At 67.6% G+C, this 115,343-nt stretch carries 92 protein-coding genes and 2 pseudogenes (2 of these 94 cut by a window edge); 50 read left to right on the forward strand and 44 right to left on the reverse strand.

Annotated features, from left to right (window positions below):
- Positions 1 to 410 carry the 5' portion of a universal stress protein gene (locus tag BM43_RS14835; RefSeq protein ID WP_013688928.1) on the reverse strand. The gene continues 82 nt to the left of window position 1, outside the view, so only the first 410 of its 492 coding nucleotides appear in the window; its start codon is at positions 408 to 410; its stop codon lies beyond the left edge, outside the window.
- Between the two features lie 477 nt (positions 411 to 887).
- On the opposite strand from BM43_RS14835, the gene BM43_RS14840 reads away from it, so the two are divergent.
- Both BM43_RS14840 and epsC read left to right on the forward strand, forming a co-directional pair.
- Positions 888 to 1,124 (forward strand): hypothetical protein, encoded by a 237-nt coding sequence (locus tag BM43_RS14840; RefSeq protein WP_013688929.1) that lies wholly within the window; start codon positions 888 to 890, stop codon positions 1,122 to 1,124.
- 230 nt (positions 1,125 to 1,354) lie between these two features.
- Positions 1,355 to 2,305: a serine O-acetyltransferase EpsC gene (gene epsC / locus BM43_RS14845; protein ID WP_013688930.1), complete on the forward strand. Its 951-nt coding sequence runs from the start codon at positions 1,355 to 1,357 to the stop codon at positions 2,303 to 2,305.
- A gap of 180 nt (positions 2,306 to 2,485) precedes the next feature.
- On the opposite strand, the gene BM43_RS14850 is transcribed toward epsC, so the two are convergent.
- From BM43_RS14850 to BM43_RS14860, 3 genes are all read right to left on the reverse strand, one after another.
- The gene (locus BM43_RS14850) at positions 2,486 to 3,289 is read right to left on the reverse strand and encodes an SDR family oxidoreductase (protein WP_036054991.1); all 804 of its coding nucleotides are present in this window, start codon (positions 3,287 to 3,289) and stop codon (positions 2,486 to 2,488) included.
- Positions 3,289 to 3,951 carry a GTP cyclohydrolase I FolE gene (gene folE / locus BM43_RS14855; protein ID WP_013688932.1) on the reverse strand — a complete coding sequence of 221 codons (663 nt, stop codon included), beginning with the start codon at positions 3,949 to 3,951 and terminating at the stop codon, positions 3,289 to 3,291. The genes BM43_RS14850 and folE overlap by 1 nt, the downstream gene beginning before the upstream one ends.
- Positions 3,952 to 4,067: 116 nt before the next feature.
- Positions 4,068 to 4,991, reverse strand: a complete 924-nt coding sequence (locus tag BM43_RS14860; RefSeq protein WP_036054989.1) for a LysR family transcriptional regulator — start codon at positions 4,989 to 4,991, stop codon at positions 4,068 to 4,070.
- Between the two features lie 115 nt (positions 4,992 to 5,106).
- Here BM43_RS14860 and BM43_RS14865 point away from each other — a divergent pair, with 115 nt between their 5' ends.
- The 6 genes from BM43_RS14865 to pcaC all read left to right on the forward strand — a co-directional run bounded on the left by BM43_RS14865 (position 5,107) and on the right by pcaC (position 10,586).
- Positions 5,107 to 6,336 carry a 4-hydroxybenzoate 3-monooxygenase gene (locus BM43_RS14865; RefSeq protein WP_036054986.1) on the forward strand — a complete coding sequence of 410 codons (1,230 nt, stop codon included), beginning with the start codon at positions 5,107 to 5,109 and terminating at the stop codon, positions 6,334 to 6,336.
- Between the two features lie 145 nt (positions 6,337 to 6,481).
- Positions 6,482 to 7,183: a 3-oxoacid CoA-transferase subunit A gene (locus BM43_RS14870; protein ID WP_013688935.1), complete on the forward strand. Its 702-nt coding sequence runs from the start codon at positions 6,482 to 6,484 to the stop codon at positions 7,181 to 7,183.
- 17 nt (positions 7,184 to 7,200) lie between these two features.
- Entirely contained in the window at positions 7,201 to 7,857 is a 657-nt protein-coding gene (locus BM43_RS14875; protein WP_013688936.1) for a 3-oxoacid CoA-transferase subunit B, read from the forward strand.
- A 167-nt stretch (positions 7,858 to 8,024) separates the two neighbouring features.
- Positions 8,025 to 9,383 (forward strand): 3-carboxy-cis,cis-muconate cycloisomerase, encoded by a 1,359-nt coding sequence (locus BM43_RS14880; RefSeq protein WP_036054984.1) that lies wholly within the window; start codon positions 8,025 to 8,027, stop codon positions 9,381 to 9,383.
- 12 nt (positions 9,384 to 9,395) lie between these two features.
- Positions 9,396 to 10,181, forward strand: a complete 786-nt coding sequence (gene pcaD / locus BM43_RS14885; protein WP_036054983.1) for a 3-oxoadipate enol-lactonase — start codon at positions 9,396 to 9,398, stop codon at positions 10,179 to 10,181.
- A 12-nt stretch (positions 10,182 to 10,193) separates the two neighbouring features.
- Positions 10,194 to 10,586, forward strand: a complete 393-nt coding sequence (gene pcaC, locus BM43_RS14890) for a 4-carboxymuconolactone decarboxylase (protein WP_025100781.1) — start codon at positions 10,194 to 10,196, stop codon at positions 10,584 to 10,586.
- 91 nt (positions 10,587 to 10,677) lie between these two features.
- Here pcaC and BM43_RS14895 read toward each other — a convergent pair whose 3' ends face one another.
- Complete coding sequence (locus BM43_RS14895; RefSeq protein ID WP_036054980.1) at positions 10,678 to 10,926, reverse strand: hypothetical protein; 249 nt, start codon at positions 10,924 to 10,926, stop codon at positions 10,678 to 10,680.
- A gap of 121 nt (positions 10,927 to 11,047) precedes the next feature.
- Positions 11,048 to 11,665, reverse strand: coding sequence for a LysE family translocator (locus BM43_RS14900; RefSeq protein WP_036054978.1), 618 nt, complete (start codon positions 11,663 to 11,665; stop codon positions 11,048 to 11,050).
- Between the two features lie 341 nt (positions 11,666 to 12,006).
- Between BM43_RS14900 and BM43_RS14905 the strand changes: the two genes are divergently transcribed.
- Both BM43_RS14905 and BM43_RS14910 read left to right on the forward strand, forming a co-directional pair.
- Positions 12,007 to 12,270 carry a helix-turn-helix domain-containing protein gene (locus BM43_RS14905; protein ID WP_013688942.1) on the forward strand — a complete coding sequence of 88 codons (264 nt, stop codon included), beginning with the start codon at positions 12,007 to 12,009 and terminating at the stop codon, positions 12,268 to 12,270.
- Between the two features lies 1 nt (position 12,271).
- A complete protein-coding gene (locus BM43_RS14910) occupies positions 12,272 to 13,621 on the forward strand; it encodes a type II toxin-antitoxin system HipA family toxin (protein WP_036054975.1) in 1,350 nt (449 codons plus the stop codon).
- A 75-nt stretch (positions 13,622 to 13,696) separates the two neighbouring features.
- Here the strand turns inward: BM43_RS14910 and BM43_RS14915 are convergent, their stop codons facing one another.
- The gene (locus BM43_RS14915) at positions 13,697 to 14,668 is read right to left on the reverse strand and encodes a LysR family transcriptional regulator (RefSeq protein ID WP_036054973.1); all 972 of its coding nucleotides are present in this window, start codon (positions 14,666 to 14,668) and stop codon (positions 13,697 to 13,699) included.
- 134 nt (positions 14,669 to 14,802) lie between these two features.
- Here BM43_RS14915 and BM43_RS14920 point away from each other — a divergent pair, with 134 nt between their 5' ends.
- From BM43_RS14920 to BM43_RS42270, 4 genes and pseudogenes are all read left to right on the forward strand, one after another.
- A complete protein-coding gene (locus tag BM43_RS14920; protein ID WP_036054971.1) occupies positions 14,803 to 15,549 on the forward strand; it encodes an SDR family oxidoreductase in 747 nt (248 codons plus the stop codon).
- Positions 15,550 to 15,934: 385 nt separating this feature from the next.
- Positions 15,935 to 17,785 carry a hypothetical protein gene (locus BM43_RS14925; RefSeq protein WP_036054969.1) on the forward strand — a complete coding sequence of 617 codons (1,851 nt, stop codon included), beginning with the start codon at positions 15,935 to 15,937 and terminating at the stop codon, positions 17,783 to 17,785.
- A gap of 131 nt (positions 17,786 to 17,916) precedes the next feature.
- Positions 17,917 to 18,096, forward strand: a complete 180-nt coding sequence (locus BM43_RS14930) for a hypothetical protein (protein WP_036054967.1) — start codon at positions 17,917 to 17,919, stop codon at positions 18,094 to 18,096.
- Between the two features lie 265 nt (positions 18,097 to 18,361).
- Positions 18,362 to 18,499, forward strand: a pseudogene (locus BM43_RS42270) (thiamine pyrophosphate-binding protein); the annotation flags it as partial.
- Here BM43_RS42270 and BM43_RS14940 read toward each other — a convergent pair.
- The 6 genes from BM43_RS14940 to BM43_RS14965 all read right to left on the reverse strand — a co-directional run bounded on the left by BM43_RS14940 (position 18,499) and on the right by BM43_RS14965 (position 24,496).
- Entirely contained in the window at positions 18,499 to 19,014 is a 516-nt protein-coding gene (locus BM43_RS14940; protein ID WP_042284228.1) for a RidA family protein, read from the reverse strand. The pseudogene BM43_RS42270 and the gene BM43_RS14940 sit on opposite strands and share 1 nt — an antisense overlap.
- 9 nt (positions 19,015 to 19,023) lie before the next feature.
- Entirely contained in the window at positions 19,024 to 20,223 is a 1,200-nt protein-coding gene (locus BM43_RS14945) for an acyl-CoA dehydrogenase family protein (RefSeq protein ID WP_230676378.1), read from the reverse strand.
- Positions 20,220 to 21,230 (reverse strand): class I SAM-dependent methyltransferase, encoded by a 1,011-nt coding sequence (locus tag BM43_RS14950; RefSeq protein ID WP_036054964.1) that lies wholly within the window; start codon positions 21,228 to 21,230, stop codon positions 20,220 to 20,222. Before BM43_RS14950 ends, BM43_RS14945 begins: the two co-directional genes overlap by 4 nt.
- Before the next feature lie 22 nt (positions 21,231 to 21,252).
- The gene (locus tag BM43_RS14955) at positions 21,253 to 22,770 is read right to left on the reverse strand and encodes a class I adenylate-forming enzyme family protein (RefSeq protein WP_052409111.1); all 1,518 of its coding nucleotides are present in this window, start codon (positions 22,768 to 22,770) and stop codon (positions 21,253 to 21,255) included.
- A 4-nt stretch (positions 22,771 to 22,774) separates the two neighbouring features.
- Positions 22,775 to 23,995: an MFS transporter gene (locus BM43_RS14960; protein WP_036054962.1), complete on the reverse strand. Its 1,221-nt coding sequence runs from the start codon at positions 23,993 to 23,995 to the stop codon at positions 22,775 to 22,777.
- Positions 23,996 to 24,109: 114 nt separating this feature from the next.
- The gene (locus BM43_RS14965; RefSeq protein WP_036054960.1) at positions 24,110 to 24,496 is read right to left on the reverse strand and encodes an ectoine synthase; all 387 of its coding nucleotides are present in this window, start codon (positions 24,494 to 24,496) and stop codon (positions 24,110 to 24,112) included.
- 517 nt (positions 24,497 to 25,013) lie between these two features.
- Between BM43_RS14965 and BM43_RS14970 the strand changes: the two genes are divergently transcribed.
- From BM43_RS14970 to BM43_RS14985, 4 genes are all read left to right on the forward strand, one after another.
- Complete coding sequence (locus BM43_RS14970) at positions 25,014 to 25,904, forward strand: endo alpha-1,4 polygalactosaminidase (protein ID WP_036054958.1); 891 nt, start codon at positions 25,014 to 25,016, stop codon at positions 25,902 to 25,904.
- 159 nt (positions 25,905 to 26,063) lie between these two features.
- On the forward strand, positions 26,064 to 28,145 hold the full coding sequence (locus tag BM43_RS14975; protein WP_036054955.1) for a hypothetical protein: 2,082 nt from the start codon (positions 26,064 to 26,066) through the stop codon (positions 28,143 to 28,145).
- A 12-nt stretch (positions 28,146 to 28,157) separates the two neighbouring features.
- Positions 28,158 to 28,433: a hypothetical protein gene (locus BM43_RS14980; RefSeq protein WP_036054952.1), complete on the forward strand. Its 276-nt coding sequence runs from the start codon at positions 28,158 to 28,160 to the stop codon at positions 28,431 to 28,433.
- A gap of 34 nt (positions 28,434 to 28,467) precedes the next feature.
- Positions 28,468 to 30,606: a phosphocholine-specific phospholipase C gene (locus BM43_RS14985; RefSeq protein ID WP_036054950.1), complete on the forward strand. Its 2,139-nt coding sequence runs from the start codon at positions 28,468 to 28,470 to the stop codon at positions 30,604 to 30,606.
- Here the strand turns inward: BM43_RS14985 and BM43_RS14990 are convergent.
- Positions 30,575 to 31,513 (reverse strand): LysR substrate-binding domain-containing protein, encoded by a 939-nt coding sequence (locus BM43_RS14990; RefSeq protein WP_036054949.1) that lies wholly within the window; start codon positions 31,511 to 31,513, stop codon positions 30,575 to 30,577. The two genes, BM43_RS14985 and BM43_RS14990, sit on opposite strands and share 32 nt — an antisense overlap.
- A gap of 341 nt (positions 31,514 to 31,854) precedes the next feature.
- Here BM43_RS14990 and BM43_RS14995 point away from each other — a divergent pair, with 341 nt between their 5' ends.
- The 5 genes from BM43_RS14995 to BM43_RS15015 all read left to right on the forward strand — a co-directional run bounded on the left by BM43_RS14995 (position 31,855) and on the right by BM43_RS15015 (position 37,212).
- A complete protein-coding gene (locus BM43_RS14995) occupies positions 31,855 to 32,088 on the forward strand; it encodes a hypothetical protein (protein WP_025101773.1) in 234 nt (77 codons plus the stop codon).
- 276 nt (positions 32,089 to 32,364) lie between these two features.
- Positions 32,365 to 33,210 carry a c-type cytochrome gene (locus tag BM43_RS15000; RefSeq protein WP_036054948.1) on the forward strand — a complete coding sequence of 282 codons (846 nt, stop codon included), beginning with the start codon at positions 32,365 to 32,367 and terminating at the stop codon, positions 33,208 to 33,210.
- 95 nt (positions 33,211 to 33,305) lie between these two features.
- Positions 33,306 to 34,049 (forward strand): YoaK family protein, encoded by a 744-nt coding sequence (locus tag BM43_RS15005; RefSeq protein ID WP_036054947.1) that lies wholly within the window; start codon positions 33,306 to 33,308, stop codon positions 34,047 to 34,049.
- Between the two features lie 336 nt (positions 34,050 to 34,385).
- Positions 34,386 to 35,561, forward strand: a complete 1,176-nt coding sequence (locus BM43_RS15010) for a glycoside hydrolase family 5 protein (protein WP_226285292.1) — start codon at positions 34,386 to 34,388, stop codon at positions 35,559 to 35,561.
- Positions 35,562 to 35,709: 148 nt separating this feature from the next.
- Positions 35,710 to 37,212, forward strand: coding sequence for an MFS transporter (locus BM43_RS15015; RefSeq protein ID WP_036054944.1), 1,503 nt, complete (start codon positions 35,710 to 35,712; stop codon positions 37,210 to 37,212).
- A gap of 66 nt (positions 37,213 to 37,278) precedes the next feature.
- On the opposite strand, the pseudogene BM43_RS15020 reads toward BM43_RS15015, so the two are convergent.
- The 10 genes and pseudogenes from BM43_RS15020 to BM43_RS15065 form a co-directional block, all read right to left on the reverse strand.
- Positions 37,279 to 37,943 (reverse strand): annotated as a pseudogene (locus BM43_RS15020) (aldehyde dehydrogenase family protein); the annotation flags it as partial.
- Positions 37,944 to 37,955: 12 nt separating this feature from the next.
- The gene (locus tag BM43_RS38885; protein ID WP_059443198.1) at positions 37,956 to 38,834 is read right to left on the reverse strand and encodes a PIG-L deacetylase family protein; all 879 of its coding nucleotides are present in this window, start codon (positions 38,832 to 38,834) and stop codon (positions 37,956 to 37,958) included.
- A complete protein-coding gene (locus tag BM43_RS15030; protein WP_036054943.1) occupies positions 38,831 to 39,892 on the reverse strand; it encodes a homocysteine S-methyltransferase family protein in 1,062 nt (353 codons plus the stop codon). The genes BM43_RS38885 and BM43_RS15030 overlap by 4 nt, the downstream gene beginning before the upstream one ends.
- Before the next feature lie 25 nt (positions 39,893 to 39,917).
- Entirely contained in the window at positions 39,918 to 40,424 is a 507-nt protein-coding gene (gene hisI, locus BM43_RS15035; RefSeq protein ID WP_042284234.1) for a phosphoribosyl-AMP cyclohydrolase, read from the reverse strand.
- Positions 40,421 to 42,469, reverse strand: a complete 2,049-nt coding sequence (gene thrS, locus BM43_RS15040; RefSeq protein WP_080741993.1) for a threonine--tRNA ligase — start codon at positions 42,467 to 42,469, stop codon at positions 40,421 to 40,423. The genes hisI and thrS overlap by 4 nt, the downstream gene beginning before the upstream one ends.
- The gene (cysS, locus tag BM43_RS15045; protein WP_036054940.1) at positions 42,466 to 43,896 is read right to left on the reverse strand and encodes a cysteine--tRNA ligase; all 1,431 of its coding nucleotides are present in this window, start codon (positions 43,894 to 43,896) and stop codon (positions 42,466 to 42,468) included. Before cysS ends, thrS begins: the two co-directional genes overlap by 4 nt.
- Complete coding sequence (folE2, locus tag BM43_RS15050; RefSeq protein ID WP_036054939.1) at positions 43,893 to 44,810, reverse strand: GTP cyclohydrolase FolE2; 918 nt, start codon at positions 44,808 to 44,810, stop codon at positions 43,893 to 43,895. The genes cysS and folE2 overlap by 4 nt, the downstream gene beginning before the upstream one ends.
- Positions 44,811 to 44,869: 59 nt before the next feature.
- Complete coding sequence (gene zigA / locus BM43_RS15055) at positions 44,870 to 46,087, reverse strand: zinc metallochaperone GTPase ZigA (protein WP_042284237.1); 1,218 nt, start codon at positions 46,085 to 46,087, stop codon at positions 44,870 to 44,872.
- 46 nt (positions 46,088 to 46,133) lie between these two features.
- Positions 46,134 to 46,538, reverse strand: a complete 405-nt coding sequence (locus BM43_RS15060; RefSeq protein WP_042284240.1) for a Fur family transcriptional regulator — start codon at positions 46,536 to 46,538, stop codon at positions 46,134 to 46,136.
- A gap of 336 nt (positions 46,539 to 46,874) precedes the next feature.
- Entirely contained in the window at positions 46,875 to 48,026 is a 1,152-nt protein-coding gene (locus BM43_RS15065; protein WP_036054930.1) for a GGDEF domain-containing protein, read from the reverse strand.
- A gap of 92 nt (positions 48,027 to 48,118) precedes the next feature.
- Here BM43_RS15065 and BM43_RS40460 point away from each other — a divergent pair, with 92 nt between their 5' ends.
- Both BM43_RS40460 and BM43_RS37540 read left to right on the forward strand, forming a co-directional pair.
- Positions 48,119 to 48,343 (forward strand): hypothetical protein, encoded by a 225-nt coding sequence (locus BM43_RS40460; protein ID WP_124083601.1) that lies wholly within the window; start codon positions 48,119 to 48,121, stop codon positions 48,341 to 48,343.
- Between the two features lie 307 nt (positions 48,344 to 48,650).
- Positions 48,651 to 63,680 (forward strand): non-ribosomal peptide synthetase, encoded by a 15,030-nt coding sequence (locus BM43_RS37540; protein ID WP_158380924.1) that lies wholly within the window; start codon positions 48,651 to 48,653, stop codon positions 63,678 to 63,680.
- 76 nt (positions 63,681 to 63,756) lie between these two features.
- On the opposite strand, the gene BM43_RS15080 is transcribed toward BM43_RS37540, so the two are convergent.
- Both BM43_RS15080 and BM43_RS15085 read right to left on the reverse strand, forming a co-directional pair.
- Positions 63,757 to 65,706 (reverse strand): Xaa-Pro dipeptidyl-peptidase, encoded by a 1,950-nt coding sequence (locus BM43_RS15080; RefSeq protein WP_036054928.1) that lies wholly within the window; start codon positions 65,704 to 65,706, stop codon positions 63,757 to 63,759.
- A 118-nt stretch (positions 65,707 to 65,824) separates the two neighbouring features.
- Positions 65,825 to 67,363: a S8 family peptidase gene (locus BM43_RS15085; protein WP_036054927.1), complete on the reverse strand. Its 1,539-nt coding sequence runs from the start codon at positions 67,361 to 67,363 to the stop codon at positions 65,825 to 65,827.
- A gap of 274 nt (positions 67,364 to 67,637) precedes the next feature.
- Between BM43_RS15085 and BM43_RS40465 the strand changes: the two genes are divergently transcribed.
- Entirely contained in the window at positions 67,638 to 67,859 is a 222-nt protein-coding gene (locus BM43_RS40465) for a hypothetical protein (protein WP_124083602.1), read from the forward strand.
- 103 nt (positions 67,860 to 67,962) lie between these two features.
- Here BM43_RS40465 and BM43_RS15090 read toward each other — a convergent pair whose 3' ends face one another.
- Complete coding sequence (locus tag BM43_RS15090) at positions 67,963 to 69,270, reverse strand: MFS transporter (protein ID WP_036054925.1); 1,308 nt, start codon at positions 69,268 to 69,270, stop codon at positions 67,963 to 67,965.
- A 79-nt stretch (positions 69,271 to 69,349) separates the two neighbouring features.
- Positions 69,350 to 70,822, reverse strand: a complete 1,473-nt coding sequence (locus tag BM43_RS15095; RefSeq protein ID WP_036054923.1) for a mannitol dehydrogenase family protein — start codon at positions 70,820 to 70,822, stop codon at positions 69,350 to 69,352.
- A gap of 143 nt (positions 70,823 to 70,965) precedes the next feature.
- Between BM43_RS15095 and BM43_RS15100 the strand changes: the two genes are divergently transcribed.
- From BM43_RS15100 to BM43_RS15110, 3 genes are read left to right on the forward strand one after another with little or no spacing between them, the layout of a single operon-like run.
- Positions 70,966 to 71,697 (forward strand): GntR family transcriptional regulator, encoded by a 732-nt coding sequence (locus BM43_RS15100; protein WP_036054922.1) that lies wholly within the window; start codon positions 70,966 to 70,968, stop codon positions 71,695 to 71,697.
- A 41-nt stretch (positions 71,698 to 71,738) separates the two neighbouring features.
- Positions 71,739 to 72,947 (forward strand): D-mannonate dehydratase ManD, encoded by a 1,209-nt coding sequence (manD, locus tag BM43_RS15105; RefSeq protein WP_036054920.1) that lies wholly within the window; start codon positions 71,739 to 71,741, stop codon positions 72,945 to 72,947.
- Positions 72,948 to 73,005: 58 nt separating this feature from the next.
- Positions 73,006 to 74,037: a Zn-dependent oxidoreductase gene (locus BM43_RS15110; protein ID WP_036054918.1), complete on the forward strand. Its 1,032-nt coding sequence runs from the start codon at positions 73,006 to 73,008 to the stop codon at positions 74,035 to 74,037.
- Positions 74,038 to 74,244: 207 nt separating this feature from the next.
- On the opposite strand, the gene BM43_RS15115 is transcribed toward BM43_RS15110, so the two are convergent.
- The 4 genes from BM43_RS15115 to BM43_RS15130 all read right to left on the reverse strand — a co-directional run bounded on the left by BM43_RS15115 (position 74,245) and on the right by BM43_RS15130 (position 76,787).
- Positions 74,245 to 74,664, reverse strand: a complete 420-nt coding sequence (locus tag BM43_RS15115) for a secondary thiamine-phosphate synthase enzyme YjbQ (RefSeq protein ID WP_025097424.1) — start codon at positions 74,662 to 74,664, stop codon at positions 74,245 to 74,247.
- A 23-nt stretch (positions 74,665 to 74,687) separates the two neighbouring features.
- The gene (locus BM43_RS15120; protein WP_013688977.1) at positions 74,688 to 75,014 is read right to left on the reverse strand and encodes a thioredoxin family protein; all 327 of its coding nucleotides are present in this window, start codon (positions 75,012 to 75,014) and stop codon (positions 74,688 to 74,690) included.
- 128 nt (positions 75,015 to 75,142) lie between these two features.
- Positions 75,143 to 76,225, reverse strand: coding sequence for a LacI family DNA-binding transcriptional regulator (locus BM43_RS15125; protein ID WP_036057016.1), 1,083 nt, complete (start codon positions 76,223 to 76,225; stop codon positions 75,143 to 75,145).
- 109 nt (positions 76,226 to 76,334) lie between these two features.
- Positions 76,335 to 76,787, reverse strand: coding sequence for a MaoC family dehydratase (locus BM43_RS15130; RefSeq protein ID WP_013688979.1), 453 nt, complete (start codon positions 76,785 to 76,787; stop codon positions 76,335 to 76,337).
- A gap of 272 nt (positions 76,788 to 77,059) precedes the next feature.
- Here BM43_RS15130 and BM43_RS15135 point away from each other — a divergent pair, with 272 nt between their 5' ends.
- The 9 genes from BM43_RS15135 to BM43_RS15175 all read left to right on the forward strand — a co-directional run bounded on the left by BM43_RS15135 (position 77,060) and on the right by BM43_RS15175 (position 86,771).
- Positions 77,060 to 78,670, forward strand: a complete 1,611-nt coding sequence (locus BM43_RS15135) for an acyl CoA:acetate/3-ketoacid CoA transferase (RefSeq protein ID WP_036054916.1) — start codon at positions 77,060 to 77,062, stop codon at positions 78,668 to 78,670.
- Entirely contained in the window at positions 78,667 to 79,590 is a 924-nt protein-coding gene (locus BM43_RS15140) for a shikimate dehydrogenase family protein (RefSeq protein ID WP_052409172.1), read from the forward strand. Before BM43_RS15135 ends, BM43_RS15140 begins: the two co-directional genes overlap by 4 nt.
- Positions 79,590 to 80,261: a DUF4286 family protein gene (locus BM43_RS15145; RefSeq protein ID WP_036054915.1), complete on the forward strand. Its 672-nt coding sequence runs from the start codon at positions 79,590 to 79,592 to the stop codon at positions 80,259 to 80,261. The genes BM43_RS15140 and BM43_RS15145 overlap by 1 nt, the downstream gene beginning before the upstream one ends.
- Before the next feature lie 60 nt (positions 80,262 to 80,321).
- Positions 80,322 to 81,209 carry a fumarylacetoacetate hydrolase family protein gene (locus BM43_RS15150; RefSeq protein ID WP_036054913.1) on the forward strand — a complete coding sequence of 296 codons (888 nt, stop codon included), beginning with the start codon at positions 80,322 to 80,324 and terminating at the stop codon, positions 81,207 to 81,209.
- A gap of 181 nt (positions 81,210 to 81,390) precedes the next feature.
- On the forward strand, positions 81,391 to 82,683 hold the full coding sequence (locus tag BM43_RS15155) for an MFS transporter (protein ID WP_036054911.1): 1,293 nt from the start codon (positions 81,391 to 81,393) through the stop codon (positions 82,681 to 82,683).
- Between the two features lie 275 nt (positions 82,684 to 82,958).
- Positions 82,959 to 84,299 (forward strand): gallate dioxygenase, encoded by a 1,341-nt coding sequence (locus tag BM43_RS15160; RefSeq protein ID WP_036054910.1) that lies wholly within the window; start codon positions 82,959 to 82,961, stop codon positions 84,297 to 84,299.
- Positions 84,300 to 84,374: 75 nt separating this feature from the next.
- Positions 84,375 to 85,400 (forward strand): amidohydrolase family protein, encoded by a 1,026-nt coding sequence (locus BM43_RS15165; protein ID WP_025097426.1) that lies wholly within the window; start codon positions 84,375 to 84,377, stop codon positions 85,398 to 85,400.
- Between the two features lie 2 nt (positions 85,401 to 85,402).
- Entirely contained in the window at positions 85,403 to 86,086 is a 684-nt protein-coding gene (gene ligK, locus BM43_RS15170; protein ID WP_036054909.1) for a 4-carboxy-4-hydroxy-2-oxoadipate aldolase/oxaloacetate decarboxylase, read from the forward strand.
- The gene (locus BM43_RS15175; protein WP_036054908.1) at positions 86,076 to 86,771 is read left to right on the forward strand and encodes a substrate-binding domain-containing protein; all 696 of its coding nucleotides are present in this window, start codon (positions 86,076 to 86,078) and stop codon (positions 86,769 to 86,771) included. Before ligK ends, BM43_RS15175 begins: the two co-directional genes overlap by 11 nt.
- A 19-nt stretch (positions 86,772 to 86,790) precedes the next feature.
- Here the strand turns inward: BM43_RS15175 and BM43_RS15180 are convergent, their stop codons facing one another.
- The 4 genes from BM43_RS15180 to BM43_RS15190 form a co-directional block, all read right to left on the reverse strand.
- The gene (locus tag BM43_RS15180) at positions 86,791 to 87,999 is read right to left on the reverse strand and encodes a LysR family transcriptional regulator (protein WP_036054907.1); all 1,209 of its coding nucleotides are present in this window, start codon (positions 87,997 to 87,999) and stop codon (positions 86,791 to 86,793) included.
- A gap of 77 nt (positions 88,000 to 88,076) precedes the next feature.
- Entirely contained in the window at positions 88,077 to 90,713 is a 2,637-nt protein-coding gene (locus BM43_RS37545) for an eCIS core domain-containing protein (protein WP_052409173.1), read from the reverse strand.
- Positions 90,714 to 91,078: 365 nt separating this feature from the next.
- Positions 91,079 to 91,255, reverse strand: coding sequence for a hypothetical protein (locus tag BM43_RS42715; RefSeq protein ID WP_370448955.1), 177 nt, complete (start codon positions 91,253 to 91,255; stop codon positions 91,079 to 91,081).
- A 230-nt stretch (positions 91,256 to 91,485) separates the two neighbouring features.
- Positions 91,486 to 92,316 carry an IclR family transcriptional regulator domain-containing protein gene (locus BM43_RS15190; protein WP_036054905.1) on the reverse strand — a complete coding sequence of 277 codons (831 nt, stop codon included), beginning with the start codon at positions 92,314 to 92,316 and terminating at the stop codon, positions 91,486 to 91,488.
- Between the two features lie 138 nt (positions 92,317 to 92,454).
- Between BM43_RS15190 and BM43_RS15195 the strand changes: the two genes are divergently transcribed.
- The 6 genes from BM43_RS15195 (at position 92,455) to BM43_RS15220 (ending at position 98,891) form a co-directional block, all read left to right on the forward strand.
- Positions 92,455 to 93,735, forward strand: a complete 1,281-nt coding sequence (locus BM43_RS15195) for an aromatic ring-hydroxylating dioxygenase subunit alpha (protein ID WP_036054903.1) — start codon at positions 92,455 to 92,457, stop codon at positions 93,733 to 93,735.
- Between the two features lie 2 nt (positions 93,736 to 93,737).
- Positions 93,738 to 94,211, forward strand: coding sequence for an aromatic-ring-hydroxylating dioxygenase subunit beta (locus tag BM43_RS15200; RefSeq protein WP_036054901.1), 474 nt, complete (start codon positions 93,738 to 93,740; stop codon positions 94,209 to 94,211).
- Positions 94,208 to 95,200, forward strand: coding sequence for a PdxA family dehydrogenase (locus tag BM43_RS15205; RefSeq protein WP_036054898.1), 993 nt, complete (start codon positions 94,208 to 94,210; stop codon positions 95,198 to 95,200). The genes BM43_RS15200 and BM43_RS15205 overlap by 4 nt, the downstream gene beginning before the upstream one ends.
- 27 nt (positions 95,201 to 95,227) lie before the next feature.
- Complete coding sequence (locus BM43_RS15210) at positions 95,228 to 96,220, forward strand: 2Fe-2S iron-sulfur cluster-binding protein (protein ID WP_036054896.1); 993 nt, start codon at positions 95,228 to 95,230, stop codon at positions 96,218 to 96,220.
- Between the two features lie 53 nt (positions 96,221 to 96,273).
- Complete coding sequence (locus BM43_RS15215; protein WP_042285240.1) at positions 96,274 to 97,653, forward strand: MFS transporter; 1,380 nt, start codon at positions 96,274 to 96,276, stop codon at positions 97,651 to 97,653.
- A 98-nt stretch (positions 97,654 to 97,751) separates the two neighbouring features.
- Entirely contained in the window at positions 97,752 to 98,891 is a 1,140-nt protein-coding gene (locus tag BM43_RS15220) for a porin (RefSeq protein ID WP_230676376.1), read from the forward strand.
- Positions 98,892 to 98,983: 92 nt separating this feature from the next.
- Here BM43_RS15220 and BM43_RS15225 read toward each other — a convergent pair whose 3' ends face one another.
- On the reverse strand, positions 98,984 to 99,955 hold the full coding sequence (locus tag BM43_RS15225; RefSeq protein ID WP_052409174.1) for an AraC family transcriptional regulator: 972 nt from the start codon (positions 99,953 to 99,955) through the stop codon (positions 98,984 to 98,986).
- An 85-nt stretch (positions 99,956 to 100,040) separates the two neighbouring features.
- On the opposite strand from BM43_RS15225, the gene BM43_RS15230 reads away from it, so the two are divergent.
- The gene (locus BM43_RS15230; RefSeq protein WP_036054892.1) at positions 100,041 to 101,030 is read left to right on the forward strand and encodes an SDR family NAD(P)-dependent oxidoreductase; all 990 of its coding nucleotides are present in this window, start codon (positions 100,041 to 100,043) and stop codon (positions 101,028 to 101,030) included.
- 119 nt (positions 101,031 to 101,149) lie between these two features.
- Here BM43_RS15230 and BM43_RS15235 read toward each other — a convergent pair whose 3' ends face one another.
- Together BM43_RS15235 and BM43_RS15240 are read right to left on the reverse strand one after the other, a co-directional pair.
- The gene (locus BM43_RS15235) at positions 101,150 to 102,547 is read right to left on the reverse strand and encodes an MFS transporter (RefSeq protein WP_080742106.1); all 1,398 of its coding nucleotides are present in this window, start codon (positions 102,545 to 102,547) and stop codon (positions 101,150 to 101,152) included.
- 93 nt (positions 102,548 to 102,640) lie between these two features.
- Positions 102,641 to 103,450, reverse strand: a complete 810-nt coding sequence (locus BM43_RS15240; protein ID WP_036054890.1) for a shikimate dehydrogenase family protein — start codon at positions 103,448 to 103,450, stop codon at positions 102,641 to 102,643.
- Between the two features lie 160 nt (positions 103,451 to 103,610).
- On the opposite strand from BM43_RS15240, the gene BM43_RS15245 reads away from it, so the two are divergent.
- The gene (locus BM43_RS15245) at positions 103,611 to 104,384 is read left to right on the forward strand and encodes an IclR family transcriptional regulator domain-containing protein (RefSeq protein ID WP_036032791.1); all 774 of its coding nucleotides are present in this window, start codon (positions 103,611 to 103,613) and stop codon (positions 104,382 to 104,384) included.
- Positions 104,385 to 104,401: 17 nt separating this feature from the next.
- On the opposite strand, the gene BM43_RS15250 is transcribed toward BM43_RS15245, so the two are convergent.
- Complete coding sequence (locus BM43_RS15250; RefSeq protein WP_036054888.1) at positions 104,402 to 105,223, reverse strand: isocitrate lyase/PEP mutase family protein; 822 nt, start codon at positions 105,221 to 105,223, stop codon at positions 104,402 to 104,404.
- A gap of 306 nt (positions 105,224 to 105,529) precedes the next feature.
- On the opposite strand from BM43_RS15250, the gene BM43_RS15255 reads away from it, so the two are divergent.
- Entirely contained in the window at positions 105,530 to 106,699 is a 1,170-nt protein-coding gene (locus BM43_RS15255; RefSeq protein ID WP_036054886.1) for an aldose epimerase family protein, read from the forward strand.
- Between the two features lie 405 nt (positions 106,700 to 107,104).
- On the opposite strand, the gene BM43_RS15260 is transcribed toward BM43_RS15255, so the two are convergent.
- On the reverse strand, positions 107,105 to 107,800 hold the full coding sequence (locus BM43_RS15260; RefSeq protein ID WP_036054883.1) for a gamma-glutamylcyclotransferase: 696 nt from the start codon (positions 107,798 to 107,800) through the stop codon (positions 107,105 to 107,107).
- A 204-nt stretch (positions 107,801 to 108,004) separates the two neighbouring features.
- Positions 108,005 to 110,377 carry a DNA polymerase II gene (locus BM43_RS15265; protein ID WP_036054881.1) on the reverse strand — a complete coding sequence of 791 codons (2,373 nt, stop codon included), beginning with the start codon at positions 110,375 to 110,377 and terminating at the stop codon, positions 108,005 to 108,007.
- Positions 110,378 to 110,592: 215 nt separating this feature from the next.
- Between BM43_RS15265 and BM43_RS15270 the strand changes: the two genes are divergently transcribed.
- The 3 genes from BM43_RS15270 (at position 110,593) to BM43_RS15280 (ending at position 114,289) form a co-directional block, all read left to right on the forward strand.
- Positions 110,593 to 111,501 carry a LysR family transcriptional regulator gene (locus BM43_RS15270; protein WP_013689000.1) on the forward strand — a complete coding sequence of 303 codons (909 nt, stop codon included), beginning with the start codon at positions 110,593 to 110,595 and terminating at the stop codon, positions 111,499 to 111,501.
- A 575-nt stretch (positions 111,502 to 112,076) separates the two neighbouring features.
- Positions 112,077 to 113,282, forward strand: a complete 1,206-nt coding sequence (locus tag BM43_RS15275) for a porin (RefSeq protein WP_036054878.1) — start codon at positions 112,077 to 112,079, stop codon at positions 113,280 to 113,282.
- Between the two features lie 314 nt (positions 113,283 to 113,596).
- Positions 113,597 to 114,289, forward strand: a complete 693-nt coding sequence (locus BM43_RS15280; protein ID WP_036054875.1) for an SDR family NAD(P)-dependent oxidoreductase — start codon at positions 113,597 to 113,599, stop codon at positions 114,287 to 114,289.
- A 108-nt stretch (positions 114,290 to 114,397) separates the two neighbouring features.
- On the opposite strand, the gene BM43_RS40470 is transcribed toward BM43_RS15280, so the two are convergent.
- Positions 114,398 to 114,727 carry a hypothetical protein gene (locus tag BM43_RS40470; protein ID WP_124083605.1) on the reverse strand — a complete coding sequence of 110 codons (330 nt, stop codon included), beginning with the start codon at positions 114,725 to 114,727 and terminating at the stop codon, positions 114,398 to 114,400.
- Positions 114,724 to 115,343, reverse strand: partial view of a type VI secretion system amidase effector protein Tae4 gene (locus BM43_RS38895; protein WP_080742107.1) — the 3' portion only. Its footprint extends 13 nt past the window's final position; 620 of the gene's 633 nt are visible here — the last part of the coding sequence; its start codon lies beyond the right edge, outside the window; its stop codon occupies positions 114,724 to 114,726. Before BM43_RS38895 ends, BM43_RS40470 begins: the two co-directional genes overlap by 4 nt.

A 115,343-nucleotide genomic window follows, 5' to 3' on the forward strand; every position in this document is an offset into this window, starting at 1 on the left:
GCCTGCCGCAGGCATTGCTCGGCGATGCTGCCGAGCACCAGGCGCTTGAAGCCGCGGCGCCCGTGCGTGCCGAGCACCAGCAGGTCGGCCTGGTACTCCTTGGCGGCCTCGAGGATCAGCGAGGAGACGTCGGCCAGCGTGGTGGCCTCGCCGGTCAGCACGTCGCCCTTCACGCCGGCGTCCTGCATGCGCTGCGCGAATTCGCGGGTCAGGTCGCCGCCCTGCTCGATCAGTTGCGCGCGCAGCACCGAGGGATCGTAGCCGGGCACGTTGTAGTAGAGGGTCGCGTTCTCGACCGCGTAGAACGCGCGCAGCGTGGCGCGTTCGGAGCGCGCGAGCGCGAGGGCGGAGTCGAATGCATGACGCGAGGTTTCACTGCCGTCGACTGCGACGAAGATGCGCTGGTACATGGTGGCTCCGTGGTGCGTTGAATGAGGGACCGGCCGAGGCCGGGCGGCGTGTGTGCCTTGCTGGATGGGAGCGTATACGAACGGGCCCCGGCTTGCAGTGCCGTGGATCAAACGCGATTCCGGGAGCCGCGCGGTTCGTATCGCATGATGCGGCGCATCGAGAGACATCGAACGGTGCATCGAGGCCGACGTGGAGATTCCACGATGTGGGCGGATCGTGAACGCGGCGGCGCGCGCCGATCGGTGAAAACCCCGCCTTCGGACGGCGAGATGCCCGAGGCGTGGCGCGTGCGCGATCGTCCAGTATCGACGGGTTTTATTTCAACTAGAAGGCACCGGGACGACAGAGTATGATTCCCTTTCGAGACGGCGCGGCGGCACGCGCCGGCCGCGCGGCTCCAGCCCGCAACGGGCACCGCGGCACCCTTAACGGACGGCAGTGAAGAAGAACGCAAGGGACTTAAGGTGGGCGCACTCATGCACTCGACGACGACGGCATTCACGCATCGCGGCTATCTGTTGAATTGCGCTCCGGCGCGTGCCAGCGACGGTTCGTTCCAGCCTTACGTGGTCATCTCCCGATCCAGCGACGGCGAACTGGTCGCGAATCGTTTTTTTCCATCCGATCTCCATTTCGGCGACGAGGGCGATGCGATCGCCCATGCGCGTGACTGGGCCGTGCGCTGGATCGATGCGAGCAGCATGACGGTCTAGGCGTGCTCCCCGCGCCCGCCACGCCCTGGTTTCCCGATTCCGAGTCGCGCGGGCCTGGCCCGGCGCCATCGCGCGTGCCTCGCTGCCGCAACGGAGCGCGTCGGCGCCCGGCGCGGGCCGCGTTTCGCGGGCGCGGACGAAACGCGGTAATCTTGTCGATCCTGTCATTCACCTTTTTCAAACAGCGCGCCCGTTCGTTACGTATGCTACGAACGGCCGTCCACCGCACCATGTCGAAATCGTCCTCTTCGTCCCTCGCCCGCAGCTGGGGTCTTGAACAGATCGTCGCCGAACTGCGCGAGTCGCGCGAAACGCTGCATCGCACGCGGCACCCGCGCGGCATTCGCGAACTGCCCTCGCGCGATGCGATCTGCAAGATTGTGACCGGCCTGCGTGCATCGCTGTTTCCGACGCATTACGGCGCGCCCGACCTGACCGACGAGAGCGTCGATTTCTACGTCGGCCACACGCTGGAGAGCACCCTGCGCGTGCTGCACGAGCAGGTGCGCCGCGCGCTGCCGTTCCTGCCCGAGTACGCCGATGCGGAGCCGGGCCCGCTCGACGAACGCGCGTTCGAGATCGCGCGCACCTTCGGCGAGCAGTTGCCGGCGATCCGCGCGCTGCTGGTCAGCGACATCCAGGCCGCCTACGCGGGCGACCCCGCCGCGCAGCACATCACCGAGATCCTGCTCTGCTACCCCGGCGTGCTGGCGATGATGCACCACCGCCTCGCGCATGCGCTGCACAAGCTCGGCGTGCCGCTGCTGGCGCGCTTCATCAACGAGATCGCGCATTCGGCCACCGGCATCGACATCCACCCCGGCGCGACCATCGGGCCGAGCTTCTTCATCGACCACGGCACCGGCGTGGTGATCGGCGAGACCGCCATCATCGGCGAGCGCGTGCGCGTCTACCAGGCCGTCACGCTCGGCGCGAAGAGCTTCCCCGCCGACGGCGACGGCACGCTGGTGAAGGGCAACGCGCGCCACCCGATCGTCGAGGACGACGTGGTGATCTATGCCGGCGCGACCATCCTCGGGCGCGTCACGATCGGGCGCGGCTCGGTGATCGGCGGCAACGTCTGGCTCACGCACAGCGTGCCGCCGGGCAGCAGCGTGGCGCAGGGCAAGGTACGCGAGGGCGAGCGCGGCGCCGGCGAGAACGGCGAGGCGCAAGCCTAGGCAGGAAGCATGAAAAACAGGCGCCACGTTCGTGGCGCCTGTTTCAAACGGTATCGAAGGTGAGGTTTTTCGGGAGCCGCCGCAATCGAGGGCGATGCGCCGCGAGCAACGATCGACCCGCTTGATCAGGGTTCCGAATCAAGGCGCCTTCGAACCAGGCGCCTGACGCTGTCGTCCGACTCAGCTGCCGCGCGCCGGCGAGCGATGCTTGTAGAGCACGTCCTGGTCGACGCGAATCAGGTTCTGTCCCGCATCCACCACGAAATCCACGCCGTTGTAGGCGCTGCCCGTCAGCAGCAGGATCGCGTTGGCGACATCCTCGGGCCCCGCGATGCGCGCCAGCGGCGTGGAGGCTCGGCTCGCATGCGCGAAATCGGCCTCGGTCTGGTCGTCGCTGGGCAGCATCAATCCCGGGAACACCGCGTTGACGCGCAGCACCGGCGCGGCCGACATCGCCAGCATCTGGGTCAGGTTGCCGAGCGCGGCCTTCGCGACCGTGTAGCTGAAGTGGTCGCGATGGAAGTTTTCCTTGATCTTCTGGTCGATCACGTTGATCACCACGCCCTGCCGGCCGGCGGCCTTGGCACGCTCGTAGAAGGCCCGGGCGAGCAGGATCGGCGCGCGGCAGTTGACTGTCCAGGCGCTGTCGAAGGCGGCCAGGTCGAAGCCGGGGAAGTGGTCCTGCCAGAACACCGAGGCGTTGTTGACCAGCACGTCGAGCCGCCCGAAGCGGGCATGGACAGCCGCGATCAGCGCATCGCAGGCCGCGGCGTCGGCCAGGTCGGCCTGCAGCGCGATGGCCTCGCCGCCGTCCGTGCCGATCTCGCCGACGGCCTCGGCGGCCGCCTCGGCCGAGCGGTCGTAGTGGACCGCGACGCGATAGCCGCGCGCGCCGAAGTGCCTGGCGAAGGCGCGGCCCGCGCGACGCGCGGCGCCCGTCACCAGCACCACGGGCGCCTCGCGCAGATCGGTGTCGTGCGGCATCACGTGTTCGTCAGGTTGACCGAGGACGGATTCGACACGATCGAGAGGAATTCGCGACGCGTGGACGGATCGGTGCGGAAGGTGCCGAGCATGCGCGAGGTGACCATCTCGACGCCGGGCTTGTGGATGCCGCGCGTGGAGATGCACTGGTGGGCGGCTTCGAGGATCACGCCCACGCCCTTGGGCTGCAGCACCTCGAACAGCGTGTCGGCGATCTGCACCGTCATCTTTTCCTGGATCTGCAGACGCTTGGCGAAAGCGTCCACCAGCCGCGCCAGCTTCGAGATGCCGACCACGCGGTGGTTCGGCAGGTAGGCCACGTGCGCGCGCCCGATGATCGGCACCATGTGGTGCTCGCAATAGCTCTCGAAGCGGATGTCCTTCAGCACGATCATCTCGTCGTAGCCTTCCACCTCGCTGAAGGTGCGCGCGAGGATGTCCTTCGGCTCGAGCTGGTAGCCCTTGAAGAATTCCTCGTAGGCGCGCGCCACGCGCGCGGGCGTGTCGAGCAGGCCCTCGCGGGCGGGATCGTCGCCGGCCCAGCGCAGCAGGACGCGCACGGCGTCCTCGGCTTCGGCGCGGCTCGGGCGCTCGACGATCTGAGTGGTCTTGCCGGCCACGGGCTCGGCTGCCGCCTTGCCGGCGGTCTTGCGTTTGGACATGCTCTCGGGCTCCTAGGATTGCCGCCTGGCGCGGCTGACCGGGCATTGTTTCATGGTTTTGACGCCGATGCCGCGCCTTGCCCCGGATAGGGTTATTCGACGGCGCCCGCAGGGCTTCATTTCGGCCATTCGTCCAGCGCGTCGTTGAACAGGTCGGCCACCATGCCGCGCAGCCAGGCCGTGCGCGGATCGTTGTGGTACTTGCGATGCCAGTGCTGGCGCAGGTCGAAGCGCGGCAGCGGCAAGGGCGGCTCGACCAGGGTGATCGAGGCGTGCTCGGCCACGTAGGCATAACCGATCGCGTGCGGCACGGTGGCGATCAGGTCGGTGCGGCCCAGGATGAAGGGCAGGCTCATGAAGTGCGGCGTCTCCAGCACCGCGCGCCGCTGCAGCCGCGCCTTCGCCAGGTGCTGCTCGAGGATCTCCTGGCTGCGCCCCTCGGCGCGCACCACGGCGTGGCCGCAGGCGAGGAACTGCTCCAGCGTGAGCGGCTTGCCGGCCAGCGGATGGCCGCGTCGCATCAGGCAGATGAAGCGATGCGTGAACAGACGCTGCTGGAAGAAGTTGCTGCCGCCCAGGTCGGGGAAATAGCCGACCGCCAGGTCGACGCTCCCCGCCTCCAGCCCGCGCTCGATCTCCGCGTGCGGCAGCGACACCGAACGCAGGTTCGCGCGCGGCGCGCGCCGCGCCAGCTCCTGCAGCAGCCTGGGCAGGAACACGATCTCGCCGACGTCGGACAACGCGATCGAAAAGGTGCTGGTATCGGTCGCCGGATCGAAATCGTGCGGCGCGACCAGCCCGCGGCGGATCTGCGCGAGCGCGTCGCGCGCGGCCGGCACCAGGGCCAGCGCGCGCGGCGTCGGCTCCATGCCGCGCGAGGTGCGCACGAACAAGGGATCGCCGAAATGCTCGCGCAGCCGGCCCAGCGCCGCGCTCACGCGCGGCTGGCTGACGCCGAGCAGGTCGCCGGCGCGGCTCACGTTGCGCGTCTCGTCGAGCGCTACCAGGTAGGGAATCAGGTTCAGGTCGAGTTCGGACATGCCTCACCACTATCGGAATTCGATATGGAACATATCTCCAAAATGGCATTGCCGCATAGTCGGCGAAGCCCGAACATCCGTTTCACTAATCGAATCAATGTTCAGGAGACGAACAATGCGTACCCAGGTCGCGATTGTCGGCGCCGGCCCCGCCGGGCTGCTGCTTTCCCATCTTCTTCGCCTGCAGGGCATCGACGCGGTGCTGGTCGAGGCGCGCTCGCGCGAGTATTGCGAGAACCGGATCCGCGCCGGCGTGCTGGAGCAGGGTACCGTCGACACGCTCAACGAAGCCGGGCTCGGCGAGCGCATGCGCAGCCAGGGGCTGGTGCATCACGGCATCGAGCTGCTGTTCTCGGGCGAGCGGCATCGCATCGACCTGTCGGCGCTGACGGGCGGCCGCGCGATCACCGTCTACAGCCAGCACGAGGTGGTGCGCGACCTGATCGCCGCCGGCATCGAGCAGGGCCACGCGATGCATTTCGAGGTGAGCGAGGTGGCGCTGCACGAGGTGACCGGCGAACGGCCGGCCGTAACCTTCCGGCGCCAGGACGGCGTGGCCGAGCGCATCGATTGCGACTTCATCGCCGGCTGCGACGGCTTCCACGGCATCGCGCGGCAGACCATTCCCGAGGCGCTGCAGCGCTGCTACGAGCGCGTTTATCCCTTTGCCTGGCTCGGCATCCTGGCCGACGCGGCGCCCTCGCTCGACGAGCTCGTCTATGCCCACCACGAGCGCGGTTTCGCGCTGTTCTCGATGCGCTCGCCCAGCGTCACGCGGCTCTACCTGCAATGCCGCCCCGACGAGGATCTCGCGCAATGGTCCGACGCGCGGATCTGGGACGAACTGCACACGCGCTTCTCGAACGGCAGCGGCTGGACGCCCACCGAAGGCGCGATCACGCAGAAGAGCGTCACGCCGATGCGCAGCTTCGTGTGCGAGACCATGCGCCATGGCCGGCTGCTGCTGGCCGGCGACGCCGCCCACATCGTGCCGCCGACCGGCGCCAAGGGCATGAACCTGGCGGTGGCCGACGTGCGGACGCTGTCGCGGGCGCTGGCCGCCCACTATCGCGGCGACGCCGCGCCGCTCGACGCCTATTCGTCGACCTGCCTGGAACGCGTCTGGCGCGCCGAGCACTTCTCCTACTTCATGACCAACATGCTGCATGCCTCGCCCGAGGACACGCCCTTCGTCGATCGCCTCAAGCTGGCCGAGCTGAAGTACGTGACGCGCTCGCCCGCGGCGGCGCGCGCGCTGGCCGAGAACTACGTCGGCCTGCCCTTCGACGACGCGGCCGCCTCCGCATCACCCCGCCTTGACAAGGCCGCGAGCGAGATTCTATGATCGCCGCATCGTTCGCTAATCGAATCTGAGTTCGAAATACGAACAAATCGGGCCAAGGACGGCCCGATGCGGCGTGCCTTCGGAGGAAGTCCGGCGCGCTGTCCGACGCGCGCGTGGCGCGGCGCGGATTCCCTCAGGAAGAGCCATGGTCAACAAGATTTTCGATTCCCTGCAGTCGGCGGTGGCCGACATCCACGACGGCGCGACGGTCATGATCGGCGGCTTCGGCACGGCCGGCATGCCGTCCGAGCTGATCGACGCGCTCATCGCGCACGGCGCGCGCGATCTGACGATCGTCAACAACAATGCCGGCAACGGCGAGACGGGCCTGGCGGCGCTGCTGAAGGCCAAGCGCGTACGCAAGATCATCTGCTCGTTCCCGCGCCAGGCCGATTCGCAGGTGTTCGACGCGCTCTACCGCGCCGGCGAGATCGAGCTGGAGCTGGTGCCGCAGGGCAACCTGGCCGAGCGGATCCGCGCGGCGGGCGCTGGCATCGGCGGTTTCTTCACGCGCACCGGCTACGGCACGCGGCTGGCCGAGGGCAAGGAGACGCGCGAGATCGACGGCAAGCAGTATGTGCTCGAGACGCCGATCCACGCCGATTTCGCGCTGATCAAGGCCTTCAAGGGCGATCGCTGGGGCAACCTGGTGTATCGCAAGACGGCGCGCAACTTCGGGCCGGTGATGGCCAGCGCCGCGAAGACCACCATCGTGCAGGTCTCGCAGGTGGTCGACCTGGGCGGGCTCGATCCCGAACACATCGTGACGCCGGGCATCTTCGTGCAACGCGTCGTCGAAGTGCCGCAAGCCGTGCATGCGGCCGAACTCGGCGCGCAAGCCGCCTGAACCCGGAGGACACCACCATGAAACGACTGACCCGCGATGAGATGGCGCAACGTGTCGCCCAGGACATCCCCGAAGGCGCCTACGTGAACCTCGGCATCGGCGTGCCGACCCTGGTGGCCAACCACCTCGGCGCCGACAAGGAAATCTTCCTGCACAGCGAGAACGGCGTGCTCGGCATGGGCCCGGCGCCCGAGGCCGGCCATGAGGACGACGAACTGATCAACGCCGGCAAGCAGCACGTCACGCTGCTGACCGGCGGTGCGTTCTTCCACCACGCCGATTCCTTCGCGATGATGCGCGGCGGCCATCTCGACTACTGCGTGCTCGGCGCCTTCCAGGTGTCGGCCAAGGGCGACCTGGCCAACTGGCACACCGGCGCGCCCGACGCGATCCCCGCCGTCGGCGGCGCGATGGACCTGGCGATCGGCGCCAAGCAGGTGTTCGTGATGATGGAGCACCTGACCAAGCAGGGCGAGAGCAAGGTGGTGGCCGAGTGCTCGTATCCCGTCACCGGGATCGGCTGCGTGACGCGCATCTATACCGATCTCGCCGTGCTCGACGTGACGGCCGAAGGCCTCGCCGTGCGCGAGATCTTCACCGACCTGTCGTTCGACGAACTGCAGGCGCTGACGGGCGTGCCGCTCGTCGACGCCACCGAACGCGCGGCCGCGTAAGCGCCGCTGTTTCCAGGCTTTCCCGTTCTTCCAGGCGCCTGCCTGCCGATGGCCCCGCGCGACACGCCGCTTCCCGCGTCGCGCGGGGCCATTCGCCGTGCGCGCAAGGCGGCGCGCTTCGGTGGACAATAGGCGCTCCCGGCCCTTCCCGACCTGCTGACCATTCCATGTTCGAAGACAGTGCCCGACTGACCTCCCTGATCGGCGGCGATGCCACGCTGGTGCGCATCTGGTCGCCCGCCGCCACCCTGCAGCGGATGCTCGACGTCGAGGCCGCGCTGACGCGCGCGCTGGCCGCCCACGGCGTGATTCCCGCCGCGGCGGTGGCGCCGATCGTGGCGGCCTGCCGTGCCGAGCGGCTCGACGCCGAGGCGCTGGCGCGCGACGCGGCGCTCGGCGGCAATCTCGCGATCCCGCTCGTCAAGCAGTTGACCGCGCGCGTCAAGGACGACGATGCCGAGGCGGCCAAGTTCGTCCACTGGGGCGCCACCAGCCAGGACATCATCGACAGCGGCCTGGTGCTGCAGTTGCGCGACAGCTTCGATGCGATCGAGCCGCTGCTCGATGCCGTGTGCAGCTCGCTGGCCGCGCTGGCCCGCGCGCATCGCGACACGCCGATGATCGGCCGCACCTGGTTGCAGCAGGCGCTGCCGATCACGCTCGGCCTGAAGTTCGCGCAATGGCTCGATACCCTGGGACGCCATCGCCGGCGGCTCGCCGCGTTGCGCGGCGAGGTGCTGGTGCTGCAGTTCGGCGGCGCGGCCGGCACCCTGGCCAGCCTGCGCGAGGCCGCGCCGAAGGTGGCCGCCTCGCTCGCCGAGGACCTGCGACTGACGCTGCCCGAGGTGCCCTGGCACACGCAGCGCGATCGCATCGCCGAAACCGCTTCGTTCCTCGCGATGGTGATCGGCACGCTCGGCAAGATCGCGCGCGATATCTCGCTGCAGATGCAGACCGAGATCGGCGAGCTGGCCGAGCCCGCCGCGGCCGGCAAGGGCGGTTCCTCGACCATGCCGCACAAGCGCAACCCGGTCGGCTGCGCGGCCGTGCTGAGCGCCGCCGTGCGCGCGCCGGGGCTGCTCGCCACGGTATTCGCGGGGATGGTGCAGGAGCACGAACGCGCGCTCGGCGGCTGGCAGGCCGAATGGGAGGCGCTGCCCGAGCTGGCGCGCCTGGCCGGCGGCGCGCTGGCCCAGGTGGCGCAGATCGTCGGCGGCCTGCAGGTTGATACCGCGCGGCTGGCCGCCAATCTCGACGCCACGCGCGGCCTGGTGCTCGGCGAGGCCGTGATGCTCGCGCTCGGCGACCGGATCGGCCGGCTCGACGCGCATCACCTGGTCGAGCAGGCCTCGAAGGAGGCGGTGCGCTCGAACCGAACCCTGCATGACGTGCTGGCCGCCGATCCCGTCGTCTCCGCGCAGCTCGCGCCCGAGGCGCTGGCGCGGCTGCTCGATCCCGCTCATTACGTCGGCGAGGCCGGTGCCTTCGTCGATGCCGTGCTCGCGCGTCACGCGAGCGGCAATTAAGGAGAACTAGCGATGCCTTTTGCTTCTGTCAACGGCGTGAAGCTGCATTACCGAATCGATCGTGCAGCGAACGCCGAGGCGCCGTGGCTGGTGTTTTCGAATTCGCTCGGCGCGGACCTGTCGATGTGGGCCGCGCAAGTCGATGCGCTGGGCGCGCATTTCAACCTGCTGCGCTACGACACGCGCGGCCACGGCCACTCGGAAGCGCCGGCCGGCTCATACACGATCGACCAGCTCGCCGGCGACGTGATCGGCCTGCTCGACCACCTGGGGATCGAGCGCGCCCATTTCTGCGGCATCTCGATGGGCGGCCTGACCGGCGCCGCATTGGCCGCGCGTCATCCGCGGCGCATCGGGCGCGCGGTGCTGGCCAACACGGCGGCCAAGATCGGCTCGCCCGAGGTATGGGAGCCGCGCGCGGCGAAGGCGCGCGACGAAGGCATGCGCGCGCTGGTCGACGCGGTGCTGCAGCGCTGGTTCAAGAAGGAATTCTTCGCGGCCGAGCCGCGTTTGGTCGACGTGGTGCGCGACGCCTTCGTGCATAACGACCAGCAGGGTTATGCCGCCAACTGCGACGCGCTTAACGCAGCCGACCTGCGCGAGGAAGTGAAGGGCATCGCGCTGCCGGTGCTGGTGGTGACGGGGGCGCACGACATGTCGACGCCGCCCGCGCTGGGCCGCGAGCTGGCTGCCGCGATTCCGGGTGCGAAGCACGTCGAGTTCGACGCCGCGCATATCTCCAACATCGAATGCGCCGAAGGTTTCAACCGCGCGCTGATCGAATTCCTGACCGCCTGACGGAGCCGCAAGATGGACGAGAAACAACGCTACGAAGACGGCCTGGGCGTGCGCCGCGCCGTGCTCGGCGAGGCTCATGTCGATCGCTCGCTGGCCAATCGCAACGAGTTGACCACGGAATTCCAGGATCTGATCACGCGTTATGCCTGGGGCGAGATCTGGACCCGCGAGGGCCTGCCGCGTCACACGCGCAGCCTGCTGACGATCTCGATGATGGTGGCCCTCAATCGCGGCGAGGAACTGGCGCTGCATCTGCGCGCGGCCAAGAACAACGGCGTGACGCGCGACGAGATCAAGGAAGTGCTGATGCAGACCGCGATCTATTGCGGCGTGCCGGCGGCGAATTCGGCCTTCCACCTGGCCGACCGGATCTTCAAGGAAGAGGACGCGGGCGGCGCCGCCTGAGCGGCTCGCCCGCCAGGGCGAGGCAGGCGCCGGCAAGACGGCGCCGTTGCTCGAAGGACATGAAAACGGGGCGGCGCTTGCCGCCCCGTTTTCATTCCTCGGCGTCGTGGACCTTGGCGAACTGGCGCAGATAGGCACGCAGCGCCGACTCGACACAGCGGCGATCGGCCGAGGTGGCCGTGCGCATCGTGTGCTCGTCGCCGAACAGGGTGCGCGGCGCGATATAGGTGCCCACCTCGCTGTGCTCGCGCAGCACGCGGATGTGATGCGTGTTCGGATGATATTCGGCCCGCCAGTGCAGGCCTTCGATGCGGTCGCCGGCTTTCATGGTGTGCTTCATCGGACCCTCCTGCCCGGGCGGGCGTGCCGTCGACGCGCCGGCGTCCGGGACCGACCAGCCTACGCCTGCACGCGGCGGCCGACAACCGGAAATGCCGCGCGCCGGCATGCCGGATTCGGGGTCAGGCGGCCAGCAGCCGGGCGAACAGCGGATAGAGCGAAGCCACCAGCAGGATCGCCATGGTCACGTTGAACATGCGCAGCCGCCGCGGGTTCGACAGGAAGCCGCGCATGCCCTGGCCGAACGCGGCCCACACGCCGATGCAGGGAAAGCCCACCAGGATGAACACCAGCGCCATGCCGATCGCATTGGTGCCGTAGCTGGCCGAGAGCTGGACTGTGGTGGCGGCGGTCAGCACCATCATCCAGGCCTTCGGGTTGACGAGCTGGAACAGCGCGGCCTCGACGAAGGTCATCGGGCGCGACTTGCCCTGGTTGGCGTTCACCTGGCCCGAGGTGCCGATCTTCCAGGCTAGGTAGAGCAGGTAGGCGATGCTTGCGACCTCGAGCACCGTGTAGAGCACGGGCAGTTGCGCGAAGGCCTCGCCCAGGCCGAAACCCACCGCCACCATCATGATCGCCACCCCCGTGCTGATGCCGACCATGTGCGGCAGCGTGCGACGGAAGCCGAAATTGACGCCGGATGCCAGCAGCATGGTGTTGTTCGGGCCTGGCGTGATCGACGTCACGAGTGCGAACAGCATGCCGGCCGGCAGCGCGCTCAGGGTGATGATGTTCATGGGTGCCTCTCGAGACCGGGAATGGGAAACAGTCGGGGAAGAGGCAGTGTAGCGACAGTTATCTGTACAGTACCGATACAGTTTGGCGGGGTGGCAGCGATACGGCGCGGCTGGCTGGATGTCGATGTGTGCCGAGGCTTGCCTGATGGAGCCTGGTCTGGCGGCGATCTCACGATCCTGTCCGGAGCGTCCTGTCCACCTGACGGACGAGCAAGACCGCCAGTTTTCTCGTTCGTTTATCTGAGATTCAGCTATTCTTTAAATATCTGGAATGCGGATATATTGCGCATATCCGGATTTCAGATAAACTCGAAAAATCTGGAATCAGGATATTTTTCTCCATGGCCTTGATCCTCTCGCCCCAGAAGCTGATGTCGGCCCTGCAACTCGGGCAGTTGCTGAAGAGCGCCCGCAAGCGGCGCAAGCTCACGCAAGCGCAAGTGGGGACACGCCTGGGCCTGAGCCAGAACCGCATCTCCCATCTCGAACAGCATCCCGAGGAACTGAGCTTCCGGCAACTGCTGGGCTGGTGCGCTGTCGTGGGACTGGAACTGCGGCTCGGCGAGCCCGATCATTCGCCGCCCGGCGACGAACTGGAGTGGTGAGATGGGGCGCCGCTCGCACAGTCAGACACTGGCTCTCTGGGCCAATGGCGAACCGGTCGGACGCTGGACCGTCACGGCGCGCGGCGAGATGGAACTGCGCTATGACGACGCCTGGTTTCGCTCCCCCCGGGGGCGGCCGCTCTCCCTGTCGCTGCCTTTCACGGTCGGCAACGCGGCGATACGCGGCCCCGCCGTCTCCCATTACTTCGAAGGCCTGCTGCCCGACAGCGACACGATTCGCAAACGTGTCGCCGCCCGCTTCCGGACCGGCTCTACCGACGCGTTCGATCTTCTGCGCGCCATCGGGCGTGATTGTGTCGGCGCATTGCAACTGCTGCCCGAGGGTGAGATGCCACCGGGTATCGATCGCATCGACGGCATCGCGCTGGACGAGGAGGCGATCGAGCGGCATCTGCTGGAAATGGTCGCGCCCGATCGCTTCGCGGGCGCGCGCGATCCCGACGACGATTTCCGGATCTCGCTGGCCGGCGCGCAGGAAAAGGACGCCTTCCTGTGGTGGAACGGTCGATGGATGAAGCCGCGCGGCGCCACGCCTACCACGCATATCTTCAAGCTGCCGCTGGGTTTGATCGGCGGCCGGCGTGCCGATTTCAGCACCTCGGTGGACAACGAGTGGCTGTGCCTGCGCCTGTTCAAGGCCTATGGCCTGCCGACCGCCAACGCAAGCATCGCCGCTTTCGGCACCCAGCGCGTGCTGGTGGTCGAACGTTTCGATCGCATCGTCTCGACGAGCGGTTCGCGTCTGCTTCGCCTGGTCCAGGAGGATTTCTGCCAAGCCACCGCCACGTCACCGCTGCTCAAATATGAAAACGAGGGTGGGCCGGGCCTGAAGGCCTTGTTCGAGCTCGTCCATCAATCGCGTGACGCCGAGCGCGACCTGCGCACGCTGATGGCGACACAGATTCTGTTCTGGCTGCTGCGTGCGCCCGACGGTCATGCCAAGAATTTCAGCATCCAGTTGCAAGGCGGCGATGCGGGAGGGTTTCGTCTCACCCCGATCTACGACGTGATGTCCGCCTATCCGGTGATGGGCGACGGGCCGAATCAATGGGCCGCGCGGGACATCAAGCTGGCGATGGCGCTGCTCGGCAGGAACCGCCACTATCAGGTGCACACCATTCGACGCCGGCATTTCAACAGCACGGCGCGCAAGCTCGGCTATGGCGACGACGCCGAGCCGCTGATCCAGGAACTGATCGCACGCACGCCGGCGGCCATCGAGCAGGTAGCGGCCGAGCTGCCGGGCGGATTTTCGCAACGCGTGGCCGATACGGTACTGGGCGGCTTGCTGAGTGCCGCGCGGGAGCTGGAGCGAATGACGCCGGATTGAGGTTCGCCGCATGCGATCGTCGGTGACGACGAAGGCGGTTCAGCGGTTCAGCGGTGCTCGCGCGATCGCGCGCTGCTATCGCCCGCGCGCCGCCTTGCGTCCCCTGGTTTCCGCCGTCGCCAGTTCACGCGCATCCAGCACGTAATCGCGCGAGCCGGCGAGCCGCTCGACGCCGAGGTCGATGAAGGCGCGCACCCGCGACGGCTGCGCCGTGCGGCTACCGTAATAGAGGTAGACGCTCATGTGATCGGCCGCATGTCGAGAGAGCAGCGGCACCAGCCGCCCGGCCCGGATCAGCGGCGCCGCCGACAGGCCCGACAACAGCCCGATCACCTGCCCCGACAGGACCGCCTCGGTTTCCAGTTGCGCATCGTTGGTCGACAGCATCGGCGGCAGCTCATGTCGGATCACCTCGTCGCCGACCCGCAGCAGCCAGGGCAGCACGCGGCCGCTGCCGGGATGGCGGAACACGCTGCAGCGATGCGAGGCGAGCTGCTCGATCGAAGCCGGCGCGCCGTGCGCGGCCAGGTAGGCCGGCGCCGCGCAGACGATCAGTTGCAGGGCGAACAGGCGGCGCGCGGTGAGCTCGTCCTCCAGCGTGGTGCCGATGCGGAAGCCGACATCGATGCGATCCCGCACCCAGTTGCCGATGCGATCGTCGAGCGTCACGTCGGGCTGGATTCCGGGATGGCGCCGGCAAAATTCGTCGACCAGCGGCCAGAGCACCGGCAGGAACGAGTATTTCGGCGCGACGATGCGCAGCGGCCCGGCGATCTCGTCCTTCGCGATGCGCGCGCGGTCGATGGCGCGCGCCAGCGCCGCCAGCGCGGGCTGCGTGGTTTCGAGGAACTGCTGGCCTTCGTGGGTGAGCGCGAGGCTGCGGGTGGTGCGATGCAGCAGGCGCACGCCGAGCCGTTTCTCGAGCGCGGCCAGCGCCTGGCTTGCGGCTTGCGGGCTGATGCCCTGGGCGGCCGCGGCGCGCCGGATGCTGCCCAGCTCGATGGCCTTGATGAAGATCTCGATCGCGCGGACGTCGCTGACGGACATGGGGTACCCCGGAAAAAACGAACAGGCAGTATCAATCTGAACTTGCCAATGGAGCAAGCCATGGACGGCTACTGGATTGATGGTCGCCTGCCTAGAATGGGCCCGGTCTCATTCACCACCACCGGGAGAATTCCATGAGCGAGAACATCGACGGCAAGGTCGTCGTCATCACCGGCGCCAGCAGCGGCCTGGGCCTGGCGGCCGCGCGCCACCTCGCAGCGCGGGGCGCGCACGTGGTGCTCGGCGCGCGGCGTATCGAGCGCCTGCAGCAACTGGTCGAGGAATTGAGCGGGCAGGGCGCGCGTGCGCTGGCCTTCGCGGCCGACGTGACCGTGCGCGAACAGGTCGAGCGGCTCGTCGACGGCGCGGTGCGGGGCTTCGGCCGCATCGACGTGATGATCAACAACGCGGGGCTGATGTCGCTCGCGCCGCTGGAGCGCCTGAAGGTCGACGAATGGGATCGCATGATCGACGTGAACCTGAAGGGCGTGTTGTACGGCGTCGCGGCGGCGCTGCCGCACATGCAGCGCCAGATGTCGGGGCAGGTGATCAACGTGTCGTCGGTGGCGGGCCACAAGCTGATGCTCAACGGCGCCGTCTACAGCGCCACCAAGCACGCGGTCGGGGCCCTGTCCGAAGGCCTGAGGCAGGAGATCAAGCCCTGGAACATCCGCACCACGGTGATCTCGCCGGGTGCCGTGGACACCGAGCTGCCGGGCGGCGTGAGCGAGCCGGATATCGCGCGCGGCCTGGGCGACTTCTACGCGGCCAACGCGATTTCCGCCGACTCCTTCGCGCGCGCGGTGGCCTTCGCCATCGCTCAGCCCGAGGACATGGACGTCAACGAGATCCTGTTCCGGCCGACCCGGCAACTGCCCTGAGGCACGGCGATGCGGCGTCGACATCGACGAATCGAGCCGCATCGCGATCACCGAAACAACTCGCGCAATTGAATACGAATATGCGCGATGCGAATCCTTATTCGCAATAAACATTCCAGATAATAAATCTCCATATCGAAAAGACTGCGTGCTAAGCTCGCTCCGCCATATGCCGAGCCGCCTCGACAGCAAGCGAATTCGAGATTCATTTCAACTCGCGGCCGGCTCGGAATGACTATTCAAAAAATACAAGAAAAAGCCTGTGCGGCTTTCATTGAAGCCCTCTCGCGGATGGTGCAGGCGGATGCCCGGCCTGGGATGTCGGCGTGAAAACGATGGAATTTTTCGACGGAAAACCCGCGTTTTCAAATACGGAGAGATTCATATGTTGAAGCTTCGTCACGTCAGCTTGACGCTCATTGCCACCGCGGTCACTTCGCTGGCCGCCTGCGGCGGCGACGACGGCGCCTCGCCCGGCAGCCTCGCGCTCGCGCAGAGCTCGGTGGCCGGCACCAAGGCCAGCACCTTCGCCACCTCGAACACGCCCGACTTCGGCCCGAACGTGGTCGTGTTCGATCCGAGCATGTCGAGCGCCTCGATCCAGTCGCAACTCGACAATGCCTTCAATTCGCAATTGCGCAGCCCCACCGCGCAATTCGGGTCGCAACGCTATGCATTCCTGTTCAAGCCGGGCAGCTATAACAACATCAATGCCAATGTCGGTTTTTATACGGCGATCGCCGGGCTCGGCAAGAATCCCGACGACACGGCCATCAGCGGCAGCGTGAATGTCGACAGCGGCTGGAATTACGGCGATCAGTCGAATGCGACGCAGAATTTCTGGCGCTCGGTGGAGAATCTCGCGGTGTCGCCCAACGGCGGCACCGATCGCTGGGCGGTCTCGCAGGCCGCGCCGATGCGGCGGGTCCATATCCGGGGCAACCTGACGCTCGGGCCGTCGAACCAGGGCGACGGGCAGGGTTATGCCAGCGGCGGCTACATCGCCGACAGCAAGATCGACGGCACCGTGTCCTCGGGTTCGCAGCAGCAGTGGTACACGCGCGACAGCACCATCGGCAACTGGGTCAACGGCGTCTGGAACATGGTGTTCTCCGGCGTGCAGGGCGCGCCCGCGCAATCGTTCCCGGCCACCTGGAACGCGGCGCCGCCCTACACCACGCTCGGCACCACGCCGGTCTCGCGCGAGAAGCCGTACCTCTACATCGACAGCGCCGGCAACTACAACGTGTTCGTGCCCGCGCTGCGCAACAACGCCAGCGGCATCACCTGGGCCTCGGGCGCGACGCCGGGCAGCTCGATCCCGATGAGCCAGTTCTACGTCGCGCGTCCGTCCGACACGGCCGCGACCCTCAACGCCGCCCTGCAGCAAGGCCTCAACCTGTTCTTCACGCCCGGCACCTACCACCTGAGCCAGCCGATCGCGATCACGCGCGCCGACACGGTGGTGCTCGGCATCGGCTTCCCGACGCTGACGCCCGACAACGGCGTGAACGCGATGACGGTGGCGGACGTCAACGGCGTGAAGATCTCCGGCCTGCTGTTCGATGCCGGCACCGTGAACAGCAGCGCGCTGCTGACGGTCGGCACCGCCGGCTCCTCGGCCAGCCACGCGGGCGATCCGGTCAGCGTGCAGGACGTCTACTTCCGCATCGGCGGGGCGGTGTCCGGCAAGGCCACCAACAGCCTGGTGGTGAACGCCAACGACACGCTGATCGACCATATCTGGGCCTGGCGCGCGGACCACGGCTCGGCGCCGACCGGCTGGACCGTCAACACCGCCGATACCGGCGTGGTGGTGAACGGCGCGAACGTGCTGGCCACCGGCCTGTTCGTCGAGCATTACCAGAAGTACAACGTGCAGTGGAACGGCCAGAACGGCCGGACCATCTTCTTCCAGAACGAGCTGCCCTACGACGTGCCGAACCAGTCCGCCTGGATCAGTCCGGCCGGCAACGGCTACGCGGCCTACAAGGTGGCCGCCGGGGTGACCAGCCACGAGACCTGGGGGATGGGCAGCTACTGCTTCTTCAACGTCAATCCCTCGGTGAACGCGCTGCACGGCTTCGAGGTGCCGCAAACGGCCGGCGTGAAGCTGCATGACACCTTCACGGTATCGCTCGGCGGGGTGGGCACCATCACGCACATCGTCAACAACACCGGTGCGCAGGCAGCCGGCGTGTCGACCATTCCGGTGAACCTGGTCAGTTATCCGTAAGTGTCGCCGGTGGCGTGGCCCGGGCGAGCAGGCCGGGCCGCGCCACCGGCTCCCGGCTGGTCCGCCATCGTCGATGAACGGCAATACGTCCGAGGCATGCTTGTCCTTCCAATAACCACTGAGGGGCCAGCATGAGTTTGATCGATGAGGTTTGCAACGACCCGGTATTGCAGGACAAGGTGAAGGATGCCGTCAGAGGCCGGATCAAGGACGCTGCCGACGGCACCGAGATCGGCACGCCGGATGGTGCGTACAACATCCAGGTCGAGGACGTTTCCGTGGAGCCGCGCGAGGCGTTCCGTTCCGACTGACCGCATCGGCCGCCACTGCGCGGCCGGTGCTTCCGCATCCCTCCCGCCGCCCCTCCTACCCGGTACCGTTCCCATGACTGGTATGCGGTTTTGCCCCTGAGCCGATATCGGCTTGCGTTCATACTTTTGCCCAGCGAGCCGGCATCGTCCGAGCGTCAGGGATGCCCGATCCCGCGAGCGATCGGGCATTGGCCTATCCGAAATGAGGAATCCGGAATCCATGTCCGAAGCAACACGATTGCGAAACAGCGGCCGCATCCTGGTCGATGCGCATGGCAAGCTGACGGACCGTCCCAGGACATGCTTCGTGACGCGCGCGCCCGGCGTCACCCATGCGAGCAATGGCGTGCATGGGGCGCGCGAGGATTCGACGCCGATGATCCTGTTCGTCGTCGTGACGGGTCAGACGATCGCCGCCGACGGTGGCGTGACGCTGGGTTCCTGAGGCTCGACGAAGGCCTGCAGCTCGACTTCCACTGCGGCGTGGCGAGGCAGGCGGAACACGCTCAGGCTGGTGCGAGCGTGCACGCCGGCCTCGCCGAACACGACGTGCAGCACCGACGAGGCACCGTCCGCCACCGCGCTGTGGGCCTCGAAGTCCGCGTCGCTCTGCAGGTACACGCCGATGCGCGCGATGGCGCGGACCCGATCGAGCGTGCCGAGCGCCTGCTGCAGCAAGGCGATGCAGCGCGCGGCGCAGAGCATGGCGCCGCGCCGGCCGTCCTCCACCGACACTTCGGCGCCGATCAGGCCGCGCAGCGCCAGTTCGCCGCCGCGCTTCGGCAACTGGCCGCTGATGAACACCTGCTCGCCGCAGCGCACCCAGGGCGCGTATTGCCCGGCCGCGCCGAAGTCCTCGTCGGCGGGGAGCGCCAGTTGGTCGGCGATGTGCCGGAAACGTGCATCGCGATTCGTCATCTGCCTCGGTCACTCCCCTGCGATTTCATGGTTGCCGTAAGCCGTGGAGGCTGCATCCCAGGCCACGTCGACATGCGAGGCCATCACTTGCAGGTCGCGCCAGTGACGTTGCGCGGGATGCGCGTCGAATGCCGCGGCGGTCCCCATGCTGCCGATCAGGCGCCGGATCGCCTCGACGCAGAGCTGCGCGAGATAGGCGCGATCGCGCCGGATCCGCAGCGTCTCGGCCGTGCTCAGCGCGCGGCGCGCCACGCCGGCGGCGTGCAAGGTGTCGAGCAGCGCGTGGTAGAGATGGCGCGCGCAACTCAGCTCCGCGTCGCTTCTCGCGAGATGCGCGGCCAGTACGGCATCGCCGCGCCGGCCACGCTCTCGCAGCGCTTCCAGGCAATGCTGGTAGGCACCCTGCGCGCAGCCGAGGATCGGCCCGACGATCCAGCTCGTGCTGTAGGGGATCAGCGGCACGTCGTAGAGATAGGCTTCGGGATGCAGTTCGGCGCCCGGGGGATGCGCGCCGAAATAGCGGGAGCGCTCGAATACCCATTCCGCCGGGACGCGCAGCCTGTCGAAGAGCAGATCCTTCGAGCCGGTCGCGCGCATGCCCGCCACCTGCCAACTGTCGAGCGCCTGGACGTCCTCGCGCCGGAGCATGACCTTGTAGAGCGTCGAGGCGTCCCGCGCATCGGCCTCGCTCAGGCGCGCCGTGAGGATCACCCAGCTGGCATGGTCGATGCCCGAGCTGTAGCGCCACACGCCGTCGAGCCGGAAGCCGTCGCCATCCCTGACGAAGCTGCCGACCTGCACGGCGGCCGTGGCGAACAACTGGCGCGGCCCGTCGGCGAACACGATGTCCTGCTGCGATTTCGGCAGGCGCGCGGCGGTGCTCGCGTGGCCGCCCACCACGCAGAGCATCCAGGCGGTGGAGGCGCAGGCGGTGGCCGCGCGGCGTGCGATCTCGACGAAGCGCGGGAAATCCTGTTGCAGGCCGCCGTAGCGGCGCGGCGTGAGCAGATGCAGCAGGCCGCTGTCGTGCAGCTCGCCGAGCGTTTCGAGCGGCAGCCGCGCGCTTCGGTCCGCCGCCAGCGCGCGTTCGCGCCAGCGCGGCAGCAGGCGTTCGAGACGCTGCTCGATATCGGCTGCGCGGTCGGCCGGCAGGTCTCGAAGCCGCGGCGCGGCGTCGATCTCGGCATGCTCGCCGTGCAGGCCCGTCACGCCGCGTCTCCGCGCGGCCCCGCCACCTTGCGCTGCACCGGGTGCTCGAAGCAGAAGGCCGGTTCGATGCAGGGCTCGCCCAGCAACGCGACGAAGGACTCGATCGAGGCCGCGTCGTTGGAGGCGACGAACTCGTGGAAGTTGGTGCCGTTCCAGAGCAGGTAGACATGCTCGAATTGTTCGTGGATCGCGGCCACCAGCGTGTCGAACGTGACCTGGCCGTTCTCCATCTGCGTGAGCATCTGCTGCCGCTTCCAGTCGATTTCCTCGCGGCTGAAGTAGTGGGTCTTGTGCAACTCGTCCTTGACGTTCTCGCGTCGCGTGTACTCGTCGGGCGAATCGCAATTGAGCTTCTCGAGGAAGAAGATCAGCCCGCCCGGCTTGAGCAGGCGCGCGGCGTGACGAATCTGGTCGGCGCGGTCCACGCCGTAGAACTGGAACGCCGCGGTCTCGTAGAGGTAGTCGAACTGGCCCGACAGACGCGACAGGCGTGGCTGCTCCCGGAACAGCCGCGGCGTGACGTGGGCGAAGGCCTGCGGATGGAACAGCGAATGGTCGTGGTTCGCGAACTGGTTGAACGCGGTTTCGTTGGCCGGGTTCGGCGAGTTGGTGAAGCTGCGGATCAGGCCGCCCGAGCGCTTGGCCAGCGTGCGGCCGTTGGTGCCGTCGAAGGCGTCGAGCTCGTAGAACTCGAAGTGCTGGTCGGCGTGCTGCCTGCGCTGCCGGGCGTGGCGCGTCAGCGCCACGCCCACGCGTGCCATCTCCTCGAGGATGGCCGGCACGCTGGCGAGGAAGTGCGTGAACAGCGGTCCCGCCTCGGCCACCATCATGTCGTGATAGGCCAGTACCTCGGGATCGCGCAGCAGATGGCGCACGCGGCTCGATACCGATTGTCGCGGCACCTGGGTGCTGCCCGTCGCCAGGCTGTGGAAATAATCCGCCATGCGGATCATGGGCGCGTTTTCGAGGTACTGCGCGGCGCCATCTTCGATGCCACTGGATGTCATGTCGACCCCTTCGTAGGTGATGTCAGTTCAGACCCTGGGCGGTTGCCTTGCCGCCGAAGGTGCGCGGCAGCGCCGGCCGGAATTCGATGCCGGCCGGCATCGCGCCGGCATCGAGATGGCGGCGGCAGTGCGAGAGCAGCTCGTCCGCGTCGATGTTCGTGCCGAAGATGCCCGGGGCGGGAACCACGTAGGCTCGCGGTACCCGGCTTCCGTCGTTCGCGGCGAACGGCACCACCAATGCTTCGGCCACCGAGGCGTGCTCGAGCAGGACGCGTTCGACGGCACGCGGATTGACCTCGATGCCGTTGCGATCGAACAGATCGCCCTTGCGGCAGTGAAAGAACAGGAAGCCGTCCCGGTCCATCGTGAACAGGTCGCCGGTCATGAACAGGCGTGATTCGCCGAAGCGATCCCGGCGAATCACGCGCTCGGTGTCGGCCTCGCGGCGCCAGTATTTCTCCATCAGCAGATCGCCGGCCACGGCGAGTTCGCCGACCTGGCCTGCCTGCGTGACCAGGTTGCCGGCTTCGTCCAGCAGGTAGGTGCGCACGCCGGGGATCGCTTTGCCGACCGAGCCGAGGCGACGCTCGAGCTGCTCGGGCGGCAGGTAGCTGATGCGCTTGCACTCGGTCGAGCCGTAGTTGCAGTAGAGCAGGACCGCGGGCAGGGCCTGCCGGATCAGGCGGATGTATTTGCCGGGCAGGTTCTGTCCGCTGGTCGAGATGTAGCGCAGCGATCGCAATCTTGCCGTCGGCAGCTCGCCTGCCTCGCAGAGCCGGAACAGCGCCGGCGGGAACACGTGCAGGCCCGTCACGCCGTGGCGCTCGATCAGCTCGACGATGGCCGGAGCATCGGCCGGCAGCGCGGTCTCGACCACGGCATGACCGCCCGACAGCAGCGGCATCATGGTGTTGTAGAAGCCGTAGTCCGAACTGAGCCCGGGGGTGAAGCCGAGCACCACATCGCTTTCGGTGCTGGCCAGGTAGCCGGTCACGGCGCGGAACGCCGCGACCATGTTGCGATGCGTGACTAGCACGCCCTTGGCGTCGCCGGTCGAGCCGGAGGTGTAGAAGATCGTCGCGGCGTCGGGCGTCGCCGGGTCGAGCTCGCGCGCGCCGCCGTCGATAGCGAATCCCGCGACGGCATCCAGGCTGCCACCGGTCGCCGGATCGAGGGCCACCGCGCGATGCCGGGTCGCGACGCGCGGCAAGGTGGCGCGGGATGCGACGAGCAGGCTGGCGCCGCTGTCGTCGAGCTGTCGTTCCAGTTCGGCGGTATCGACCGTGTGCCGGATGCAGGCCAGCACGCAGCCGGCCTCGAGGATGCCGAAGGCTGCCGCCACCGCCGTGGCCGACAGTTCCGAGTAGATCGCCACGCGCGCGCCGGCCGGCAGGCCGAGGCGTGCGATGGTGGCGGCCACCGCCGACATCATGTCGAGCAATTCACCGTAGCGGGTCGGGTGGCCGTCGACGGTCAAGGCGATCCGGTCCCGACGGCTTGCCGCGCCGCGCGCGAAGATCTCGTGGAATGGTTCACCCATGGCCTCAGCCCTCGTGCGAGGAAGCGGCGGCCGAAGCGTCGCCGCGGTGCTTGAGCAGGCGCGGCACGAGCGCCACCAGCAGGCCGAGGCCGGCCATGCACAGCGACAGCACCAGGATCACCGCGCCCGCGCCGAAGCGCGTGGAGAACGCGCCGACCGCGACCCCGGCGAGCGGCTGCGTCATGTTGTTGAGCAGGATCACCACGCCGGTGGTCTTGCCGTAGTCGCGTGCCGGGATCAGTTTCTGGCGCGTGCTTCGGATGTAGACGTTGAACATCTTGTCGAAGCCGACGATCAGCAGGAAGCCGAACACGTAACCGGCGATGCCGGGGCTGGCCGCGGCGATCACGCCGCCGGCGCTGATCGCGCAGAAAGCCGTGAAGCCGAGGATCGGGCGCGGAATCGGCAGCCTTGCCGTCATCAGCAGGATCGCGATCGTTACGCAGGCACCGGCGGTCTGCAGACCGGCGTAGTCGCCGCCGCTGCGCTGATGCACGCCGGTGACCATCGCGGCCGAGGTGGCGAGCGTGACGCCGATCACCAGGTTCTCGGCGGCTGCCAGCAGGATCACCGACTTGAGGCCCGGCAGGCGCAACACATGCGACAGCGCGATCCGGATCGGCTGGAACCAGGTGCCATGCACGCCTTCAGGCATCGTGAACGCGAAGGCGCTGGCTTTCTGCCAGTAGGCCAGCGCGAGGTCGGCGACGAAGAACAGCGCGGCCGCGGCGATCACCACCCATTCCCAATGCCACCAGGACAGCAGCAGGGCCGCCAGCATCGGGCCGAGCACCAGGCCGAGCTGGTCGGCCAGTTGCGAATACGAGAGCACCTTCTCGAAGCGATGGCTGCTGAAGATCTGCGGCAGCATCACTTCGCGCGCCACCACGCCCTGGCTGGTCAGCATGCCGCAGAGCGCGGACAGCGCGATCAGCCAACCGATGCCGCCCGCCAGGTCGTAGGCGGCTACGCCGCCGACGCAAACCACCGCGCGCAGGACCTGGCTGATGCGCATCAGCCGGGTCGGCGAGTAGCGGTCGCACAGCGCGCCGAGAAACGGGAAGCACAGATAGCGCGGCAGCGTCTCGAGCGTGAAGGCGATGCCCGACCACGAGACGCGGCCGGTCATCCGGAAGATCACCAGCGGTACCAGGAACAGCAGCACCTGATCGGCGAGGCGGGCGAGGAACAGTGAGAGAAAGAAGGCTTGATGCTGGGCGCGCACGAACGATTACCTATCGATATCGCGGGCCCGGCCACGCATGGCGCGCGCCCGGGTCCCGCGGACATGGCCGGCAGGCCGGTCGGGCCGGCCCTGGCGAAGGGATTGCGATGCGCCTCAGTAGGCGGAGGCTTCCGCGCTTTCCAGGTTGTGGCGCTCGTGCCCCTGGAGCGGCGGGTTGAAGACACTCACCAGTACCAGGTCCTGGTCCTTGCCGCCGCGCAGGTAATGGCGGTCGTGCTGGTCGAGCACGTAGATGGTGCCGGGGCGGATCGGAAACACGTTGCCCTTCATGTCTTCGACCTCGCCCTCGCCGGCGATGCAGTAGCAGGCCTCGAGGTGATTCCGGTATTGCAGCAGGGATTCGGTGCCGGCACGCACCACGGTATGGCAGACGCCATAACCCATGCCATCGCGTTCCGTCAGCAGCCGGTGGCTGGTGCCGGAGCCCCATTCGACCAGCAAACCGTCGTTCTCGACATCTCTCAGGTTCCGGATGAACACTTTGCACTCCTTTCTTTGTTGTAAGGAATTCTTGTTTTGCTTACGGTGCCGGCCCGGCTCGCATGGCCGGCGAGAAGGGGGAGGCACGTGACATGGAGACAGGTCTGTTTTTGTAGTTTTTCAACAATAGCTGTGAACAAAGGCAGCGGTCAATAGCAAATTTCGTGGGAATTTAGTGAGATGTCGGTGGTTTTACGCCAGATGGCGAAATGACGATTGTCGATTGGGGTTGTAGTTTTGCTACAAGATGATCGCGGCATATCGAATGTGTCGATCAGTTTCGGCGTTCGCGAGAGGCGATGCCGAAGACGGGGCGTGTGCAGATTTGTTGCTCGTTGGTTGGCAATAAGGCGTTGATTGTGTAGCCATGCTGATTTTTGAAGGGATGTGTCGACGGCGATCCGATTCGTGCCGCCAATGACTAGACTGCCGAGCGTTGCACGATTGCCTGTCGTGAACCTTCGGGCGCTGCCACCGGCACCCGACGCCATCGTCCATCCAACAGGAGCGGGTTCCCATGAAGCACGCATACAAGTGGTTCGGTGCCGCGCTTGCGCTGGTCGGCGCCTCGGCCCTGCAGGCCTGCGGCGGCGATTCCGCCGCTGCGCCGTCGCCGTCGATCGGCATGGCGCGGGTATCGTCCGAGCCGGCGCCGCCGGCCGCACTCTCCTCGCGCTGGCAACCCGTCGCCTCCGACACGTGGCAATGGCAGTTGCGGGGCAAGCTCAATCGCAGCTACGCCGTCGCGATCTACGACATCGACCTGTTCGACAACAGCGCGCAGACGATCGCCGATCTGCACCAGGCGGGCCGCAAGGTGGTCTGCTATTTCTCGGCCGGCAGCTCGGAAGACTGGCGCCCGGACTTCGGCCAGTTCGCCCCCGCCGACAAGGGCAAGGTGGTCAAGCGCTCGCCGGACAGCGACTGGGAAGGCGAGAACTGGCTCGACACGCGTTCGGCCAATGTCCGCGCGATCATGACGGCGCGTCTCGATCGCGCCGTCGCCAAGGGCTGCGACGGTGTCGAGCCCGACAACGTCGACGCCTACGCGAACGATTCCGGCTTTCCGCTCACGCCCGCCGACCAGGCCGATTTCAACCGCTTCATCGCCGCCGAGGCGCGCCGCCGCAATCTCGCGGTGGGCCTGAAGAACGACGTCGACCAGATCGCGCTGCTGGCGCCGTCCTTCGATTTCGCCGTCAACGAGGAATGTCACGAACAAGGCGAATGCGACAAGTACGGCCCGTTCACCTCGGCCAACAAGCCGGTCCTGAACGCGGAGTACGAGGCCAGCTACCGGACCTCGGCCGGCCAGCGCGCGCTGTGCGCCGACGCGCGCGCCCGCAAGCTGCGGACCCTGGTGCTGAGCATGGACCTGGACGACAGCTACCGCTTCAGTTGCGATTGATCGGGAATCGAGGGGGCCGGCATGCCGGCCCCCAAAAAAATCCTGATACCTCCATCAGCTCCCTTCTGCCAAACGAAATACTGCCATCGCATCGCCTGCCCAGAATCCACTGCGTTCACCGGCCTGGTCCGGACATTCAAAACAGCGGAAGGGGGAAGCATGCGGAAAACGACACTCGCGCGCCTGCTGGGCGGGTTGGTCCTGGTCGCCACGCTCGGCGCCTGCGGCGGCAATTCTGACAGCGGCGCGGGCAGCGGCGGCAGCTCGGCGGCGGCCGGCGGCTCGACCACGCCGGTGCAGACCAGCAGCCAGCACGCGCTGCTGATCCAGCTCGACGGCGCGACCTATGCCGCGCTGGCGGCCGGCATCGCCAACGGTTCGCTGCCGAACCTCGCCAAGCTGCATGTGGCGCCGGCCTATAGCGGCGGCCTCAACGGCACGCTCTCGCAGCAGCCGAACCTCGATACGCCGAGCTGGGCCACGTTGCTGACGGGCACCTGGGCCAATCGCCACCAGGTGCTGTCCGATGCGCCGAACCAGGCGCTGCAGGCGCCCACCCTGTTCGACGCGCTGAAGACGGCCAAGGCCGGCAAGCTCGGCGCGGCCGTCGATTCGGCGGGCCTGGCCTCGCTGCTTGGCATCGACCGCAATGCCGGCAATCTCGACACGCTCTCGAACTGCGCCTCGGTCGACAGTTGCGTGACGCAGCAGGGCGTCTCGATGATCGACCAGGGTTATGCGCTGGTGGTCGCGCAATACCATTCGGCGCAGGATGCCGCGCTGAACTACGGGCTCGGCGCCTCCGCCTATGCGAGCACGCTGCAGCAGCTCGATGCCGCGGTCGGCACGCTGGCCGCCGAGACCGCCAAGCGCAGCGGCGAGAACTGGCTGATCCTGGTCACCGGCAGCCACGGGCTCAACGCGGCGGGCGGCGCCGACGGCCTGCCGCTGCTGCCGGAATCCACCACCTTCGTCGCGATGAACCAGGCCGACAACGGCCGGCTCGGCAGCGCCGCGCAGCCGGCCTCGCTGGCCGACCTGCATGCGCGCGCCAGCATCGCCGACCTCGCGCCCACCGTGCTGGCCCAGCTCGGCGCGCTGCCGGCCGCCTCCGCCTACGCGCTGGACGGCGGCGAGCTGATCGGCGCGCAGCCGGTCTCGCAACTGACGAGCGCGAGCCCCGACAGCCGCAGCCTGGTGCTGTCCTGGACGGCGCCCGCCAGCGGCGCGATCACCGTGTTGCGCGCCGGCCAGCAGATCGCCACGCTGCCGGCCGGCACCAGCAGCTACACCGACAGCCAGCTCGGCCTGAGCGCGGCCGGCACCTACAGCTTCGACTACGTGGTGACGGCCGGCAACGCGCCGCTCGGCACCATCGCGCGGATCGCCTACGTACCGCCGCCGCCTCCGCCCCCGACGCTGGCCACCACCCTGAAGAACAACCTGGTGTCCTACTACCCGTTCGGCGCGCTGCCGGCGGCCGATGCGCTGAACGCCAGCACCCTGGGCCCGTTCGCGTCGGACGCGGACGGCGGCTCGCTGGCGGCCGATCCGTTCGGCTCGCAGGGGCTGCAGGTCAACACGCAGACCGTCGACACCAACGGCTTCGACGGCTACAAGCTGGTGCAGAACGCCGACATCACCGCCCAGTCGCAGTTCACGATCGGCATGTGGGTGAAGACGCCGTGCAGCGACGTGGTGGGCTTCGGCACCCCGGTGTTCGCCAACAAGAACTGGCAGACCGGCAAGAACCCCGGCATCGCGATCGGCCTGTTCCCGCAGGTGTCGGGCGCGCCCTCGGGCAGTTGCAACATCCAGTTCAACGCGGGCGACGGCACCAACCGCAACGACCTGAAGACCATGAGCGTGAGCGGCAACCAATGGGCCTACGCGGCCTTCGTGATCGACACGGCGGCCAAGACCATGACGGCCTATACCTTCGATCCGGTGCTCGGCGAGCAGAAGCAGAGCACGCCGCTCACGGTCGCGCCGTCGGCGCTCACGGGCCTCAACAACAAGACCTTCGGCATCAACGAGGACGGCACCGGTCAGTACCACATGCTGGCCTGCGGCAAGCCCGCCAGTTCCTATCCCGGCGGCTACACGGTCAACGGCTGCACCACGGTCAAGCCGAACCTCGAGGGCTTCTCGGACCTCGCGATCTGGAATCGCGTGCTCACCGAGAGCGAGCTGCAATCGATCGCGGGCTCGGGCAAGCCGCTGTCCACCATCCTCCACTGACGGAACGCCGACATGAACGCGAATTTCCCGGGCCGCCGCGGCGCCCATCTCGTGCGCGCGCTGCTGGCCGCCTGCGCCCTGAGCGTGCTGCTGGCCGCTTGCGGCGGCGACTCCTCGGACGGCGCCGCGCCTGCCCCCACCAAGGCCGATGCCGCGCCGGCCGGCTCCGGCGGCGCCAGCGCGCCGGTGCCGATCGTGGTGATGCCGGGCGCCGGGCCGTGCCCGGCCTCGGGGACGACCGCGCTGCCGTCGCCCTCGCTGAATGCCCAGCTGCGCTGCGCGCCGTGACGCGCGCCTTCCCGCGACGAACCCAGATCCGATCATGACCCTCATCGACCGCCGCTCCTTCCTCCGTGCCGCCGCCGCCGGCACGGCCTTCTCGATGTTCCCGCCGGCGATCCGCCGCGCGCTGGCGATTCCGGCCAACAACCAGACCGGCACGATCAACGACGTCCAGCACGTCGTGATCTTCATGCAGGAAAACCGTTCCTTCGACCATTACTTCGGCAGCATGGCCGGCGTGCGCGGCTTCGGCGATCGCTTCACGATCCCGCAGCCGGGCGGCGCCACGGTCTGGCAGCAGAGCGACGGCGTGCGCCCGGTGCTGCCGTTCTACCTCGACAGCACCAAGGGCAACGCGCTGCTGGTGGGCGGCGCGCATTCGTGGTCCGACGCGCATTCCGCCTGGGACGGCGGGCGCATGACCGCCTGGCCCGCCTCCAAGGGCGATGCCTCGATGGGGTACCTGCAGCAGGGCGACCTGCCGTTCCACTTCGCGCTGGCCAACGCCTTCACGATCTGCGACGCCTATCACTGCTCGCTGCACGGCGGCACCAACTCGAACCGCATCTTCCAGTGGACCGGCACCAACGGCCCGACCGGCTCGAACACGGCGGTGGTCAACAACAACGGCTGGGACGATTTCGGCCCGTCGGCCACGGGCCTGTCGTGGACCACCTATCCCGAGCGCCTGCAGGCGGCCGGCGTGAGCTGGAAGGTCTACCAGAACCAGCCCGACAACTACACCGACAACCCGCTGGCCGGCTTCGCCACCTTCCGCAAGGTCAACGAGACCCTGGCGGGCTCGCCGGACGCGCCCTACACGCCGGCCATGGAAGCGCTCTCGCCGCTCTACAAGGGGATCGGCAACACCATGCCCGACGGCGGCTTCCTGCAGGCGCTGGCCGACGACATCGCGGCCAACCGCATGCCGCAGGTGAGCTGGATCGTGTCGCCGCAAGCCTATTGCGAGCACCCCGGCGTGTCGACGCCGGGGCAGGGCGCCTACTACCTGCAACTGCTGCTCGATACGCTGACCGCGAACCCGGATGTCTGGAGCAAGACGGTGCTGCTCGTGAACTACGACGAGAACGACTGCTTCTTCGACCACATGCCGCCGCCGAACGCGCCCACGCGCAATGCCGACGGCAGCTACGCGGGCAACTCCACCGTCACCACGCAGTACGAATACTTCACGGTGCCGAACCCGACCGGCGATTCCTCGCCGCTCAAGCCCGATGGCCTGTCGTATGGCGCGGGGCCGCGCGTGCCGATGTTCGTGGTGTCGCCGTGGAGCGCGGGCGGCTGGGTCAACTCGCAGGTGTTCGACCACACCTCGGTGCTGCGCTTCCTCGAGCAGCGCTTCGGCATCCAGGAGCCGAACATCAGCCCGTGGCGCCGTACGGTGTTCGGCGACCTGACCTCGGCCTTCAATTTCCGCAACCCGAACGCGGCCGCGACCAGCGCGCGCTCGGCGCCCACCAAGGCCGCCGCCGACGCGCAGTCGACCCAGCAGAGCCACGCGGGCGCGGTGCCGGTGCCGTCGGTCAGCGCGCAGACGATGCCCAAGCAACAATCGGGCACGCGCGGCTCGCGTGCGCTGCCCTACGAGCTGCATACCAGCGCGAACGCCGACGTGGCGGGCGGCAAGCTGTGGCTGTCGTTCAGCAATACCGGCTCGGCCGGCGCGGTGTTCCATGTCTACGACAAGCTGCACCTGGATCGCGTGCCGCGTCGTTATACGGTGGAGGCCGGCAAGCAGTTGTCGGATTCCTGGAACGCGGTGGCCGACGACGCGGGCAGCTACGACCTCTGGGTGCTCGGGCCGAACGGCTTCCTGCGCGAGTTCAAGGGCAACGTGAGCGCGGCCGCCAACGGCCCGGCTCCCGAGGTGCGCGTCTGCTACGACCCGACCAACAACGCGGTCTATCTCACCATCATGAACGTCGGCAAGGCGGCCAGCCAGGTGACGGTGACTTCGAACGCCTATCGCAGCGACGGCCCGTGGAGCTATGCGGTGCCGGCCGGCATGCAGGTCGAGCCGTACTGGACGCTGGACGCCTCGAGCAGCTGGTACGACTTCACGCTGAGCGCCGAGAACGGCCTGTCGCGGCGCTTCGCCGGCCGCGTCGAGACCGGCCGCGACGGCATCAGCGATCCGGCAATGGGCGTGCTCGGCTGAGCCGGGCGGCGGGCGGCGGCTCGCCTTCGTCGGTGCGCGAGCGGGCGCACGGCTCGACATTGGCCATGAAGGCCGAGATCAGCCGCGTGCCGCCGCGCGCGTCGAGGTAGTAGAGGTACTCGTGCATCGGCGGCATCTCGTCGACCAGCGGGATCGCGCACAGCTCGGGATCGCCGCCCACCTCGCCGCGCGGCATCAGCGTGCAGCCCATGTCGTGCCGCACTGCCTCGCGCACCGCTTCGCGGCTGCCCAGCTCGATCACGCTGGCGGGCAGTTCGATACCGGCCAGCCGCAGCACGTCTTCCATCATCGAGCGCGTGCGCGAGCCTGGTTCGCGCAGCAGCAGCGCCTCGCCGGCCAGCGCCGCGAGCGGGATGGCCTCGCGCGTGGCGAACGGGTGGGACGGGTGCACCACCACCACCAGCGGATCGTTGGCGATGGTGTGCCGCACGAAACGCGGATCGTCGTCGCGCTGCGAGGAGACGGCGATATCGACGCGAAAATCCACCAGCGCGTCGAGCACCTGCTGCGAGTTGCCGATCTCGATGCTGATCTTCACGGCCGGATACTGGCGCCGGAATGCCGCGATCGCGGGCAGGATGTAGAACGGGCCGGTGGTGCCGACGCGCAGGTTGCCGGTGCGCAGCTCGCGTTCGTTGCGCAGCGCGAAGTCGATGTCGTTCTCGATCTGCATCATCTGGCCGACCAGCGGCATCAGCGAGGCGCCCGCGTCGCTGAGGTCGAGCCGGTTGCCGCGCCGATGGAACAGCTCGACCCCGTAATGGCGCTCGAGCTGCTGGATTCGCGAGGTGATGGTGGGCTGGCTCATGTCGAGCCGCCTGGCCGCGGCGGTCACGCTGCCCTGGCGAGCGGTTTCGTAGAAGGCGGCGAGAAGCAGGGGGAGCATGGCGGGAGGCGCGCGCGGGCGACAGGCGGAAGGAGCGGGCAGTGTGTGGCGGCCGCGTGTCGGCTTGATGGCAGGGCGGCGCACGGGTTTGCCGGGAATACCTGCGTCGATTCGATAATGCGAACGAGAACGATGGGATTGATTTTTCAATATCCCGCCATGAATAGCATCCGATGTTTTTAAAATCCCGGAATGGCAGGCGGGGAATCGTATTGAAATGCGTTGACCGCCATGTTGGCCGGGAATAATCTGATTCTGGTTCCGTCATTGCGGACGCCATTTCGAATCCAGGTATGACCGCGTGGCGGTTCTTTCGTCGTTTTCAAGCTCGGGAGACCACGATGTCGAAGCTCGGAAAAATCGTCTTGATCGCGCTGGCCAGCGGCTTGCTGATTGGCGGCAATGCCGCGAACGCGGCGGCAAAGGCATTCTGCTATTACCACCACAACTGCCCGGACGACGGCAAGCTGCCGAAGAACGGGCCGCCCGAGCAATACACCAAGCAGCAATGCAAGAACGGCGGCGGCAAGAGCTGGGGCGACGATCCCAAGAGTTGCGAGAACGTCAACAAGTGAAATGCGGGCGGCGCCGAATCGATGTCGTCGCGCTTCGGCGTCGGGCGTGAGTTTGATTTTCACATCCGGCATGTCATTAATCGTTGAATTAATAAATATGTTCAGTGAGTGACGGAAAAGTGAAGAGATAATCGTCGCGGCCCGGGAGCGGCCGCGACATGGGCTTCCCGCTCGGAAAGTCGTTCGACACGCCGCCGCGCTTTGCCGATAATTCACGCGGCCCGGGCGCGCCATGAAGGCGCCCCCGCTTCGACCGATACGACCGACCCGAGAATCATGCTGAAACGAAGCCTGTGCGCGCTGCTGTGGGCGATCTGCGCGATCGGCCATGCGCTGGCCGCCGAACCCGCCGTCGACCTCGCCACCGCCGGCAAGACCGTCTCCTTCACGCGTGCCGCGCTGCTGGCGCGTGCCGACGCGACCGATATCGAGGTGGCGCGCGACGTCTCCTACGGCAAGCCGATGCGCTATCGCGCGGTGCCGCTGGCCGACCTGCTGGCGGGCGCGACGCTGCCGGCCGGGGAGGTACTCGAGACGCGCGCCGCCGATGGCTTCGCCGCGCAGTTGCCGATGGACCTGGTGCTCAACCGCGATCCGTCGCGCGCCGTGGCGTGGCTGGCGATCGAGGAGCCGGCGCGGCCCTGGCCGAAGCTGCCGGGCAAGGCGGTGGGCGCCGGGCCGTTCTACCTGGTCTGGGTCGGCAGGCAGGCCGCCTCGGTGCGCAGCGAGCAGTGGCCCTACCAGGTCACGCACCTGGCCCTGCAGCCCTCGCCGGCGGCGCGCTGGCCCGCGCTCGAGGTCGATGCCGCGCTGCCGGCCACCGATCCCGTGCGCGCCGGCCAGACCTTGTTCATCACGCAGTGCCTGGCTTGCCATCGCCTGAACGGCGCGGGCAGCTCGAACATGGGCCCCGACCTCAACCTGCCGATGAACCCGACCGAATACTTCCAGCCGGCCGCCCTGCATCGCTATATCCGCAACCCGGCTTCGCTGCGCGATTGGCCGGGCCGCGCGATGCCGGCCTTCTCGGCGGCGCAGCTCAGCGATCGCGAGATCGACCTGGTGGTGACTTACCTGGCATACATGGCAGGGCGCAAGCACCCGGCATCGGCTGCCAGGTAGCCGGCCGCGGGCTCGATACAATGCAGGGCGTCGCGGGGCTCGCCATCCAGCGCGAGCCGGCCGTCGACGCGTGATCCACATCGGGAGCCTGCCGGATGCCTATCAACTACCTGCGCGGCTTCACCACGCCGCAGCGCAGCGACGCCGCCAATCGCCGCCTGGGAGGCACGCTCGCCTTCGTCGCCGGAGCCGCCAATGCCGGCGGCTTCCTGGCGGTGGGCCAATACACCTCGCACATGTCGGGCATCGTCTCCTCGCTGGCCGACAACTTCGCGCTCGGCCACCTGGATCTGGTGGCCGCCGGCCTGGGTTCGCTGCTGTCCTTCCTGGCCGGCGCGGCTAGCTCGGCGATGCTGATCAACTGGGGCCGCCGCCGGCAGTTGCGCAGCCGCTACGCGATCCCGCTGCTGCTCGAGGCGTCGCTGCTGCTGGCGTTCGGCCTGCTCGGCGCCAACCTCGAAATCCATCGCCTGCTGTTCGTGCCGGTCACGGTCTGCCTGCTCTGCTACGTGATGGGCCTGCAGAACGCGATGATCACCAAGATCTCCAAGGCCGAGATTCGCACCACGCATGTCACCGGCCTGGTGACCGACATCGGCATCGAACTCGGCAAGCTGCTGTACTGGAATGCCGGGGGCGATCCGGAAGAGCGCGTGCGCGCCGATCGCCAGAAGATCGTGCTGCTCGGTACCTTGTTCCTGTCCTTCCTGTCCGGCGGCGTGGTGGGCGCGCTCGGCTTCGGCCATCTCGGCTTCATCGCCACCGTGCCGCTCGCGTTGGTGGTGTTCGCGCTCGCGTTTGTCCCGGTTTTCGACGACATGCTGACGCGCCGTGTTTGATCGCCTCATTCCGAATTCTTATTGATATCGATTCGGGCCGCGGACCATACCATTCCCGCATTGCGGGCAGCAGGGAAATGGTATTTGATTCGAATGCCTCTCGCGTTTTGCCGAGTCATCGCCGACACCCCAAGAAAAGTGAATAACGCGTCACGTGTCGCGACGATGAGTTTGCTGTGCCGAGCCCCCGTGCCGCTTCGCCGAAGCGGCCTGGTTTGCAACGCGCCCGATGCCAGGCATCGGACATTCGAACAGGAATACTGAATGAAAACGCCCCGCAAGTCCGCCATCGGACGTCTCCGTCAAGCTGCCATCCTTGCCTCCGCCGCATTCGCCATGTTCGCCGCCTCGGGCGCCGATGCGCAGGCGGCCTTGTCGATGCTGCACGCGAGTGGACGGCAGATCGTCGATACCAGCGGCAAGACGGTCCAGTTGAAGGGTTTCAATCTCGGCGGCTGGTTCGTGATGGAAGGCTACATGTCGCCGATGGACGCCGGCAGCCTGACCGATACCTACAGCGTGATGAAGCAGCTCGACGCCGCCTACGGCGTGACCGAGGAGCGCGCGCTGATGAAGGCCTACCAGGACACCTGGATCCAGGCACAGGATTTCGCCAATATCAAGGCCGCCGGTTTCAACGTGGTGCGCGTGCCCTTGTGGTGGGGGCAGTTCTTCGATCTCGACAATCCGACCATTCCGGGCTGGCGCAGCGATGCCTTCGTCGAGCTCGACCAGCTGGTGGCCAACGCGGCGGCCAACGGCATCTACGTGATCTTCGACATGCACGGCGTGATCGGCGGCCAGGGCACCGACGTGGATACCGGCCAGGGCAATCGCAATGCGTTCTGGAGCAACACCGAGTTCCAGTCGGATACGGCCTGGCTGTGGTGGCAGATCGCGAATCACTTCAAGGGCAATACCACCGTGGCCGGCTACGACCTGATCAACGAACCGACCGGCGCGCCGAACAACAACGCCGTGTGGAGCGCCTATTCGCGCTTCTACAACAGCATCCGCAGCATCGATCCCGATCACATGATCTTCATCGAGGGCACCTGGGGCAACTGGAACTGGGACATGCTGCCGCCGCCCTCGCAATACGGCTGGACCAACGTGGTCTACGAGATGCACGAGTACCAGTGGGGGGCGAACGGGAACGCCTCGGTGATCAAGAACGGCGCCGACAACCAGGCGCGCGACTTCGCCAATCACGCCTCCTGGAACGTGCCGGGTTATGTGGGCGAGTTCAATGCCTTCTCGACCGACCCGAGCGTCTGGCAGTACTGCATCACGGCCTACAACAACGCCGGGCTGAGCTGGACGCAATGGGCCTACAAGGCCGTCAACGGCACCGCGCCGAACTACTGGGGCTGGTACGACCCGACCTTCTGGCCGGCGCGCCCGAACGTGTCTACCGATTCGGCTTCCGAGATCGAGCGCAAGTGGCGGCTGTGGTCGACCAGCGCGACCTTCGCGAAGAACTCGGCGCTCAATATCAAGCCTTCGTATTGAGAAAAAAGGGCTCGCCCCTTTCTTCAGCCGAATCCCCGCGCGCCGCCTACGCAGCGCGCGCGATAAGGATCCCCGAAATCGGCATTTGAGCGTGTATTTGCTGTCGATATAGTCGCAACTCGTTTTCTTCCTGCTGACGAGCCGAACCATGTCGACCCTCGCTTTCGATCGCGCCGCGCCGGCGCAAGCCGATTCCGCCGCCGGCGCGCCCGAGCTGATCCGCTCGGCCCAGGACGTGGCGCGCCTGGCCAACCGCGGCGCCGCGTCCGGCGGCCACGCGCGCGCGGTGGTGGCGATCGCGCTGGGCGGCGTGTTCCTCGACGCCTACGACCTCACCTCGCTGGCCTACGGCATCAAGGACATCGCGCGCGAGTTCGCGCTGAGCCCGGTGCAGGTCGGCCTGGTGTCCTCGGCGATCACCTTCGGCGCGCTGGTGGGCGCCCTGGCCGGCGGCTACCTGACCGACCGGATCGGCCGCTATCGCGTGTTCATGGCCGACATGGTGTTCTTCGTGGTCGCGGCGATCGCCGCCGGCCTGGCGCCGAATGCCTGGGTGCTGGCGATCTCGCGCTTCGTGATGGGGATCGGCGTCGGCCTCGACCTGCCGGTGGCGATGGCCTTCCTGGCCGAGTTCTCGCGCGTCTCGGGCAAGCGCAACAAGGCGTCCAGCATCGCCGCCTGGTGCCCGGCCTGGTACGCGGCCACCAGCGCCTGCTACCTGCTGATCCTCGGGCTCTATGCCGTCTTGCCCGATGCGCAGCTCGGCTGGCTGTGGCGCGTGGTGCTGGCCTTCGGCGCGGTGCCGGCGCTGGCGATCATCGCGGTGCGCAGCCGCTACATCAGCGAATCGCCGGTGTGGGCCGCCAATCAGGGCGACCTGGCGGGCGCGGCGCGCATCCTCAAGCGCTCGCACGGCATCGACGCGGTGGTGGCCGAGGGCGCCGAGCTCGGCACGCCGCGGCCCGCGCGCGCCTCGTGGCGCAGCTTCGCGGCCCTGTTCAATCCCACCTATCGCAAGCGCACCATCCTGACCCTGGTGATCGGCGGCGCGTCCTCGTTCGGCTACAACGCGATCGTCTACGGCCTGCCGGTGATCCTCGCCAGCTTCCTGAAGCAGGGGCCGCTCACCACTATCGTCGCCGCGCTGGCGCTGAACCTGCTGTTCGCCTTCGTGGGCGGCCTGATCGGCGTGCGCACGGCCGCCAGCATCGGCGCCTGGAAGATGACGGTGGCCGGCGTGGCCCTGCAGTTCGCGTCCTTGATCGGCCTGGCGCTGATCGGCAAGCCGAGCGGCGCGGCCCTGGTTGTCGGTGCGATCCTGCTGCTCGGCGCCTACCTGTTCGGGCAGGGCTTCGGCCCTGGCTCGCATTCGATGACCTACGCCACGCTCAGCTATCCCACCTCGCTGCGCGGCGTCGGCGTCGGCTTCTCGCAGACCGTCGCGCGCGGCCTGTCCACCGTGTCGCTGTTCCTGTTCCCGGTGCTGGCCGCCGCGCTCGGCACGCGCGTGTTCTGGCTGATCGCGCTGGCGCCGCTGGCCTCGCTGACGGCGCTCCTGCTGCTGCGCTGGGAGCCTTCCGGCTACGACATCGACGCGGAAGACTATCGCGACGCCGAGCCGGCGGCCGCACTCGCGAAACAGGCTGCCTGAACGAAAACGGCGCGCCGCGAGCCCGATGCCCGCGACGCGCCGTTGTCCTCTTGCCGCCGTGCCCGATCAGAACAGCCCGACCGGCCGCGCGTCGTAGCTCACCAGCAGGTTCTTGGTCTGCTGGTAATGGTCGAGCATCATCTTGTGGGTCTCGCGCCCGATCCCCGATTGCTTGTAGCCGCCGAAGGCCGCGTGCGCCGGATACAGGTGATAGCAGTTGGTCCACACGCGGCCGGCCTTGATGCCGCGCCCCACGCGATAGGCGCGGTTCGCGTCGCGCGTCCACAGCCCGGCGCCCAGGCCGAAGATGCTGTCGTTGGCGATCGCCAGTGCCTCGGCCTCGTCGCGGAAGGTGGTGACGGCGATCACCGGCCCGAAGATCTCCTCCTGGAACACGCGCATGCGGTTGTGCCCCTTCACCAGGGTCGGCTCCACGTAGTAGCCGCCGGCCAGCTCGCCCGCCAGCCTGCCCGGCGCGCCGCCGGCCAGGAACTGCGCGCCTTCCTCGCGCGCGATCGTCAGGTAGCCGAGGATCTTGTCTATTGCTGCTCGGGAACCTGCGCGCCGATGGTGGTCTCGGTATCGAACGGATCGCCCTGGCGGATCCGCTTCACGCGTTCGATCACGCGCTCCATGAAGGGTTCGTAGATCGATTCCTGCACCAGCGCGCGCGACGGGCAGGTGCAGATCTCGCCCTGGTTCAGGAAGCCGAGCACCAGCCCTTCGGCTGAGACGAGAAGCGCTCAGCGCGCGTCGAGCGGCGGAAACAGCTCGCGCAGGTCGGCGCCGCCGTCGAGGATGGCGCGCCGTTCGACGGTTTCGATCGCCCGCCCGCTCCATCGATCCACGCGATACAGCGCGCCGAACGGGAAGGACGGCGGCTGCGCGCCGGCGCCGGGCACGTTCTCGCCGCCGCGCCGCACCGAGTCGGACAGCCAGGAAGCCAGGCGCAGGTGATAGGGATTGCGCGCGATCTCGCCGCGATGGCAGAGCAGGGCATCGAGCAGGGTGGCGACCTCGGCCTTGCGCAGTTCCAACAGCAGGTTGGGATCATCCAGCGTGCCCCAGAACTCGGTCTGTGCCAGCCACAGCGGCCGTTCGTATCGCTGCAGGGCGTCGAGCACCAGCCGGTGCACGCCGATATGGGTGGCCGAGCCGTCGCGCGCATTCGGGAACATCAACAGGCGCGGACGATACCGGTCGAGCAGCGCGGCCAGCAGCGCGACGTCGCGTTCCCAACTGATCGGGTCGGCATGGCGGCGCGCCTCGCTGATCGGCTCGCGGCCCGCGAAGCCGGCATCGGCCAGCGCGAAGCCGAGCCGCCCGCAGGCCTGGCTCAGTTCGCACCAGCGCGCCTCGCGGCGCTCGACGCGGCTGCCGAGCGTGGCCGCCAGGTTCAGCACCGCGTAACCGGCCTCGCGACGCAGGCGCAGCGCGAGACCGCCCACCAGGCACTCGTCGTCGGGATGCGGCGAAACCAGCATCGCCAGCGGGCGATCATGATCGAGGTCGATCGAAGGCAGCGGGCCGGCCGGCTCGGGCATCGGCAGCCGCGCTTGCAGCAGGCGATCGAAGGCATCCAGGTAGTCGATCACGCCGTCGGCCGGCCGCGTTTGGTTCATGCCTCGGGCTCCGCCGCGACGGGCCGGCCGGGCAGCGCGCGCGGCGCCTTGCTGCGCATCACCCGCGCGATCGCGGCGATGTGCTCGGGCGTGGTTCCGCAGCAGCCGCCGGCGATATTGAGCAGGCCGGCCTCGGCGAATTCGCCGAGCAGGCTGGAGGTGACGTCGGGCGTTTCGTCGAAGCCGGTCTCGCTCATCGGGTTCGGCAGCCCCGCGTTCGGGTAGCAGGAGATATAGGTCTCGCAATGCTTGGCCAGCTCGGCCAGGTAAGGCCGCATCAGCGCGGCGCCCATCGCGCAGTTCAGGCCGAAGGTGAGCGGGCGCGCATGGCGCAGCGAATTCCAGAACGCTTCCACGGTCTGCCCCGACAGCACGCGCCCCGAGGCATCGGTGACCGTGCTGGAGATCATGATCGGCAGCCGCTCGCCGGTCTGCTCGAACAGCTCGTCGAGCGCGAACAGCGCGGCCTTGGCATTGAGCGTGTCGAACACGGTTTCGACCAGGAACAGGTCCACACCGCCTTCGAGCAGCGCCGCCGCCTGCTGGTGATAGGCCTCGCGCAGCTCGTCGAAGCTGACGTTGCGCGCGCCGGGATCGTTCACGTCGGGCGAGATGCTGGCCGTGCGCGGCGTGGGCCCCATCGCGCCGGCCACGTAGCGCGGCTGCCCGGGCGCGGCATGGCGGTCGGCCGAGTCGCGCGCGAGCCGCGCCGATTCGAGGTTCATCTCGCGCACCAGCGCTTCGAGGCCGTAGTCGGCCTGCGCGATCGAGGTCGCGCCGAAGGTATTGGTCTCCGCGATATCGGCGCCGGCCGCGAAATAGGCGTCGTGGATCTCGCGGATCAACTGCGGCCGCGTCAGCGACAGCAGCTCGTTGTTGCCCTTCAGGTCGCGCGGGTAGTCGCGAAAGCGGTCGCCGCGGAACTCGGCCTCGCCCAGGCGCTCGCGCTGGATCATGGTGCCCATCGCGCCGTCGAGGATCGCGATGCGCGCCTGCAGCAGCCGCGCCAGCCCGGCGCCGCGTGTGTAGTCGATGTCGATGGCGGGATGCCGGGCCATGATGGTCCTCGTGCGGGTTCGATGGTTACAGGATCGTCGGATTGGGCGCGTCGCCGTACATCTGCAGCGGATCGAAGGTCTTCCGCGCCTCGGTGAAGACCAGCGCCGGGTCCTGCTCGTGTTGCGCGCCGACCGGCACGCGCCGATAGAAGCAGGAGCGGTAGCCGACATGGCAGCTCGCCCCGGAGCCGGCCACGCTCACGCGCAGCCAGACGGCGTCCTGGTCGTCGTCGATGCGCATCTCCTCGACGCGCTGCACCAGGCCGCTGGTGGCGCCCTTGCGCCACAGCGCCTGCCGCGAGCGGCTCCAGTAATGCGCCTCGCCGCTGCGGATGGTCAGCGCCAGCGCCTCGCGGTTCATGTAGCCGAGCATCAGCACCTCGCCGCTGGCGGCCTCGGTGGTGATGCAGGCGATCAGGCCGTCGCGGTCGAAGCGCGGCGCGAGGGCATGGCCCTCCTCGACCTGCTCGATCGAATCGCGCGAGGCCAGCGTCACGCCCTCGCTCGCCGTGTCCTTGGGTATCTGGCTCATTGCAATGCTCCTGTCGTGTTCGGGGTATGCAGTCCGACGCGCGCGAACAGCGCCTGCCGTGCCGCGATGCGCGCGGCCTGGTCGGGTGCCTGGCATTCGTTGACCAGCAGCGCGACGGCCTGCGCGAGCGGCAGCGTGCCGAGGTCGAGCCCGCCGCGCGAGCGAATCGCGATGCTGCCGGTTTCGCGTTCCCGGGCGCCGGCCACCAGCAGGAATGGAATCCGCTGCAGGGTCTGCTCGCGGATCTTGTAGCCGATCTTCTCGCGACGCACGTCCGCCTCGGCGCGCAGGCCGGAGGCGGCCAGCCATTGCGCCACGTCGCGCGCGTAGTCGGCGTGTTCCTCGCTGATCGACAGCACCATCGCCTGAACCGGCGCGAGCCAGGGCGGCAGCTTGCCGGCGTGATGCTCGATCAGGATGCCGATGAAACGCTCCAGCGAGCCGAACAGCGCGCGGTGCAGCATCACGGGCCGCTTGCGCTGGCCATCCTCGTCGACGTACTCGATGCCGAAGCGCTCGGGCAGGTTCATGTCGACCTGCAGCGTGCCGCATTGCCAGTCGCGGCCGATCGCGTCGCGCAGCACGAATTCGAGCTTGGGGCCGTAGAACGCGCCTTCGCCGGGGTTGAGCCGGTAATCCAGGCCCATCGCGTCGAGCGCGTTCACCAGCGCGCCTTCCAGGCGATCCCAGGTGGCCTCGTCGCCCATCCGGTTCGCGGGCCGCGTGGAGAGTTTGATGCGCACGTCCTCGAAGCCGAATTGCCGGTAGATGTCGAGCACCAGCGCCACCACGGCGCGGCATTCCTGGTCCATCTGCGCGGGCGTGCAATAGATGTGGGCGTCGTCCTGCGTGAAGTGGCGCACGCGCAGCAGCCCATGCAGCGCGCCCGAAGGCTCGTAGCGATGCACCTTGCCGAACTCGCCCATGCGGATCGGCAGGTCGCGATAGCTCTTCAGGCCGTGGCGGTACAGCAGCACGCTGCCGGGGCAGTTCATCGGCTTGAGCGCGAGCGAGCGGCCGTCCTCGGTGGCGGTGGTGAACATGTGGTCGCGATAGTTGAGCCAGTGGCCCGAGATCTCCCACAGGCTGCGATCCATCACGTCGGGCGAGTTGACCTCGACATAAGCGGCTTCCTCCTGGCGGCGGCGCATGTAGGCGATCAGCTCGCGGAACACGGTCCAGCCGCGCGGATGCCAGAACACCGCGCCGGGCGCGTCCTCCTGGAAGTGGAACAGGTCGAGCTCGCGGCCGAGCCGGCGATGGTCGCGCCGCTCGGCTTCCTCCAGCCGCTCGAGATGGGCCGCGAGCTGGCGCGCGTCGGCCCAGGCGGTGCCGTAGATGCGTTGCAGCTGGGGGTTGCGCGCGTCTCCGCGCCAGTAGGCGCCGGCCAGGCGCGTAAGCTTGAAGGCCTTGAGGAAACGCGTGTTCGGCACGTGCGGGCCGCGGCACATGTCGACATATTCCTGGTGGAAATAGAGGTTCATCGCCGCGACCTCGGGCATCGCCTCGATCAGGCGCAGCTTGTAGGCCTCGCCGCGCTCGTGGAACAGGCGGATCGCCTCCTCGCGCGGCAGCACGCGCTTGATCACCTCGTAGTCTAGGTCGATCAGTTCGCGCATGCGCTGCTCGATGGCGGCCAGATCCTCGGGCGTGAAGGGGCGCGGATAGGCGATGTCGTAGTAGAAACCGTCCTCGATCACCGGGCCGATCACCATGTTCGCGTCCGGGTAGAGCTGCTTGACCGCGTGGCCGAGCAGGTGGGCGCAGGAGTGGCAGATGATCGCGAGCCCTTCCTCGTCGGCGGGCGTGATGACGCGCAGCCTCGCATCGTGCTCGATGGCGTCGCCGAGATCGACGAGCCGGCCGTCGAGTTCGCCGGCGACGGCGCGCCTGGCCAGGCCGGGGCCGATCGCGGCGGCCACCTCGGCCACCGTGGTGCCTGTCGCGAAGCCGCGATGCGAGCCATCGGGCAGGGTGAGGTCGATGGGTTCGGCCGGGGCGGAAGGAATCATGGCTTCGGGAAACGGAGAGGGGGGAGGCGTCATGACTGCACCTCGTGATCGGCGAAGCGCCATCGCGTGCCTTGCGGCGTGTCCTCGAGCAGCACGCCGCCGTGGTCGAGTTCCTGGCGCAGCGCGTCGGCGCGGGCGAAGTCGCGACGCTGGCGCGCGGCATCGCGCTCGGCCACCAGCGCCTCGGCGCGCTCGGGCGTCAGCGGCGCATGGCGCGGATCGCGGGACTGGTGGCGCAGCGCGGCGAGGGCGCTCGGAGCGTGCTGCCGTAGCAGCCCGAGCAGCGCCGCGGAGGTGCGCAGCCGCGCCGCGGCCTCGCGCTGCTCGTCGGGATCGGTGGCGTGGGCGAGCTGCGATACGAGCTCGTGCAGGCGGCTGATCGCGAGCGGCACGTTGAGGTCGTCGCGCAGCGCGGCCAGCACCAGCGCATCGGGCTCGACGGCCTGGGCCGGAGCAGGCCCGCCGTCGTGCGCCTCGACACAGGCCAGCGCGCCGTACCAGCGCGTCAGCGTCTGCCGCGCCTGAGCCAGGCGCCGCGCGTTCCAGTGCAGCGGATTACGGTAATGCGTGGCCAGCAGCGCGAAACGGATCGCCTCGCCGGGCGCCTCGGCCAGCAGCTCGCGCACCAGCAGCACGTTGCCGAGCGACTTCGACATCTTCTGGCCGTCGACGGTGACGAAGCTGTTGTGCACCCAGGTCCGGCAATACAGCGCGTCGTGGGCGCAACTGCCTTGCGCGATCTCGTTCTCGTGATGCGGGAAGATCAGGTCCTGGCCGCCGCCGTGGATGTCGATGGTATGGCCGAGGTGGCGGCCGATCATCGCCGTGCATTCGACGTGCCAGCCGGGGCGCCCGCGGCCCCAGGGGCTGTCCCAGCCGGGCAGCTCGGGCGTCGAGGGCTTCCACAGCACGAAGTCGAGCGGATCGCGCTTGTAGGGCGCCACCTCGACGCGCGCGCCGGCGATCATGTCCTCGGTGCGGCGGCCCGAGAGCTGGCCGTAGTCGGCGTAGGAGGGCACATGGAACAGCACGTGGCCTTCCGCGACATAGGCATGGCCGCGCACGATCAAGGTTTCGATCAGGGCGACGATCTCGGGGATGTGCTCGGTGACGCGCGGTTCCAGGTCGGGCGCGAGCACGCCCAGCGCCTGCATGTCCTCGTGATAGGCCGCGATGTAGCGTTCGGTGATCGCGCCGATCGGCAAGGCCGCGGCGGCCGCGGCCGCGTTGATCTTGTCGTCGACGTCGGTGAAGTTGCGCGCGTAGACCAGCTCGCGATAGTCGTGGCGCAGCAGGCGCGCCAGCACGTCGAACACCACCGCCGGCCGCGCGTTGCCGATGTGCGCGAAGTTGTAGACGGTGGGGCCGCAGACGTACATCGTGGCGCGATCGGGCCGGGAGGTCCGAAGGACTTCCTTGCGGCGCGTGAGCGTGTTGTACAGGCGGATCGCGTCGCTCATGGCTGGCCTCCTCCCGCTCGCGCCGGCACGGACCAGGCCGCCGCGTCGTGCGGATGCAGGCTTTCCAGGTGTCGCACATGCACGTGCGCGCCGCCGAGGCTGGCGAGCGCGGCCTGGATGCGCCGCGCGGCGTCCTCGACGAACATCAGGTTGGCGCCGTTCAGCGCCGCGAAGGCCTGTTCGTCGGCGCGCTTGACCGCCGTCTGCACCGGCGTGGCGACGGCCGCCTCGACGCGGTCGATCAGCGAGAGCAGGCCGAAGTCGCGCGCATCGGCGGCGATATCGATACTCACCTCGGCCTCGCTGCGCTGGCTGTGCGGCGTGGCCAAGGTGGCATGACGCTTCAGCCAGGCGGCGACTTCCGCCGGGTCGAGCGCGGTGCTCGCTTCGAAGTCCTTGAGGAAGGCCTGCTCCACCAGTTGCCTCGACAGCGCCGCCGAGCACGGGCAGGTCGACGAATAGGCGACCGTGACGCGCGCATGCAGGCTCGGGCGGCCGTCGATCAGCGTCGCGTCGATGCGCACCGGATAGGCTTTCCAGCCCGACAGACCCTCGGTGACGAGGGCCGGGCGGCGCGTCAGCAGCTCGGCCCGCAGGCGCAGGCGTGCATTGCGGCTGTCGCAGTCGCGATGGCTGTCGACCATCGCCTGCAGCAGCGCGACCAGGCCGGCGGGCGACAGCGCCTCGTCGTGCCCGAGCGTGTCGAGCAGGCGATAGAGGCGCGACATGTGGATGCCCTTGACCTGCGGGGCGGGCAGATCGACCTGCACGTCGGCGCGCGCGTGCAGGGCGCGCCGATAGCCGGGCTCGTCGATCGTGACGGGAAGGTCGATCTGCTGCATGCCGACCCAGGCCAGCGGGCTCAGGCTGGGCGCGAGGTCGGTCAGGGAGACGTCGGGAAGGGCTGCGTTCATGCTCTCGGTTCGGTGGAGATGCGTCCCCACCCGGTCTGGAGCAAGGAACGCTGGTTCGATCAGGGCCAGTCGGAAAACGGACTCGGCCAGGTGGTCCAGACGGCCGGGCCGCGGGACATTTCCTCGTCGCTGAGCAGACAGGCATCGAGCCGGGCGCGCATCGACGCCTCGTCCATGTCCATGCCGATCAGCACCAGTTCCTGCCGCGCGTCGCCGACGCGCTCGTCCCACTTGGCGCGGATCGCGGCGACCGCCTCGGAATCCTGCGGCCAGCGCTCCTCGGGCACCGCGGCCCACCAGTAGCCGGCCGGGCCGTGGCGCGCCACGGCGCCCGCCTGCGACCAGCTCCCGGCCAGGGTCGGGTGGCTGGCCAGCCAGAAGAAGCCCTTCGAGCGCACCACGCCGGGCCATTCGCTATCGATCAGCGCGTGGAAGCGCTGTGGGTGGAACGGGCGCCGCGCGCGATAGACGAAGCTGCGGATGCCGTATTCGTCGGTTTCGGGCGTGTGGGTGCCGCGCATTTCCTGCAGCCAGCCCGGCGCCTTCGAGGCTTCGTCGAAATCGAACAGGCCGGTGCTGAGCACGCGCTCGAGCGGCACCTTGCCGAATTCGGCCAGCTCGATGCGCGCGCGCGGGTTCAGGCCGCGCAGGATCGCCATCAGGCGCTCGCGCTCGGCGTCGCTGATCAGGTCGATCTTGTTCAGCACGATCACGTCGCAGAACTCGATCTGCTCGATCAGCAGGTCGACCACGGTGCGCCGGTCTTCCTCGCCCAGCGATTCGCCGCGCGATTGCAGGCTGTCGCGCGAGCTGTAGTCGAGCAGGAAGTTGTAGCCGTCCACCACCGTCACCATGGTGTCGAGCTGGGCGATCTCGTTGAGGCTGCGGCCGTCCTCGCCCTCGAAGGTGAAGGTCTCGGCCACCGGCAGCGGCTCGGAGATGCCGGTCGACTCGATCACGATCTGGTCGAAGCGGCCCTCGCGCGCCAGCCGGTCGACCTCCTCCAGCAGGTCCTCGCGCAGCGTGCAGCAGATGCAGCCGTTGCTCATCTCCACCAGCTTCTCGTCGGTGCGCGACAGCTCGGCGCCGCCCTCGCGCACCAGGGCCGCGTCGATGTTCACCTCCGACATGTCGTTGACGATCACCGCCACGCGCCGGCCCTCGCGATTGTTGAGGATGTGGTTCAGCAAGGTGGTCTTGCCCGCGCCGAGGAAGCCGGACAGCACCGTGACCGGCAAGCTGCCGGGAGAGGGGGAAGTGGAGGTTGCTTGGCTCATCTTGGGGATCTCGATAATGGCGCGCGCCGGCTCGCTCGATGGCGGCTCAGCCGTGCGTGGCCTGTTCACGTGCGCCGCAGGCCGCGCACTGGCCGTGAAGCTCGATGGCGGCCTGGCGCAGGGAGAATGCGTGCTCGCGCATCCAGTGCCCCAGGCAGCGGCCGACTTCCGGGTCGACGAATTCGTCGACCTGCCCGCATTCGTCGCAGATCGCGAAGGCGAGCAGGCCGGGCCCGCAGGCGGCCGTCTGCCGGCAGGCCAGGTAGGCGTTCAGCGATTCGAGCCGGTGCACCAGGCCATGCGCGGTGAGTCGCTCCAGCGCCCGGTAGACCTGGGCCGGCGCGCTGAAACCCTGCTCGCGCAGCCGCGCCAGCAGCGCGTAGGCGCTGAGCGGGCCGGCCGCCTGCCTGAGGGCGGCCAGCACGCGCTGCTGGTTGACGGTCAATCGCATGGGAATCCTCCGGGGCCGGCCTCGGGCATCGCGACGGCGGGATGCGATGCGGGATACGAAAATGATATGTTATATCATCTCGGGGCGGCGCGTAGGGTGCCGTGTGGCGGTAAAGAGAAGGGAGCGAGGTAGAGGCGGGCGCTTGACCAGCGCGTTAACGAGCGGCGCGATGCGCTGACGACGGTTGCGATCGGGCAGATTTCCTGGCGCATACGCTGGCGCTGGCTCGGCGGCTGCGTCAGGCAGCGCCTTGCTGGCGGCGCTCGATGCGCGAGCTGTTCGACCTGATGAAATGCTGGTGCCGAGGCAGCGGGCCGCGGCCCCAGGGCGGGGCGCCTAGCCCTGCACCAGCCGGTTGCCGCCGAGCGATTTCGCCGTGTAGAGCGCGGCGTCGGCGGCGGCCAGCATCTCGGCCAGGGCCGGCACCGAGTTCGCCTCGTAGCGCGCCAGGCCGATGCTGACGGTGGCCTGGATGTCGATGCCGTCGATCTTGGCGGCGATCGTCTCGGCGAAGCGCTGCGCGACGTACTCGCCGAGTTCCGCGGCGCGCGAGGCGTCGTAGCTCGACAGCAGCGCCGCGAATTCCTCGCCGCCAATGCGCGCCAGGATCGTTTCGGACCCCAACACGGTGCGCGCCACCTCCGCAAACGATTTCAGCACCTCGTCGCCGGTGTGATGGCCGTAACGGTCGTTGATGCGCTTGAACTGGTCGAGGTCGAGCGCCAGCACCGCGAACGGCAGCTTGCCGCCGGCCGCCTGGATCGCCCGCGTGCCTTCCTCGAAGAACCAGCGGCGATTGCCCAGGCGCGTCAGGTAGTCGGTCTGGGCCTCGCGCAGCAGGCGGCCATGGGTTTCCTCGCGGATCAGCCGCAGCAGCGTCATCGGCAGGATCACGGAATACAGCACGCCCTCGTAGAGCGTCGCCTGGCTCGCCAGCATCACCAGCGGCATGCCGTAGCGCTGCGCCAGCCAGGGCAGCACCAGTGCCCGCGCAATATAGAACAGCGCATGCAGGCCGGTGACGAGGATCGCGATGCGGCGCGCCTGCAGGGCCTTCATGCCCTCGCAGCGCAGCAGTTCGCGGGTGGTCATGCCGCTCGCGAAGGCGATCGGCAGGGCGCTGACGTAGTACCACATCACGTCCGCCCAGCGCGTCCAGCAAATCGCCCAGGCCAGCGCGTCCACCGCCAGCACGCCGATCGCCACGCGCGTCGCGCGGCGGCCGTTCAGCGCCGCCACCCCGCCCAGGATCAGCAGGTAGCCGCCGAGGATCACCAGGTTGCTGAGCACGGCGCCCGACGCGCCGGGCATGGCGCGGCGCACCAGCACCACGGCGCAGCCCACGCCGAGCGTGGTATAGCCGGCGGCCAGGATCCGCAATGCCTTGCTGCGATGGGGATGAGCCTGGTGCTCCCAGAACGTCAGTCCGGCACTGGCGAACAGCGTTCCGATCGCGAGGAAATATAGGGTAAGAAGGTCGACGTGCATTACTGACGTAAAGGCTTACGCCGGTGTGTCGCGGCGGCTGGCGGCATTTTACGCTGAACGTTCGACAACTCCGTGATGTTCAAATTTCAGGCGTGACGGGCGCAATTCATCGAGGGGAGCGGCGCTCGTTTCGGCTGTGCCGTGATCGAGCGGCGGCTTCCCGGTATCGCGCGGGCCGGATTGAAAAGATGGCGGCGGCCCGCAGCGCGGCGATCAGGAAGGTCGAACTGGTCGATGGAATTGAAATTGAGTGGCGATTATTTTCACCATTACTGAAATTAAAATCAAAGGTGCCATTTGTTGTTGATGGTGCCTGATTTCAAATGTATCGGTATGCACGGGGTAATTTCCTTGTCATCGTCGTGATACAGTATGTTTCAAATCTTTCCGTAGACGGAATATTCAATCCAGGTGAATCGGAAAACCGAGCCGGGCTCTCATGCCCGGCTCGGTTGCTCCTGCCTGGGCGATCGGCTATGTCCACCCACGAATTGCCGTGAAATCGGCAGGAATCAGCCCGGTTTTTCGATTTATCAAACGCTCGATGATATTGCATGGGCAACCGCCAATAATTCCCGCGCTGCCGTGGCGCATTGCGCGCGCTAAATAATGACGAGGATAATTTTGAACGCCAAAAACCCTCAGGAAATTCTGGAGCTCACCGCGGCGCAATTGGAAATGTGGTTTTCGCAGCAACGCGAGCCCGACAATCCCTTGTTCGACAGCCGCGCTTATGTGGATATCGGGGGGGCGATCCATTACCCGGCTTTCGAGGCGGCGGTGCGCCGTTTCATCGAGGAAGCCCGGATCCTGCATTTCCGTTTCCTTGAAACATCGTCGGGGCCGGTTCAATTCGAAGCTGGCGGAGATTCCTTCGAGCCGACGTTCATCGACGTCTCGCGCGAGGACGATCCATTCGCGGCTTGCTGGAACGCGATGCAGGCCGAATCGAATCGTCCATACGATGTCCTCTCCGGCAGGCTGTTCAGTCAAACGCTGTTCAAGCTGGGCGACCAGCGGCATGTCTGGTACCAGCGCTATCACCATATCGTGATGGATGGCGCCAGCATCCCGCTCGCGACGCGCCGGGTGGCCGCGATCTACACGGCGCTGATGCGGCAGGCGCCGGTTCCCGACGCGGACTTCGGGGCGATCGACCTGATGATGAGCGGCGACCGCGCGTATCGGTCCTCGCCGCGCTACGCGAGCGACCGCCAGTATTGGCAGGACTACGTCCATGCCTTGCCTGCCACGGAGACGATCGCCGGTGCGGCGCCGCGCGCGAGCGGTTTCTTCAACCGGGCATCGGCGCCGCTTCCCGCTGCATTCATCGACCAACTCGACCAGATCGAGACGCGGATCGCGAAGTGGCCGCTCGTGCTCACCGCCATCGTGGCGGCCTATCTCTACCGGATGAGCAACGGCCGTATAACCGTGTTCGATTTTCCGGTTTCGGCGCGCAGCAAGGAGACGCGTGCGCTGCCCGGCATGTTCGCCAATATCCTGCCGATGCGGCTGCCCATCACGCCGGGCACGACGCTGGCGGAGTTGACGCGCCAGGTGAGCACCGAAGTCTTCGCGCACATGAAGCACCAGCAGTTCCGCGTGAAGGAGATCAGGCAGATGCGCGGTGCGTTCGCCGGGCCGGTGTTTGGTCCGCGCATCAATATCGTTCCCTACGACAACCGCTGGGAGTTCGATGACGGCCGCGCGACCTTGCACGCGCTCGCCAATGGCCTGGTCAACGATTTCGCGGTGACCGTGACGGGCAATCCGCGCGATCCCGGCTGCACGCTGCATGTGGATGCGAACGCCGAGCTTTATGACGAAGCCAGCGTGCAGGCGCATCGGAAGCGTTTGCTGCACTTCATCGAGGCGGCGCTGGCGGATCCGGAGCAGCCGATCGAGCGGATCGATTTGCTCGATGCCGACGAGCGGCGTTTGTTGCTGCAGACGTGGAATGCGACGGAAGCGGATTATCCGCGGCATCGATGTGTTCATGAGCTGGTCGAGGATCGGGCAGGGCAGATGCCCGAGGCGATTGCGCTGGTTGCGGGTGACGAGCAGCTTTCTTATGGCGAGCTCAATGCGCGTGCGAATCGGCTTGCTCGCTATCTCGTCAAGCTCGGCGTTGGACCGGATATTCCGGTTGCCGTGTGTGCGGAGCGAAGCGTCGCGATGGTTGTTGCGTTGCTCGCGGTGTTCAAGGCCGGTGGCGCGTACTTGTCGATCGATCCCGCTTATTCGAGTGCGCGCCTCGCTCATATCCTCGATGATGCGGCACCGCCCGTCATGCTGGTCGATTCGGTTGGGCGTGAAGCGCTCGGCGAGGCGCGTCTGGCCAAGCATGTGATGGTTGATTTGAGCGCGGTGTTGGCGCCGTGGGATGAACTGGCTTCGGACAATCTTCCGCCGCGCTCGCTCGGGCTGGATTCATCGCACCTCGCTTACGTGATCTACACGTCCGGCTCCACCGGCACGCCCAAGGGCGTGATGGTCGAGCATCGCCAACTCGCGAATCTCGTGACTTGGCATATCGATCGCTTCGAGTTACGGGCGGGTTCTCGTGTCCCTGCCACCGCAAGCCTGGCCTTCGACGCCAGCGTGTGGGAGCTTTGGCCCGTGCTGTGTGCTGGCGCAAGCTTGCTGCTGCCGCCGCCTGGACTGTCGTCCGATGCTGCTGCGTTGTTGAACTGGTGGCGACATCAGTCGATGGATTGCGCATTCCTCGTCACGCCGCTGGCGCTGCTGGCAATGCAGTCTGAATTGCCGCCGGGGCTGAAATCGCTGCTGATCGGCGGCGATCGCGTGACGTCGCTGCCTTCTGGGTTGCCGCCATCGCTGCGTATCGTCAACAACTATGGCCCAACCGAAACCACGGTCGTCGCGACCTCGGGCGAGATCGAACCGTCTGTCGGCGATATGGTTTATCCGATCGGCAAGCCGATCGCTAATACGCGCATTTACTTGCTCGATGAGAACCAGGCGCTGGTTCCCTTGGGCGCTGTCGGCGAACTCTACATCGGCGGTGCCGGTGTCGCGCGAGGCTACCTCAATCGCCCCGATCTCACCGCGCAACGCTTCCTTGCGGATCCGTTCGCGCGTGCTGAGGGCGATGCCGAGGCGCGCATGTATCGAACCGGCGACCTCGCGCGCTACCAGCCAGACGGCAACATCGTGTTCCTCGGTCGTAACGACGAGCAGGTCAAGGTGCGTGGCTTCCGAGTCGAACCCGGGGAGATCGAGGCGCAGCTCGCCACGCACGAAGCGGTGCGCGAGGCGATCGTCGTCGCTCGGCAGGATCCAGCGGGCAATGCTCGCTTGCTGGCTTATGTGAGCTTGCAGGACGCGGCGCCGCGTGCCGAGCTTGTTCGAGGCTTGCGCGAGCACCTTGCTGCACGACTGCCGGAATACATGGTGCCGGCCGCGTTCGTCGTGCTGGACGCCTTGCCGCTGACGCCGAACGGCAAGGTGGACCGTCGCGCGCTGCCGGAGCCGGATGACGAGGCGTTCGCGCAGGCGCAATACGAAGCGCCGCAAGGCGAAACCGAGCAGACCATCGCCGCGCTGTGGGCCGAACTACTCGGCGTCGAGCGCGTGGGCCGGCACGATAACTTCTTCGTGCTCGGTGGCCACTCGCTGCTGGCCGTTCAGCTTATCGAGCGTTTGCGCCAGATCGGCTTGACGCTCGCCATCCGCGACTTGTTCGAGCAACCGGCACTTGCCGCGCTTTCCGCCACGCTCGGTCAATCGCGTGAAGTCGTGGTTCCGGAGAACCGGATCGGCCCCGACACGCGAGTCATCACGCCCGATCTCCTGCCGCTCGCCGATCTGTCGCAAGCCGATATCGATCGCATCGTGGCCCAGGTTCCAGGCGGTATCGCGAACATCCAGGACATCTACGCGCTTTCGCCGCTGCAGGACGGCATCCTGTTTCACCATGTTCTCAGCACGCAGGGCGATCCCTATCTGTTGAGCGCGCATCTGGCCTTTACCGATCGCGCGGCGCTCGATCGCTACCTCCACGCAATATCGCGTCTCGTCGAACGGCACGACATCCTGCGCACCGCCGTACTGTGGGACGGGCTGGGTTCGCCGGTGCAGGTCGTCCTGCGGCAGGCGAGTGTCGAGGTGAGCGAGCTTGTCCTCGACGGCAACGGTGAGGCAATCGCGAAGCAGTTGCAGGATCGCATCCATCCGGCGCGCTACAGGATGGACCTGGCGCAGGCGCCGCTGCTGCGCTTCGTGCTTGCCGAAGAGGCGGGAGGGCGCTGGCAGGCGATCATGCTGCTTCATCACCTCGTCGGCGATCATTCCACCCTCGCGATCCTGAACGAGGAAGTCCAGGCGACGATCGACGGGCAGGCTCATCTTCTTCCCGAACCGCAGCCCTATCGCAACCTGGTCGCGCACGCGAGGCTGGGGTTGCCCGCCAGTGCTCACGAAGCGTTCTTCAGCAAGATGCTGGGCGACGTCGATACGCCCACGCTTCCATTCGGCCTCGCGCTTGCACATGACGACATGGCGCCGGTGTACGAAGCGCGTCGAATCGTGCCGGTCGCGCTCGATGCACGGTTGCGCGCGCTGTCGAGAACCATCGGCGTGAGCCTCGCGACTATGTGCCATCTCGCTTGGGCGATGGTTCTGGCACGCACCAGCGGGCAGAAGCAGGTCGTGTTCGGAACGGTGTTGTTCGGGCGCATGGCGGCTGGTGCCGGCAGCGATCGCACCATGGGCCTGTACATCAACACGCTGCCGCTGCGCATCGATATCGACGCGACCGACGTGCGAGCGGCGGTTCGCGATACACAGATACGGCTCGCCGGCCTGCTGGCACACGAGCACGCATCGCTCGCGCTGGCGCAACGATGCAGCGGGATCGGCGCGAACGTGCCGCTTTTCAGCGCGCTGCTGAATTACCGCCATAACGTGCGTCTCGATGCTCCTTCGCAATGGCCGCGCGATGTCGAACTGCTGGAGGCGCATGAGAGGACGAACTATCCGGTGACGCTGTCCGTCGAGGATTACGGCGATGCGCTGGAGTTTGCCGCGCAGGTCATCGTGCCGGAACTGCCCGACAGGATATGCGCATATATGCAGCATGCGTTGGAGCAATTGGCGGATGCACTCGATGCGGGATCCGGCTCGCTCGATCATCTGCAGGTTGTGCCTGAGGATGAGCGAGCGCTGCTGATCGATACGCTGAACGCGACGGATGCGCCTTACGATCGGAATCAGTATCTGCATGGGCTTTTCGAGGCGCAGGTGAAGCGCACGCCTGAGGCTACCGCGTTGATTGCCGGTGATGAGCGGCTGTCTTATTCGGAGCTCGATGCGCGCGCGAATCGGTTTGCTCGGTACCTTGTCGGTCTGGGCGTTGGTCCCGATGCGCTTGTTGCCGTTTGTCTCGAACGCAGCACGGCAATGGTTGTTTCGCTGCTCGGCATCCTCAAGGCGGGCGGGGCTTATGTGCCGATCGATCCTGCTTATCCGGGGCCGCGCATCGCGCATATTGTTTCCGATTCCGCGCCTGCTGTCGTGCTGGTCGATGCGACGGGGCGCGAGGCCCTTGTCGATGCGCTCGGCGATGAGAAGCTGGCCGAGTATGGGCTGATCGATGTAGGTGTAGCGTCTGCACCTTGGGACGCTCTCTCTTCGGAGCCGCTCTCGCCGAACGCGCTTGGATTGAATCCACGTCATCTCGCCTATGTGATCTACACCTCGGGCTCCACCGGCATGCCCAAGGGCGTGCAGAACGAGCATGATGCGCTGGTCAATCGATTGACCTGGATGCAGGAGGCTTATCGGCTCGGTGGGCAAGATGTCGTGCTGCAGAAGACCCCGTTCAGCTTCGACGTATCGGTTTGGGAGTTCTTCTGGACGCTGGCCAATGGCGCGACGCTGGTCATGGCCGAGCCTGGCGCGCATCGTGATGCCGACTATCTGACCGAGATCATCGCGAAGCACGGCGTTACCACGTTGCACTTCGTCCCCTCGATGCTCGCCGGCTTCCTGGAGGCGCAGGATCTGACGCGCTGCAAGACGCTCTCGCGAATCATCTGCAGCGGCGAGGCCTTGCCGGCTCCGATCGCACGACGATGCCTGGAGCGGCTGCCTCATGCGCGGTTGCACAATCTCTATGGCCCGACCGAAGCGGCCATCGACGTCACTGCGTTTACTTGTCCTCCGGATTTCGACGCGCAAGCCGTTCCGATCGGCAAACCCATCGCCAACACACGTATCTATCTGCTCGATGAGCATCAGGCACCTGTGCCCATGGGCGCGATAGGCGAGCTTTACATCGGCGGAGTTGGCGTCGCGCGTGGTTACCTGAATCGCGCTGATCTCACCGCGCAGCGATTCCTTGGCGATCCGTTCGCGCGTGCCGCCGGTCATCCTGAAGCACGGATGTATCGCACGGGCGATCTGGCTCGCTACCTGCCGGATGGCAATATCGTCTTCCTCGGTCGCAACGACGACCAAGTCAAGCTCCGCGGCTTCCGCATCGAGCTTGGCGAAATCGAGGTGCAGCTCGCCAAGCACGACGCGGTGCGCGAGGCAATCGTCATCGCTCGGCAAGATCCGGCGGGGAACGCCCGATTGTTGGCCTACGTGACTCCTCAGGAATCGGCATCGCGCGAGGAACTGGCCCGAAGCCTGCGCGAGCATTTGACGGCGCGGCTACCCGACTACATGGTGCCTGCCGCGTTCGTGGTTCTCGACACCTTGCCGCTGACGCCGAACGGCAAGCTGGACCACCGCGCGCTGCCGGAGCCCGCCGACGACGCCTTCGTCCAGTCGCGATACGAAGCACCGCAAGGCGAAACCGAGCAGGCCATCGCCGCGCTGTGGGCTGAACTACTCGGCGTCGAGCGAATCGGCCGACACGACAATTTCTTCGCGCTCGGCGGCCATTCGCTCGTCGCGATCCGAATGATTTCGCGTATCGCCAATGCAACCGGAAAATCCCTGCCGCTGCGAAAGGTGTTCGAAGCACCGACGCTCGCGGAACTGGCTCTCGCACTCGCGGATGTGACGTCGTCAGAACGCGCTCATGATCTCGTTCGCATCGACCGCAATGTGACGATGCCGCTGTCCTTCGCCGAGGAACGGGTGCTCGCGATCGAAGCGGGTGGCACGCGTGGCGCGATGCTCAACTCATCGCGTCTTTTCATCCTGTCGGGGCGCGTGCGCGAGGATGTGCTGGATCGTGCCCTGCGCGCGGTGGTCGAGCGTCACGAGATCCTGCGCACGCATTATGCGGATGACGAGACCACCGGGTCGTTCGTGCCGGTCATCGGGCGCTCGACACTCTTCCGCCTCGAGCGCCGCGAGGTGGCCGAGGACGACGCGATGCCGATCGCGCAATCGGAAGCCGCCAGGCATCTCGACTGCTTCCGTGGGCCGGTCTTCGGCGCGACGCTGTTTGTCGAATCACCGCGGCGCGCGATCCTGATGATAGCGATTCACCACATCGCGATGGACGCCGCGTCCTGGAACATCGTCTGGCGCGATTTCCGGCAGGCGTACGCCGCGCTGGCCGCCGACGAACCGCCAGCGCTGGCCACGTTGGCGCTGCAGTACCGGGACTACGCGGCCTGGACGACAAGGCAGGTCGATGCCGAGCGTCTCGCTCAATTGCGGCAGACCTGGCGGGAGCGTCTCGCCGGTGCGCCTGTCTACCTGGATTTACCCGCCGACCGGGCAAGGCCGGACAAATTGTCGGACCGCGCGGGACGGATCGAACGCATGCTCGCGCCGGAGCTGGTGCAAGGGATCCGACAGATCGCCACGGCATACAAGGTCACGCCCTTTATCGTGCTGGAGACGACGCTCGCGATCGCTTGCGCGCAGCTCGCGCGCAGCCGCGACATCGTGATCGGCACGGTGACCGAAGGGAGAACGCATGCCGCCACCGAGGATATGGTCGGCCTGTTCGTCAACACGCTGCCGCTTCGCCATCGGCTGGATCGAACCGCCTCCGTCGCGAGTCACTTGCTCGCGACCTCGCGTGAACTTCTTTCCGCACTCGAGGCGAGCGAACTGCCGTTCGCCGACGTGGTGGCTGCCGTCAATCCGCCGCGCGCGTCTTCCCACGATCCGATCTTCCAGGTGTTTTGCCAGTTCCAGCAAGGCCCTGGAAAGACTCGCGAGACGATCGCCGACATGACGATCGAAGCCATTCCGCGCACGCGCATGGCGCGAGGTGCCGATCTCGCCGTCGTGTTCCTGGACGCGGGCGAATATCTCAGTGCGGACGTCTCATACAGCGCCGATCTGTTCGACGCCGAGAGTATCGATGCGCTGTTCGAACTGTTCCTGCACTTCCTGGCGGAAAGCGTGCAGCGGCCCGATGCGGTGGTGGACGAGCTTTGGGATGCCGGTGTCGCCAGTGCGAGGGCCGCGGCTTCGGGCCCGGATGTCTCGCGCCTGATCGACCGCCCGGGCAGCCCGGCGGGAACCTGGTACGCGCTCTCGCCGGCGCAGCAGGCGGTTTGGCTGCAGGAGCAGGCGGCTCGGCCGGGGACGTCGTTCTTCTCGGTCGCGGCCATGCGCTGCGCGCCGGAGGTCGATCGAATGCGTCTGGTTGCTGCCTCGCGCGCTTTGATCGATCAAAACCAGGCATTCTGGATTCAAGTGTCCGACGCTGGCCTGCAATGCGAGGCGTCCACGCCGACGACACGCTTCCAGCATTTCGTCGAACCAACGACGATGACCGACGAAGCGATGCAACGGGCGGTGATCGAGTGGCACGAGAAGCTCAACGAGGACCCGCGCGACAAGTCCGGTGCCGTCGCCGTGTTCGACTCTCCTGGTAGCGTGCTGGTGGCGTTGCGTTCGCCTCATGTGCAGAACGACGGATGGTCGGCGCTTCGATACTTCGAGCGCATCGGCAGGAACTACGCCGCGCTCGAGAGCGACCCGGCCCGCGCGTTTGACATGGATCGGATCTTTCTCGATACCTTGTCGCTCGACGAACGTTATCTCTGTTCGCCGACCTACGAGCGCGACGCCGCGTTCTGGCAATCGGCATGCGCGCGAATCGACGGGCAGCCATTGGTAACGCTCGTGGCCGACCATGCTCACCCCGTGGATGCACGCGGCGTGGTTCGATCCTTGCGCAAGGTGTTTCCGCAGACGCTGCAAGAGCGGGTCCAGAACGCTGCGCGGAAGCTCTCGTTGTCGCCAGCGGAATGCCTGACCGCGTTGACCGCTCTGTATCTGATGCGGGTCACGGGTGAAAGGAGCACGGTACTCGGCGTGTCGTTCCTGAACCGCACTCGGGAAGCGCTCGATATTCCGGGGCAGTTCGCCAAGGTCATTCCGCTTCCGGTGTCGATCGGGCAGGGCGATATTCCCCTTTCGTCGACGTTGAACGGAATTCGCGATGCATTCAAGGACGTGATGCAGCACGGACGATTTCCGTTCGGCGAGATGGTCAGGCGTTACGGGTTCGATCCCCGGCATATCGAGATCAGTGTCAATACCCTGTTCCTGCGCCATCCCGTTGAAGTGGGCGGCCAGCCCGCGCATGTTCAGTGGTTGTCCGGGCCCGAGCATGGCCTCTCGTTCCTGTTTACCCAGTTCGGCAGGAGCGCGCCGATCGATATCGAGCTCCGATACAACAGCAATGCATTCGATTCGGAATCTGTCGAGCGGCATGCGGGACGTTTGCTCGATTTTATCGAGCACGCGTGCGAGGACGATAGCGTGTCGGCTCGGGGGATCGAACTCGTGTCGAGTGAAGAACGGGCCTTGCTGATCGATGCGCTGAACGCGACGGATGCGCCTTACGATCGGAATCAGTATCTGCACGGGCTTTTCGAGGCGCAGGCGAAGCGCACGCCCGAGGCTACCGCGTTGATTGCCGGTGATGAGCGGCTGTCTTATGCCGAACTCGATGCGCGCGCGAATCGGTTTGCTCGGTACCTTGTCGATTTGGGCGTTGGTCCCGATGCGCTTGTTGCCGTTTGTCTCGAGCGCAGCGCGGCGATGGTTGTTTCGCTGCTTGGCATCCTTAAGGCGGGCGGGGCTTATGTGCCGATCGATCCTGCTTATCCGGGGCCGCGCATCGCGCATATCGTTTCCGATTCCGCGCCTGCTGTCGTGCTGGTTGATGCGACGGGGCGCGAGGCTCTTGTCGATGCGCTCGGCGATGAAAAGCCGGCCGAGCAGGGATTGATCGATGTGAGTGCCGCATCTGCGCCTTGGGATAAGCTCTCTTCCGATCCGCTTTCGCCGAACGCGCTTGGATTGAATCCACGTCATCTCGCCTATGTGATCTACACCTCGGGCTCCACCGGCATGCCCAAGGGCGTGCAGAACGAGCATGATGCGTTGGTCAATCGCCTGACCTGGATGCAGGAGGCTTATCGGCTCGGTGGGCAAGATGTCGTGCTGCAGAAGACCCCATTCAGCTTCGACGTATCGGTTTGGGAGTTCTTCTGGACGCTGGCCAATGGCGCGACGCTGGTCATGGCCGAGCCTGGCGCGCATCGTGATGCCGACTATCTGACCGAGATCATCGCGAAGCACGGCGTTACCACTTTGCACTTCGTCCCCTCGATGCTCGCTGGCTTCCTGGAGGCGCAGGATCTGACGCGCTGCAAGACGCTCTCGCGAATCATCTGCAGCGGCGAGGCCTTGCCGGCTCCGATTGCCCGACGATGCCTGGAGCGGCTGCCTCATGCGCAGTTGCACAATCTCTATGGCCCGACCGAAGCGGCCATCGATGTCACTGCGTTTACCTGCCCGCCGGATTTCGACGCGCAGGCCGTTCCGATCGGCAAACCTATCGCCAACACACGTATCTATCTGCTCGATGAGCGTCAGGCACCTGTGCCGTTGGGTGCGATAGGCGAGCTTTACATCGGTGGAGTTGGCGTCGCGCGTGGTTACCTGAATCGCGCTGATCTCACCGCGCAGCGATTCCTTGCCGATCCGTTCGCGCGTGCCGCCGGTCATCCTGAAGCACGGATGTATCGCACGGGCGACCTGGCTCGCTATCTGCCGGACGGCAATATTGTCTTCCTCGGCCGCAACGACGACCAAGTCAAGATCCGCGGCTTCCGCATCGAGCTCGGCGAAATCGAGGTGCAGCTCGCCAAGCACGAAGCGGTGCGCGAGGCGATCGTCATCGCTCGGCAGGATTCGGCGGGTAACGCGCGATTGTTGGCTTACGTGACTCCTCAGGAATCGACATCGCGCGAGGAACTGGCCCGAAGCCTGCGCGAGCATTTGACGGCGCGGCTACCCGAATACATGGTGCCTGCCGCGTTCGTGGTTCTCGAAACGCTGCCGCTGACGCCGAACGGCAAGCTGGATCGCCGCGCGCTGCCGGAGCCCGCCGACGACGCCTTCGTCCAGTCGCGATACGAAGCACCGCAAGGCGAAACCGAGCAGGCCGTCGCCGCGCTGTGGGCCGAACTACTCGGCGTCGAGCGCATCGGCCGACACGACAATTTCTTCGCGCTCGGCGGCCATTCGCTGCTTGCCGTGAGGATGTTGAATCGCTTGCGGGCGATGCAAGCGGGGGATTTATCGCTTTCCTCATTGTTCGATCATCCAACCGTGAGCGCGGTTGCCCAGGCGATCGACTCCGGAAGCCGAAGCGTCGCGCCTCCGATCGTTCGCGCGGCTCGTGACGCGTGCCTTCCTCTGTCGTTCGCCCAGCAGCGGATGATGTTCCTGAGTGGTTTCGATGGCGCAAGCACGATCTATCATGTCCCGCTCGTGTTGCGTATCGACGGAAAGTTGGACATAAGTGCATTGCGTCGTGCCCTCGACACGCTATGGGCGCGTCACGAAGCGTTGCGTACGGTATTTCTCGACACCTCTGGAACCGGCGAGGGCGCTCATGCGGAACTGCTTCCCGCCGACGATGGCATGCTCTGGCGGGAAGACGATTTGTCCTCGAGACTCGATGCTTCGCAAGACGAATGGTTGCGTCTATGCGAGGAGGAAGCCACGCAAGCGTTCGATCTCGCACGCGGGCCGCTGGTGCGCGCGCGTCTCGTCAGGTTGGCCGCCAACGAGCACACGCTCATGCTCACCCTGCATCACATCATCTGCGATGGGTGGTCCCTGGCGGTGCTCGTCAAGGAGCTCGGCGCGCTTTATCGTGCCGTGACGGAGGAGCGCCCGAAACCGCTCGGCGCACTGACGATCCAGTATCCCGACTATGTGAGCTGGCAGCGCCAATGGTTCGGCGCCGAGCGTCTCGAACGCGAAGCCGCTTATTGGAAAACAACGCTGGCGGGTATTCCGACGCTGTTGGATCTGCCGACGGATCATCCTCGTCCGGCGCAGCAGCAGTTCGATGCTGCACGCCTGCCGCTCGAGCTCGACCCGATGCTCACTCAGGACTTGAGACGACTCGCAGCGCGACGCGGCACGACTGTCTTCGCGGTTGTCACAGCGGCGTGGGCGGCAGTGCTGGGGCGTCTCGCGGGCCAGGAGGACATCGTCATCGGCACGCCGGTAGCGAATCGCTCCAAGCCCGAGCTCGAGGCTGTCGTCGGCCTGTTCGTAAACACCCTGGCGCTGCGTATCGATTTGTCGGGCATGCCGTCCGTCGGGCAGCTGCTCGACCGCGTTCAATCGACGATCGTCGCCGCGCAGGACCATCAGGATCTTCCGTTCGAGCAGGTCGTGGAGATCGTGAAGCCGCAACGGCGGCTTGCTCACACCTCGATATTCCAGGTGATGATCTCGTGGCAGAACACCGACATGCGAACCATCGAATTGCCGGATCTGGCGTTCACGCCTGTGGGTGGCGCGTTCGATCGCGCAAAGTTCGATCTCGAACTCGACCTGCTCGACGATGGGCAGGTGATATCCGGGGCGCTGCGTTATGCCACCGCCTTGTTCGAGGAAGCCTCGATCGCGCGTCATTGCGCATATTTGATTGCGATATTGCGCGCCATGGCCCGCGACGAGGAGCAGCCGATCGAGCGGATCGATTTGCTCGATGCTGACGAGCGGCGCTTGTTGCTGCAGACGTGGAATGCGACGGGAGCGGATTATCCGCGGCATCGATGTGTCCATGAGCTGGTCGAGGCTCAGGCAGGGCAGATGCCCGAGACGATTGCGGTGGTTGCTGGCGATGAGCAGCTTTCTTATGGCGAGCTCAATGCGCGTGCGAATCGGCTTGCTCGTTATCTCGTCAAGCTCGGCGTTGGACCGGATATTTCGGTTGCCGTGTGTGTGGAGCGAAGCGTCGCGATGGTTGTTGCGTTGCTTGCGGTGTTCAAGGCCGGTGGCGCTTACTTGTCGATCGATCCGGCTTATTCGAGTGCGCGCCTCGCTCATATCCTCGATGATGCGGCACCGCCCGTCATGCTGGCCGACGCGGTTGGGCGTGAAGCGCTTGGCGAGGGGCGTTTGACCAAGCATGTGATGGTTGATTTGAGCGCGGTGTTGGCGCCGTGGGATGAACTGGCTTCTGACAATCTTCCGCCGCGCTCGCTCGGGCTGGATTCATCGCATCTTGCCTATGTGATCTACACGTCAGGTTCCACTGGCACGCCCAAGGGCGTGATGGTCGAGCATCGCCAACTCGCGAATCTCGTGACTTGGCATATCGATCGTTTCGAGTTACGGGTCGGCTCTCGTGTCCCGGCCACCGCAAGCCTGGCCTTCGACGCCAGCGTATGGGAGCTTTGGCCCGTGCTGTGTGCCGGTGCAAGCTTGTTGCTGCCGCCGCCTGGGCTGTCATCCGATGCTGCTGCGTTGTTGAACTGGTGGCGACATCAGTCGATGGATTGCGCATTCCTCGTCACGCCGCTGGCACTGCTGGCGATGCAGTCTGAATTGCCTCCGGGGCTGAAATCGCTGCTGATCGGCGGCGATCGTGTGACGTTGTTGCCTTCGGGGTTGCCGCCATCGCTGCGCATCGTCAACAACTATGGCCCAACCGAAACCACGGTCGTCGCGACCTCGGGCGAGATCGAGCCGTCTGCCGGCGACACGGTTTATCCGATCGGCAAGCCGATCGCGAATACGCGCATTTACTTGCTCGATGAGAACCAGGCGCTGGTTCCCTTGGGCGCTGTCGGCGAACTCTACATCGGCGGTGCCGGTGTCGCGCGAGGCTACCTCAATCGCCCCGATCTCACCGCGCAACGCTTCCTTGCGGATCCGTTCGCGCGTGCTGAGGGCGATGCCGAGGCGCGCATGTATCGAACCGGCGACCTCGCGCGCTACCAGCCAGACGGCAACATCGTGTTCCTCGGTCGTAACGACGAGCAGGTCAAGGTGCGTGGCTTCCGAGTCGAACCCGGGGAGATCGAGGCGCAGCTCGCCACGCACGAGGCGGTGCGCGAGGCGATCGTCGTCGCTCGGCAGGATCCAGCGGGCAATGCTCGCTTGCTGGCTTATGTGAGCTTGCAGGACGCGGCGCCGCGTGCCGAGCTTGTTCGAGGCTTGCGCGAGCACCTTGCTGCGCGGCTGCCGGAATACATGGTGCCGGCTGCATTCGTCGTGCTCGACGCCTTGCCGCTGACGCCGAACGGCAAGGTGGACCGTCGCGCGCTGCCGGAGCCGGATGACGAGGCGTTCGTGCAGGCGCAATACGAAGCGCCGCAAGGCGAAACCGAGCAGACCATCGCCGTGCTGTGGGCCGAACTGCTCGGCGTCGAGCGCGTGGGCCGGCACGACAACTTCTTCGCGCTCGGCGGCCACTCGCTGCTGGCCACCCGCATGCTCGCGCGGCTGCGTGAATCATTCGGGCACGATGTGTCGATTCGCACGCTCTTCGAGGCGCCGACTGTCTCGCAATTGGCGCCGCGAGTACACACGGCGGTTCAGTCCGACGCGCTGGCCATGCTCCTGCCGATTCAGACGCTGGGATCAAAACCGCCGCTGTTCTGCATCCATCCGGCTGGCGGTTTCAGCTGGCCATATGCGGGCCTCGCTCACCATCTGCCGGATCGTCCGCTCTATGGCCTGCAAGCGCGCGCACTCGCGGAAGCGGACGAGCAAGTGGATTCGATCGAGGAGATGGCACTGGATTACGTCCGGCAAATCCGCGGCGTGCAGCCCAGTGGCCCTTATCATCTGCTCGGCTGGTCGCTCGGGTGCCATATCGCGCATGCGATTGCCACGCAGCTACAGCTTGCCGGCGAGAGCGTGGCGTTGCTCGCGATGCTCGACGGTTATCCGATGGCGGAGATCGAAGCTATTTCCTCCCCGACGGAAGCGGAAGTTATGGGGGTGCTGATGCAAGCGTTCTCGGATTCACAGCAACCGACAACCGCCGAACCGTTGACGATAGCAACGCTGAAAGCGCACCTGGCGCGGAGCAATCCGATGTTCCAGACGATCAGCGAACCGACGTTCTCATCGATCGTGCGGCAATTCCAGATCGCACCGGCCCTGGCCGGCATGTTCTTGCCGGAGATATTCCATGGCGATGTGCTGTTCCTGAGGGCCGGGCTCAGTCAGACAGATGCTTATCCACAGCGCGAGGTCAGTGCATGGCAGCCCTATGTGCAGGGCCGAATCGAGACGCATGACGTCGAGTGCCTGCACGAAACGATGATGAGCGCACAGGCACTCGCGAGGATCGGGCCGATCGTTGCGGCCGCACTCGAACGGGGCTTGAAAAATGGAGAGGCGTCGACAGGTTCGCCTATGGCTACCGAGAACGCATGACGGCAGCTGATGATGCGCACGCATCGCGCCGTCGAGGAAGATCGACTTGCACTTCCTCGACGGCTACCGCAATGCCTTACAAGCTCGCGAGCGGCACCGTCACCTCGGTCCCCGCCGGGTCGAGCCGCAACTCGGTACCCGGCGCCGGCCGCAACGTCGCCTCGTAGTCGCTCGACAGCACCACCAACCCGAGCCGGTGCCCCGCCGCGATGGTGTAGTCGCGCGGCATGAAGCTGAGCTTCAGCTCATAGGGCAGGCCCGCCAGCACCGGCAGCGAATGCCGGATCGACAGCGGATTGCGCGGATCGGCCCAGGCGCGCGTGACGATGGTGGCGGTGCCGTCCGGCGCGCGGTCGACCAGCAGCGCGGTGACGTTCGCGGCAGCCGAGAACGTCAGCCGCACATGCGCCGTCGCGGTGCCCGACAAGCGGCTCGCGGCGGTGAACGGTGCGGTCTCGAAGCGGCCACGATGCGCGCCGTCAGGCGCGTTCGCCAGCGTCAACGCATCGATGCGCGCGTCGTCGCGGAACGTCAGCAGCGGGCCGCCGGTCGGGAAACGCAGCAGCGCGCCGTCGCGCGAGCCGTCGCCGCCGGCGAAGTAGGTGACCGGGCGCGCCTGGCGTGACGGCCACTGCGTTTCCTTCAGCAGCGTGCCGTCTGCCTGCTCGACCACCGAACCGGCATCGCGCTCCACGCCGTTGTCGACGCCGAGCAGGTAGCGCGTGAACCAGCGGTTCACGGCCACCGGCCACGCATCGGTCAGCGCCGGGCGGCTGCGCGGATCGATGTGCTTGGCGCGGTGCAGCCACAGTTGCGCGGGCACGCCCTGGCGGCGCATCGCCAGGTACCAGGAGGTCGACTGGTCGACCCGCACGTTGTCGTCCGCGAGCCCCTGCGCGACCAGCGCCGGCGCCACCGCGCGCAGCGGCGAGATCTCGCGCGCGGCCCAGAACGCCGAATAGTCGCCGGTGGCGCGATCCTCGTCGCGCAGCGCCTCGTCGACCAGATGCGTGCAGCGTTCCGGATGCGCATTGGTCAGCAGCGCCTTGATGTAGACGTCGACATCCTCGCCCTGGTAGCCCTCGGGCGCGCGCACCAGGCCGCCCGCGCGGTAGTAGCCGTACATGTCGGTCAGGCCGGCGATCGGCACGATCGCGTCGAGCCCGCGCGTGCGCAGGCTCGCGACCATCTTCGGCAGGGTGCCGTCGTACGACACGCCATACATGCCGACATGGCCCGTCGACCAGTTCGCGACCACCGGCTTGCCGGCCGCGTCGCGTGCCGTTGCCTCGCGGCCGAGCCAACGGATCACCTGGGCCATCGCCACCGATTCGTCGTGGGTGAGGATGGTCGGGCAGCCGTCGGAGCCGGCGGTGCCCAGCGAATCGGCATAGACGATGCTGAAGCCGCGCTGCACGAAGTAGCCCTCGATCCACGAGCGCGCGGCCGCGGCCACCTCGGCCTGCTGGCGCAGCAACGACACCGGCCGCGCGGCCATCACGCGCGCGCCGCTACCGGCATCGGTAGCCCGCGAAGCCGTGGCGGCGGCAGGGCTGGGCGAGCCGTCCAGCTCGACGTCGACATCGTGATTCGGGCTGTCGGCCAGGTCGTTGTAGTAGGGGCTGGCCAGCACGATCACCGGCGTCACCGCGCCGTCGTCTGTCTCGGCCGGGCGCACCACGCGCACGTGGATGCGGTCCTTCTGGCCGTCGCCGTCGGAATCGACGGGCGTCTCGACCCAGGCCTCGCTGGTGCGCGTCGCGCCCGACAGCGAAGGCTGGACCTGGCCGTCCTTGACGAGCGGCGGATATTTGCCGCGCGAGGCATCGGCATAAGGCACGCCCGAAGGCGAACGATGCGCGCGCGAGGCCGCATCGGCCGAGGCTTGCTCGGCGGAGGAAGCGGAGGAGGAAAACACGGAAGCGCCGGGGCTGCCGCCGTCGTCGCCGCCGCACGCGCCGAGCGCGAACACGGCCGCGATCGCGGCGAGCCACGCCTTGGCGGCGGGCAGGGAGGAGTGGGTCATGCTTGTCTCGCTGTAGTTGTGTCGGGAGTCGTCAAGCGCAACGAGCGGCGGGCGTTGCCGCGCCGCCGCCCGCTCGCGCCGGATGGACCAGGCCATCCGGCGCGCGTGGTGCCTGCCGTTACTGACGTGCCGCGTTGACGGCCGCGCCGGCGTCGAGCAGGCCCGCGCCGCAGGTGCTGGTCGAGCAGCCCGAGCCGCTCGGGAACGGCCGTGCCGAGGCTTGCAGCTTCTGCAGGATCTGGCTGGGCGTGAGCGAGCCGTTGGCCGCCAGCATCAGCGCCACGGTGCCGGCCACGTGCGGCGTGGCCATGCTGGTGCCGTTGTAGGAGGCATAGCTGTCGGCGGCCGGCGATTTAGTGCCGCTGTTCAGCGTCGACAGGATGTTCACGCCGGGGGCGGCGATCTTCACCAGCGAGCCGGTGTTGGTGAAGCTGGCGCGCCGGCCGTTGATGTCGGTGGCGGCCACCGCGATCACGTTCTGGCAGTTCGCCGGCTGCGAGCTCGACACCGGGGAGGCCTCGTTGCCGGCCGCCACCACCACCGTCGCGCCCTTCGCCACCACCGCGTTGATCGCGTTCTGGTAGGTGCGGCTGCAACTACCGCCACCGCCGAGGCTGAAGTTCAGCACGCTGGCCGGGTTCGGGTTGGCCGGAGCGCCCGGCACCGAGAGACCGGCGGCCCAGCGCATGCCGTCCGCGATATCGGACAGCGTGCCGCCGCACTTGCCGAGCACGCGCACCGGCAGGATCTTGCCCTTCCACGAGATGCCGGCCACGCCGGTGCCGTTGTTCGACACCGCGCCGATCGTGCCGGCCACGTGGGTGCCGTGCCAGGAACTGTTGCTGGCGAAAGTGTTGCCGAACTGGTCGAGCTGGCAGCGGTAGAACGGGCCGTTCGGATCGTCGACTTCCTGCTGCGTGACCCAGTCGCCCGGATCGGCTGCGTTGTTGTCGCGACCGTTGCCGTCGTTGGCGCTGTCGGGATCGCTGATGAAGTCGTAGCCCGGCAGGATGTTCGCGGCGAGGTCCACATGCGGGCGGTAGCCGGTGTCCACCACCGCCACCACCACCTTGTCCGAGCCCGTGGTGATGTCCCAGGCCTTCGGCAGGTTCGCGCCGCCCACGCCGCTGGCATAACCCCATTGCTCGGAATAACGCGTGTCGTTCGGCACCAGGAAGGCGTGCATGCGCGCATCGGGTTCGGCGTAGTCGACTGCGCCGTCGGCGGCGAAGTCCCTGGCCAGCGAGGCCGCGTCGGCCGCCGAGATGTTGCGGCCCAGGCGCAGCACGGTGGCGCCGTCGGCCATCTCGCGCTTCACGTGCAGGCCGGCGGCCGGGTCGCCCGCATTGCCGGGCGCCGAGGCAGCCGCGGCACCGAACGAGCGCGTGGTGACGCGTTGCCCACGCGCGGCCAGCACGCGATCGATCACGCCCTGGATGCCGGACTGCGCGCTCGACGAGGCGATCGAGGCGGTGGCGCGCGCGGACGGCGAGGCCGCCGGCTTCAGCTTGACGATCAGCTGGTTGACGCTTTCGCCGCCGCTGCCGGCGTTCGGCACGCTGGGCGCCTGCGTCTCGGCGTAAGCGAGCGTGGCGCCGGCGGCGAGCACCAGGGCGATTGCGGAAGAAATAGAAGTAGTGCGAACTAATTGATTCATGCCAGTACCCCCAGAAGGAGAGAACGGATTGCGTTGTTGGAGTGTTACCGTTGCGAAACCGCGGGTTTGCATCCCGGCACGAAGGCGGGCGCGACGCCCTGGCCAGGGGCGGCACCTGCTGCCGAACAAGAGCACGGACTACTGGCGCGGCTGCTGCGGGAAGCGCGCTGTCGAGCCGGCCGGCCCGCAGGGCGCGGGCCGGCCGTGTGCCTCTCTCAGGTTCTTTTGTTGTGGTTCGGATACCGCCACGATCCTGCGAGGCAAACGCTGGGCGTTGTCGCGCAAGGTCGATAATTCATTTAGTACGACTGAAATGGACAGCGAGGAGACGATGCCGTATTCAGTGCTGCGCGGCGCGCTTGCCGGATGGCGGCGCATCGAGCCCGTCGAAATAGAGGAAGCTTTCCTCGGGCTTTCGCAAAATTATCTTGCCGTATGGCGGCTGTCAAATAAATTTAATCGAAATCTAAAAAAGTTAGATAAGTGCCGGATGTGAGGGGGCAGCCGCGCACGGCGCGATGCGCGCGCACAAAATGACGAAGGCCGCGTGCCTTGTCGGGCACACGGCCTTCGCCGTTCGATCCGGCGCGGGACGAGCCTCAGGAATAGGCCTTGACGCTCGCCGCCTCGCGCGGGCGCGAATCGCGGATGAACACACCCGAGAGCAGCGCACCGGCCAGCGCGATGCCGCCCGCGAGCAGGAAGGCGCTTGCGTAGGAACCGCTGCGCTGCACCAGCAGGCCCGTGACGGCCGGCCCGATCACGCCGGACAGGCTGCCGATGCAGTGCATGCAGCCGCTCACGCTGCCGACCCTGGCGGGATGTACGACATCCTGCACCACCGCCCAGTAGAGCGCGCCGGTCACGTAAAGCAGGAACAGCGCGACCGACATCAGCGCCACCGCATTGGCGGCGGTATGCACGGTGCCGGCCACCGCCACGCAGATGCCGGTGGCGAGCAGCGAGACCACCAGCACGATCTTGCGCGACAGCATCAGCTTGCCGGTCCAGCGGAAGATCGCGTCGGAGATCGCGCCGCCGGCGGCGAGCCCCACCGTGCCCACCAGCCAGGGCACCACGGTAGCCAGGCTCATCTCGCGGATGTTGAGATGGTGCGCGTCCACCAGGTAGCTGGGGAACCAGCTCAGGAAGAAGAACAGCACGTAGTTGTAGCTGAAGAAGGCGAACGCGGCGGCCAGGATCAGCGGCTGGCGCAACCAATGCGAGAGCGGCAGGTTCGCGCTGGCCGGATCGATCGGCGCGACGGCGCCGCCGCCATGCGCGCTTGCCCGGCCGCCGGCGGTGGCTTCGTCGTCGAGCGAGCGGACCAGGCGGCTGCTCGCCGGCGTGTCGGCCGTCATGGCGACCCACGCCACCACCCACACCAGCCCGATCGCGCAGATGATCCAGAACGCCAGGCGCCAGCCGAAGCTCAGCGCGAGCAGGCCCACCACCGGCCCGGCGATCGCGCCGCCGAGCGGCGAGCCCGCGCTGAGCAGGCCCATCGCGGTGGCGGCGCGCCGATGCGGCATCCAGTTGTTGACCATCTTGTTGGCGGCGGCGCACAGCGGCCCTTCCGCCATGCCGAACAGCACGCGCACCACCAGCAGGCTGGCAAAGCCGACCGTCACCGCGGTCAGCCCGCAGAACAGCGACCAGAAGCCGACCGCCAGCACATAGACGAGCTTCGGGCCGAGCCGGTCGCTCGCCAGCCCGCCGACGAAGTTGAACAGCGCGTAACCGACGAAGAAGCTGCTGAACACGATGCCCATCTGCGCGGCGTCGATGCCGAGATCCTTCTGGATCAGCGGCGCCGTCAGCGACAGCGCGATGCGGTCGAGATAGTTGATGCCGTAGACGAGGAACAGCAGGAATACCGTGATCCAGCCCATCGTGCGTTGCTTCATGCTCTGTCTCCTGTTCTGCCGGTTTTGTGACCGGTTGGTGGCCGGCTTTGTCGGTGTCGCGAGGCGGCGGTCGGCGGTGCTAGCGTTCGGCCGATCTCGCCAGCAAGGCTTCGGTGCCGCGCTCGTGCAAGTCGGCGAGATGCCGCGCGAGCCGCGCGACGAAATCCGCCGGCCAAGGCGCGGCGCCGAACACGCCTTGATGGCCGAGCGCGGCCTGGGCGGCGTCGAGCGGCGTGTCGGCGGCGCGTAGCCGGTCCGTCAGCGCCGCCGCGCCGGGGTCGCTGATCGCGAGCGTTTCGCCCGTCTCGCCGCGTGCCGTGGCGAGGTAGTGCAGCCAGGCCGCCAGCGCGCGTTCGAGGCGCGGCCGCTCGATGCCGGCCGTCAGGCTCTCGCGCAGCGCCGGCAGCCAGCGCACCGGCACCTTCTGCGTGCCGTCCATGGCGATCTGGCGCGTCTGGTGGGCGAGCGTCGGATTGCGAAAACGCGCCAGCAGTTCGTCGCAATAAGCCTGCACGTCGAAGCCGCGCGGCACCGTCACGGTGGCCAACAGGTCCTCGCGCATCAATGCCTGCACGAAGGTGCCGATGGCCGGATCGGCCATCGCCTCGGCCACCGTCGCCCGTCCGCGCAACTGGCCGAGATAGGCGATGGCCGAATGCGAGCCGTTGAGCAGGCGCAGCTTCATCGCCTCGTAGGGCCGCACGTCGCCCGTGAGCAGCGCGCCGGCTTCTTCCCAGGCGGGCCGCGGGCCGCTGAAGCGATCCTCGATCACCCATTGCGTGAAGGGCTCGCAGGCGATCGCCGCCTCGTCGCGCAGGCCCAGCCGCGCTTCGGCGGCCGCCAGCGAGACCGGCGTGGCGGCCGGCACGATGCGGTCGACCATGGTGTTCGGGAAGGCGATCGTGTCGCCGATGCGACTCGCGAGCGAGGCATCGAAGCCGCGCGCGTACTGCATCAGCAGCTTGCGCAGCCTGTCGCTGTTGCCGGCCATGTTGTCGCAACAGACCACGCTCAGCGGCGCATCGGCGGCGCGCCGGCGAATGCCGGCGGCCAGCACGCCGAGCGTGGTGCGTGGCGTGTCGGGCGTGAGCAGGTCGTGGCGGATGTCGGCATCGTCGAGATCGAGATCGCCGCTGGCCGGCGCGATGCTGTAGCCCTTCTCGGTCACGGTCAGGCTGACGATCGACACGCGCGGATCGGCAATCGCGTCGAGCACGGCCGGCAACGCGCTAGGCGCGTGCAGCGCACCGACCAGCGCGCCGGCCACGCGGCTGCGCGTGGTCTCGCCGTCGCTCTCTGTGACGGAGTAGAGCAGGTCCTGCTGGCGGATCAGCTCGGCCATGCGCCGCTCGCGCAGATGCACGCCGACGATTCCCCAGCGCAGGTCGCCCGCCTCGAGCAGCGCCTCGGTATAGAGCGCCTGATGCGCGCGGTGGAAGGCGCCCAGCCCGAGATGGACGATGCCCGGCTGCAGGCGGTCGCGTGCGTAAGCGGGTCGCCGCGTATCGGCGGGGAGCGCGCCCAGGGATGCCTGGCTCAGCAGTGTCGCCATCGTGTGCTCTTTGTACCATGGTAGAGTTCGCGTCGAACGAAGCTTAATCGGCACTGGTTGGGGATTTTATCGGTGTAAACGCTAGACGATCCCGAAAACACCTCAGTGCTACCATGGTACGAACAATGGCACCGTCACCGAACATGACCCAGATGGCTCCCGATCCACAGGAAGACAGCACGCTCGCCGCGCTGCGCGGCTTCAAGGCGAATGCCGACTTGCCCTATCGCCCGCAGGTGCACCGTTTCCTGCGCGACGCGATCGTGCGCGGCGCGCTGCCGCCGCATACCAGCCTGTCCGAGGCGGCCATCTCCGAGGTGCTCGAAGTGAGCCGCACGCCGGTGCGCGAGGCGCTGGCCCAGCTCGCCGACGAGCATCTCGTCAATATCTATCGCAAGGTCGGCACCATCGTCGCGCCGATCTCGGTCTCGCAGCTCGAGGAAGGGCGCTTCGCGCGCAGCACGCTCGAATGCGCGAACCATGTTCAGCTCGCGCAGACCATCACGCCCGGGCAGCTCACCGAATTCGGCGCGATCGTCGAGGCGCAGCGCGAGGCTGTCGCCGCCGGCGAGGTCGAGCGCTTCTTCGAGCTCGACGAGCTGATGCACCGGCGCCTGTTCGAATTCGCGGGCCGCGCGCATGTCTGGGAGATGCTGCAGCCGATGAAGCGCCAGTTCGACCGGGTTCGCTGGCTGCTGCTCGACCGCGTCGCCGATCACGCGCTGCGCGCCCTGCACGAACACGAGCTGATCCTCGCGCAGATGGCCTCGCGCAACGTCGCCCAGCTCGGCGCGACGGTGGCCAGCCATATCGACCGGGTCGGCTCGCACCTGCCCGCGGTGCGCGAGCGCGCCCCCGACTATTTCACCGGCTGAGCGGCACCGGCCGCCGGCCGTCCCGCGCATGGAGACGACGATTGAAGATTGAACGCTTGCAGACCATCGTGACCTGCCCCGGCAGGAACTTCGTGACGGTGAAGATCGTCACGGACGAGGGCGTGCACGGCCTGGGCGACGCCACGCTCAACGGCCGCGAGCAGGCCGTGGTCGCGTATCTGGAAGAGCATGTGTTTCCCTGCCTGGTCGGGCGCGATCCGCGCCGTATCGAGGACATCTGGCAATACCTCTATCGCGGCGCCTATTGGCGGCGCGGGCCCGTCACCATGACGGCGATCGCCGCGATCGACATGGCGCTGTGGGACATCCTGGGCAAGCTGGCGGGCATGCCCGTGTACCAGTTGCTGGGCGGCAAGAGCCGCGACGGGCTGATGGTGTATGGCCACGCGAACGGGCGCGATCACGAGGAGGCGGTCGACGCGGTGCGCAGGCACATCGAGGAAGGCTACCTGGCGATCCGCGTGCAATCCGGCGTGCCGGGGCTCGACAAGGTGTATGGCGTGGGCAGGACAGCCGGCGAATACGAGCCGGCGCAGAAGGGCCTGCCGCCCGAGGAGCCCTGGGATACGGCGCTCTATCTGCGTCACACGCCGGAGCTGTTCCGCAAGGTGCGCGAGGCGGTCGGCTTCGAGCCGCATCTGCTGCACGACGCGCATCACCGGCTCACGCCGATCGAGGCGGCGAGGCTCGGCCGCGATCTCGAGCCCTATCGGATGTTCTGGCTGGAGGATGCCACGCCCGCCGAGAACCAGGAAAGCTTCCGGCTGATCCGCAGCCACACCACCACGCCGCTGGCGGTGGGCGAGGTGTTCAACTCGATCTGGGATTGCAAGGACCTGATCCGCGAGCAGTTGATCGACTACATCCGCGCGACCATCGTGCACGCGGGCGGCATCACGCATGCGCGGCGCATCGCCGATTACGCGGCGATGTACCAGGTGCGCACCGGCTTCCACGGCGCCACCGATCTCTCGCCGGTCTGCATGGCGGCCGCCGTCAACTTCGGGCTGTGGGCGCCGAACTTCGGCATCCAGGAGCTGATGCCGCACAACGCGCTGACCAACGAGGTGTTCCCGCATCGCTACCGCTTCGAGAACGGCTTCCTGGTGATGGACGACGTGCCGGGGCTGGGCGTCGAGATCGACGAGACGCTGGCCGCGAAGTATCCCTATGAACGGGCCTACCTGCCGGTGGCGCGCCTGCGCGACGGCGCGATGTGGAACTGGTGAGCGCGGCGCGCTGCCGTGCCCGATGGCAAGAACCGAGAGAATCGAAAGGAGTGACGAGATGCTGAGCGTCGTGGTCGACCGTCCCAACCGCCTGAACCTGCGCGAGATGCCGCTGCCCGAACCGGCCGCCGGCGAGGTGCGCGTGCGCGTGCGCTACGCGGGCATCTGCGGATCGGACCTGCATATCTATCGCGGACACAATCCCTTCGTGTCTTACCCGCGCGTCATCGGCCACGAGTTCGTGGGCCGCGTCGAGTCGGTGGGCACGAGCGTCGATGCCGCGCGCATCGGCGAGCTGGTGGCCGTCGATCCGGTGATCAGTTGCGGGCAATGCCACGCCTGCCGGATCGGGCGACAGAACGTCTGCAGCAAGCTGGTGGTGCTCGGCGTGCATCGCGACGGCGGTTTCAGCGAGTATGTCTGCGCGCCGGCGCGCAACGCCTACCGGATTCCCGAGGGCATCGCCGACAGTTGCGCCGCGATCGTCGAGCCCTTCGCGGTGGCCGCCAACGTGACGGCGCGCACCGGCGTGCTGCCCGAGGATGTCGCGCTGATCTACGGCGCCGGCACGGTCGGACTGACCATCCTGCAGGTGCTCAAGCGCGTGCATGGAATTCGCGCCTTCATCACCGACCGCCTGGACGAGCGGCTCGCGCTGGCGCGCCTCAACGGCGCGGCCGAGGACGAGACCATCAACACCGGCCGCGAGGCGGACCTGGCCGAGGCGCTGGCGCGGCGTGGCGTGGCGGGCGGCCCGACCCTGGTCTTCGATGCGGCCGGCCATCCCGCGATCCTCGAGGAAGCCGTGCGGCTCGCCGCGCCGGCGGCGCGCATCGGCCTGCTCGGCTTCTCGTCGACGCCCTCGGCGATCGCACAACAGGAACTGACCAAGAAGGAACTGACGCTGTGCGCGTCGCGGCTCAATTGCGCGATGTTCCCGACCGTGATCGACTGGCTCGAACGCGGGCTGGTGACGCCGGCGTCGATCGTCACGCACAAGGTGGATTTTCGCGAGGTGGGCAGCGCGTTCGAGCTGGCGGAAGGGAGTCCGAAGGAGGCTTGCAAGGTGCTGCTGGATTTCGGGGGCTAGCGCCTGGCGCGACGACCAGGAAAAAGGACCGCGCGTGGCGGTCCTTGAGGATCGGGGAAGCCGGGTGGAGCAAGTGTCCAGCGCACCGATGTCTCAGCACTCCCGACTACGGCATCGATATTAATCGGGGTGCAGGGCGTCGCGCAATCCGCCCCTTTGCGGCCCATCAACTCTCGCGTACATCCAGGGCGTTTCCCTCACCGCCCCTCACTCCCCGATCAAATGCACGACCACGTCGCGCTGGTGCGCGGCGCGGCGATGCTCGAACAGATAAATTCCCTGCCAGGTGCCGAGCACCATGCGGCCCTGCTCGACCGGGATCGACAACTGCACCTGGGTGAGCGCCGTGCGCAGATGCGCGGGCATGTCGTCGAGGCCTTCGTCGTCGTGCTCGTAGCGCGAGGCGTCCTCGGGCGCGATCTCCTCGAAGTAGCGCTCCAGGTCGCGCCGCACCGACGGATCGGCATTCTCCTGGATCAGCAGCGAAGCCGAGGTGTGGCGGCAGAACAGCGTGAGCAGGCCGTTGCGGATCGGCTGCTGCTCGACGAAGGCGCGCACCTGCCGCGTGAATTCGACCAGGCCGCGCCCGCGCGTGGCCACGCCGATATGCTGGATCGCCTGTTTCATGCACATGATCTCCGCCGCCGTGTTCAGCCGAGCGCGGCGAAGCCTTCGGCCTCGATCTGCGCGGTGCTGGTCGGGCGCACCACGCGCGCGACTTCCACGCCGTCGCGCAGGAACACCAGGGTGGGCCACAGCTTGACGCGGAACGAGCGGCCGAGCGGGCGGCCGGGGCCGTCCTCGATCTTCAGGTGACGGATCCCGTCATGGGCCGCGAAGGCTTCGCGGATCGACGGCTGCGCGCCGGCGCAGATCCCGCACCAGTTGGTGCCGAATTCGATCACGGTGGCGCCGGTCAGCGCATCGACGGCTTCGCGCGTGGGCGCGTCGGGCGTATAGGCTTGGGGAGAATTCATCGCGGCTCCGGGGGCAGGGCAGGCATCGGGAAGGATCGGGCAGTGTGCCCGATCGATGTCCTACTCTAGCGGAAAAGCGCGGAGCTTGCGGGGCAGCGAAATCGCCTGCCGACGCGCGGCGGCCGGGCTCAGTCGTCCTTGCGCGGCGGGGCGCAGGAAGCCCGCACCATCAACTCGGCCGACCAGCCGATGCTGGCCACCTCCGCCTGCCCGTCGAGCTGGGCCAGGATCAGGCGCGCGGCCTGCTTGCCGATCTCGGCGCTCGGCACGCGCACGGTGGTGATCGGGATCGGCAGCTCGGCCATCAGCTCGAAATCGTCGAAGCCGATCAGGCTCAGCTGGCCCGGCACGTCGATGCCGATCGCCATCGCCTCCAGCATCGCGCCCATCGCGAACGAGCCGTTGCCGCAGACGATCGCGGTCGGCGGTGGCACCTTCGCCTCCATGATCCGGCGCAGCAGTTGCCGCCCTTCCTTGACGCTCCAGTAGCCTTCCACCTCGTGCGCGGGATGGATCGCGATGCCGCGCTCGGCCAGCGCGTCGCGCACGCCCATCCGGCGCGCGGCCGCGCGGTCGTTGGTATCGGCGTTCTGCGCGATCATGCCGATCCGTCGATGGCCGAGGTCGAGCAGGTAGTTGGTGCAGTCGTGGAAGGCGCGGTAATTATCGACGCCCACGCACACGGTGCCGTGGCGCGGCGGATAGGTGAAGGTGCTGACGCAGGGAATGCGCCGCTGCTCGAGCAGCGGGTACAGCTCGGCATGATGTCCCTCGCCCACCACCACCACCGCGTCCACGCCGCGCTCCAGCATCTTGCGCACCTGCCGGTACTCGCGTTCGAGCTCGTATTCGGAGCAGGCCAGCAGCAACGTGTAGCCCTCGCCTTCGAGCTCGTCCTGCAGGGTCTGGATCGCGGTGGCGAAGTGCTCGTTGGAGAGCGTGGGCACCACCGCGCCGATCGTGCCGGTGCGCTGCGTGGCCAGGGCGCGCGCGGCCGCGTGCGGCACCCAGCCGAGATGCTTGATCGCCACCTCGATGCGCTCGCGCACGGCGGGCGAGACGATGCCCGGATTGTTGACGAAGCGCGAGACGGTGGCCTTCGAGACGCAGGCGAATTCGGCGACGTCCTTCAGCGTGGCGGCACCGGCGCGCGGCGCCGGTTCGGCGCCCGAGCCCGCGTCGGGTTTGCTGTTGCGCGCGGCCTTTGCCATGTCGATCGCCGGAATGAGAGGGGCGCCCATTATACCGGCCGCCCTCGCCGTTCCCGCCTGCCGGAAAGCCCTGGCGGCGCCGTTTTTCGGCTGGTGTGCGCGACCACGCTTACTGGTTCGACAGCTTCTTCGCCCACTTCATCAGGTGCCGCCCGGCCGCCACCACCTCGCCGCGCTGGTTCACCACCTCCATGTCGGCCGTGCTGCGCCGTTTCTCCTCGTCGATCTCGGCCACCTTGTAGATCACCGTGACCGTGTCGCCGAGCAGCACCGGGCGGATGAAGCGGATCCGGTCGTAACCGGCCGAGACCGGGAATTCCTCGAGATCGGTGCGATGGATGATGTGCGCGATGCTGATGGTGGAGGCCGTCGACATGTAGCCGACGATCAGCGCTCCATGCGCGATGCGCGTGCCGATCGACGACTTCTCCTGCATGTACTGCTCGTTGATGTGGGTGTCGCTGAAGTCGCCGGTCAAGCCCGCGAACAGCGTCACGTCGGTCTCGCCGACCGTCTTCGCGAAACGGAATTCCTGTCCGATTTCCACGCCCTTGATTGCCATCGTCTGTCTCCTGGATGAGTTGCCCGCCAGGCGAGAACATCTGCCTCGTATTTCTGGCTGGTTGCAAAAATGATACCGGTTACATTGTCGTGAAGTAAACGACGTCTCGTGAAATTTATTAGAAAATCTGGCGTATAAGTGAAACCACCAAGATGAAAGATTCGGAATCCATGTCTTAATGAAACCGGTTACACAAGATTCGGCGAAGTGCCTCCCGGCAAGATTGTCGGGGCAGCCCGCCGAGGCACGGAACGATCAGTCAGGAAGGCGACATGGAGAGAATCTCGGCGGCCGAGGCCGCGGCATTGGTACAGGACGGCGACGCGGTGGTGATCAGCGGCTCGGGTGGCGGCCACTCGGTGCCCGAGGCGCTGCTGGCGGCGCTGGAGGCGCGCTGGCTCGACGCGGCGCAGCCGCGCGGCATCACCTCGATCAGCGTGGTGGGGATCGGCGATCGCGCGGCGCTCGGTGCCACGCACCTGGCGCACGAGGGCTTGCTGCGGCGCGCGATCACCGGGGCGCTGGTCGATTCGCCGGGGCTCGTCACGCTGGCGGCCGAGGATCGCATCGAGGCCTACACGCTGCCGCAAGGCGTGCTCTCGCAACTGATGCGCGAGATGGCGGCGGGCCGCCCGGGCCTGATCACCAAGACGGGCCTGCACACCTTCGTCGACCCGCGCCAGCAGGGCGCGCGGCAGAGCCCGCGCACGCCGGCCGATTTCGTCGAGCTGATGGAGCTGGACGGCGAGCAATGGCTGCGCTTCAAGCCGCTGCCGCTGAACGTGGCCTTCCTGCGCGGCACCACGGCCGACGAGGACGGCAACGTGACCATGGAGCAGGAAGCCGTGTTCGGCGAGATGCTGGCGATGGCGCAGGCCACGCGCCGCGCCGGCGGCGTCGTGATCGTGCAGGTCAAGCGCATGGCGCGGCGCAATACGCTGCCGCCCAAGCAGGTGAAGATCCCCGGCATCCTGGTCGACTTCGTGGTGGTGGAGCCGGGCCAGCGCCAGACCTACGCGACCGACTACGACCCGAGCTACTCGGGCGAGCTGCGCGTGCCGCTCTCCGATATCGGCCCGCTGCCCTTCGGGCCGCGCAAGGTTATCGTGCGCCGCGCGGCCATGGAGCTGTATCCCGAGGCGGTCTGCAATCTCGGCGCCGGCATCTCCACCGGGCTGTCGACGGTGGCGGCCGAGGAGGGCATCCTCGACGCGGTGGTGCTGACCAACGAGCAGGGGCTGATCGGCGGCGCGCCGATCACCGGCCGCGATTCGGGCGGCGCGCAGAACTACGCGGCGATGATCGACCAGCCCGCGCAGTTCGACTTCTACGACGGCGGCGGCCTCGACCTCGCCTTCCTGTCCTTCGCCGAGGTGGACGCCGAGGGCAACGTCAACATCAGCCGCTTCGGCGACAAGATCGTCGGCGTGGGCGGCTTCATCAACATCAGCCAGAACGCGAGGTGCGTGGTGTTCAGCGGCACGCTGACGGCCGGCGGGCTCGACGTGGGCTGGGAGAACGGCCAGACCGTGATCCGCAGCGAGGGGCGGCACCGCAAGTTCGTGCGCGAGCTGGAGCAGGTCTGCTACAGCGCCGCGTTCGCGCGCGAGCACGGCCACCAGGTGCTGTTCGTGACCGAGCGCGCGGTGTTCCGCGTCTCGGAACAGGGCTTGATGCTGACCGAGATCGCGCCGGGCATCGATCTCGAGCGCGACGTGCTCGGCCAGATGGCCTTCCGTCCCGCCGTCTCGCCGGATATCAAGGTGATGGATGCGCGGCTGTTCCTGCCGGCGCCGGTCGGCATGCGCGACGAGATCCTGGCGCGCGAGCGGCGCTTCCGCTCGGCGCGCGTGGCGGCCTGGCATGCGGAGCATCGGCGATGAACGGCGCGCAAGGGCAACTGGCTGCGGGCCGCGCGGATGCGGCGCTGATCGATGTCGGGGGCGCGAGCATGCGCGGCGCCGCGATCGACGGCGCGACGCGGCTCTACGCGATCGTTGGCGATCCGGTGGCGCAGGTGCGCTCGCCCGGCGTCTACACGGAAGCCTTCGCGCAGGCCGGGCATAACGCCGTGCTGATCCCGGCCCTGGTGCGGGCCGATCGCTTCGACGAGACGATTCGCGGCCTGATGGCGCTCGGCAATCTCGACGGCCTGCTGGTGACCGCGCCGCACAAGGCGCGCATGGTGCCGTTCGCGGCGCGGCTGTCGGCGCGCGCGTCGGTCGTCGGCGCCGTCAACGCGCTGCGGCGCGAGCGCGACGGAAGCTGGTCCGGCGACATGTTCGACGGCGTCGGCTTCGTGGCCGCGGCGCGCCGGATCGCGCCGCTGGCGGGGCGGCGCGCGCTGCTGTTCGGCTGCGGCGGCGCGGGTGCCGCGATCGCCGCCGAGCTGGCGGCCGACGGCGTGGTCGCGCTGACCCTGGTCGACCCCGACGCGACGCGCGCGCAGCGGCTCGCCGCCGAGCTGGCGCGTCACTACCCGCAATGCGAGGTGCGTGCCGGGCGCGGCGACCATGACGAACCAGGCCACGACGTGGTGGTCAACGCCTCGACGGTCGGCATGCGCGACGGCGATCCGCTGCCCGGCGATACGGGCCCGATCGACGCGCGTTGCCTGGTGGGCGACGTGGTGCTGCGCCCGGCGGGCTCGCCCACCGCGCTGGTGGAGCGGGCCCTGGCGGCCGGCGCGCGCGTGGTGACCGGCCAGGACATGCACGCCGGCCAGCGCGAGGCGATCCTCGACTTCTTCGCGCCCGCGCCCGCGACCGGCGCCTCGTCGACCCGCAAGCAGGAGGCAGGCTGATGGCGATGCTCGGTCAAGCGGCGGTGCTGATCTGGAACGACGTGCTCGACAGCGCCGAATCCGCCTTCTATGCATGGCACGACAAGGAACACATCCCCGAGCGGCTGGCGCTGCCGGGCTTCCTGCGCGGGCGCCGTTACCGAGGCGACGGCGAGCCGGCCTGGCTGACCGTCTACGAGGCCGAGGATCTCGCGGTGCTGACGAGCCCCGCCTACCTGGAGCGGCTCAATCATCCGACGCCGCTCACGCGCGCCACCGTGCAGGCGTTCCGCAACACCGCGCGCTCGATCTGCCGCGTCGAGCGCAGCGCGGGCGGCAGCACCGGCGGCCACGCGCTGACGCTGCACCTGCCCGCCGGTCTCGCACTCGATGTCGAGGCCCTGTTCGCGCGGTTGCTCGGCATGACGGGCGTGCTGGCCGCGCATCTGCTGACGGCCGACGAGGCGGCCAGCCGCATCGACACGGCCGAATCGCGTCAGCGCGCCTTCGTGGTGCCGGCGCGCGTGCTGATGGTCGAGGCTTCGACGCCGGCGGCCGCGCAGGCTGCGCTCGACCTGCTGGTCGAAGCGGCGGGCGCGACGGGCGGCGATGCCGCGCGCGTGGCGACGGCGGCCGGCGCCGGCATCTACGCGCTGGAAATCAGCCGCCTGCCGGCGCGCGACCCGCTTTGACATGGCGCCCGGCTCGCGGCCGGGCGCGCGAATCCCCATCACAACACTGAGGAATACAAAATGAAATTGCTGCGATACGGCCCGCGAGGCCAGGAAAAACCGGGGCTGCTCGATCGCGACGGCCGCCTGCGCGACCTGTCCTCGATCTGCGAGGACTACACGCCCGCCTTCTTCGCGGGCGGCGGCATCGAGCGCCTGCGCGGCGTCGATCCGCAAACGCTGCCGCTGGTGGCGGGCGAGCCGCGCATCGGCGCCTGCATCGCGCAGCCGGGCAACTTCATCGCGATCGGGCTGAACTATGTGCAGCACGCGATCGAGACCGACGCGCCGATCCCCGCCGAGCCGATCCTGTTCAACAAGGCGCCGTCCTGCCTGTCGGGGCCCTACGACCCGGTGATCCTGCCGAAGGATTCGCGCAAATGCGATTGGGAAGTCGAGATCGCGATGGTGATCGGCAAGCCGGCGCTCTACGTCGACGAGGCCGACGCGCTCGACCACGTGGCAGGCTACTGCGTCTGCAACGACGTGTCCGAGCGCGAAATGCAGCTCGAGCACGGCGGCCAGTGGGTCAAGGGCAAGATGTTCCCGAGCTTCGGCCCGCTCGGCCCCTGGCTGGTCACGACCGACGAGGCCGGCGACGCGCAGGACCTGGGCCTCTGGCTCGAGCTGAACGGTCGGCGCGTCCAGGATTCGTCGACCTCGGACATGATCTTCACGCTGGCGAGGATCGTCTCCTACGCGAGCCGGCACGTGCTGCTGCAACCCGGCGACGTGATCACCACCGGCACGCCGCCCGGCGTGGGCCTGGGCATGAAGCCCGAGCAGTACCTGAAGCCCGGCGACGTGATGGAGCTGGGCGTGGCCGGGCTCGGCGTGCAGAAGCAGACCGTGCTGGCCTGGGAGGATTCGCCGTTCGCGAGGACGAAGGCGGGCGGACACGGCGCCTGAATCGAGTCCCCCGAGCGGCAAGCAGGAAGTCGTGGCAAGCAGCAGGAAGCAGTAGCGAGGCAGGCCGGGAGCCGGCGCGATGGCGCCGGCCATCCCGCCCGCCCGAGATCGAGATCAATCATGGAGACCCGGCAATGGACAAGCGATTGAACGACGGGCACGGCCCGCGGAGGAGCGCGTCATGAGAACCACGGAAGCGGCACGGTCGCAGCCCGTGACGGAGAGGAAGCGGGCCTGGTATCGCGACATCACCTGGGCGCAATGGCGCGTGCTGATCGCGGCCTGGGGCGTGTGGGTGATGGATGCGGTCGACTTTCTCGCCATCACCTTCGTGTTGCGCGATATCGCCGGCGAGTTCCATGTCGGGCTCGAGGCGGCCTCGCTGCTGCTGTTCGCCACCTACGGCGTGCGCTGGCTCGGCGGCCTGCTGTTCGGCAGCCTGAGCGACCGGATCGGTCGCAAGATTCCGCTGGTGATCACCCTGGCGTGGTTCACCGGCGGCGCGGTGCTGACCGGGCTGTCGTGGAATTTCGCCGTGCTCGCCGTGTTCCGGCTGCTGCTAGGCTTCGGCATGGCGCCCGGCTTCTCGCTGGGCGCGACCATGGTGGCCGAGTCCTGGCCCGAGAAGTACCGTTCGATCGGCATCGGCATCCTCGATACCGGCTGGGGGCTCGGCGCGATCGGCGCGGCGATCGCCTACGACCTGGTCTACCCGGCCTTCGGCTGGCGCGCGATGTTCTTCGTCGGCGTGATCCCGGCCATCCTGCTGGGGCTGTTCATCCTGTTCTGCGTGCCCGAGTCGGAAGCGTTCCGGCGCGGCGGGCGGCCGGCGCGCGTGCCGCTGCGCGACAACCCGGCGGTGCTGCTGTTCCGCCGCTACCCGAAGCGCGTGGCCTACCTGGCGCTGCTGATGCTGGTGCTCTGCTTCGGCTCCTGGCCGTTCCAGGGCCTGTTCCCAACCTACCTGAAGTCGCTGTCGTTCTCACCGGCCCTGATCACCGTGCTGACCATGACCTCGGCCTGCGGGCAGGTGATCGGCTTCTTCGCCTCCGGCTTCATCGCTGAGCGGATCGGGCGGCGCTGGGGCATCGGCCTGATGATCGGGATCGGCTCGCTGTGCGTGGCCGCGCTGGTCTACAGCGTCCACCTGTTCTGGCTGGCCGAGCTGTTCGCGTTCCTGAGCGGCTTCTTCCTGGTGGGCTCCTCGGGCATCTGGGGCACCATCCTGACCGAGAACCTGCCGCGCGACGTGCGGGCTTCCGGCGTGGGCTTCCTGTACAACGTCGGCGTGATCGGCGGGGGGCTCGCGCCCTACATCGTGCTGTCGACCGTGAAGGCGGCCGCGATGCCGATCGCGCTCGGCATCGCCGGCTTCAGCGTGGTGGCCGCGCTGCTGGCCATGGCGATCCTGCTGCGCGTGCGCGAGACCCGCGGCATGCGGCTCGAGGAGATCGACGCGGGGCTGGCCGAGTAGACGGCGCTGCCGCGATCGGGCCGCGCCAGCGGCGGCGGGCAGCTTGCCGCCGCCGCTTTGCTTTTTGGTGGGGGTGGATTCGAATAAAGTTATTGGATAAAAAAGGAGCCAATGCGCCTGAGTCAACACAGGTAGGGAATCAAGCGGTAAACAAGCTTCGAAAATGCGGATTGATGTCAATCCACGCTGATTGACGCCCGCGCCTCCATCCGCTTACATACGCCCATCCGCGCCGCGGCCCGCCATCGGCCGCGCGCCCCTTACCGGAAACGCGTATGGCCCGAATCATTGGCGGCATCGCCGCCTCCCACACTCCGACGATCGGTTTCGCCTTCGACAAGAACAAGCGCGACGATCCCGTCTGGGCGCCGATCTTCGAGAACTTCGCGCCGCTCTCGGCCTGGATCGAGGAAAAGCGGCCCGACGTGCTGCTGATGATCTACAACGATCACGCCACCTCGTTCTTCTTCGACCATTACTCGGCGTTCGCGCTCGGCGTCGGCCCGCGATGGGAAGTGGCCGACGAGGGCGGCGGCGCGCGTGCCCTGCCGCCGATCGAGGGGCACCCGGCGCTGGCCGCGCATATCGGCCGCTCGCTGATGGCCGACGAGTTCGACATGTCGTTCTTCCAGAACAAGCCGCTCGACCATGGCTGCTTCTCGCCGCTGTCGATGCTGTGCCCGAACCGGCCGAGCTGGCCGGTGCAGCTGGTGCCGCTGCAGATGGGCGTGCTGCAGTTGCCGATGCCGAGCGCGCGGCGCTTCTACAAGCTCGGGCAGGCGCTGCGCCGCGCCGTCGAGAGCTACCCGGAAGACCTGCGGGTGGCGATCGTGGCGACCGGCGGGCTGTCTCACCAGGTTCACGGCGAGCGCGCCGGCTTCAACAACACCGCCTGGGACCAGCGCTTCCTCGACCTGTTCGAGCACGATCCCGAGCAACTGGCGAACATGACGCTGGCCGACTACGCGCGGCTGGGCGGCTACGAAGGCGCCGAGGTGGTGATGTGGCTGACCATGCGCGGCGCGCTGCCGGCCCAGGTGCAGTGCCGCCAGCGCGGCTACTACCTGCCCTCGATGGCCGGCATCGCCACGGCGATCTACGAAGACGCCGAGGACGAGCCCGATGCGGTGCAGGCCGCGCGCCATCGCGCCCGCATGGCGGCCGAGCTGGACGGCATCGAGCAGTTGGAGGGCACCTATCCGTTCTCGGTCGAGACGGCGGTACGCGCCTGGCGCATCAACGACTTCCTGCACCGCATGATCGAGCCCGCGCATCGCGAGGCCTTCCTGGCCGATCCCGAGCGCAGCTTCGAGGCCGCCGGCCTCAGCGACGAGGAGCGCGACCTGGTCCGGCGGCGCGACTGGCGCGGCCTGCTCCATTACGGCGTGATCTTCTTCATGCTGGAGAAGCTCGGCGCGGTGAGCGGCATCTCGAACCTGCATATCTACGCGGCCATGCGCGGCGAGACGCTCGACGCGTTCCAGCGCACCCGCAACGCGCCGGGCGCGCTGTACTCGGTGGCCGGCAAGGGCGCCGGCGCGCTGGTCTGGGACCGGCAGGCCGGCGACGCGCAAGCGGACGCGCAGCAGGGCAGGACGAGCCGCGGCGACAACTGAATGCTTGATCGCCGCGGTCCGGCATGACGTCGTGCCGGATCGCGGCGAAACCCGAACCATCCATCAGGATTGCAAATGATTATCGATATCCACGGGCATTACACCACTGCGCCGAAGGCGCTCGAAACCTGGCGCAACCGCCAGGTGGCCGCGTTCAACGAGGGCGGCGCGATGCCGGCCGTCTCGGAGCTGCGGATCAGCGACGACGAGCTGCGCGAGTCGATCGAGACCAACCAGCTCAAGAAGATGCGCGAGCGCGGCATCGACCTGACGATCTTCAGCCCGCGTGCCAGCTTCATGGCGCATCACATCGGCGATCTCGCGGTGTCCAGCACCTGGGCCGCGATCTGCAACGAGCTCTGCTATCGCGTCAGCCAGTTGTTCCCCGAGAACTTCGTGCCGGCCGCGATGCTGCCGCAAAGCCCCGGCGTGGACGTCTCGACCTGCGTGGACGAGCTGGTGAAGTGCGTCGAGCAATACGGCAACGTGGCGATCAACCTTAACCCGGATCCCTCGGGCGGCCACTGGACCAGCCCGCCGCTATCGGATCGCTACTGGTACCCGATCTACGAGAAGATGGTCGAGTACGACATCCCGGCGATGATCCACGTCAGCACCAGTTGCAACGCCTGCTTCCACACCACCGGCGCGCACTACCTGAACGCCGATACCACGGCCTTCATGCAGTGCCTGACCTCGGACCTGTTCCGCGATTTCCCGACGCTGAAGTTCGTGATCCCGCACGGCGGCGGCGCGGTGCCCTATCACTGGGGCCGTTTCCGCGGGCTCGCACAGGAGCTGAAGAAGCCGCTGCTCGGCGAGCACCTGCTCAACAACGTGTTCTTCGACACCTGCGTCTATCACCAGCCCGGCATCGACCTGCTGACCAACGTGATCCCGGTGGCCAACATCCTGTTCGCCAGCGAGATGATCGGCGCGGTGCGCGGCATCGATCCGGAAACGGGCCATGCCTTCGACGATACCAAGCGCTATATCGAGGCGGCGGCGATCAGCGCCGAAGACCGCTACAACATCTACGAAGGCAACGCGCGGCGCGTCTATGCGCGGCTCGGCGCGGCACTCGAGCAAAAGGGGCTCTGATCATGGTCGAACTCGGCGTGGTATATCGCAACATCGAACGCGCGGACGCGAGCGTCGCGCAACGGCTCGGCGAACTCGGCACGGCCACCGTGCACGAGGCCATGGGGCGCGTCGGTCTGTTCAATCCGGTGATGCGGCCGGTCTATCCTCATGCGCGCGCGTCCGGCACCGCCGTGACGGTGCTGCTGCATCCCGGCGACAACTGGATGATGCACGTGGTGGCCGAGCAGATCCGCCCGGGCGACATCGTGATCGCGGCCGTGACGGCCGAATGCACCGACGGTTATTTCGGCGACCTGCTGGCCACCAGCTTCTGCGCGCGCGGCGCCACCGGCCTGGTGATCGATGCCGGCGTGCGCGACGTGGCGACGCTCGAGGAAATGGGCTTCCCGGTCTGGAGCAAGGCGATCTCGGCGAAGGGCACCATCAAGGCCACGCTCGGCTCGGTCAACGTGCCGGTGGTTTGCGCGGGCGCCTATGTGACGCCGGGCGACGTGGTGGTGGCCGATGCCGACGGCGTGGTCTGCGTGCCGCGCGCGATCGCCGCCGAGGTGCTCGACAAGGCGCTGGCGCGCGAGGCCAACGAGGCCGCCAAGCGCGAGAAACTCGCCTCGGGCGTGCTCGGCCTCGACATGTACGCGATGCGCGAGCCGCTCGCCAAAGCCGGGCTGCGTTATGTCGACTGAGGACGGGCTGGGCCTGATCTCGTCGATGGCGACGCGGCAGTTGCTGGCGCGGCTGGCCGAGGACTACCGGGCCGCGACGGGGCAGGCCGTGACGATCGAGTCGGTGGGCGGCGTCGACGCGGCGCGGCGCGTGGCTGACGGCGAAGCCTTCGATCTGGTGGTGCTGGCCGACGCGGCGCTGGCGAAGCTGGCCGCGGGCGGCCATCTCGACGGCGCCGGCCGCGTGGCGATCGCGCGTTCGGAAGTGGCGGTGGCGGTGCGCGAGGATGCACCGCATCCGGCCATCGACAGCGGCGCGGCTGTGCGCGAGGCGGTGCTGCGAGCGCGCTCGATCGGCTATTCGACCGGGCCGAGCGGCACGCACCTGGAGGCCTTGTTCGCGCAATGGGGCATCGCCGAGACGATCGCCTCGCGCATCGTGCGCGCCCGGCCGGGCGTGCCGGTGGCCGCGCTGATCGCGGCGGGCGAGGTCGAGCTGGGTTTCCAGCAGCGCAGCGAACTGCTCGACCAGCCCGGCATCGCGATCGTCGGGCCGCTGCCCGACGAGGTGCAGGCCGTGACCGTGTTCGCCGGTGCTGTCGGCAGCCTTTGCACGCGGCGCGAGGCCGCCGCGGCCTTCCTGGCCTTCCTCGCCTCGCACCAAGCCGCGGTCGCCAAGCTCGCCTGCGGGATGTCGCCGGCCTGAGCCGGGCTCGATCTCGATCTCAGTCGCGCGGCCGGTTCGCGATCGCGCGGATCGTCTCGAACAGGGCCGCGGCCGGCGGCGAGGCCAGCACGCCGGCGCGCCGGATGATGCCGATCGGCCGCGCGGTGCCGGCCAGCTCGATCGGCAGCGCCTTCACCTCGCCGCTGCGCAGCTCGCGCGTCATCTGGCCTTGCGAGACCACCGCCAGCATCGCCGAGCGCGCCAGCAGGCCGCGCACGATCATCGAATCGCCGGTCTCGACGCTGGGCACCGGCTCGGCCTGGCCCGCCGTCGCGAAGGCGGCGGCGAGCAGCGCGCGCGAGGGCGTGTCGCGGCGCGGCAGTATCCATTGGTGGCCGGCCAGCGCGGCCAGCGAGACGCGCCGCTTGGCGGCCAGCGGATGATGGCTGCCGACGATGATCGCCAGCGGCTCGGCGAACAGCTCGTGGACTTCCAGGTCGGTGGCATAACGCGCATCGCGCAGCGCGCCGACGATGAAATCGAGGCTGCCCGCGCGCAGCGCCGCGCAGAGATCGTCGAAGGGGCTCTCGACCGTGCTGACCTGTACGCCCGGTTCGGCCGCCACCAGTTGCGCGATCGCCTCGGGCAGCAGCGAGGAGCGCGACAGCGGCAGCGCGCCCACCGCCACCTCGCCGGCCAGCGTGCCGTGGGCCGCCGCGATGTCGCTGGCGAGCCGCGCCAGGTCGTTCAGCGCGTGGCGCGTGGTCTGGCCCAGCGCGACCGCGCGCGGCGTGGGCGTGAGGCCGCGCGCGGTGCGCAGGAACAGCTTGTCCTGCGCGCATTCCTCCAGCAGCGAGATCGCGGCGCTCACCGCCGGCTGGCTCACGCCCACCTGGCTGGCCACGGTCGGCATGTGGCGCGAGCGCAGCAGCCGGCAGAAGATATCCAGCCGCTTGTTGTTGAGCACGGCGGCCGGCACGTTGCGGTAGAGATCGTCGGCCTGCGCCTCGGCGCTCTTCCTGCGCCCCCATATCGACAGGTCGCGCATCACCGAGCGCACGCGCGGCAGGATCGCTTCGGCCGCGGGCGTGAGCACCACGCCGGCCGGCGTGCGCTGGAACAGCGTCGTGTCGAGGCTGCCTTCGAGTTCATGGATCGCGCGCGTGATCGCCGACTGCACGCGAAACAGCTGGCGCGAGGCGCCGGCCAGGCTGCCGGTGTCGATCACGGCGAGGAAGGTGCGAAGGTGGCCGAGGTTGGGGGGCATGGGCCGTGAGAGGATCGGGACGCGTCGTGGCCCGCCGGGCATGACGGGTCGACGACATGCTACACGAGCATGCCGGATCAGCCGAGGCTGGCGATGGCGTCGGCTTCCGCCCGCGAGAAGTTTTCCACCGCATTCGCATTGAGCGGCATCAGATGGGCGATCGTGCCGTTCGGACCCAGCACGCCCACCTCGTTGGTGGCGACCGCCGGGGCGGCATCGAATCGCCGGTTGTCGATGTTGGGTACGAGGCCGCGAAGAACGGCACCGGGCAGGCTGTTGCGCAGCTCCGTCACGATATCGGTGCCGCCCGCCCACATGCTGTTCTGGTCGTCGACGGCGGTGAAGTCGAAATACCGGAAGGTGTGGCGGCGATAGATATACCGCCAGGCGTCGCAATGGTAGACGACAGGCCCGCCTGCGCCCACGCCGATCACGTTGCCGGCCGCGTTGTAGTCGACTCGTGGATGATTGGGGGGCGCCTGGCGAAGAAACAGGGGAATCAGTCCCGAGATCCGCAGGAAGCGGGCTCGCGCGTTGAGCGCCGGCAGCGCCAGCAGCAGTTGCCGAACGCGAGGCGGCGTGTTTTGGGCGCGATCGCGAGAGATCAGCGGAACCAGGTCGAGGACGTTCGCGGCACCGAGCGTCGCGACCGCCGCGGTCAGCATGTTGGTGATTGCCGGCATCGCGCCGTGCCCTCGTACCTCGTCCACCAGGGTCATCAGCGGGACGCAGGGGTCGGCTGCGCCGCCGAACGCCTGTACCAGGGCTTCGACCTGGGCTAGCGGGGTTCCCGGATTGCGCAAGCGGATCGTCTTGACCAGCGCCGTCTGCTCGGCCAGGGTGTTGCGGGCCGCGACGCGGTTGACGAAGGCGGTGATCGCCGCGAGGTTGCCCGTGTTGCGAACCTCCGCGAGCAGGTCCGCGATGTCTGCCGGCGCGGCCGCCGCATGCCGCACGCGGATCGCCTGCAGCAGCGGTGCGAGCCCGGCGTAGTTGCCGGCGTGATACTTGCGGAATGCATCGACGAGCGGCGTCAGGCCCTTTACCGTGACGTCCGCGACATCGCCCAGCATGGTGGTCAGCGCATCGAAGCGATGCCGGGCGGCCAGCGCGAGCGCTTCGATATCCTCCGCGTTTGCCTGCGCGTCGTGGACGCGCAGCGCTTCCAGGAAATCCGGCAGGTTGGCACGTTGGGCGGCAGGCGCGGGGCCGGCGATGCTTGCCCAGTCGGCGCCGCTCAGATCGTGGTGGCTAGCCGCATAAGCCTGCGTCAGCGCGTCGATCTCGGCCCAATCCCAGTCGGCCATCGTGCATAAGGCGTTGGCCGACGTGGCGTCATCGTCGGCTACGCATCGGGCCACGCTGAGCCACTGGTCGGCCGTCAGGTCGTTGACGTTGTCGTCCTTGAAGGCCAGCGCGAGGGCCCGGATCTCCGCACCTGTCCAGCGTGGCAGGCGACAGAATTCGGTCGCCTCGTCGACCTGGTCCACGCCCTGGAGCCGCGCGACCGCTGCCCAGTCCTGTGCGTCGAGGTCGTTGCGGTCATCGAGGAAGTTCTGTACCAATTGCTCCGTAGCGGCATGGTGCCAACGCAATTGGCAGAATGCGATCACATCGGCGGCAGGGCGAGGGGCCAGCAGTACGGCGATCCGCACCCATTGCCCAGCGTCGAGCAGGATGTTTTTCCGTTTCTTGAACGCGGTGGCCAGCGCGACCACGTCGTCCCGAGGCCGATCAGCGAGCCCGCAGAACGCGATGGTTGCCGCCACGGCGTTGGCCGGCAGCGCTCGCGCCACCGCTCGCCAGCGATCGACGTCCTGATCGCCCGGGGCCTCGTCGAATGCGCTTTCCAGGGCTTGCCGATTCAACTCGTTCCAGCCGTGCAGGCCGATGAAGCGAGCGGCTTGCCGCGGCGCCTCCTCGCGTTCCTCCGGTCGTGCGTTTTCCCGGCCCAGGAAGCGTCTGACGAGGTAGATGGCGGTGCCGACGAGGGCGGTCGTGCCAATCACTGTTCCGATCGTCAGCGGATCGACGTAGCGCTGGACTACGGCGGGGCCGGCAGGGGCCGGAAACCGGCGCATGACCGGCTGCTCGAGCGGGATTTCGCTGTCGCCGTGAATGCCGATTCGATGCGCCGCGGCCCGCCGCCCCATCGTGTCGGCCTCGCGCTCGAGCGTCGAGTCGTCGTTCAGCGAGGTCGCGTCCTTCAGTTGCGTGGTGGCCGCGACGCGCCCCTGCTTTTGCTGCACCACGTGCCAGGCCTCGTGCGGCAGATGTCGCGCCTGGCCGGGCGCGAGGTGGATCTCGGCGCCGCGCGCGTAGGCCAGCGCGCCGAGCCGCGCCGGCTCGGGCGAATCGTAGTGGACGCCGACATCGTCCATGGCGAGGCCCGACAGGCGCTCGATGCCGTGCCTGAGCGGCGCGGGCAGGGCATGGCCGCCGGCGGGTCGTGGCGGTGCGGCCGAGGCGATGGAGGTTCGTGAGATCGATTCCGCTGGCGTCGTGGCGGGCGACATCGCGGGGGCTCCGCGCGGCGGCGCGATCCCGCCGCCGTAATGGTATGGCTCCATCGCCGTGAACGCGTGGTCGGATGCGTCGGAAATCGGCGCGGAATCGCTGCCGGCGAGTGCCGTGACCGGGAGGGCCGTACCGAGGGTTCGACGCGGCGCATGGGCGGGCGACGTCGGGGCGCCGCGTTTCGAAGCGAAGCTCATCGCTCAGTCCCGGGGGAGATGAAGCGCGCCGTCGCGCCCGGGAAATCGGCAAATGCCGCATAGCGGGCACTTGCATCCGGAGCGGAGGCAGGTAGCGTGCCGTCTTCCGGCAAGCGAGAAGAACGTGGGGCGGAACGCGACGAAACGGAACGGCACCGGCGGTCGGGGCGCATGCGATTCTCGGCTTCGATCTGGCAGCGTGGGTGTGATGGATTGCTTTGTATACCGAATCGTCCAGGCCGGCAACGCTTACCTGCCTATGGAGCCGCCTCGCGCTACGAATCGGTCGTCGTCATGTCGCGCTCGGCGTCGTCGTGCGCCGGCGGCGTGCCGCAAGCCTCCCGCAAGGCCCCGCCATGCCACAGTCACAGCGCAAGCGAGCCCAGCGACACGGCGCCCAGCACCACGAACGCGCTGGCATAACCGAAGTGCTGCGCGAGCACCCCGCCCAGCACGGGGCTCAGCGCCGCGCCCACGCCTTGCGCGGTGGCCACCGCCCCCTGCCCGACATTGACGCGCCCGGTGCCTTGCAGCAGCCGCACGATCAGCGCCGATGCCGTCGAGGATCTGCACTGGCCAGACGCCGGCGCCGTTTATCAGCAGCGCGGCGATCGCGCTGCGCACCGGCAACGCGAGATAGGGGACCAGCAATACCCACCAATAGCCGTGCGAGGGGATCACGAGGCCGTGAGCCTGTCTGGCGGCACGGGCGAGGCGCCAGCCCATCGACCTGCTTGACGGGCCGGCCAGCACCCTGCACGCGACGGCTCGATCAGAGCGAGCGTTCGAGCCGCTTCGCGGTGGCTTGCAGCGCGGGCAGGAAGCTGCCTTCGAGCGTCGCCATGTCGACGCGGCCCGAGAACACGCTCACGCTGATCGCCGCCTCCACCACGCCGGCGCGGTTCTTCACCGGCACCGCCAGCGCCGACATGCCGAACTCGAGCTCCTGGTCGCTGACCGCATAACCCTGTTCGGCGGCGCGGTGGATCGCCTTCAGCACCGCCTCGGGGCTGACGAGCGTGCGGCTGGTGAGGCGCTTCATCGGCACGCTGTCGAGCGAGGCGCGGATCGCCTCGTCCGACATGCCCGAGAGCAGCACGCGCCCGGTTGCCGAGCAATAGGCGGGCAGGCGCCCGCCGAGCTTCACGCCCGTCGAGACGATGCGCACCGCCTCGGCACGCGCCACGAATACCGAATAGCCCTCGTCGAGCACCGCCAGCGAGATCGACTCCTGCAGGCTGTCGCGCGCGTCGGCAAGCAGTGGCTGGGCGATCTGCGGCAGCGAGGAGGTGCTCAGGTAGGCGCCGCCGAGCCGCAGCATGCGCGGCAAGGGCGTGAAGAACTTGCCGTCGTGCGCGAGATAGCCGAGATCGACCAGCGTCAGCAGGCAGCGTCGCGCGGCCGGCCGGCTCAATTCCGCGAGATGCGCGGCGTCCGAAACCGTCATGCGCGTGGTGGACGCGTTGAAGGCCTCGATGATCGCGAGGCCCTTCGCGAGCCCGCCCATCCCCTCCTTGGCGCGGGCGCCGCCGCTCGCGTTGTCGTCCTCCGAGGACGACAAGGCCCCTTCCCGACCGTTGACAGCTTCTGTGGTGGATGTCATATTGAATCAAATATCGAACAACGTACGGTATTCGAACACATCGAATCGGAGCTGTCAACGGAATCGATCGGCGCCATGCGAGGTGTCGACGCCCGTCGAACCCCGCCGGCAGTTCCCGCAATACATGGAGCGAAGCACTTGAACGTCATCCCCATCAAGCTGGCGCGCCGCGCCAGCGTCGCGTGGCCCGAGGAGGGCCTCACCCGCGTGCCCTACCAGGTGTTCCAGGACGAAGCCGTTTACGCGGACGAGCAGGAAGCGATTTTCCGCGGCCCGAACTGGAGCTTTCTCTGCCTCGAGACCGAGGTGCCGAACCCGGGCGACTTCCGCAGCACCTTCGTCGGCGACGCGCCGGTGGTGGTGACGCGCGATACCGACGGCGAACTCTATGCATTCGAGAACCGCTGCGCGCACCGCGGGGCGCTGGTCTGCCTGGAGGACCAGGGCAACGCCAGGGATTTCAGCTGCGTCTATCACGCCTGGACCTACAACCTGCAAGGCGACCTGGTGGGCGTCGCCTTCAAGGACGGCATCGACGGCAAGGGCGGCATGAAGCCGGACTTCTGCACCGGCGACCACGGCCTGCGCAAGCTGCGCGTGGCGACCCTGCACGGGCTGGTGTTCGGCAGCTTTTCCGACGACGTGGCGCCGCTCGACGAGTATCTCGGCGAGGAGATCGTCGAACGGATCGCGCGCGTGCTGGACAATCGTTCGCCGGTGGTGCTCGGCCGTTTCACGCAGATGCTGCCGAACAACTGGAAGCTTTATTTCGAGAACGTTAAGGATTCCTACCATGCCAGCATCCTGCATCTGTTCTTCACCACGTTCCAGCTGAATCGCTTGTCGCAGCGCGGCGGCATCATCGTCGACCCGAGCGGCGGCCATCACGTCAGTTATTCGGCCGTCGACCACGCCGCGGCCGCCGAGGCCGCGCAAGCGCAGCCGGCAGGCAACGACTACGCCGAGCAAAACATCCGCTCGGAAAGCGAGCATCGGCTGGAGGACACCTCGGTGCTCCAGGGCGTCGACGAATTCGGCGACGGCGTGACCCTGCAGATTCTCTCGGTATTCCCCGGTTTCGTGCTGCAGCAGATCCAGAACGCGATCGCGGTGCGCCAGATCCTGCCGCGCGGCACGCGCCAGACCGAGCTGAACTGGACCTACCTCGGCTTCGAGGACGACACGCCCGAGCTGCGGGAAATGCGGCTGCGCCAGTCGAACCTCGTGGGGCCGGCCGGTTATGTCTCGATGGAGGACGGCTGCGTCGGCGGCTTCGTGCAGCGCGGCATCGAGGGTGCCAGCGAGTGCCGCTCGGTGCTCGAAATGGGCGGCGACGATGCCGAAAGCAGCTCGAGCCGCGTTACCGAGGCATCGATCCGGGGCTTCTGGAAAGCCTATCGCAACGCAATGGGATATTGAGCATGGCAGCACTGGACATCCATCAGGCCATCGCCCGGGCACAGGCCGAATACGTGCGCTGCATCGACGACGGCGATCTCGCGCAATGGCCCGACTTCTTCACCGCCGAGTGCACCTACAAGGTCACCACCGCCGACAATCATCGGCGCGGCATGCCGGGCGCGATGATCTACGCGGCCTCGCGCGGCATGCTGGCCGATCGCGTCGCGTCCCTGCGCGACGCCAATATCTACGAGCGCCACGCTTATCGGCATCTGCTCGGCCAGCCCTATGTCGTCTCGGCCGACGGCGGCGAGGCGCGCAGCGAAACCTCGTTCGTGGTGGCGCGCGTGATGCGCGACGGCAGCACGGACCTGTTCGCGACGGGGCGTTATTGCGATATCTACGCCGTCACCGACTCGGGCGTGAAGCTGCGCGAACGGATCGTCGTTTGCGACAGCTCCCGCATCGATACCTTGCTGGCGCTGCCGCTATGACGCGCGTCTCCATCGTTGCGCTCGCGATCGGCGACCCGAACGGCATCGGCCCGGAAATCGCGGTGCGTGCCGCGCTTGCGCCGAGCCCGTCCCGGCTCGTGCTGTTCGGCGATCGCCACGTGATCGACTGGTATGCGCGAGCCTGCGCGCCGCAGGCGCGGGCGCGCGCGGTCGCGATCGACGCCTTGCCGCCGGCCGAGGCGGGTGTGATCGACGTCGTCGACGTGCCGTCCTTGCCGCGCGACGCGTTTTCGCCGGGCACGATCGCCGCGCAAGCCGGCACGGCGACGCTCGCCTATGCCGCGGCCGCGATCGACGCCGCCCGCGACGGGCATGCCGACGCGGTGATCGCCTGCCCGCATTCGGAAACGGCGATCCACGCGTCCGGCGTGAAGTTCGCGGGATATCCCGGCTTCCTCGCCGGGCGGGCCGGCCTGCCGGCCGACGACGTCTACCTGATGCTGGTCGGCGGCGGGCTGCGCATCGTCCATGCCACGCTGCATGAAGGCATCGTGCCGGCGCTGGCCCGGCTCAGCCGCCACCACGTCGAGCGGGCCGCCCGCGCGGCGGTGGCCGCGCTGCAGCGCATGGGCGTCGCGCGTCCGGTGGTCGGGCTGATGGGCATCAATCCGCATGCGGGCGAGGGCGGGCTGTTCGGGCGCGAGGACATCGAAATCACCGAGCCGGTGGCGCTCGCCCTGCGCGAGGATGGCATCGAGGTGGTCGGCCCGCAGGGCGCCGACCTGCTGCTCGGCGATGCGCGCGTCGATGTATTCGTGGCGATGTATCACGACCAGGGGCACATTCCGGTCAAGCTGCGCGCCGGCCGCCATTGCGCCGCGCTCTCGCTGGGCGCCGGCGTGGTGTTTTCGAGCGTCGGGCACGGCAGCGGCTTCGACATCGCGGGGCGTCTGTGCGCCGATCCCGCGCCGCTGACGGGCGCGATCCGGCTGGTCGCGACGGGCATGGTCGCGTCGCCCGAGGCCTGAGGCGGGAAAAATTTTCGAGGACTTGTTTTGGACTACTGTATTTCAATCGAAGGCAGCGATATTGCCTTTCCGTGCGCCGAGGGCGAGACCGTGCTCGATGCCGCCGAACGCGCCGGCTATGCGGTGCCGTATTCGTGCCGCAAGGGCGTGTGTTCGACCTGCGAGGGCGGGCTGGCCGCCGGCAGCGGGCGCTCGCCGGTGCAGGGCGCCGTGTCGGGGCCTGCCGGGCGCGTGCTGCTCTGCTGCCTGCGTCCGGCTTCGGACCTGAGGATCGCGCCGCGCCGTATCGACAAGCGCGATCCGGTGGCACGCAAGACGCTCGACGTATCGGTCTATCGCATCACGCGGGCGGCCGACGTCAGCATCCTGCAGTTGCGCCTGCCGACCGGCGTACGCGCGAAGTTCGCCGCGGGCCAGTACCTGCAGGTCGAGCTTGACGACGGCACGCGCCGCAATTATTCGATGGCCAATCCGCCTCACGAGAGCGATGCCGTGCAGCTGCACGTGCGCCATGTCCCCGGCGGCCGCTTCTCGAGCGAGGTGCTGGGCAGGCTGGAGAAGGGCGACAAGCTGCGGATCGAGCTGCCGTTCGGCGAATTCACGCTGCGCGAGGATGCCGGCAAGCCCGCGATCCTGATCGCGACCGGCACCGGTTTCGCGCCGGTGAAATCGATCGTCGAGGATGCGCTGCGACGCAGGATCGATCGGCCGATGACGCTCTACTGGGGCGCTCGCACCGAAGCCGACCTGTACCTGGCCTCGCTCGCGCGTAAGTGGCACGACAGCGGCCGGCTGCGCTTCGTGCCGGTGCTGTCCGCGCCGCACGAAGGCTGGGCCGGGCGGCGCGGCCTGGTGCACCAGGCCGTGCTCGAGGATTTCGGCTCGCTCGGCGGCCATGAAGTTTACGCCTGCGGAAACCCCGCCATGGTGCAGGCCGCGCAGGAAGCCTTTACCAAGGCCGGACTCGACGAGGCGGATTTCTTCAGCGACGCCTTCGTCCAGACCGCGCCAATCGATTAGCGATACGACGCATTCGACTCATCACCATAACAAACCCCAAGGAGACAACAACCGTGACAACGGCCCCCCCGATCGATGTCGCCGACATCATCGAACGTCAGAAGGTCGGCAGTGGACAGTGCATGGTGGTATTGCTGTGCGCACTGCTGATGTTCCTCGACGGATTCGATACCCAGGCGATCAGCTATATCGTTCCCGCCCTCTCGCATGACTGGCACCTGCCGAGGGAAATCCTCGGCTCCATCTTCTCGGCGGCGCTGGTCGGCCTGATGGTCGGCTACCTGGCCGTCGCGCCGCTGTCGTCGCGCTTCGGGCACAAGCGGATGATGATCGCGAGCACGCTGATGTTCGCCGCCTTCACCATGCTGACCGTGTTCGCGACCAGCGTGAGCGAGCTGATCGGCCTGCGCTTCCTGACCGGCATCGGCCTGGGCGCGGCGGCGCCCAGCGCGGTCGCGCTGACCTGCGAGTTCGCGCCGAAGCGTCTGCGCTCGACCTTCGTGCTGCTGGTCTATTGCGGCTTCTCGCTCGGTTTCGTGGTCGCGGGCCTGGCCGCCGGCGTGCTGATGCCGGTGTTCGGCTGGCAATCGATGATGGAGGTCGGCGCCATCGCGCCGCTCGTGCTGAGCGTGCTGCTCGCCTGGCTGCTGCCCGAATCGCCGGTGTTCCTGCAGCGCCGCGCCGATGCGGACGCGAGGATGCGCAAGGTGTTCGTGCGGCTGTTTCCGCGCCTGGCGGTGCCCGCCGACGCGCGCTTCCGCTTCGAGGCGCCGGCGGAATCGAGGGCGGGCGTCGCGGCGCTGGTGCGCGGCCGGACCTCGATCGGCACCGTGCTGCTCTGGCTGATCTTCTTCCTGAATCTCGCGGAGTTCTATTTCATCCAGAGCTGGTTGCCGACCATGCTGAACGGGCTGCACCACGCGCCGGCCACGGTGGTGTGGATCACCGCGCTGCCGACCATCGCCGGCGTGCTGTCGGCCGTGCCGCTCGGCCTCGCGATGGACCGGATCGGCGCCTACGCGACGTTGACCGTCATGTACCTGGCCGGCAGCGTGTTTCTCTGGCTGGTCGGCGGCGCGTTTTCCGGCAGCGTCGCGTGGTTGATGGTCAGCGTGTTCTGCGCGGGCTTCTGCATCAGCGGCGGCCAGAAGAGCGTGATCGCGCTGGCCGCCGTCTACTACCCGCTCGAGCTGCGCTCCACCGGCGTGGGCTGGGCGCTGGGCATCGGTCGCCTGGGCGGCATCGCCGGGCCGCTGGTTGCCGGCATGCTCTATTCGGCGCACTGGAGCCCCGCGGAGATCTTCCGTTTCGCGGCCCTGCCGGTGCTTGTCGCCGCGGCCGGCGTGTTCGCGATGGGGCGCCTCGACCGCCTCGGGCGAACACCGGCCGGCGTGCGCCGCGACGCATCCGAGCGACGCGGCAACGCGGCCTGAATCCCTCACGCAAGCCTTCCCACCTCGATCAACACGATGCAGCCCGATGCGGCGCCGTCCCGGACGGAACCGCGGGGCTTCGTCTTGCCGGAAATTTCATGATGACCAGAAAACTGATTGCCTGCGCCGGCCTGCTGGCCGCCGCCGGTGCCGCCCATGCCCAGAGTTCCGTGACGCTGTATGGTTTCATCGATTCGGGCTTCGTCTACCTGAACAACCAGTCTGGCCACTCGAACCTCGAGTCGATCACCGGACAGACCAACGGCAGCCGCTGGGGCGTACGCGGCAAGGAGGATCTCGGCGGCGGCCTGCAGGCCGTGTTCACGCTCGAGAACGGCTTCGATTCCTCGAACGGCAAGCTCCTGCAGGGCGGACGCGAATTCGGCCGGCAGGCCTTCGTCGGCCTGCAGGACGCGCGTTGGGGCGCGCTCACGCTGGGGCGGCAATACGATCCGATGACCGAGCTGATCGGCCAGATCGCGGCGACGCGGATGTGGGCCTGGCTGGGCACGCATCCGGGCGATATCGACGATTTGAACTCCTCGTTTCGCGTCAACAACGGCGTGAAGTTCACCACGCCGCGCATTGCCGGGCTGCAGGCCAGCGGCATGTTCGCGCCCGGCGGCGTGGCGGGCGATTTCGCTTCCGGCCGCGTCTATACGCTCGGCCTGTCGTATGCCAATGGCCCGCTGTCGGCCGCGCTCGGCTACGACAACATCAACAACCCGGCCGTCTCGGTGCTCGACAGCGCGGTGGCGGCCGGGCAAACCGGCTTCGTCACGCCGGCGAAGAGCCCGGTGTACAGCGGCTACGCGTCGGCCAATGTCTGGCAGATCTTCGGCGCGGCGCTGTCGTATCGGATCGGCGCGGCCCAGCTCGCCTTCGTCTATACCAATGCGCGCTTCCAGGACATCCGGCGCACGGCATCGACGCCGAACGTGGGCACGGCCGCCTTCAACAGCTACGAAGCGAACGCGAGCTACCAGATCACGCCGGCATGGATGGTCGGCGCATCGGCCGACTACACCAAGGGGCGCGACGCCCACTACCTGCAATTCGACTTCGGCCCGGACTATGCGCTGTCCAAGCGCACCGACATCAACCTGGTCGGGGTCTGGCAGCACGCATCGGGAATCGACTCGACGGGGCATCGCGCGGTGGCGGCGATCAGCACGCTGGGGCAGTCGTCGACACCGACCCAGGTGGCCGTGCGCCTGTCCCTGAGGCACCGCTTCTGAGTCATGGCGCCCGCGGCGGGCGCCGCCGACGGCGTCGATCCGCTTTCGCGGCACGCTGATTCTTCCTTTGGTTTGCCCGACCTCGCATCGCGCTACGCGAGTTCGACCGATTCCGATGTCAGGTCCTCGCCTTGCCGGCCGGCTTCGCGCCGGTAGGCGCTGGGCGCCACGCCGGTCACGCGCTTGAACGCGCTGCTGAAGGCACTTTCCGAGGCATAACCGAGCCGCTCGGCGAGCACTGCCACGCTCGCCTGCTCGTCGGCCAGCGCGCGCTTGGCCAGGCGCATGCGCCATTGCGTGAGCCAGGCCAGCGGCGGGATGCCGGCCACCTCGCGAAAGTGGACCGCGAACGCGGTGCGCGACATGGCGGCGGCCGCGGCCAGCTCCTCGAGGCGCCAGGCCCGCGCCGGCTCGCCGTGCATCAGCCGCAGCGCCGGCGCCAGCCGCGCGTCGCCGATCGCGCGCAGCCAGCCGGGCGAGAGCTCGGTGTCGCGCGCCAGGTGGGCGCGCAGGATCTCGATGAACATCATCTGCGAGAGATGGGTGCAGGCCAGGCTGCTGCCCAGCACGCCGGCCTCCAGCTCGCGCACCAGGCGCGCCAGCAGCCACTGCAGCACGGCCGCCTGCTCGGAGCGGCCGTCGATGTGGATCAGCGGCGGCAGCACCTCCAGCAGCAGCGAACCGTTGACGGGATCGAGCCGCACGTGGCCGCCGATCTGCCGGCAGTCGAGCCCGTCGCCGATGGTGGCCGAGCGCGTCGCGGCGCTGCCGGGGAACAGTTGCAGCGCGTCCACCGGCGGCGCGTCGGGCTCGCTCGCGAGCACGAAGCCATGCTGGCCCGAGAGCAGGAAGATGTCGCCGGACTCGACGCGCAGCGGCTCGGCCCAGCCGTCGATCAGCAGCCAGCAGCCGCCCTTCACCAGCGCGAAGAACTTGATCTTGTCCGGCTTCGGGAAGCGGATCGCCCAGCGGCCGCCGGCCGAGAAACCGCCCGCCACCACCGGGTTCGCGCTGACCAGGCGCAGCATGTCCGACAGCAGATCCTCGGTGATTCCTGAACGCATGCGATGGTTTCCTGAACTTTCGGCCATTCATCGTACAGGATTTGCCGCCTACACTGGGCCCACCTGTCCTTCATGAGTTTTTGCCATGTCGAACCAGCAACAGCCTATCGGCTCCGGATTCGGAGCCGCTTCCACGGCCGACGAGGTGATCGCCGGCATCGACCTGTCGGGCGCCACCGCGGTGGTGACCGGCGGTTATTCGGGGCTCGGCCTCGAGACCGTGCGCGTGCTGCGCGAGGCCGGCGCCCGGGTGATCGTGCCGGCGCGCGACGTCGAACGCGCGCGCTCGGCGCTGGCCGGCATCGACGCGCAGGTGCGCGCGATGGACCTGCTCGATCCCGCTTCGATCGCGGCCTTCGCCGCCTCGGTGGCGGCCGACACGCCCGCGCTGCGGATCCTCGTCAACAGCGCCGGCATCATGGCCGTGCCCGAGCTGCGGCGCGACGCGCGCGGCTACGAGATCCAGTTCGCCACCAACCATCTCGGCCATTTCCAGCTGACCACCACGCTGCTGCCGCTGCTGCGCGCGGCGCGCGGCGCGCGCGTGGTATCGGTGTCCTCGCTCGGCCATCGCTACGCCGATGTCTCGCTCGACGATCCGAACTTCGAGCGGCGCGACTATCACCCGTTCTCGGCCTATGGACAGTCGAAGACGGCCAACATCCTGTTCGCGGTCGAGCTCGACCGGCGCGAGCGCGAGCATGGCGTGCGCGCCTTCTCGCTGCATCCGGGCAGCATCGTCGAGACGGGGCTGGGCAAGCACGTCACGCGCGAGCAACTGATCGAGGCCGGCGTGCTCGATGCACAGGGACAGCCGATCCGCGATCCGTCGCGGCAGTTGAAGACGGTCGGGCAGGGCGCGGCCACCCAGGTCTGGTGCGCGACCAGCCCGAAGCTCGACGGACTGGGCGGGCTCTATTGCGAGAACGTCGATGTCGCGCCGCTGCGCGACGAGTCACCGCGCGAGATCGAGATGGCCGACGCGATGCGCATCCGGGGCGTCTCGCCTTACGCGGTCGACCCGGTGCAGGCCGGGGCGCTGTGGACGCTCAGCGAGCAGTTGCTGGCGCGCTGAAACGGAGAAGGGAGGTGAGGAGCCGGGGCGGCATGTCGATGATCATCGAGGCCGAGCCGCCCGGGCTACGGCAAGCCGCGTCGCCGCAACCGGCGGCGCGGCTTGCCTTTGAAGCGCGCTCAGCTCGATCGCGCGCCGGCGGCCGCGGCCGAATCGCCCGCGCCGGCGCGGCTTCGCGCGGCCGCCATGGCCGGCTTGCCGCCCAGCTCGTTGAGCGGCGTGCGATAGGTCTCGCGCGCGGTCCAGGCCGCCAGCGCGGCCAGCGCCGTGATCACCAGCGTGGTGGTGCCGATCAGCATGGGGATGTTCTGCGTGCCCGGCGGCGCGATCGCGGCGAACAGCGAGGGCAGCAGCGCGGTCAGCGCCATGCCGATGTTCTGGCCGATCGACATCGCCGAGACGCGCGTGCGGGTCGGGAACAGCTCCGGCATGAAGCTCGGGAACACGGCATTGAAGCCCTGGTAGATCACGCCCCACATCAGCACCGAGGTGACGATCGCCAGCGGCGCGTTGTGCGCGCTGATCGCGTAGAGATAGACATAGGACAGCAGCCCCGCGCCGAGCGAGCCGACCACCACCGGAATGCGCCGGCCGATCCGGTCCGACAGCCTGCCGACATAGGGAATCACGATCACGGCGACGATATTGCCGATCAACGGGATCGCGAGGTAGATGTCAGGCGCGAAGCCGATGCCGTAGGCGGGCTGCACCGCGTAGGCCGCGCCGAAGATGGTGGCGACCATCGCGATCACGGCCGCGGTGGCCATCACCGCGATGCGGATCATGTCGCGCCAGCTTTCGCGGAACGCCACCGCGATCGGCGAGGCCGGGATGCCGCCTTGGTTGTCTTCATTGACGAAGGCGGGCGACTCCGACACGTTGCGGCGGATCACGAAACCGGCCGCCAGCACCAGCGCGCTGAGCAGGAAGGGAATGCGCCAGCCCCAGGCGACGAAGGTGTCGTGCGACATCCAATAAGCCAGCGGCATGAAGATCGCGGCCGCGAAGATCTGGCCCGCCTGGGTGCCCTGCAGCGCGAAGCTAGCGTAATAACCGCGTTTGCCGAACGGCGCCTGCTCCAGGATCATCGAGCTCGCGCCCGAGATCTCGCCAGCCACCGCGAAACCCTGCACCAGGCGCAGCAGCACCAGCAGGATCGGCGCGGCGATGCCGATCTGCCCGTAGGTGGGCAGCAGGCCCACCGCGAAGGTCGAGGCGCCCATCAGGAACATGCACAGCAGCAGCAGGTGCTTGCGGCCGTGCGTGTCGCCGCGCCGGCCCAGCAGGAAGCCGCCGATCGGACGCGCCACGTAGCCCACGCCGTAGGTGGCCAGCGAGGCGACGATCGCCAGCTTGGGGTTGCCGTGCGGGAAGAACAACTGCGGGAACACCATCGCCGCGGCCTGCGCGTAGATGAAGAAGTCGTAGTATTCCAGCGCCGAGCCGATCCAGCCGCTCGCCGTGGCGCGCCGGGTCTGCCCGGCGCTGGGTGTGAATGTGATGTGTCGGTCGTTCATCGATCCGGTCTCCTGATTAATATTGGAATGTCATCCTGGTGGATGAAAGCGTCCCGGCTCGCCTTGGGCGGCCGGGTTCGCAGCCTGTGCCGCTCAGACCTCCAGCGGCGTGACGTTCATGAACGCGCCCAGGTTGCCGAACTGCGCCAGCGCCATCTCGGCGCCGGTCTGGATCGGGCAGCCGGCGCGGCGCGCCAGTTCGAGAAAGGGCGTGACCTCGGGCGCGGTGACCACGTCGGCCACGAGCGTGGCGGGGCGCAGCGTGGCGAGCGTGATCGCTTCCAGTGGCAGCGGTGCGTAACCTTCCATGCCGGCCGGCGAGGCGTTCGCCACCAGCTCGAACGGCGCCAGCGTATCGAAGTGCGGCTCGATGTCGGTGCCGGGATGATGCCGGGCCAGCAGCTCGCGCAGGCGGCGCGCGCGCGGCGCGTCGATGTCGACCACCGTCACCGACGCCGCGCCCTGCTCGCAGAGCGCCCAGGCGATCGCGCTGCCCACCCCGCCCGCGCCGATCACCAGCGCCCGCGCGCCGGCCGGCTCGAAGCCGTGGCCGCGCGCGGCGTTGAGGAAGCCGTCGCCGTCGACGTTGTCGCCCACCAGCCTGCCGTCCGCCTCGCGACGGATCACGTTGACACAGGCCAATGCCTCGGCGCGCAGGCTCAGCGCGTCCAGGCGCGGCGCCACCTGCTGCTTGTAGGGCACCGTGACCACGCAGCCGCGCAGGTTGCGCCAGGCGCGCATCGCATCGATGAAGTGATCGAGCGAGCCGCCGTCGAGGTCGATCGGGATCATCGAGGCATCCTTGCCGTGCCGCTCGAACCAGCCGTTGAAGTTCTGCGGCGATTTCACCTGGGCGATGGGGGAGCCGACGATGGCCACCAGTTCGGTCGTACCGCGAATCATTGAGGTGCACCGGAATCCATGAGGAACATGGCGCTTATGGTGCGACCGGCGCCCTGGCGGCAGCAACGGCGAAGAATCGAAAATATTGCGATGAGCGAATCGGCATTGCGATAATCGCATTGCCGTAGCGACTTCGTGCCTGCCCCTGAATAATCCTCTGATGAAACAACCCCTCATCCATGAACGCGACCTGATCGCGGGATTGCAGAAAGGGCTCGCCCTGATCCTGCTGTTCAACGACCAGACGCCGCGGCTGACGGTGCCCGAGGCGGCCGCCCGCGCCGGCCTGAGCACCAGCGCGGCACGGCGCTTCCTGCTGACCCTGGTGCATGACGGCTACGCGGAAACCGATGGCCGCTACTACTGGCTGACCGCCAAGAACCTGCGGATCGGCCAGGCCTACGTGGAATCGGCGCGGCTGCCGCGCATGATGCGGCCGATCGTCGAGAAGGTGGCGGCGGAGACGCGCGAGCATGTATCGGTGGCCGTGCGCGACGGCGACGAGGTGGTGCATATCGTGCGCAGCCGCGTGATGAACGTGTCCTCGCTGTCGATGCGGCAGGGTTGGCGGCTGCCGATGTACTGCACCGGCAGCGGCCGGCTTTGGCTGGCCTCGCTGAGCGACGAGGAGGTGGATGCCTACCTGGCGCGCGTCGACCGGCAGGCGTTGACGCCCTACACGCGCACCGATATCGCCGAGATCAAGGCCGTGATCTCGGCGATCCGCGAGCAGGGTTACGCGGAGCTGGACCAGGAATACGAGGTCGGCATGCGCATCCTCGGCGTGCCGCTGACGGATCGCCATGGACAGATGCGCGCGAGCCTGACCATCACCACGCAGGTGTCCTCGCTGTCGCTCGCGGAGATCCGCGAGCGTTACCTGCGATTTCTCTATGAAGGGCAGGCGCTGCTGCGGCCGATCATGGATACCTGAAGCGGGGGCGGTCGGGCTTACTTCCGCTCGAACACCTCATTGAGCTTCCCGCCCGCCGGAATCCCCGCGAAACCATCGAAGCGTCCCTCCACCAGCGCCTGCGTGGCGGCCATGACGCCGCCCCAGGCCGCGCGCGCCAGCGCCCCGCCGACGCTCACGCGCCGCACGCCGAGCGCGGCCAGGTCGGCCAGCGTGAATTCGAGCGGCGTGCCGACCAGCACGTTGACGGGTTTGGGCGCCACCGCCATCACCACCGCCTCGATCTGCCCGCGCGTGCGAATGCCGGGCGCGTAGAGACAATCGGCGCCGGCCGCCGAATAGGCGCGCAGCCGCGCGATCGCGTCGTCCAGGTCGGGCGTGCCGGCGAGGAAGTTCTCGGCGCGCGCCACCAGCAGCGTATCGCCGCCCCTGGCATCGATCGCGCGCCGCGCGGCGGCCACGCGCTCCACCGCCACCTCGATCGGGAACAGCGAGCCGCTCGCGTCGCCCGTCGAATCCTCGATCGACAGGCCCGCCACGCCGGTTTCCACCGCCAGCCCGACGCTTTGCGCGACATCCTCGGGCGTGGCGCCGAAGCCGTTCTCGAAGTCGGCATTCACCGGCAAGTCGGTGGCCTGCACGATCGCGCGCAGGTGGGCGAGCACGGCCTCGCGCGACAGCGTGTTGTCGGCATGCGCCTGCGACCAGGCGAAACCGGAGCTGGTGGTGGCCAGCGCCTGGAAGCCGGCGCTCTCCAGGTAGCGCGCGGTGCCGGCGTCCCAGGGATTGGGCAGCAGGAAACAGCCGCTTTCGTGGAGTTGGCGGAACGCGGCGCGTTTTTCGGCGATGGTGCGGGGCATGGCTCGCTGTCCTTTGCGGCTCGGGGCCGCGTGGTGGGCCGTGCACGCAAGGCGGCGCGCGCGGCGGGTCGGGCATCGGAATTGCGTCCTGGCGTGTCGCGCGGATCAGCGCTCGCGGAGGCGACCGGCACGACGCGCCTCGATTGTCGCTGCAACCCTCATACGATTACAATCGTCGACACTCCCGAGCCGCATGCAGAACGTAGCGCCATCGCGTCGGCCTGTGAAGCACCCGCGGCAAGCCATGTCGTATGCCGCGCCGGCCGACGATCCTTCCCACCCTATCCGAGAGGAACAGGTACCCCGATGAGATCGTCTCCCCTGCATCCGCCGCGCCTGGCAGCCTGCGCGCTGTTCGCGGCAGGCCTGCTGGCCGCCTCGCTCGCGCCGGCCGCCACGCTGAGCCAGGCGCCTTACGGCACCACCAAGGACGGCAAGCCCGTCACCGAGTACACGCTGAGGAACGCGCGCGGCACCACCGTCAAGCTGATCAACTACGGTGGCGTGATCACCGCGATCGAGGTGCCGGACCGGCATGGCAAGTCCGCCAATATCGTGCTCGGCTTCGCCTCGCTGAAGGATTACGAGGCCTACAACGGCAACATCCATTTCGGCGCCCTGATCGGCCGCTACGCGAACCGCATCGCCGGCGGCCAGTTCCAGCTCGACGGCCAGACCTACAAGCTGCCGATCAACAACGCGCCCAACACGCTGCACGGCGGGCCCGACAGTTTCGATTCGAAGGTCTGGAGCGCGAAGCCGCTCGACGGCGGCAAGGATGGCGCGGGCGTCGAGCTGAGCTACGTGAGCCCCGACGGCGAGAACGGCTTCCCCGGCACGCTGACGGTTCACGTCACCTACCGGCTCACCGACGACAACGCGCTGCATATCGTCTACGAGGCGAGCACCGACAAGGACACGGTGGTCAACCTGACCAACCACACCTACTTCAACCTGGCCGGCGAGGGCAGCGGCAGCGTGGAGGACCAGGAGATCCGCATCGCGGCCTCGCGCTACACGCCGACCGATCGGACCTCGATCCCCACCGGCGAACTGGCCTCGGTGGAAGGCACGCCGCTGGACCTGCGCAAGCCCACGCCGATCGGCAAGCACCTGCGTTCCGATTTCGAGCAGATGGTGTATGCGCGCGGCTACGACCACAACTGGGTGCTCGACGCGGGCGGGCCGAGCACGCCGGCCTTTGCCGCCAGCGTGCGCGATCCGCGCAGCGGCCGCGTGCTGAGCGTGGATACCACGCAGCCGGGACTGCAGTTCTACTCGGCGAATTCGCTGGACGGCAGCGCGGTGGGCGCCTCGGGCCATGCTTACCGGCAGACCGATGCGTTCGCGCTCGAGGCCGAGCATTTCCCCGATTCGCCGAATCATCCGGCGTTTCCGACCACGGAGCTGAAGCCGGGGCAGACGCTGCACGAGGAAACCGTGCTGCGTTTCTCGGTGGCGGGGCGGAAGCGATAGGGCGGTGGCGGCGCGTTGTTCGCCGCAGCCGAATTGAGATTTCGTGACGGGCTGCTGTTCAGGCTACGCGCGAGCCGGTAATGTGTGGTCAACCCTCATCATCTCCTCCCGATGTCACCCAGGGGGCCAGGGATGCCCGCCACGTCGTGGCGGCGTCCCGACTCTTTTTCGCAGCGTCGGTTCTTGGCGCGTTTTCCTTGCGATATCACCCGGAGCTTATTGGGCGGCCGGTTCAACGGTTGCGTGCGCAAGCTCATCAATGCTCCACGCGGTTTCGACTTTCTCGCGACGTATTACCCGGATGAAAACGACAACGAATCGATTAGCGTTGCAGAGCATCGCGACGCAGGATTCCGTGTAGCGATCCGGGGCTTCGTATCGGCGCGATGACATGACGGCCGGATGTCATCGCCCGCCCGGCACGCTCATCGCATCGCGCTGCCCGGCGCCGCGCTGCGCGCGCGCCACCGCCTCGGCCAGCGCATCGACATAGGCATCGCCGATGCCGTGCTCGCGTAGCGCCGCCTGCAGGCGGAACAGGTAATCGGCATTGCTGCCGATCGGCCCGGCTGCTTGCGCGATCAGCGGCGCGGCCGTGGCCACCGAGGCGTCGCGCTCGTATTGCTCGCGGCTCGGGTCGGCGACGAAGGCGATCGCATGCGCGTCGCTGCCGTCGTCGAGCCGGACCTTGGCCCAGGTCGGCCGATACGAACCGAGCACCATCTCGCGGATCCACACCAGCCGCAGCTCGTCGACCAGGCGCTCGGCATGCAGGCGCAGCGCGATGCCGGTGGTTTCTCCGCCGGGCTCCAGCGCGAGCATGCGCCCCGGGCGCTCGCAACCGGCGCGGCCGGCCAGCATCCGCAGGCAGAAGCTGCGATGCCAGCCTTCCAGCCGGGCCACGCGATGCGCGGCGAACTCGATGGCGGGATTCCAGATCAGCGATCCATAGCCGAACACCCAGACTTCGTCGGCGCCGGCCGGCCGCTCGCGCAGCGTGGCATCCAATGAAGCGTCGATGCGCTCGGGCGTCCAGAGCCCCGGCATCGCCTCGAACTGTTGGCGGTAGGCGCCGGTTTCGATCGCGTGTCTCGTCAGCATGGCATGACCTGTCGTGAGGGAAGGCCGGGGCGGGACGGTTGGCGCGGTCGATGGCGCGCGCCGTCACGGCACGGCGGATGTTCGACAGTATCGCGATTGCGGCGGCGCGGATAAACCGTTGCGGGGGAAACAGATTGGCCTGCCGGCGGCGACAATCCGGCAATGTCGCTATCGACGGACATCGACGGGCGCGGCTCGCCGTCCTCAGAACGAAAAGAGCTGCCCCTGCCCCGAGATCACCGTTTCGAAATCGTCCTTCAGGAACGGCAGGATGCCGTCGGCGACGGGCTGCAGTTGCCGGCTCAGGTAGAACGCGTAGTCGATCGGCGAGCGCATGGTCTCCAGCGGCTCCGGGCCGGCGGTGGTCATCACGTAGCTGATCCAGCCGCCGCGCTGGTACTGCAGCGGCCGGCCCAGCTCGCGGTTGTACTCGTCGGCGGTGCGCGCCGCGCGCACGTGGGGCGGCACGTTGCGCTGATACTCGGCCAGCGGCCGGCGCACGCGCTTGCGATAGACCAGCTCGGCATCGAGCTCGCCGGCCAGCACGCGGCGCACCGTCTCGCGGATGAAGTCCTGGTAGGGCTCGCGACGGAACACCAGCGTGTAGAGCTCGCGCTGGAACTGCTGCGCGAGCGGCGTCCAGTCGGTGCGCACCGTCTCCAGGCCCTTGAACACCACGTCCTCGCCGCCGTCGGCGCCGAGCGCGAGGCCCGCGTAGCGCTTCTTGCTGCCTTCCTCGGCGCCGCGCACGGTGGGCATCAGGAAGCGCAGGTAGTGGCGCTCGTATTGCAGCTCCAGCGCGCTGTCGAGTCCGAAGCGCTCGCGCAGGTGCGTGCGCCACCAGTCGTTCACGTGCGCGACGATCGCGCGGCCCTTGCGCTCGGCCTCGCCGTCCCGGTGCGCCTCGCGCAGCCACACGAAGGTGGAATCGGTGTCGCCGTAGATCACCTCGTAGCCTTGCGCCTCGATCAGCTCGCGCGTGCGATGCATGATCTCGTGGCCGCGCATGGTGATCGAGGAGGCCAGACGCGGGTCGAAGAAGCGGCAGCCCCAGGAGCCGAGCACGCCGTAGAAGGCGTTCATGATGATCTTGAGCGCCTGCGAGAGCGGCGCGTTGCGCTGGCGCTTGGCCAGGTCGCGGCCTTCCGAGACGCGCCGCACGATGTCGGGCAGGCAGTGCCGGCTGCGCGAGAAGCGCGCGCCCAGGAAGCCCGGCACCGAATGCGCGTCGTCGGGCTGGGCCAGGCCTTCCACCAACCCGACCGGGTCGATCAGGAAGGTGCGGATGATCGAGGGATAGAGGCTCTTGTAGTCGAGCACCAGCACCGAATCGTAGAGGCCGGGCCGCGAATCCATCACGAAGCCGCCGGGGCTGTTCTGGCCGGTCACGTCGCCGAGGTTCGGCGCCACGTAGCCGAGCCGGTGCATGCGCGGCAGGTACAGGTGTGTGAAGGCGGCCACCGAGCCGCCGGTGCGATCGGCCGCGAGCCCCGTGACGGTGGCGCGCTCCAGCATGAAGGACAGCAGGTCGGTCTTGGCGAAGATGCGCGTGACGAGTTCGCAGTCCTTGAGGTTGTAGTGCGCGAGCGCGGGCTTGTCCTCGTCGAAGCGGCGCTGGATCTCGTCCATGCGCGCATAGGGATTGTCGACCGCCTTGCCCTCGCCGAGCAGCGTGCGCGAGACGTATTCGAGGCTGAACGAGGGGAAGGTCCAGGTGGCCGACTTCAGCGCGTCGATGCCGTCGATGATCAGCCGCCCGGCAGCGCCCGCGAAGAAGTGGTCGGGCTGCTGGCCGTGGGCGCGCCAGTCGAGCACGCTGCCGTCGCGGCCCAGGCGCAGCGGCACGCCGAATTCCTGCGAGTGCGCGTGCAGCACGCGCAGGTCGAACTGGATCAGGTTCCAGCCGATGATCGCGTCGGGATCGTGTTCGGCGAACCAGGCGTTGAGCCGTTCGAGCAGCGCGGGGCGCGTCTCGCAATAGACCAGGTTCAGCTCTAGCCCGGCGGCGTCGCCGTTGGCCGGGCCGAGCATGAACACGTCGCGCTGCCCGCAGCCTTCGAGCGCGATCGAATAGAGTTCGCCGCGCGCGCTGGTCTCGATGTCGAGCGAGACGCAGCGCAGCGCCGGGCGGTAGTCGCTCTCGCTCTTCAGTTCGGCGTCGACCAGCAGCGCCTCGCCCGCCGGCGTGCCGCGAAAGCGAACCGGCGCGGTGATGAAGCGCTCCATCGCGTAACGATCGGGCGGCGTGATGTCGGCTTCGTAGAGATCGACGCCTTCGCGCGCGAGCCGTTTCTGCAGGGCGCCGAGATGCCGGTGGCGCTTGCAGTAGAGGCCCAGCACCGGGCGCCGGCGGAAGTCGTGCAGCGCGAGCGGGCGCAATTCCACGCCGCTCTCGCCGGCCAGCAGGCGCTCGGCCGCCTCGCGTTGCTCGACGGGCAGGAACGCGACCGATTCCTGCGGACGCAGGCGCACCCGGCGCGGACCCTGGCCGGTGGCGAGCCAGAATTCGATCTCGACGCCGGCGGCCGTGTCCCGCCAGTGACGGGTCAGGATGAAACCCTGCTCGAAGTCAGTCAAAACCGGGGCTCGTCTTGGAGTGCTCAGGCGCGGGATTGTAGCGCTTGCGCGCTGGGGGCGCTTAGCCTGGCGCGCAGGGCAACTAACGGTCTGGCCTCGACATCCCGGCCGGCGGCAGGGCCGGTCGCCGGCCCGAATGTTTGCCATAATTCACGTCGATCGATGCATGACGGGCCGCTCGCCGCGCGGCCCGTGCCGGAACACCTGGGAACGCCGTGGAACTGAGACAACTTCGCCATTTCGTAGCCGTCGCCGAGGAGGCGAACTTCACGCGCGCCGCCGAACGCTGCCATATCGTCCAGTCGGCGCTGTCGACCTCGATTCGTCTGCTGGAAGAGGAACTGGGCGCCAAGCTGCTGGTGCGCACCACGCGCCGCGTGAGCCTGTCGGCGGCCGGCGCGGTGTTCCTCGACAGCGCGCGCCGCGCGCTCGACATCCTCGATCGGGCCGGCCTGGAAGTGGCCGACATCACCTCGGTGCGGCGCGGCAAGCTCTCGATCGGCACGGTGCAGAGCCTGCCGCAGTTCCTCGAGCTGCCGGGCCTGCTGTCGCGCTTCTACCAGGCGCATCCGGGCGTGGAGGTGCGGCTGGTGCAGGGCGGCGCGCTGGAGTTGAACGAGAAGGTGGGCGCGCGCGAGCTCGACCTGGCGATCCTGCCGATCGAGGAGCGCAACGAACGGCTCGAATCGCACATCATCGCCTGCGACGAGATGGTGCTGGCCTGCGGGCGCGACCATCCGCTCGCCTCGGCCGGCTCGGTGCCGCTCGCGCGGCTCACGCGCGAGGCCTTCGTCGATTTCGTGCCGGGGCAGGGCACGCGCCGGCTGGTCGATCGCGGCTTCGCCGAAGCCGGGTTGCAGCGGCGCGTGGCCTTCGAGATCGGCGACCTGGACACGCTGCTCGACCTGGTCTGCCAGGGCCTGGGCATCGCCCTGCTGCCCGAGGACATCGTGGTGCGCCGCCCCGAGATGCTGGCCTGCGTGCGGCTCGAACGCGCCGAGCTGTGCTGGGAACTGGTGGTCACGCACGCGGCGGCCGCGGCGGGCGACGTCACCGAAGGGCTCGATCCCGCGCCGGCGGCCTTCCTCGAGATGCTGATGGCCGAGACGGCCGACCAACGCTGATCGCGGCGATTCCGTCGGCTCGGGAAAGAACCGGTTCCTCTTCCCGGCGCATTGCAAGATCCTTTCGTAATAATCGAAAGCTGTCGAATCGAGAACAAAATGATGCACGGCCGGCGCCCGATATCGTTGGGTCCGTGAGGGCGGGATCGCGCCGCCCGGCCCCGGCCGGCGGGGCTGGTGCCTAACTGGTCATACATCTCACCTTTCGTCTGCATAATCCCAAAAAATGGCACGCGTTGTCCGAGGACGGCAACATTACACGGAATATTGCGGAAAGCTTATGAATTAAAAATGAAAGAAATAAAATATCGATAATAATCAATGAGTTGTTAAATGAGTCCACACTGTCAAGTGCAGGTTTCAACATAAATGACACAGAGATTTCCCTAGGAATCTGAAATTCTGCATTGTTGGATTTATTGCGATCGTTATAGGATGTCTGACTAGATGAGGGGCTCCACAAGTACGCGGACAAGGCTCTTCATTTGGAGACCAGTCGCCGTCGACTCGCGGCGCGGCTGACAAGCGATCGTATCTGCCTGCGGGGTGCAGGCTTTGGAAACAGAGGGGACGCAATGAAGAAACGCATCATGGTGGCGGCAGCTACGCTCACCGGCCTGACCGCGGGCGTCGCGTACGCGCAAAGCAGCGTGACGCTGTACGGTATCGTCGACACGGGTATCGGCTGGCAAAGCAGCCAGACCTCGCTGGGTTCGACGGCAGGCGGCAAATCGGTCGTCAAGATGATCAACGGCATCTGGGCCGGCAGCCGTTTCGGCCTGAAGGGTGCCGAGGACCTGGGCGGCGGCCTGAAGGCGATCTTCCAGTTGGAAGAGGGCTTCAACAGCGCCACCGGCGCGCAAGCGGTCTCGGGCCTGATGTTCAATCGCCAGGCTTATGTCGGTCTGCAGGACGCCCGCCTGGGCACGTTCACGGCCGGCCGCCAGTACACCGCGTACTACACGCTGCTTTCGCCGTACAGCCCGACCACCTGGCTGACGGGCGCATACGGCGCGCACCCGGGTGATATCGACTCCCTGGACACGACCTACCGCGTCAACAACTCGCTGGTCTACATGTCGCCGACGTACTACGGCTTCACGTTCGGCGGTTCGTACGCGTTCGGCGGCACGCCGGGCAGCGTCAACGCCGGCTCGACCTGGAGCGTGGGCGCACGTTACGCGGTCGGCCCCGCGGGCATCGCGGTCGGCTTCATGCGCCTGAACAATTCGACGTCGGGCGGCGGTGCCTGGGGCGCGAACTCCACGGCATCGAACAACGGCGCCGAGCCGAGCGTCTCCGGCATCAACAACGGCTACCAGTTCGCTGCCGCGCAGCAGCGCCTGGCCGTGACCGGTGGCTGGACCTTCAACTCGCAGTGGGACGTGACGGCCTCGTACTCGAACGTGCAATACATCCCGGGCTCGGGCTCGAAGTTCGCAAACACCGCGATCTTCAACACGGCCGGCGCGGTGCTGCACTTCAAGCCGATCCCGACGCTTGACCTCGCCGCTGGCTATAGCTACACGCGCGCCACGCTCGCCAACGGCGTGCAGCACGCGGCGTACTACCACCAGTTCAACCTGTCGCAGTACTACAGCATGTCCAAGCGCACCGGCTTCTACCTGCTGGAAGCGTATCAGCGCGCGGGCGGCCAGACGCTGGCCCTGGGCGGCAGCATCATCAACGCGACCGCCGACATCGGCGACGGCCAGAACAGCGCGCCGTCCTCGTCGCGCAGCCAGGTCGCCGTCGGCGCGGGCATCATCACGCGCTTCTGAGCGAGGTATCACGGGGCGGCGTGAGCTGCCGCCCCGCGCGGTTCTCCGAGCTTCACATCCTCGATGGCCCGTCCAGGCGGGCCGTCCTTCGGCCGTCGTCGCGCTTCCTGCGTGGCGACGGCATTTTTCTTGGTGCCTGGTTTTTGCTTCTCGCGTGTATCGAGCGTGAGGCGCGGCGCCTTGCCTGACGATTCGTCATGACGGCGATGACTTGCGCGGCATGGCCGGCCCGCGCGTGCCGCCGCACAATCGTGATTCCGGCCATGCCGGGGCGGTTGCGCCCGCAACCGTCGTTCCGCCAGGGAGGACATCACATGAGCAAGGCATCCACCGTTCTGATCGTCGGCGCATCGCGCGGGCTCGGGCTCGCGCTGGCCGAGGAATATTGCCGGCGCGGCGCACGCGTGATCGCGACCGTGCGCGGCCCGTCGCCGGCGCTCGACGCGCTGCGCGCGCGTCATCCCGATACGCTCGCGATCGAGACCGGCATCGATATGGCCGATGCCGACAGCGCGCGCCTGCTGCGCGAACGGCTGGGCACGCGCCGGCTCGACATCCTGTTCGTCAATGCGGGGATCGCGCGCTCGATCGGGCTGACGCCGGGCAATGCGCCCGAAGCCGATTTCCTGGAGATGATGCGTGTCAATGCGTTCAGCCCGGCGCGGCTGATCGAGGGGCTGGAGGATGGCGTCGAGCCCGACGGCACGATCGCGATCATGTCCTCCGAACTCGCCAGCATCGCCAACAACCCGGGCGGCTGGGATCTCTACAGCGCGAGCAAGGCGGCGCTGAACATGCTGGTCAAGTGCCATCTCGCGCATCGTCCCGGCAATCGGCGCGCGGTGCTGCTGGTGGCGCCGGGCTGGGTGCGCACGGAGATGGGCGGGGAGGAGGCGAGCCTGTCGATCGAGGAGAGCATCCCGAAGGTGGTGGAGATGGTCGAAAGCAATCGCGGCAAGGCGGGCTTGCGTTTCGTCGATCGGTTCGGCGAGACGCTGCCTTGGTGAGGTGAGTGTGGAGTGAGCGCTCCGATCGTTGCGACGAGGCTCGGGTCGAGCGCTTGATTACTTTGTCGTCCGTGCTCACCGTGCAGCGAACTCGAGCGGATGCACGATTCAGGTGGATTGCTTCATTAAGCTGTCGGTGACGTACAAAACTGCCGTGAAGACGAGAATGACCGCTCCTCCACCAACCCATTTCCGGGCTGACCAACGTCGCCAGGCGACCGTGTTGAGCAGGCAAAACGCGATTGCCGGGCCGCAGAGGTAGCCAATCACCAGCGGCACGCTCCACCACGGAATAGGACACTTTCCCAATTCGCTGCAGCCGGTCGCGACGTGCCCGGATCCGCCATGCCAGTGGAGACGGCTGAATGCGTAGAAGAAAGCCCATGTGACGAGCAGCCCGAACAGCAAACCACCCAGTGACACCGCGAGTCGTTTCACTTGATTTCCCAAAACAGGATTTGCTTCGCGCCGGCGAGATCGGAGTATGCGGCTCTCGGGAATATGCTTGCCTGTTGCCGGAAGGACGAAACTCCAAGGTATCGTCCCCACGTTGCGAAGCCGCTCCAAAATCCGCTGACCGTCAAGCGGGAGCCGTTCCACAGATCTATGTGCCCGCCTGTTGCGCCTGACGAGGTTTCTCCGTTGCGTGCCCAGCAGCCGGAAAATTGAATGATACCGGTGCGCCCCCTGATCTTCGACGCCCAGTCTGCTCCGGTAATCTTCTCGGCCTTTGGCAAACCAGCAAACGGTTGAAGTTGCAACCACGTTCCGAGTTCCTCGGCACGTGTTGCGGTTGGTTTTCCGTCGAGCAAAATGCGTCCGATTGTCATTGTCCCCGTCATCGGGTGGACGGTTTTGGCATTGAAGGATTTCATGTCGACCCCCACGCGGTGCAACATCACGCTGATGCGGATGGCGCATTGATTCGTGTATGCGGGATCATCATAAGGATCACCCGACGGAAAGTTATTCCAAAGCTCCTGAAATGTGATTGCCGGAACCACGACTCCTTTTTGCGAGTTCGGCACGTCATTGGACGTGATGCTGGCGTGTT

This window comes from Burkholderia gladioli (assembly GCF_000959725.1).
GTDB lineage: Bacteria > Pseudomonadota > Gammaproteobacteria > Burkholderiales > Burkholderiaceae > Burkholderia > Burkholderia gladioli.

Excerpts from the sequence above, each read along its gene's own strand:
- BM43_RS15065 (WP_036054930.1), bottom strand. The coding sequence starts at position 48,026 with ATGCACGTCGACCTTCTTACCCTATATTTCCTCGCGATCGGAACGCTG.
- cysS (WP_036054940.1), bottom strand. The coding sequence starts at position 43,896 with ATGAGCGACGCGATCCGCCTGTACAACACGCTCACGCGCCGCAAGGAA.
- BM43_RS14915 (WP_036054973.1), bottom strand. The coding sequence starts at position 14,668 with ATGTCCGTCAGCGACGTCCGCGCGATCGAGATCTTCATCAAGGCCATC.
- BM43_RS15090 (WP_036054925.1), bottom strand. The coding sequence starts at position 69,270 with ATGAAGCAACGCACGATGGGCTGGATCACGGTATTCCTGCTGTTCCTC.
- thrS (WP_080741993.1), bottom strand. The coding sequence starts at position 42,469 with ATGACGCCTCCCCCCTCTCCGTTTCCCGAAGCCATGATTCCTTCCGCC.
- BM43_RS15120 (WP_013688977.1), bottom strand. The coding sequence starts at position 75,014 with ATGAATTCTCCCCAAGCCTATACGCCCGACGCGCCCACGCGCGAAGCC.
- BM43_RS14910 (WP_036054975.1), top strand. The coding sequence starts at position 12,272 with ATGGGGCGCCGCTCGCACAGTCAGACACTGGCTCTCTGGGCCAATGGC.
- BM43_RS15160 (WP_036054910.1), top strand. The coding sequence starts at position 82,959 with ATGGCCCGAATCATTGGCGGCATCGCCGCCTCCCACACTCCGACGATC.
- BM43_RS14840 (WP_013688929.1), top strand. The coding sequence starts at position 888 with ATGCACTCGACGACGACGGCATTCACGCATCGCGGCTATCTGTTGAAT.
- BM43_RS14905 (WP_013688942.1), top strand. The coding sequence starts at position 12,007 with ATGGCCTTGATCCTCTCGCCCCAGAAGCTGATGTCGGCCCTGCAACTC.
- ligK (WP_036054909.1), top strand. The coding sequence starts at position 85,403 with ATGGTCGAACTCGGCGTGGTATATCGCAACATCGAACGCGCGGACGCG.
- BM43_RS37545 (WP_052409173.1), bottom strand. The coding sequence starts at position 90,713 with ATGAGCTTCGCTTCGAAACGCGGCGCCCCGACGTCGCCCGCCCATGCG.
- BM43_RS14995 (WP_025101773.1), top strand. The coding sequence starts at position 31,855 with ATGTCGAAGCTCGGAAAAATCGTCTTGATCGCGCTGGCCAGCGGCTTG.
- BM43_RS15080 (WP_036054928.1), bottom strand. The coding sequence starts at position 65,706 with ATGACCCACTCCTCCCTGCCCGCCGCCAAGGCGTGGCTCGCCGCGATC.
- epsC (WP_013688930.1), top strand. The coding sequence starts at position 1,355 with ATGTCGAAATCGTCCTCTTCGTCCCTCGCCCGCAGCTGGGGTCTTGAA.
- BM43_RS14900 (WP_036054978.1), bottom strand. The coding sequence starts at position 11,665 with ATGAACATCATCACCCTGAGCGCGCTGCCGGCCGGCATGCTGTTCGCA.
- BM43_RS15005 (WP_036054947.1), top strand. The coding sequence starts at position 33,306 with ATGCCTATCAACTACCTGCGCGGCTTCACCACGCCGCAGCGCAGCGAC.
- BM43_RS15245 (WP_036032791.1), top strand. The coding sequence starts at position 103,611 with ATGAAACAACCCCTCATCCATGAACGCGACCTGATCGCGGGATTGCAG.
- BM43_RS15230 (WP_036054892.1), top strand. The coding sequence starts at position 100,041 with ATGTCGAACCAGCAACAGCCTATCGGCTCCGGATTCGGAGCCGCTTCC.
- BM43_RS14895 (WP_036054980.1), bottom strand. The coding sequence starts at position 10,926 with ATGAAGCACACCATGAAAGCCGGCGACCGCATCGAAGGCCTGCACTGG.
- BM43_RS14950 (WP_036054964.1), bottom strand. The coding sequence starts at position 21,230 with ATGACATCCAGTGGCATCGAAGATGGCGCCGCGCAGTACCTCGAAAAC.
- BM43_RS15140 (WP_052409172.1), top strand. The coding sequence starts at position 78,667 with ATGAACGGCGCGCAAGGGCAACTGGCTGCGGGCCGCGCGGATGCGGCG.
- BM43_RS15220 (WP_230676376.1), top strand. The coding sequence starts at position 97,752 with ATGATGACCAGAAAACTGATTGCCTGCGCCGGCCTGCTGGCCGCCGCC.
- BM43_RS15110 (WP_036054918.1), top strand. The coding sequence starts at position 73,006 with ATGCTGAGCGTCGTGGTCGACCGTCCCAACCGCCTGAACCTGCGCGAG.
- BM43_RS14850 (WP_036054991.1), bottom strand. The coding sequence starts at position 3,289 with ATGCCGCACGACACCGATCTGCGCGAGGCGCCCGTGGTGCTGGTGACG.
- BM43_RS14985 (WP_036054950.1), top strand. The coding sequence starts at position 28,468 with ATGACCCTCATCGACCGCCGCTCCTTCCTCCGTGCCGCCGCCGCCGGC.
- BM43_RS15235 (WP_080742106.1), bottom strand. The coding sequence starts at position 102,547 with ATGAACGACCGACACATCACATTCACACCCAGCGCCGGGCAGACCCGG.
- BM43_RS14925 (WP_036054969.1), top strand. The coding sequence starts at position 15,935 with ATGTTGAAGCTTCGTCACGTCAGCTTGACGCTCATTGCCACCGCGGTC.
- BM43_RS15015 (WP_036054944.1), top strand. The coding sequence starts at position 35,710 with ATGTCGACCCTCGCTTTCGATCGCGCCGCGCCGGCGCAAGCCGATTCC.
- BM43_RS15280 (WP_036054875.1), top strand. The coding sequence starts at position 113,597 with ATGAGCAAGGCATCCACCGTTCTGATCGTCGGCGCATCGCGCGGGCTC.
- BM43_RS15145 (WP_036054915.1), top strand. The coding sequence starts at position 79,590 with ATGGCGATGCTCGGTCAAGCGGCGGTGCTGATCTGGAACGACGTGCTC.
- zigA (WP_042284237.1), bottom strand. The coding sequence starts at position 46,087 with ATGAGCCAAGCAACCTCCACTTCCCCCTCTCCCGGCAGCTTGCCGGTC.
- BM43_RS15205 (WP_036054898.1), top strand. The coding sequence starts at position 94,208 with ATGACGCGCGTCTCCATCGTTGCGCTCGCGATCGGCGACCCGAACGGC.
- BM43_RS15180 (WP_036054907.1), bottom strand. The coding sequence starts at position 87,999 with ATGCCCCCCAACCTCGGCCACCTTCGCACCTTCCTCGCCGTGATCGAC.
- BM43_RS15135 (WP_036054916.1), top strand. The coding sequence starts at position 77,060 with ATGGAGAGAATCTCGGCGGCCGAGGCCGCGGCATTGGTACAGGACGGC.
- BM43_RS15200 (WP_036054901.1), top strand. The coding sequence starts at position 93,738 with ATGGCAGCACTGGACATCCATCAGGCCATCGCCCGGGCACAGGCCGAA.
- BM43_RS14990 (WP_036054949.1), bottom strand. The coding sequence starts at position 31,513 with ATGCTCCCCCTGCTTCTCGCCGCCTTCTACGAAACCGCTCGCCAGGGC.
- BM43_RS14865 (WP_036054986.1), top strand. The coding sequence starts at position 5,107 with ATGCGTACCCAGGTCGCGATTGTCGGCGCCGGCCCCGCCGGGCTGCTG.
- BM43_RS14980 (WP_036054952.1), top strand. The coding sequence starts at position 28,158 with ATGAACGCGAATTTCCCGGGCCGCCGCGGCGCCCATCTCGTGCGCGCG.
- BM43_RS15255 (WP_036054886.1), top strand. The coding sequence starts at position 105,530 with ATGAGATCGTCTCCCCTGCATCCGCCGCGCCTGGCAGCCTGCGCGCTG.
- BM43_RS15130 (WP_013688979.1), bottom strand. The coding sequence starts at position 76,787 with ATGGCAATCAAGGGCGTGGAAATCGGACAGGAATTCCGTTTCGCGAAG.
- hisI (WP_042284234.1), bottom strand. The coding sequence starts at position 40,424 with ATGAGCCAGATACCCAAGGACACGGCGAGCGAGGGCGTGACGCTGGCC.
- BM43_RS15125 (WP_036057016.1), bottom strand. The coding sequence starts at position 76,225 with ATGGCAAAGGCCGCGCGCAACAGCAAACCCGACGCGGGCTCGGGCGCC.
- BM43_RS14870 (WP_013688935.1), top strand. The coding sequence starts at position 6,482 with ATGGTCAACAAGATTTTCGATTCCCTGCAGTCGGCGGTGGCCGACATC.
- BM43_RS15030 (WP_036054943.1), bottom strand. The coding sequence starts at position 39,892 with ATGGCCCGGCATCCCGCCATCGACATCGACTACACACGCGGCGCCGGG.
- BM43_RS14955 (WP_052409111.1), bottom strand. The coding sequence starts at position 22,770 with ATGGGTGAACCATTCCACGAGATCTTCGCGCGCGGCGCGGCAAGCCGT.
- BM43_RS15240 (WP_036054890.1), bottom strand. The coding sequence starts at position 103,450 with ATGATTCGCGGTACGACCGAACTGGTGGCCATCGTCGGCTCCCCCATC.
- BM43_RS15010 (WP_226285292.1), top strand. The coding sequence starts at position 34,386 with ATGTTCGCCGCCTCGGGCGCCGATGCGCAGGCGGCCTTGTCGATGCTG.
- folE (WP_013688932.1), bottom strand. The coding sequence starts at position 3,951 with ATGTCCAAACGCAAGACCGCCGGCAAGGCGGCAGCCGAGCCCGTGGCC.
- pcaC (WP_025100781.1), top strand. The coding sequence starts at position 10,194 with ATGGACGAGAAACAACGCTACGAAGACGGCCTGGGCGTGCGCCGCGCC.
- BM43_RS15225 (WP_052409174.1), bottom strand. The coding sequence starts at position 99,955 with ATGCGTTCAGGAATCACCGAGGATCTGCTGTCGGACATGCTGCGCCTG.
- BM43_RS15085 (WP_036054927.1), bottom strand. The coding sequence starts at position 67,363 with ATGAATCAATTAGTTCGCACTACTTCTATTTCTTCCGCAATCGCCCTG.
- BM43_RS15000 (WP_036054948.1), top strand. The coding sequence starts at position 32,365 with ATGCTGAAACGAAGCCTGTGCGCGCTGCTGTGGGCGATCTGCGCGATC.
- BM43_RS14930 (WP_036054967.1), top strand. The coding sequence starts at position 17,917 with ATGAGTTTGATCGATGAGGTTTGCAACGACCCGGTATTGCAGGACAAG.
- BM43_RS15190 (WP_036054905.1), bottom strand. The coding sequence starts at position 92,316 with ATGACATCCACCACAGAAGCTGTCAACGGTCGGGAAGGGGCCTTGTCG.
- BM43_RS14970 (WP_036054958.1), top strand. The coding sequence starts at position 25,014 with ATGAAGCACGCATACAAGTGGTTCGGTGCCGCGCTTGCGCTGGTCGGC.
- BM43_RS14875 (WP_013688936.1), top strand. The coding sequence starts at position 7,201 with ATGAAACGACTGACCCGCGATGAGATGGCGCAACGTGTCGCCCAGGAC.
- BM43_RS14920 (WP_036054971.1), top strand. The coding sequence starts at position 14,803 with ATGAGCGAGAACATCGACGGCAAGGTCGTCGTCATCACCGGCGCCAGC.
- BM43_RS15260 (WP_036054883.1), bottom strand. The coding sequence starts at position 107,800 with ATGCTGACGAGACACGCGATCGAAACCGGCGCCTACCGCCAACAGTTC.
- BM43_RS15165 (WP_025097426.1), top strand. The coding sequence starts at position 84,375 with ATGATTATCGATATCCACGGGCATTACACCACTGCGCCGAAGGCGCTC.
- BM43_RS15100 (WP_036054922.1), top strand. The coding sequence starts at position 70,966 with ATGACCCAGATGGCTCCCGATCCACAGGAAGACAGCACGCTCGCCGCG.
- BM43_RS14975 (WP_036054955.1), top strand. The coding sequence starts at position 26,064 with ATGCGGAAAACGACACTCGCGCGCCTGCTGGGCGGGTTGGTCCTGGTC.
- pcaD (WP_036054983.1), top strand. The coding sequence starts at position 9,396 with ATGCCTTTTGCTTCTGTCAACGGCGTGAAGCTGCATTACCGAATCGAT.
- BM43_RS15115 (WP_025097424.1), bottom strand. The coding sequence starts at position 74,664 with ATGAAACAGGCGATCCAGCATATCGGCGTGGCCACGCGCGGGCGCGGC.
- BM43_RS15250 (WP_036054888.1), bottom strand. The coding sequence starts at position 105,223 with ATGCCCCGCACCATCGCCGAAAAACGCGCCGCGTTCCGCCAACTCCAC.
- BM43_RS14880 (WP_036054984.1), top strand. The coding sequence starts at position 8,025 with ATGTTCGAAGACAGTGCCCGACTGACCTCCCTGATCGGCGGCGATGCC.
- BM43_RS15060 (WP_042284240.1), bottom strand. The coding sequence starts at position 46,538 with ATGCGATTGACCGTCAACCAGCAGCGCGTGCTGGCCGCCCTCAGGCAG.
- BM43_RS15095 (WP_036054923.1), bottom strand. The coding sequence starts at position 70,822 with ATGGCGACACTGCTGAGCCAGGCATCCCTGGGCGCGCTCCCCGCCGAT.
- BM43_RS15150 (WP_036054913.1), top strand. The coding sequence starts at position 80,322 with ATGAAATTGCTGCGATACGGCCCGCGAGGCCAGGAAAAACCGGGGCTG.
- BM43_RS38885 (WP_059443198.1), bottom strand. The coding sequence starts at position 38,834 with ATGAACCAAACGCGGCCGGCCGACGGCGTGATCGACTACCTGGATGCC.
- folE2 (WP_036054939.1), bottom strand. The coding sequence starts at position 44,810 with ATGAACGCAGCCCTTCCCGACGTCTCCCTGACCGACCTCGCGCCCAGC.
- BM43_RS15155 (WP_036054911.1), top strand. The coding sequence starts at position 81,391 with ATGAGAACCACGGAAGCGGCACGGTCGCAGCCCGTGACGGAGAGGAAG.
- BM43_RS14940 (WP_042284228.1), bottom strand. The coding sequence starts at position 19,014 with ATGACGAATCGCGATGCACGTTTCCGGCACATCGCCGACCAACTGGCG.
- BM43_RS15175 (WP_036054908.1), top strand. The coding sequence starts at position 86,076 with ATGTCGACTGAGGACGGGCTGGGCCTGATCTCGTCGATGGCGACGCGG.
- BM43_RS14860 (WP_036054989.1), bottom strand. The coding sequence starts at position 4,991 with ATGTCCGAACTCGACCTGAACCTGATTCCCTACCTGGTAGCGCTCGAC.
- BM43_RS15275 (WP_036054878.1), top strand. The coding sequence starts at position 112,077 with ATGAAGAAACGCATCATGGTGGCGGCAGCTACGCTCACCGGCCTGACC.